107 protein-coding genes and 2 pseudogenes (2 of these 109 running past the window's edge) are annotated in these 111,877 nt (G+C 65.1%); 34 read left to right on the top strand and 75 right to left on the bottom strand.

All coding sequences use genetic code 11. The features are described 5' to 3' along the window. From paaD to paaF, 10 genes are all read right to left on the bottom strand, one after another. Positions 1-311: the 5' portion of a 1,2-phenylacetyl-CoA epoxidase subunit PaaD gene (gene paaD / locus POS17_RS15530; protein WP_060839390.1), read on the bottom strand. Its footprint begins 220 nt before the window's first position; only the first 311 of its 531 coding nucleotides appear in the window; its start codon is at positions 309-311; its stop codon lies beyond the left edge, outside the window. After that, a complete protein-coding gene (gene paaC, locus POS17_RS15525; RefSeq protein ID WP_060839389.1) occupies positions 298-1,059 on the bottom strand; it encodes a 1,2-phenylacetyl-CoA epoxidase subunit PaaC in 762 nt (253 codons plus the stop codon). The genes paaD and paaC overlap by 14 nt, the downstream gene beginning before the upstream one ends. 8 nt (positions 1,060-1,067) lie before the next feature. After that, a complete protein-coding gene (paaB, locus tag POS17_RS15520; RefSeq protein WP_060839388.1) occupies positions 1,068-1,349 on the bottom strand; it encodes a 1,2-phenylacetyl-CoA epoxidase subunit PaaB in 282 nt (93 codons plus the stop codon). A 29-nt stretch (positions 1,350-1,378) separates the two neighbouring features. Next, positions 1,379-2,368 (bottom strand): 1,2-phenylacetyl-CoA epoxidase subunit PaaA, encoded by a 990-nt coding sequence (gene paaA / locus POS17_RS15515; RefSeq protein ID WP_060839387.1) that lies wholly within the window; start codon positions 2,366-2,368, stop codon positions 1,379-1,381. 178 nt (positions 2,369-2,546) lie between these two features. Then, positions 2,547-3,866, bottom strand: a complete 1,320-nt coding sequence (paaK, locus tag POS17_RS15510) for a phenylacetate--CoA ligase PaaK (RefSeq protein WP_060839386.1) — start codon at positions 3,864-3,866, stop codon at positions 2,547-2,549. Between the two features lie 81 nt (positions 3,867-3,947). Beyond that, entirely contained in the window at positions 3,948-5,153 is a 1,206-nt protein-coding gene (gene pcaF / locus POS17_RS15505; protein WP_060839385.1) for a 3-oxoadipyl-CoA thiolase, read from the bottom strand. Then, entirely contained in the window at positions 5,146-5,595 is a 450-nt protein-coding gene (paaI, locus tag POS17_RS15500) for a hydroxyphenylacetyl-CoA thioesterase PaaI (RefSeq protein WP_060839384.1), read from the bottom strand. The genes pcaF and paaI overlap by 8 nt, the downstream gene beginning before the upstream one ends. Further along, the gene (gene paaH, locus POS17_RS15495; protein ID WP_060839383.1) at positions 5,588-7,108 is read right to left on the bottom strand and encodes a 3-hydroxyacyl-CoA dehydrogenase PaaH; all 1,521 of its coding nucleotides are present in this window, start codon (positions 7,106-7,108) and stop codon (positions 5,588-5,590) included. The genes paaI and paaH overlap by 8 nt, the downstream gene beginning before the upstream one ends. A 2-nt stretch (positions 7,109-7,110) precedes the next feature. After that, positions 7,111-7,902 (bottom strand): 2-(1,2-epoxy-1,2-dihydrophenyl)acetyl-CoA isomerase PaaG, encoded by a 792-nt coding sequence (gene paaG / locus POS17_RS15490; RefSeq protein ID WP_060839382.1) that lies wholly within the window; start codon positions 7,900-7,902, stop codon positions 7,111-7,113. A gap of 46 nt (positions 7,903-7,948) precedes the next feature. Beyond that, on the bottom strand, positions 7,949-8,722 hold the full coding sequence (gene paaF, locus POS17_RS15485) for a 2,3-dehydroadipyl-CoA hydratase PaaF (RefSeq protein WP_060839381.1): 774 nt from the start codon (positions 8,720-8,722) through the stop codon (positions 7,949-7,951). Positions 8,723-9,097: 375 nt separating this feature from the next. Here paaF and paaY point away from each other — a divergent pair, with 375 nt between their 5' ends. Beyond that, entirely contained in the window at positions 9,098-9,691 is a 594-nt protein-coding gene (paaY, locus tag POS17_RS15480) for a phenylacetic acid degradation protein PaaY (protein ID WP_060839380.1), read from the top strand. Between the two features lie 82 nt (positions 9,692-9,773). Beyond that, a complete protein-coding gene (gene paaX / locus POS17_RS15475; protein ID WP_060839379.1) occupies positions 9,774-10,697 on the top strand; it encodes a phenylacetic acid degradation operon negative regulatory protein PaaX in 924 nt (307 codons plus the stop codon). A 253-nt stretch (positions 10,698-10,950) separates the two neighbouring features. Here paaX and POS17_RS15470 read toward each other — a convergent pair whose 3' ends face one another. After that, positions 10,951-11,217, bottom strand: a complete 267-nt coding sequence (locus POS17_RS15470) for a hypothetical protein (RefSeq protein WP_042941674.1) — start codon at positions 11,215-11,217, stop codon at positions 10,951-10,953. 354 nt (positions 11,218-11,571) lie between these two features. On the opposite strand from POS17_RS15470, the gene POS17_RS15465 reads away from it, so the two are divergent. Continuing rightward, positions 11,572-12,897 carry a sigma-54 dependent transcriptional regulator gene (locus tag POS17_RS15465; RefSeq protein ID WP_060839378.1) on the top strand — a complete coding sequence of 442 codons (1,326 nt, stop codon included), beginning with the start codon at positions 11,572-11,574 and terminating at the stop codon, positions 12,895-12,897. Between the two features lie 67 nt (positions 12,898-12,964). On the opposite strand, the gene POS17_RS15460 is transcribed toward POS17_RS15465, so the two are convergent. The 9 genes from POS17_RS15460 to POS17_RS15420 form a co-directional block, all read right to left on the bottom strand. Further along, the gene (locus POS17_RS15460; protein ID WP_060839377.1) at positions 12,965-14,266 is read right to left on the bottom strand and encodes a hypothetical protein; all 1,302 of its coding nucleotides are present in this window, start codon (positions 14,264-14,266) and stop codon (positions 12,965-12,967) included. Between the two features lie 47 nt (positions 14,267-14,313). Continuing rightward, the gene (locus POS17_RS15455; protein ID WP_060839376.1) at positions 14,314-15,054 is read right to left on the bottom strand and encodes a hypothetical protein; all 741 of its coding nucleotides are present in this window, start codon (positions 15,052-15,054) and stop codon (positions 14,314-14,316) included. A gap of 51 nt (positions 15,055-15,105) precedes the next feature. Next, on the bottom strand, positions 15,106-15,786 hold the full coding sequence (locus POS17_RS15450; RefSeq protein ID WP_060839375.1) for a C39 family peptidase: 681 nt from the start codon (positions 15,784-15,786) through the stop codon (positions 15,106-15,108). Between the two features lie 63 nt (positions 15,787-15,849). Further along, on the bottom strand, positions 15,850-16,839 hold the full coding sequence (locus POS17_RS15445; RefSeq protein WP_060839374.1) for a hypothetical protein: 990 nt from the start codon (positions 16,837-16,839) through the stop codon (positions 15,850-15,852). Between the two features lie 63 nt (positions 16,840-16,902). Beyond that, positions 16,903-17,481 (bottom strand): hypothetical protein, encoded by a 579-nt coding sequence (locus POS17_RS15440; RefSeq protein ID WP_060839373.1) that lies wholly within the window; start codon positions 17,479-17,481, stop codon positions 16,903-16,905. 1 nt (position 17,482) lies between these two features. Further along, complete coding sequence (locus POS17_RS15435; protein ID WP_060839372.1) at positions 17,483-17,926, bottom strand: hypothetical protein; 444 nt, start codon at positions 17,924-17,926, stop codon at positions 17,483-17,485. Between the two features lie 328 nt (positions 17,927-18,254). Then, the gene (locus POS17_RS15430) at positions 18,255-18,779 is read right to left on the bottom strand and encodes an AAA family ATPase (protein WP_060839371.1); all 525 of its coding nucleotides are present in this window, start codon (positions 18,777-18,779) and stop codon (positions 18,255-18,257) included. Next, positions 18,776-19,339, bottom strand: a complete 564-nt coding sequence (pnuC, locus tag POS17_RS15425) for a nicotinamide riboside transporter PnuC (protein ID WP_060839370.1) — start codon at positions 19,337-19,339, stop codon at positions 18,776-18,778. The genes POS17_RS15430 and pnuC overlap by 4 nt, the downstream gene beginning before the upstream one ends. 87 nt (positions 19,340-19,426) lie before the next feature. Continuing rightward, positions 19,427-21,061, bottom strand: coding sequence for a methyl-accepting chemotaxis protein (locus POS17_RS15420; RefSeq protein WP_060841948.1), 1,635 nt, complete (start codon positions 21,059-21,061; stop codon positions 19,427-19,429). Positions 21,062-21,354: 293 nt separating this feature from the next. Here POS17_RS15420 and POS17_RS15415 point away from each other — a divergent pair, with 293 nt between their 5' ends. Both POS17_RS15415 and POS17_RS15410 read left to right on the top strand, forming a co-directional pair. After that, positions 21,355-22,185 (top strand): undecaprenyl-diphosphate phosphatase, encoded by an 831-nt coding sequence (locus tag POS17_RS15415; protein WP_060839369.1) that lies wholly within the window; start codon positions 21,355-21,357, stop codon positions 22,183-22,185. Then, a complete protein-coding gene (locus POS17_RS15410) occupies positions 22,182-22,604 on the top strand; it encodes a DUF1294 domain-containing protein (RefSeq protein WP_060839368.1) in 423 nt (140 codons plus the stop codon). Before POS17_RS15415 ends, POS17_RS15410 begins: the two co-directional genes overlap by 4 nt. Here POS17_RS15410 and POS17_RS15405 read toward each other — a convergent pair. Both POS17_RS15405 and POS17_RS15400 read right to left on the bottom strand, forming a co-directional pair. Then, on the bottom strand, positions 22,601-22,960 hold the full coding sequence (locus POS17_RS15405; protein ID WP_016968591.1) for an MmcQ/YjbR family DNA-binding protein: 360 nt from the start codon (positions 22,958-22,960) through the stop codon (positions 22,601-22,603). The two genes, POS17_RS15410 and POS17_RS15405, sit on opposite strands and share 4 nt — an antisense overlap. Next, a complete protein-coding gene (locus POS17_RS15400) occupies positions 22,957-23,865 on the bottom strand; it encodes a LysR substrate-binding domain-containing protein (protein WP_060839367.1) in 909 nt (302 codons plus the stop codon). The genes POS17_RS15405 and POS17_RS15400 overlap by 4 nt, the downstream gene beginning before the upstream one ends. A gap of 131 nt (positions 23,866-23,996) precedes the next feature. Here POS17_RS15400 and POS17_RS15395 point away from each other — a divergent pair, with 131 nt between their 5' ends. Continuing rightward, positions 23,997-24,608, top strand: coding sequence for an FMN-dependent NADH-azoreductase (locus POS17_RS15395; protein ID WP_060839366.1), 612 nt, complete (start codon positions 23,997-23,999; stop codon positions 24,606-24,608). 264 nt (positions 24,609-24,872) lie between these two features. Then, complete coding sequence (locus POS17_RS15390; protein ID WP_060839365.1) at positions 24,873-25,910, top strand: alpha/beta hydrolase family protein; 1,038 nt, start codon at positions 24,873-24,875, stop codon at positions 25,908-25,910. Position 25,911: 1 nt separating this feature from the next. Here the strand turns inward: POS17_RS15390 and POS17_RS15385 are convergent, their stop codons facing one another. The 3 genes from POS17_RS15385 to POS17_RS15375 all read right to left on the bottom strand — a co-directional run bounded on the left by POS17_RS15385 (position 25,912) and on the right by POS17_RS15375 (position 29,927). Then, on the bottom strand, positions 25,912-27,099 hold the full coding sequence (locus POS17_RS15385) for an MFS transporter (protein WP_060839364.1): 1,188 nt from the start codon (positions 27,097-27,099) through the stop codon (positions 25,912-25,914). A 257-nt stretch (positions 27,100-27,356) separates the two neighbouring features. Then, positions 27,357-28,943 (bottom strand): ABC-F family ATPase, encoded by a 1,587-nt coding sequence (locus POS17_RS15380; RefSeq protein WP_016965368.1) that lies wholly within the window; start codon positions 28,941-28,943, stop codon positions 27,357-27,359. 249 nt (positions 28,944-29,192) lie between these two features. Next, positions 29,193-29,927, bottom strand: coding sequence for an alpha/beta fold hydrolase (locus tag POS17_RS15375; RefSeq protein WP_060839363.1), 735 nt, complete (start codon positions 29,925-29,927; stop codon positions 29,193-29,195). A 360-nt stretch (positions 29,928-30,287) separates the two neighbouring features. Here POS17_RS15375 and lpxO point away from each other — a divergent pair, with 360 nt between their 5' ends. The 3 genes from lpxO to POS17_RS15360 all read left to right on the top strand — a co-directional run bounded on the left by lpxO (position 30,288) and on the right by POS17_RS15360 (position 33,025). Beyond that, positions 30,288-31,187 (top strand): lipid A hydroxylase LpxO, encoded by a 900-nt coding sequence (gene lpxO, locus POS17_RS15370; protein ID WP_060839362.1) that lies wholly within the window; start codon positions 30,288-30,290, stop codon positions 31,185-31,187. Between the two features lie 231 nt (positions 31,188-31,418). Beyond that, positions 31,419-31,799 carry a hypothetical protein gene (locus POS17_RS15365; protein ID WP_060839361.1) on the top strand — a complete coding sequence of 127 codons (381 nt, stop codon included), beginning with the start codon at positions 31,419-31,421 and terminating at the stop codon, positions 31,797-31,799. Positions 31,800-31,873: 74 nt separating this feature from the next. After that, positions 31,874-33,025: a PQQ-dependent sugar dehydrogenase gene (locus POS17_RS15360; RefSeq protein ID WP_060839360.1), complete on the top strand. Its 1,152-nt coding sequence runs from the start codon at positions 31,874-31,876 to the stop codon at positions 33,023-33,025. Between the two features lie 105 nt (positions 33,026-33,130). Here POS17_RS15360 and rimI read toward each other — a convergent pair whose 3' ends face one another. Next, positions 33,131-34,231 (bottom strand): ribosomal protein S18-alanine N-acetyltransferase, encoded by a 1,101-nt coding sequence (gene rimI, locus POS17_RS15355; RefSeq protein ID WP_060839359.1) that lies wholly within the window; start codon positions 34,229-34,231, stop codon positions 33,131-33,133. A gap of 93 nt (positions 34,232-34,324) precedes the next feature. On the opposite strand from rimI, the gene POS17_RS15350 reads away from it, so the two are divergent. Next, positions 34,325-35,911, top strand: coding sequence for a RimK family protein (locus POS17_RS15350; RefSeq protein ID WP_060839358.1), 1,587 nt, complete (start codon positions 34,325-34,327; stop codon positions 35,909-35,911). Between the two features lie 7 nt (positions 35,912-35,918). After that, positions 35,919-36,860 (top strand): magnesium transporter CorA family protein, encoded by a 942-nt coding sequence (locus POS17_RS15345; protein ID WP_060839357.1) that lies wholly within the window; start codon positions 35,919-35,921, stop codon positions 36,858-36,860. Positions 36,861-36,863: 3 nt separating this feature from the next. Here the strand turns inward: POS17_RS15345 and map are convergent, their stop codons facing one another. Both map and POS17_RS15335 read right to left on the bottom strand, forming a co-directional pair. Then, complete coding sequence (map, locus tag POS17_RS15340; RefSeq protein WP_060839356.1) at positions 36,864-37,628, bottom strand: type I methionyl aminopeptidase; 765 nt, start codon at positions 37,626-37,628, stop codon at positions 36,864-36,866. Further along, on the bottom strand, positions 37,625-37,825 hold the full coding sequence (locus POS17_RS15335) for a ParD-like family protein (protein ID WP_047304509.1): 201 nt from the start codon (positions 37,823-37,825) through the stop codon (positions 37,625-37,627). The genes map and POS17_RS15335 overlap by 4 nt, the downstream gene beginning before the upstream one ends. A gap of 399 nt (positions 37,826-38,224) precedes the next feature. Between POS17_RS15335 and ilvA the strand changes: the two are divergent. Continuing rightward, a pseudogene (ilvA, locus tag POS17_RS15330) lies at positions 38,225-39,199 on the top strand (threonine ammonia-lyase, biosynthetic); the annotation flags it as partial. A gap of 107 nt (positions 39,200-39,306) precedes the next feature. Here ilvA and POS17_RS15325 read toward each other — a convergent pair. Then, positions 39,307-39,612 (bottom strand): NIPSNAP family protein, encoded by a 306-nt coding sequence (locus tag POS17_RS15325; RefSeq protein ID WP_060839355.1) that lies wholly within the window; start codon positions 39,610-39,612, stop codon positions 39,307-39,309. A gap of 326 nt (positions 39,613-39,938) precedes the next feature. On the opposite strand from POS17_RS15325, the gene POS17_RS15320 reads away from it, so the two are divergent. Further along, a complete protein-coding gene (locus POS17_RS15320; RefSeq protein WP_060839354.1) occupies positions 39,939-40,205 on the top strand; it encodes a DUF1652 domain-containing protein in 267 nt (88 codons plus the stop codon). Positions 40,206-40,259: 54 nt separating this feature from the next. Here the strand turns inward: POS17_RS15320 and POS17_RS15315 are convergent, their stop codons facing one another. The 17 genes and pseudogenes from POS17_RS15315 to POS17_RS15235 form a co-directional block, all read right to left on the bottom strand. Continuing rightward, a complete protein-coding gene (locus POS17_RS15315) occupies positions 40,260-40,523 on the bottom strand; it encodes a DUF2790 domain-containing protein (protein WP_047304506.1) in 264 nt (87 codons plus the stop codon). 215 nt (positions 40,524-40,738) lie between these two features. Next, the gene (locus tag POS17_RS15310; protein ID WP_060839353.1) at positions 40,739-41,518 is read right to left on the bottom strand and encodes a ChbG/HpnK family deacetylase; all 780 of its coding nucleotides are present in this window, start codon (positions 41,516-41,518) and stop codon (positions 40,739-40,741) included. Beyond that, entirely contained in the window at positions 41,515-42,639 is a 1,125-nt protein-coding gene (locus tag POS17_RS15305) for a GNAT family N-acetyltransferase (protein ID WP_060839352.1), read from the bottom strand. The genes POS17_RS15310 and POS17_RS15305 overlap by 4 nt, the downstream gene beginning before the upstream one ends. Continuing rightward, on the bottom strand, positions 42,636-43,337 hold the full coding sequence (locus POS17_RS32725) for a GNAT family N-acetyltransferase (RefSeq protein ID WP_060839351.1): 702 nt from the start codon (positions 43,335-43,337) through the stop codon (positions 42,636-42,638). The genes POS17_RS15305 and POS17_RS32725 overlap by 4 nt, the downstream gene beginning before the upstream one ends. After that, positions 43,334-45,260: pseudogene (locus POS17_RS15295) on the bottom strand (hypothetical protein). Before POS17_RS15295 ends, POS17_RS32725 begins: the two are co-directional and overlap by 4 nt. Further along, positions 45,257-46,567 (bottom strand): lipopolysaccharide biosynthesis protein, encoded by a 1,311-nt coding sequence (locus POS17_RS15290; RefSeq protein ID WP_060839350.1) that lies wholly within the window; start codon positions 46,565-46,567, stop codon positions 45,257-45,259. The pseudogene POS17_RS15295 and the gene POS17_RS15290 overlap by 4 nt, the downstream one beginning before the upstream one ends. Then, complete coding sequence (locus POS17_RS15285) at positions 46,564-47,562, bottom strand: polysaccharide deacetylase family protein (RefSeq protein WP_060839349.1); 999 nt, start codon at positions 47,560-47,562, stop codon at positions 46,564-46,566. The genes POS17_RS15290 and POS17_RS15285 overlap by 4 nt, the downstream gene beginning before the upstream one ends. A gap of 1 nt (position 47,563) precedes the next feature. After that, positions 47,564-48,700, bottom strand: a complete 1,137-nt coding sequence (locus tag POS17_RS15280; RefSeq protein WP_060839348.1) for a glycosyltransferase family 2 protein — start codon at positions 48,698-48,700, stop codon at positions 47,564-47,566. Beyond that, positions 48,693-49,658, bottom strand: coding sequence for a glycosyltransferase (locus POS17_RS15275; RefSeq protein ID WP_060839347.1), 966 nt, complete (start codon positions 49,656-49,658; stop codon positions 48,693-48,695). Before POS17_RS15275 ends, POS17_RS15280 begins: the two co-directional genes overlap by 8 nt. Positions 49,659-49,716: 58 nt before the next feature. Next, a complete protein-coding gene (locus tag POS17_RS15270) occupies positions 49,717-51,075 on the bottom strand; it encodes an O-antigen ligase family protein (protein WP_060839346.1) in 1,359 nt (452 codons plus the stop codon). Continuing rightward, positions 51,072-52,187, bottom strand: a complete 1,116-nt coding sequence (locus POS17_RS15265) for a glycosyltransferase family 4 protein (protein ID WP_060839345.1) — start codon at positions 52,185-52,187, stop codon at positions 51,072-51,074. The genes POS17_RS15270 and POS17_RS15265 overlap by 4 nt, the downstream gene beginning before the upstream one ends. Beyond that, entirely contained in the window at positions 52,184-53,776 is a 1,593-nt protein-coding gene (locus tag POS17_RS15260) for a GumC family protein (RefSeq protein ID WP_060839344.1), read from the bottom strand. Before POS17_RS15260 ends, POS17_RS15265 begins: the two co-directional genes overlap by 4 nt. Before the next feature lie 11 nt (positions 53,777-53,787). Beyond that, on the bottom strand, positions 53,788-54,807 hold the full coding sequence (locus POS17_RS15255) for a polysaccharide biosynthesis/export family protein (RefSeq protein WP_060839343.1): 1,020 nt from the start codon (positions 54,805-54,807) through the stop codon (positions 53,788-53,790). Between the two features lie 22 nt (positions 54,808-54,829). Further along, positions 54,830-55,474: a CpsD/CapB family tyrosine-protein kinase gene (locus tag POS17_RS15250; protein WP_060839342.1), complete on the bottom strand. Its 645-nt coding sequence runs from the start codon at positions 55,472-55,474 to the stop codon at positions 54,830-54,832. 1 nt (position 55,475) lies between these two features. Then, positions 55,476-56,228 carry a sugar transferase gene (locus POS17_RS15245; RefSeq protein WP_060839341.1) on the bottom strand — a complete coding sequence of 251 codons (753 nt, stop codon included), beginning with the start codon at positions 56,226-56,228 and terminating at the stop codon, positions 55,476-55,478. A gap of 56 nt (positions 56,229-56,284) precedes the next feature. Beyond that, positions 56,285-57,304, bottom strand: a complete 1,020-nt coding sequence (locus POS17_RS15240; protein ID WP_060839340.1) for an NAD-dependent epimerase — start codon at positions 57,302-57,304, stop codon at positions 56,285-56,287. After that, positions 57,301-58,653 carry a UDP-glucose dehydrogenase family protein gene (locus POS17_RS15235; protein ID WP_060841947.1) on the bottom strand — a complete coding sequence of 451 codons (1,353 nt, stop codon included), beginning with the start codon at positions 58,651-58,653 and terminating at the stop codon, positions 57,301-57,303. Before POS17_RS15235 ends, POS17_RS15240 begins: the two co-directional genes overlap by 4 nt. Positions 58,654-59,300: 647 nt before the next feature. Here POS17_RS15235 and POS17_RS15230 point away from each other — a divergent pair. After that, a complete protein-coding gene (locus POS17_RS15230; RefSeq protein ID WP_060839339.1) occupies positions 59,301-60,602 on the top strand; it encodes an OprD family porin in 1,302 nt (433 codons plus the stop codon). A 117-nt stretch (positions 60,603-60,719) separates the two neighbouring features. Here POS17_RS15230 and POS17_RS15225 read toward each other — a convergent pair whose 3' ends face one another. From POS17_RS15225 to POS17_RS15195, 7 genes are all read right to left on the bottom strand, one after another. After that, the gene (locus POS17_RS15225; RefSeq protein WP_060839338.1) at positions 60,720-61,664 is read right to left on the bottom strand and encodes a carbohydrate kinase family protein; all 945 of its coding nucleotides are present in this window, start codon (positions 61,662-61,664) and stop codon (positions 60,720-60,722) included. A gap of 13 nt (positions 61,665-61,677) precedes the next feature. Continuing rightward, entirely contained in the window at positions 61,678-63,174 is a 1,497-nt protein-coding gene (gene xylB, locus POS17_RS15220; protein WP_060839337.1) for a xylulokinase, read from the bottom strand. Between the two features lie 151 nt (positions 63,175-63,325). After that, complete coding sequence (locus POS17_RS15215; RefSeq protein WP_060839336.1) at positions 63,326-64,801, bottom strand: mannitol dehydrogenase family protein; 1,476 nt, start codon at positions 64,799-64,801, stop codon at positions 63,326-63,328. A 25-nt stretch (positions 64,802-64,826) separates the two neighbouring features. Further along, complete coding sequence (locus POS17_RS15210; protein ID WP_060839335.1) at positions 64,827-65,930, bottom strand: ABC transporter ATP-binding protein; 1,104 nt, start codon at positions 65,928-65,930, stop codon at positions 64,827-64,829. A gap of 24 nt (positions 65,931-65,954) precedes the next feature. Then, positions 65,955-66,785, bottom strand: coding sequence for a carbohydrate ABC transporter permease (locus POS17_RS15205; protein ID WP_060839334.1), 831 nt, complete (start codon positions 66,783-66,785; stop codon positions 65,955-65,957). A 10-nt stretch (positions 66,786-66,795) separates the two neighbouring features. Then, on the bottom strand, positions 66,796-67,722 hold the full coding sequence (locus tag POS17_RS15200; RefSeq protein ID WP_060839333.1) for a carbohydrate ABC transporter permease: 927 nt from the start codon (positions 67,720-67,722) through the stop codon (positions 66,796-66,798). Between the two features lie 157 nt (positions 67,723-67,879). Further along, positions 67,880-69,190 (bottom strand): ABC transporter substrate-binding protein, encoded by a 1,311-nt coding sequence (locus POS17_RS15195; RefSeq protein WP_060839332.1) that lies wholly within the window; start codon positions 69,188-69,190, stop codon positions 67,880-67,882. 348 nt (positions 69,191-69,538) lie between these two features. On the opposite strand from POS17_RS15195, the gene POS17_RS15190 reads away from it, so the two are divergent. The 6 genes from POS17_RS15190 to POS17_RS15165 all read left to right on the top strand — a co-directional run bounded on the left by POS17_RS15190 (position 69,539) and on the right by POS17_RS15165 (position 76,491). Next, on the top strand, positions 69,539-70,561 hold the full coding sequence (locus POS17_RS15190; protein WP_060839331.1) for an AraC family transcriptional regulator: 1,023 nt from the start codon (positions 69,539-69,541) through the stop codon (positions 70,559-70,561). 351 nt (positions 70,562-70,912) lie between these two features. Further along, on the top strand, positions 70,913-72,577 hold the full coding sequence (locus POS17_RS15185; RefSeq protein ID WP_060839330.1) for an AMP-binding protein: 1,665 nt from the start codon (positions 70,913-70,915) through the stop codon (positions 72,575-72,577). A gap of 14 nt (positions 72,578-72,591) precedes the next feature. Next, positions 72,592-73,353, top strand: a complete 762-nt coding sequence (locus tag POS17_RS15180) for an SDR family NAD(P)-dependent oxidoreductase (protein WP_060839329.1) — start codon at positions 72,592-72,594, stop codon at positions 73,351-73,353. A gap of 12 nt (positions 73,354-73,365) precedes the next feature. Beyond that, positions 73,366-74,556 (top strand): acetyl-CoA C-acyltransferase, encoded by a 1,191-nt coding sequence (locus POS17_RS15175; RefSeq protein ID WP_060839328.1) that lies wholly within the window; start codon positions 73,366-73,368, stop codon positions 74,554-74,556. Positions 74,557-74,568: 12 nt separating this feature from the next. Continuing rightward, positions 74,569-75,696, top strand: a complete 1,128-nt coding sequence (locus tag POS17_RS15170) for an acyl-CoA dehydrogenase (protein ID WP_060839327.1) — start codon at positions 74,569-74,571, stop codon at positions 75,694-75,696. A 21-nt stretch (positions 75,697-75,717) separates the two neighbouring features. Continuing rightward, positions 75,718-76,491 carry an enoyl-CoA hydratase gene (locus POS17_RS15165; protein ID WP_060839326.1) on the top strand — a complete coding sequence of 258 codons (774 nt, stop codon included), beginning with the start codon at positions 75,718-75,720 and terminating at the stop codon, positions 76,489-76,491. A gap of 329 nt (positions 76,492-76,820) precedes the next feature. Here the strand turns inward: POS17_RS15165 and POS17_RS15160 are convergent, their stop codons facing one another. The 3 genes from POS17_RS15160 to POS17_RS15150 all read right to left on the bottom strand — a co-directional run bounded on the left by POS17_RS15160 (position 76,821) and on the right by POS17_RS15150 (position 80,095). Beyond that, on the bottom strand, positions 76,821-77,585 hold the full coding sequence (locus POS17_RS15160; RefSeq protein ID WP_060839325.1) for an SDR family oxidoreductase: 765 nt from the start codon (positions 77,583-77,585) through the stop codon (positions 76,821-76,823). A 247-nt stretch (positions 77,586-77,832) separates the two neighbouring features. Next, positions 77,833-78,984: an acyl-CoA dehydrogenase family protein gene (locus POS17_RS15155; RefSeq protein ID WP_060839324.1), complete on the bottom strand. Its 1,152-nt coding sequence runs from the start codon at positions 78,982-78,984 to the stop codon at positions 77,833-77,835. Positions 78,985-78,988: 4 nt separating this feature from the next. Beyond that, positions 78,989-80,095, bottom strand: a complete 1,107-nt coding sequence (locus POS17_RS15150) for an enoyl-CoA hydratase/isomerase family protein (protein WP_060839323.1) — start codon at positions 80,093-80,095, stop codon at positions 78,989-78,991. 457 nt (positions 80,096-80,552) lie between these two features. On the opposite strand from POS17_RS15150, the gene POS17_RS15145 reads away from it, so the two are divergent. The 8 genes from POS17_RS15145 to POS17_RS15110 all read left to right on the top strand — a co-directional run bounded on the left by POS17_RS15145 (position 80,553) and on the right by POS17_RS15110 (position 87,357). Further along, a complete protein-coding gene (locus tag POS17_RS15145) occupies positions 80,553-81,332 on the top strand; it encodes a transporter substrate-binding domain-containing protein (protein ID WP_060839322.1) in 780 nt (259 codons plus the stop codon). A 72-nt stretch (positions 81,333-81,404) separates the two neighbouring features. Then, positions 81,405-82,130, top strand: a complete 726-nt coding sequence (locus tag POS17_RS15140) for an ABC transporter permease (protein WP_060839321.1) — start codon at positions 81,405-81,407, stop codon at positions 82,128-82,130. Then, a complete protein-coding gene (locus POS17_RS15135) occupies positions 82,127-82,837 on the top strand; it encodes an ABC transporter permease (protein ID WP_060839320.1) in 711 nt (236 codons plus the stop codon). The genes POS17_RS15140 and POS17_RS15135 overlap by 4 nt, the downstream gene beginning before the upstream one ends. A 65-nt stretch (positions 82,838-82,902) precedes the next feature. Further along, positions 82,903-83,664: an ABC transporter ATP-binding protein gene (locus tag POS17_RS15130; RefSeq protein WP_060839319.1), complete on the top strand. Its 762-nt coding sequence runs from the start codon at positions 82,903-82,905 to the stop codon at positions 83,662-83,664. A gap of 12 nt (positions 83,665-83,676) precedes the next feature. Next, positions 83,677-84,156 carry an Lrp/AsnC family transcriptional regulator gene (locus POS17_RS15125; RefSeq protein WP_011061344.1) on the top strand — a complete coding sequence of 160 codons (480 nt, stop codon included), beginning with the start codon at positions 83,677-83,679 and terminating at the stop codon, positions 84,154-84,156. 308 nt (positions 84,157-84,464) lie between these two features. Next, entirely contained in the window at positions 84,465-85,403 is a 939-nt protein-coding gene (gene ctlX, locus POS17_RS15120) for a citrulline utilization hydrolase CtlX (RefSeq protein ID WP_060839318.1), read from the top strand. Next, positions 85,400-86,434 (top strand): arginine N-succinyltransferase, encoded by a 1,035-nt coding sequence (gene astA / locus POS17_RS15115; RefSeq protein ID WP_060839317.1) that lies wholly within the window; start codon positions 85,400-85,402, stop codon positions 86,432-86,434. The genes ctlX and astA overlap by 4 nt, the downstream gene beginning before the upstream one ends. A gap of 59 nt (positions 86,435-86,493) precedes the next feature. Beyond that, positions 86,494-87,357, top strand: coding sequence for a LysR family transcriptional regulator (locus POS17_RS15110; RefSeq protein WP_060839316.1), 864 nt, complete (start codon positions 86,494-86,496; stop codon positions 87,355-87,357). A gap of 41 nt (positions 87,358-87,398) precedes the next feature. Here POS17_RS15110 and POS17_RS15105 read toward each other — a convergent pair whose 3' ends face one another. From POS17_RS15105 to arnB, 11 genes are all read right to left on the bottom strand, one after another. Continuing rightward, a complete protein-coding gene (locus tag POS17_RS15105; RefSeq protein WP_060839315.1) occupies positions 87,399-88,103 on the bottom strand; it encodes an HPP family protein in 705 nt (234 codons plus the stop codon). Positions 88,104-88,334: 231 nt separating this feature from the next. Then, positions 88,335-88,850 carry a GNAT family N-acetyltransferase gene (locus POS17_RS15100; RefSeq protein ID WP_060839314.1) on the bottom strand — a complete coding sequence of 172 codons (516 nt, stop codon included), beginning with the start codon at positions 88,848-88,850 and terminating at the stop codon, positions 88,335-88,337. A 41-nt stretch (positions 88,851-88,891) separates the two neighbouring features. After that, positions 88,892-90,517, bottom strand: a complete 1,626-nt coding sequence (locus POS17_RS15095; RefSeq protein ID WP_060839313.1) for an ArnT family glycosyltransferase — start codon at positions 90,515-90,517, stop codon at positions 88,892-88,894. After that, positions 90,518-91,882: a UDP-glucose dehydrogenase family protein gene (locus tag POS17_RS15090; protein WP_060839312.1), complete on the bottom strand. Its 1,365-nt coding sequence runs from the start codon at positions 91,880-91,882 to the stop codon at positions 90,518-90,520. Then, on the bottom strand, positions 91,879-92,292 hold the full coding sequence (gene arnF, locus POS17_RS15085) for a 4-amino-4-deoxy-L-arabinose-phosphoundecaprenol flippase subunit ArnF (RefSeq protein ID WP_060839311.1): 414 nt from the start codon (positions 92,290-92,292) through the stop codon (positions 91,879-91,881). The genes POS17_RS15090 and arnF overlap by 4 nt, the downstream gene beginning before the upstream one ends. Then, on the bottom strand, positions 92,289-92,633 hold the full coding sequence (gene arnE, locus POS17_RS15080) for a 4-amino-4-deoxy-L-arabinose-phosphoundecaprenol flippase subunit ArnE (protein WP_060839310.1): 345 nt from the start codon (positions 92,631-92,633) through the stop codon (positions 92,289-92,291). Before arnE ends, arnF begins: the two co-directional genes overlap by 4 nt. Then, positions 92,630-94,279, bottom strand: coding sequence for a lipid IV(A) 4-amino-4-deoxy-L-arabinosyltransferase (gene arnT / locus POS17_RS15075; RefSeq protein WP_060839309.1), 1,650 nt, complete (start codon positions 94,277-94,279; stop codon positions 92,630-92,632). Before arnT ends, arnE begins: the two co-directional genes overlap by 4 nt. After that, on the bottom strand, positions 94,276-95,160 hold the full coding sequence (gene arnD / locus POS17_RS15070; RefSeq protein ID WP_060839308.1) for a 4-deoxy-4-formamido-L-arabinose-phosphoundecaprenol deformylase: 885 nt from the start codon (positions 95,158-95,160) through the stop codon (positions 94,276-94,278). The genes arnT and arnD overlap by 4 nt, the downstream gene beginning before the upstream one ends. Beyond that, positions 95,160-97,166, bottom strand: a complete 2,007-nt coding sequence (gene arnA, locus POS17_RS15065; RefSeq protein ID WP_060839307.1) for a bifunctional UDP-4-amino-4-deoxy-L-arabinose formyltransferase/UDP-glucuronic acid oxidase ArnA — start codon at positions 97,164-97,166, stop codon at positions 95,160-95,162. The genes arnD and arnA overlap by 1 nt, the downstream gene beginning before the upstream one ends. Then, the gene (gene arnC, locus POS17_RS15060) at positions 97,163-98,182 is read right to left on the bottom strand and encodes an undecaprenyl-phosphate 4-deoxy-4-formamido-L-arabinose transferase (protein WP_060839306.1); all 1,020 of its coding nucleotides are present in this window, start codon (positions 98,180-98,182) and stop codon (positions 97,163-97,165) included. Before arnC ends, arnA begins: the two co-directional genes overlap by 4 nt. Positions 98,183-98,187: 5 nt before the next feature. Beyond that, positions 98,188-99,327, bottom strand: a complete 1,140-nt coding sequence (gene arnB / locus POS17_RS15055) for a UDP-4-amino-4-deoxy-L-arabinose aminotransferase (RefSeq protein WP_060839305.1) — start codon at positions 99,325-99,327, stop codon at positions 98,188-98,190. 459 nt (positions 99,328-99,786) lie between these two features. Here arnB and POS17_RS15050 point away from each other — a divergent pair, with 459 nt between their 5' ends. Further along, on the top strand, positions 99,787-100,713 hold the full coding sequence (locus tag POS17_RS15050; protein WP_060839304.1) for a site-specific integrase: 927 nt from the start codon (positions 99,787-99,789) through the stop codon (positions 100,711-100,713). Between the two features lie 11 nt (positions 100,714-100,724). On the opposite strand, the gene POS17_RS15045 is transcribed toward POS17_RS15050, so the two are convergent. The 3 genes from POS17_RS15045 to POS17_RS15035 are packed head-to-tail and all read right to left on the bottom strand — an operon-like array spanning position 100,725 to position 104,440. Next, positions 100,725-101,822, bottom strand: coding sequence for an ABC transporter ATP-binding protein (locus POS17_RS15045; RefSeq protein WP_060839303.1), 1,098 nt, complete (start codon positions 101,820-101,822; stop codon positions 100,725-100,727). Beyond that, positions 101,819-103,423: an ABC transporter permease gene (locus tag POS17_RS15040; RefSeq protein WP_060839302.1), complete on the bottom strand. Its 1,605-nt coding sequence runs from the start codon at positions 103,421-103,423 to the stop codon at positions 101,819-101,821. Before POS17_RS15040 ends, POS17_RS15045 begins: the two co-directional genes overlap by 4 nt. Before the next feature lie 3 nt (positions 103,424-103,426). Further along, the gene (locus POS17_RS15035) at positions 103,427-104,440 is read right to left on the bottom strand and encodes an iron ABC transporter substrate-binding protein (RefSeq protein ID WP_060839301.1); all 1,014 of its coding nucleotides are present in this window, start codon (positions 104,438-104,440) and stop codon (positions 103,427-103,429) included. A 350-nt stretch (positions 104,441-104,790) separates the two neighbouring features. On the opposite strand from POS17_RS15035, the gene POS17_RS15030 reads away from it, so the two are divergent. Both POS17_RS15030 and POS17_RS15025 read left to right on the top strand, forming a co-directional pair. Further along, a complete protein-coding gene (locus POS17_RS15030; RefSeq protein WP_042941648.1) occupies positions 104,791-105,246 on the top strand; it encodes a glucosaminidase domain-containing protein in 456 nt (151 codons plus the stop codon). After that, entirely contained in the window at positions 105,240-105,710 is a 471-nt protein-coding gene (locus POS17_RS15025) for a hypothetical protein (RefSeq protein WP_060839299.1), read from the top strand. Before POS17_RS15030 ends, POS17_RS15025 begins: the two co-directional genes overlap by 7 nt. Before the next feature lie 53 nt (positions 105,711-105,763). Here POS17_RS15025 and POS17_RS15020 read toward each other — a convergent pair whose 3' ends face one another. From POS17_RS15020 to POS17_RS15000, 5 genes are all read right to left on the bottom strand, one after another. Further along, positions 105,764-106,075 (bottom strand): hypothetical protein, encoded by a 312-nt coding sequence (locus POS17_RS15020; protein WP_060839298.1) that lies wholly within the window; start codon positions 106,073-106,075, stop codon positions 105,764-105,766. Continuing rightward, the gene (locus POS17_RS15015) at positions 106,072-106,782 is read right to left on the bottom strand and encodes an AzlC family ABC transporter permease (RefSeq protein WP_082729871.1); all 711 of its coding nucleotides are present in this window, start codon (positions 106,780-106,782) and stop codon (positions 106,072-106,074) included. Before POS17_RS15015 ends, POS17_RS15020 begins: the two co-directional genes overlap by 4 nt. Before the next feature lie 143 nt (positions 106,783-106,925). Continuing rightward, positions 106,926-107,375, bottom strand: coding sequence for a sn-glycerol-3-phosphate transporter (locus POS17_RS15010; RefSeq protein WP_231979055.1), 450 nt, complete (start codon positions 107,373-107,375; stop codon positions 106,926-106,928). 137 nt (positions 107,376-107,512) lie between these two features. Then, positions 107,513-108,991, bottom strand: a complete 1,479-nt coding sequence (locus tag POS17_RS15005; protein ID WP_060839296.1) for an alpha/beta hydrolase — start codon at positions 108,989-108,991, stop codon at positions 107,513-107,515. Then, a complete protein-coding gene (locus POS17_RS15000; protein ID WP_060839295.1) occupies positions 108,988-109,665 on the bottom strand; it encodes a helix-turn-helix transcriptional regulator in 678 nt (225 codons plus the stop codon). Before POS17_RS15000 ends, POS17_RS15005 begins: the two co-directional genes overlap by 4 nt. 214 nt (positions 109,666-109,879) lie before the next feature. Between POS17_RS15000 and POS17_RS14995 the strand changes: the two genes are divergently transcribed. Both POS17_RS14995 and POS17_RS14990 read left to right on the top strand, forming a co-directional pair. Further along, positions 109,880-111,295: an MFS transporter gene (locus POS17_RS14995; protein ID WP_060839294.1), complete on the top strand. Its 1,416-nt coding sequence runs from the start codon at positions 109,880-109,882 to the stop codon at positions 111,293-111,295. Positions 111,296-111,331: 36 nt separating this feature from the next. Further along, a protein-coding gene (locus POS17_RS14990; protein WP_060839293.1) for a DUF6687 family protein crosses the window boundary here: on the top strand, positions 111,332-111,877 show its beginning. 795 nt of this gene lie beyond the right edge of the window; 546 of the gene's 1,341 nt are visible here — the first part of the coding sequence; the start codon lies at positions 111,332-111,334; the stop codon falls past the right edge of the window.

Genomic DNA, 111,877 nt, shown 5'->3' with positions numbered 1-111,877 from the left:
CAGTCGGTGGTCCAGGCCGGGGTCAGTTGGCGCACCAGGCGCGGAGCCTTGAAGCCGGCCTGTTCCAGGGCCTGGCGAATGTCGTTCTCGATCACCTCGGTGGCCGGGCAGCCGGAGTAGGTGGGGGTCAGCGCCACCTGCAGATGGCCGGCCTGCCAGTCCAGGTCGCGGACGATGCCCAGGTCGAGCACGCTGACCACCGGCACTTCCGGGTCCATGACCTGATCCAGGGTGCTCCAGGCCAGGTCCAGGTCGCCCCGTTGCAGGCTCCGCGCGCCCTGGTCGCTGCCGATCAGTTCACCAGACCGCATCGGGGTAGGCCCTCGGCAGGAATTGCATCTCGGCCAGCAGTGGGCCCAGGTGCTCGGTGTGCAGGCCCCGGCGTGCATCCAGGTAGAAATGGCTCGGCGCCTCGGGCACGGGCAGGGTGGCCCGGGCGAAGTGGGTTTCGACGGTGGCGCGCCAGGCCTCGGCCACCTGGACCGGATCGGCCCACAGGCCGGCCCGGTGCAGCTCGATTTCCGTGGCGTGGTGCTCGACCAGCTCACCGGTGAAGCGCCACAGCCGGGGGATCGCCTGCAGCATGAGCTGGTGGCTTACCTCGGTGCCGTCTCCCAGGCGCTCGACCCATTCGCTGGAACGCCGCAGGTGATAGGTGACTTCCTTGAGGGCCTTGGCGGCGATGCCGGCCATCCGCTCATCCGCCGACTGGCTCAGGCCCTTGAGGGTTTCCAGGTGCCAGGCGTCGTAGAAGAACTGCTTGAGCAGGGTCACCGCGAAATCGCCATTGGGCTGTTCCACCAGCAACAGGTTGCGGTAGGCCCGCTCGTCACGACGGAAGGCCAGGTGATCGGCGTCGCGGCCATCGGCCAGCCGTTCGGCGGCGTAGTCCAGCCAGTTGCGGGCCTGGCCCACCAGGTCGAGGCCGACGTTCATCAGCGCCAGTTCTTCTTCCAGGGCCGGGGCCCGGCCGCACCATTCGCACAGGCGCTGGCCCTGGATCAGGGCGCTGTCGCCCAGGCGCAGCAGGTGGTTGATCAGATCGTTTGCAGGGTTCATGGCCGGCCTCACATGTGTCCGACTTCAGGGGGCAGCTGGTAGAAGCTGGCGTGGCGGTAGACCTTGTCGTCGGCCGGATCGAACAGCGGGTCCTTGTCATCCGGGGAGGAGGCAACGATCTGCGCCGAGGGCACTACCCACAGGCTCATGCCTTCGCTGCGCCGGGTGTACAGGTCCCGGGCGTTGGTCATGGCCATGGCGGCGTCGGCGGCGTGCACGCTGCCCACATGCTTGTGATTGAGACCGTGCTTGCTGCGCACGAAGACTTCGTAAAGGGTCCATTCAGACATGGGATTGACTCCGGATCAGGCAGGCGCGCTCAGGCGGCGTTCTTGTTGGCTTGTTTCTGGGCGTGGGCCACGGCGGCGGCCCGCACCCAGGCGCCGTCGTCGATGGCCCGGCGGCGGGTTTCCAGGCGCTCCTGGTTGCATGGGCCATTGCCCTTGAGCACCTCGTAGAATTCCTGCCACTGGATCTCGCCGAAGTCGTAGTGGCCGCGTTCGGCGTTCCACTTCAGGTCCGGGTCGGGGCAGGTGCAGCCCAACAGCTCCAGCTGCGGGATGGTCTGGTCGATGAAGCGCTGACGCAGTTCGTCGTTGCTCTGGCGCTTGATTTTCCAGGCCATGGACTGGGCGCTGTTGGGGGAGTGTTCGTCGCTGGGGCCGAACATCATCAGTGCCGGCCACCACAGGCGGTTGATGGCGTCCTGGACCATGTCTCTCTGCGCCTGGTTGCCCTCGCGCATCATGGTCAGGAGGATTTCGTAGCCCTGGCGCTGGTGGAAGCTCTCTTCCTTGCAGATGCGCACCATGGCCCGGGCGTAGGGGCCGTAGGAGGTGCGCTGCAGCACCACCTGGTTGACGATGGCGGCACCGTCCACCAGCCAGCCCACCGCGCCCATGTCGGCCCAGTTCAGGGTCGGGTAGTTGAAGATGCTCGAATACTTGGCGCGGCCGCTGTGGAGCTTGGCGATTTCCTCGTCGCGGTCGGCGCCCAGGGTTTCCATGGCGCTGTACAGGTACAGGCCGTGACCGGCTTCGTCCTGGATCTTGGCCATCAGTTGCAGCTTGCGCTTGAGGGTCGGGGCGCGGGTGACCCAGTTGCCTTCCGGCAGCATGCCGACGATTTCCGAGTGGGCGTGCTGGGAGATCTGCCGGATCAGCGTCTGGCGGTAGGCATCGGGCATCCAGTTCTTGGCCTCGATCTTGATCTCGCCGTCGATTTTTTCCTGGAAGGTGCGTTCCTGCTCGGACATTTCTGCCAGCGGCGTGATGCGCTTGACCCCCGTGTCTACCAGCTGTGCGTACATGCAGTGTCTCCCGGGTTGAAGGTGTGGATGAGGCTGTGATGTTTATATGTGATACATAAATAAATATCAAACATAAAATAGCGTGTCATGTTGTGTTTCTGTATCGCTTTGTCGGCAAGCTGTTTGTCCAGGCCAAAAAAAGCCCCGTCATCGCGGGGCTGTTGGTTTTTGTTGAGGACTACTTGCGCTTGTCGAGCACTCGACAAGCCTTGCCTTCGGAGCGTTTCAGGCTGAATGGCGGCTGCAAAACGATACGTGAGCTGATGCCGATATGGTTCTTTATGTGGCGACTCAACTCGCTGCAGATGGCCCGTTGTTGCGGGTCCCCCAGGTGCTGGTGCTCGCTCTTGAGCTCGACATGGATGTCGACACTGTCGAGATTGCCGTGGCGGTACAGGTGGATCTCGTAGCAGGGCGCCAGGTGCTCGGCCTTGAGCACCAGTTCCTCGACCTGGGTGGGGAACACGTTGACCCCGCGAATGATCAGCATGTCGTCGCTGCGTCCGGTGATCTTGTCGATGCGCCGCATGGGGCGTGCCGTTCCCGGTAGCAGGCGGGTCAGGTCGCGGGTGCGGTAGCGGATCATCGGCAGCGCCTCCTTGGTCAGGGAGGTGAGCACCAGTTCGCCCATTTCCCCGTCGGGCAGGACCTGGCCGGTCTGCGGATCGATGATCTCGGGATAGAAGTGGTCTTCCCACAGGGTCGGTCCGTCGCGGGTTTCGGCGCACTCCATGGCCACCCCGGGGCCAATGATCTCCGACAGTCCGTAGATGTCCAGGGCGCTGATGCCCAGGCGCCGCTCGATGGCGCCGCGCAGTTCATCGGTCCAGGGTTCGGCGCCGAAGATGCCCAGGCGCAGTGCCAGTTGCTGCGGGTCCAGGCCCTGGCGTTCGATCTCGTCGGCGATGTTGAGCATGTAGGAGGGCGTGACCATGATGATGTCCGGCTGGAAATCCTTGATCAGTTGCACCTGCTTTTCGGTCTGGCCGCCGGACATGGGGATCACCGTGCAGCCCAGGCGCTCGGCGCCGTAGTGCGCTCCCAGGCCGCCGGTGAACAGGCCGTAGCCGTAGGAGATGTGCACCTTGTCTCCCGGTCGGCCGCCGGCGGCGCGGATCGAGCGCGCCACCACCTGGGCCCAGGTGTCGATGTCGTTGCGGGTGTAGCCGACCACCGTGGGCTTGCCGGTGGTGCCGCTGGAAGCGTGCAGGCGCGCCACCTCCTGCATCGGCACCGCGAACATGCCGTAGGGATAGTGGTCCCGCAGGTCGGACTTGGTGGTGAAGGGCAGTTGCGCCAGGTCTTCCAGGTGGCGGATGTCCTGGGGGTGCACGCCCTGGGCGTCGAAGCGCTGGCGATACAGGGGCACCCGCTCGTAGGCGTGGTTGAGGCTCCAGCGCAGGCGCTCCAGTTGATGCTGGCGCAACTGGTCGATGCTGGCGGTTTCCATCGGGTCCAGCGGGGTATCGGGCACGGTTCGGGCAATCGGCATGTTCATGGTTTCACTCGAATTGTTGTTGTCTTGTCTCTCGCCGGCAGGCGGGGTCTGAGTGCATGCAGGGATGGAATCCTGAGGTTGTTACAGCCTCTCGATGATCAGGGCAATGCCTTGGCCGACCCCGATGCACATGGTGCACAGGGCATAACGTCCCTGACGCTGCTCCAGTTCGTGCAGGGCGGTGGTCACCAGTCGCGCGCCGCTCATGCCCAGGGGATGCCCCAGGGCAATGGCGCCGCCGTTGGGGTTGACCCGCGGGTCGTCGTCCGCCAGCCCCAGTTCGCGCAGCACCGCCAGGGCCTGGGCGGCAAAGGCCTCGTTGAGCTCGATCACGTCCAGGTCCGCCAGGCTGAGCTGGGCCAGGTCCAGCACCTTGTGGCAGGCCGGCACCGGGCCGATGCCCATGATCCTGGGTTCGACCCCGGCGGTGGCCATGGCCACCACCCGGCCCCGGGGCCGCAGGTCATGACGCTGGGCCAGGGCCGGGCTGGCCAGCAGCAGGGCGCAGGCGCCGTCGTTGAGTCCCGAGGCGTTGCCAGCGGTGACGCTGCCATCAGGGCGGAAGGGCGTCGGCAGTTTCTGCAGCTGTTCCAGGGTGGTTGCGGCCCGGGGGTGTTCATCGACGCTCACCTCCAGCGGCGGGCCTTTGCGCTGGGCAATGCTTACCGGGACGATCTCCCGGGCCAGGCGGCCGCTGGCCTGGGCCGCGCTGGCGCGCAGCTGGCTGCGCAGGGCGAAGGCGTCCTGATCGGCGCGGGAGATGCTGAACTGTTCGGCGACGTTCTCCGCAGTCTCGGCCATCGAATCGATGCCGTACTGCTGCTGCATCAAGGGGTTGACGAAACGCCAGCCCAGGGTGGTGTCGTACAGCTCGGCCTGGCGCGAGAAGGCGCTTTCGGCCTTGGCCAGCACCATGGGTGCCCGGGACATGGACTCCACGCCGCCGGCCAGGACCAGTCCGGCCTCGCCACTGCGAATCGCTCGGGCGGCGCTGCCCACGGCATCCAGCCCGGAGCCGCACAGGCGGTTGAGGGTGACCGCCGATACGCGGGTCGGCAGCCCGGCCAGCAGTGCCGACATGCGGGCCACGTTGCGATTGTCCTCGCCGGCCTGGTTGGCGCAGCCGTAGATCAGGTCGTCCACCTCGCTCCAGTCGACCTGCGGATGGCGGCGCAGCAGTTCGCGCAGGGGGATCGCCCCCAGGTCGTCGGCGCGCACGCTGCTCAGCGCCCCGGCATAGCGCCCGATCGGGGTTCGGACGGCATCGATGATCAGTGCGTCATTCATGGTCTGTCTCCTGTGTCAGCACTGGGCCGCGCACTTTGTAGGATTTGCCTTGAAACAGGGCAATCAGCTGTCCCTGCTGGTTTTCGATGCGAACCGCATAGTGCCCTGTGCGCCCCCTGCGGTTCTGTTCATGGCAGTCGGCGGTCAGGGTGTCTCCCTGATGCGCCGGTGCGATGTATTCGATGCTGCAGCCCATGGCCACCGTGGCTTGGTCGTAGCTGTTGCAGGCGATGGCGAACGCCGAGTCGGCGAGGGCGAAGAGCACGCCGCCGTGGCAGGTGCCGTGGCCCTGGAGCATGTCCTGGCTGACGGTCATGCCCAGGCGCGCCGCGCCAGGAGCCACCGAGAGCAGGCGCATGCCCAGCGCCTGGCTGGCCCGGTCGCGCTGGAAAAGGCCCTGGGCGCAGCGTCGGGCCAGCTCCATGGCGGCTTGCTCAGTCATGGAAGGTCCTCCCTTCGGCCACGTGGCGCCGCAGCAGCAGGGAGGGCCGGTAGCGTTCCTCGCCATAGGCGCCCTGGAGGTGTTCCAGCACCTTGAGCAGGGGGTGCAGGCCCAGTTGGTCGGCCCAGGCCAGGGGCCCCAGGGGGTAGTTGACCCCGCTGCGCATGGCCAGATCGATATCCGCCGCCGAGGCCACGCCCTGCAGTACGGCATCGGCGGCTTCGTTGACGAGCATCGCCACGGTACGCAAGACCGCCAGCGCCGGGGTGTCGCTGAGTCGGCTGACCTGCAGCCCGGCCCGTTGCAGCAAGGCGACGGCCTGGTCCAGGGCCTGGGGCGCGATCGCCTGGGGGCAACTGATGGCCAGGCGGCTGGCTTGGCGATAGTCCAGGGCCAGGTCCAACAGCACCAGGTTGTTGCCCAGGCCTTCGTCTCGGGCCCGCTGGCCGGCCGGGCGGCCGTCGCTCGGCGCCAGGATCGCCTCGCCGACCCGCAGCAGGCCCCGACCGTCGCGGCGGATCACCTGGACGCCCCGGCTCTCCAGGCGCTGGACCAGGGGGGCGGCCCAGCCCAGGTCGCCTTCCACGACGCAGTGGTCGACGGTCGTGTCGCTGCTCAGGCCGACGGCGGGCGGGCGTGACGCGTCTGCGGCGTAGCGATAGAAGCCCTGGCCGCTCTTGCGCCCCAGGTAGCCGGCATCCACCAACTCCTTCTGGATCAGTGACGGCTGGTAGCGCGGATCACCGTAATAGGCCGCGTGCACCGAGCAGGTCACCGCGTAGTTGATGTCCTGACCGATCAGGTCGGTGAGTTCGAAGGCGCCCATGGCGAAGCCGCCGGCCTCGCGCAGCAGGGCGTCGAGGGTGGCGCAGTCGCCGGCCCCTTCCTGCAGCAGGCGCAGGCTTTCGCCGTAGAAGGGCCGGGCCACGCGATTGACGATAAAACCCGGGGTCGAGCGGCTGTGCACCGGATGCTTGCCCCAGCGGCTCATGGTTCGGTACAGGTCGTCCGCCAGCGCCGGATCGCTGGCCAGCCCGCGCACCACCTCCACCAGGGCCATCACTGGCGCGGGGTTGAAGAAGTGCAGGCCCAGCAGGCGCTGTGGGTGGCGCAGGCCGGCGGCAATGGCGGTGATCGACAGGGAAGAGGTGTTGCTGGCGAGGATGCAGTCGGCGCGACACAGGGCTTCCAGCTCGGCGAACAGTTGCTGCTTGGCCGGCAACTGTTCGGCGATGGCTTCGATGATCAGGTCGCTGTCCGCCAGTTGCTCCAGGCTCTGCGCCGCCTGCAGGCGGCAGCGGACGGCCTCCTGGGCACTCTGCGCAAGCTTGCCCTGGAGCACTCGCTGGCCGAGGCGCTGGTCGATCGCGGCAATGGCCTGGGCCGCGGCGCCCGGCCGCTTGTCCAGCAGCAGCACCGGGTGCCCGGCCTGGGCCGCGACCTGGGCGATACCGGCGCCCATGGCCCCGGCGCCGACCACGGCGATACGTGCGTTATGGCTGAGTGGGTTCATGTTCAGCACCCCTTGAAGACGGGGCTGCGCTTTTCCAGGAAGGCGCTGACGCCCTCGCGGTAGTCTGCGCTGCGGCCCGCCAGGCGCTGCAGGTCGCGCTCCAGATCCAGCTGCTGGTCGAAGCTGTTGTGCAGGCTGGCATTCAGGCTGCGCTTGATCAGGGCCAGGCCATAGGTGGGTTGGCTGGCCAGGTGGCGGGCCAGGCGCAGGGCTTCGTCCCGCAGCGCGTCGTCGTCCACGCATTGATGGATCAGCCCCCATTGTTCGGCCTGCTCGGCGCTCAGGCGGTTGCCGAGCATGGCCAGGGACTTGGCCCGGGCCATGCCCACCAGCCGGGGCAGCAGCCAGGTGCCGCCGGAATCGGGAATCAGCCCGAGCTTGCAGAACGCCTGGATAAAGCTCGCGGAGCGCGCCGCCAGCACCAGATCGCAAGCCAGGGGCAGGTTGGCTCCGGCGCCGGCGGCCACGCCGTTGACCGCGCAGATCACCGGCAACGGCAGGTCGCGCAACTCGCGCACCAGCGGGTTGTAGAAGGCTTCGATGGATTGCCCCAGATCTGGCGGCGCCTCGCCGGGGTCGACGTTACGCTCGCCCAGGTCCTGCCCGGCGCAGAAGCCGCGGCCTTCGCCGGTCAGCAGCAACACCCGCACCTCGGGGTTGTTGCGCACCTGCTTGAGGGCGCTGCGCAGCTCGCCGTGCATCTGCGGGGTGAAGCTGTTGAGCTGTTCGGGACGGTTGAGGCTGATGAGGGCGACGCCCTGGTCGATGGAGAACAGGAGGGTGGCGAAGTTCATGGTCGGGACACTCTGTGCAGGTCGAAAGGGACGGTGCGGGTTGTTCTCAGTGGCCCGAGAACTGCGCCGGGCGTTTTTCCTGGAATGCGGCGATGCCTTCCTCGCGGTCGCGGGTGCCGGCCAGCACGGTAAAGGCATGGCGCTCCAGGCGCAGGCCGCTGGCCAGGTCGGTGTCCATGGCCTTGAGCAAGGCCTCCTTGGCCAGGCGCAGCGCCAGTGGCGCCTTGCCGGCGATCAGGCGGGCCAGTTGCAGGGCGCGCTCGACCACCAGCTCCGGCTGGGTGACTTCGCTCACCAGGCCGGCGCGCAGGGCGTGCCGGGCATCTATGGCTTCGCCGGTGAGCACCATCTGCATGGCCAGGGACTTGCCGACGGTGCGCGGCAGGCGCTGGGTGCCGCCGGCGCCGGGCATGATCCCGAGGTTGATTTCCGGTTGGCCGAAGCGTGCGTCCTCGCCGGCGATGATGATGTCGGCGTGCATGGCCAGCTCGCAGCCGCCACCGAGGGCGAAGCCGTTGACCGCGGCAATCAGCGGCTTGCTGAAGCGGCGGATCTGTTCCCAGCTGGACTGGCGCGGATCGTTGAGGATGCCGGTCAGGTCGCGTTCGGCCATTTCCTTGAGGTCGGCGCCGGCGGCGAACGCCTTGCGGTTGCCGGTCAGGACCACGACTTGGGTATGCGGGTCGGCCTCGGCTGCAGCCAGGGCCTGCGCCAGCTCGGCCAACAGGGCCGTGGTCAGGGCGTTGAGGGCTTGCGGACGTTGCAGGGTGATCAGGCGAACGCCACCGCTCAGGGTGTCGACTGCAAGGTGTTGAGGCATGGTGAACCTCCTCGGGAGGTTGCGGCCGGTTGCCGGCTCGATTATTGGATCGGCTGGGGAGCCGGTTTTGGCCGAGTATATCGCCAAAGCGATACATAAAATCAATAGCGATATTGATTAATGTGTCTCATTGTTTGCCGTGCAAGAGGTCTGGCTGGAGAGCTTGATCTGGCTTGATCGTGCTGTTTAAGGGCTTTTTCAGGGCGTGCAGGAGGGGCGCTGCGCTGCTCGACCAGGGTTTCTTGTGTGTCGAGAATAATCTGATACAAAATGCCGGCTTTGTTGGTTTTGTAATAGGCTTAAGTCGCGTCGCGCTGTTGCGGTGCTGCATTCGCCGGCAACGGTGGTCTATTGGTGTTTGGACAGGGGTAGAGCATGACGTGTTACAGCCTCGATGGATTGACTCCCGTGGTCGATCCCAGTGCTTATGTACATCCTTCGGCGGTGTTGATCGGTGATGTGATCGTCGGCCCGCACTGCTACGTCGGGCCGCTGGCCAGCCTGCGAGGGGACTTCGGGCGGATCATCCTCGAAGAGGGCGCCAATCTGCAGGACACCTGCGTCATGCACGGCTTTCCCGACAGCGATACGGTGGTCGAGCGCAACGGTCATATCGGCCATGGCGCGGTGTTGCATGGCTGCCGGATCGGCGCCGATGCGCTGGTGGGCATGAACGCGGTGGTGATGGACAACGCGGTCATCGCGGCGCGCTCCTTCGTTTCGGCGGCGGCGTTCGTCAAGGCCGGCTTCGCGTGTGAGCCGCAGTCGCTGGTGATGGGCGCGCCGGCTCGGGTCACGCGTACCTTGAGTGATCAGGAAGTGGCCTGGAAACAGGCCGGCACCCGCGAATATCAGCACCTGACCCGACGCTGCCTGGAACGGATGCAGGTCTGTGAGCCACTGGTGCAAGTGGAGGCCGACCGGCCAAGGTTTGCCGGCAGCCAGGTGCGCCCCAAGCACAGTCTTTGAGGCCAAGCGCGGCAATCAACGGCTCGGGCCGCTGCTTGCCCTTGAAACCCGCTATATTTCTTCCTTTTTTTCCGGTACGTCCATGTCGTCCCTCGCGCCACTGAATCATCTGATCAAACGCTTTCAGGAACAGACCCCGATCCGCGCCAGCTCGCTGATCATCACCTTGTACGGCGATGCCATCGAGCCCCATGGCGGCACGGTTTGGCTGGGTAGCCTGATTCAATTGCTGGAACCCATGGGGATCAACGAGCGGCTGATCCGCACTTCGATCTTCCGTTTGAGCAAGGAGGGCTGGCTGAGCGCTGAAAAGGTCGGGCGTCGCAGCTACTACAGCCTGACCCTCAGTGGCCGCCGGCGTTTCGACAAGGCCTTCAAGCGGGTGTACAGCGCCGCTGTGCCGGCTTGGGACGGCTCCTGGTGCCTGGTGATGCTCTCGCAGTTGCAACCGGAGCTGCGCAAGCAGGTGCGTGAGGAGCTGGAATGGCAAGGTTTTGCCGCGATGTCGCCGCTGTTGCTGGCCTGTCCGCGCAGTGATCGCGCCGACGTCAATGCCACCTTGCAGGAACTGGGCGCCCAGGAAGACACCATTGTCTTTTGCACCACGGCCGAGGATGTCCTGGGTTCCAGGGCCCTGCGCCTGCAAGTGCGCGAGAGCTGGAACATCGATGAGCTGGCGGCGCATTACAGTGAGTTCATCCAGTTATTCCGCCCGCTGTGGCAGGCCTTGCGCGAGCAGGAGCAACTGCAGCCGGCCGACTGTTTCCTGGCCCGTCTGCTGCTGATCCATGAGTACCGCAAACTGTTGCTGCGTGATCCGCAGTTGCCGGACGAGCTGCTTCCCGGGGACTGGGAGGGCCGGGCGGCACGCCAGCTGTGCCGCAATATCTATCGCCTGATCCAGGCCAAGGCCGAGCAATGGCTGGCCAGCGCCCTGGAAAACGCCGACGGTCCGCTGCCGGATGTCGGCGAGAGTTACTACCGACGCTTTGGCGGACTGCTCTAGGCGCAAGCTTTGGTGACCGGGCCGGGCAGTTTCAGCGATCCGTTGATGGGGCTGGGGCGCGGTCACCTGGCAAAGGCCCACTAAGTGCGCTGGCTAGTTGCCAGAAACATTCTTCGTGGTGACTCGTTTATAACAACAGAAACAACCAGCGGCAGGGCGCGAAAGTTGTCGGAGGAGGGGAGATAGATAGCGTGCTTAGTTGTTTGTCTTGAATAACGGATCACCCCGTAGGGTGATCCGTTAACAGCATCCCTTACTTGGGCATGGCCCAGGACTGCAGGATATAACCTTCCTGGCTCAGTTCAGCCCGGGCCTGCTTGAGCAGGTCTTCGAGCTGGGCCGGATCGGAGTAGGCGCTGGTGGGAATACGGGTCTGGCCGATACGGGTGCTGGTACGGTCGATGACGGTCAGGCTCAGTTCGCCGTTCCCGTCCTGTGGGGCCCAGGCCACGCATTGAAAAGGCTTGAATGCGCGGTCGGCGATCAAAAGTGCTTCGTTTCTACGGAGCGGGGCGTTCATGGGGTCTTCTCTCTGTGTGCCCAATCAGATGATGTGCCGTCGGTTGGGCTTACCGTTCGGCTGGTTATGTGTACTGATGCACTGAGGTGGGGATCGGGTCACACCGAAAAACAAGTTTTTACAACTTTCGTGCTGCACGCTTGTGGGCGGGCCATTAGTTGCGGCGCTTTTTAAAAACTACTGCGACAATCAGTCGCTCGCAGAGCCCGTTCGCCGACCGCTTAGTTCTTTTGGTAATCGACGCTATAAGCAATCGATACATTCGGCCGTCAAGTTCTTGCTAATGTTACAGCCAGGTTTGCCAAACCACTGTTTCTAATAACTTTTTCGAACTTTTGGCGTCAAGGAATACTCATGCTCGAAGCTCCTGTGCAGCGGCGCCTGCTGGTGGTCGATCCCTGTGACGACTGTCACCGCCTGTTACCCGGATTGCGCACCATAGGTTGGGATGTCGACAGCTGTGACCTTGAAGCGGCCCGCGAGCGTTCCTGCGATGTCGGCCTGCTGCGCCTGCAGCCCTTTCACCTGGAGCGCCCGGAGGCGGTCAAGGAGCTGATCAGCCACAGCGGCACCGAGTGGATTGCGGTGTTGAGTCCGGAAGTGCTGCGCCTGCAGAAGGTCGGTGACTTCGTCTGCGAATGGTTTTTCGATTTCCATACGCTGCCATTCGACGTATCCCGGGTTCAGGTCACCCTGGGCCGGGCCTTTGGCATGGCTCGCCTGCGCGGCCAGGGCTCGATTCATGTGGACCAGCCCGAGCACGAGTTGCTCGGCGACAGCCGGCCGATCCGCGACTTGCGCAAGTTGCTGAGCAAACTGGCGCCCACCGAGTCGCCAGTACTGATCCGCGGTGAGAGCGGCACCGGCAAGGAACTGGTGGCGCGCACCCTGCATCGCCAGTCCCAGCGTCATGACAAGCCCTTTGTGGCGATCAACTGCGGGGCGATTCCCGAGCACCTGATCCAGTCCGAGCTCTTCGGCCATGAAAAGGGCGCCTTTACCGGGGCCCATCAGCGCAAGGTCGGGCGGATCGAGGCCGCCCATGGCGGCACCTTGTTTCTCGATGAGATCGGCGACTTGCCGTTGGAGCTGCAAGCCAATCTGTTGCGCTTTCTGCAGGAAAAACACATCGAGCGGGTTGGCGGCAGCCAGCCGATTCCAGTGGATGTGCGCGTCCTGGCGGCGACCCACGTCGATCTGGAGGCGGCGATCGCCGCTGGCCGTTTCCGTGAGGACCTGTACTACCGGCTGAATGTGTTGCAGGTGATCACCGCACCCTTGCGCGAGCGTCACGGCGACCTGGGCATGCTCGCCAGTCACTTTGCCCATTTCTACAGCCAGGAAACCGGGCGCCGGCCCCGCAGTTTCAGCGAGGATGCCCTGGTGGCCATGGGCAAGCACGATTGGCCGGGCAATGTCCGTGAACTGGCCAACCGGGTGCGCCGGGGCCTGGTACTGGCCGAGGGGCGGCAGATTCAGGCCAGCGATCTGGGGCTGCAGAGCCTCCAGGCCCAGGATCTGCCCATGGGCACCCTGGAGGACTACAAGCACCGCGCCGAGCGCGAGGCCCTGTGCGATGTGCTCAACCGGCACAGCGACAACCTCAGCGTTGCGGCGCGGGTGCTGGGGATCTCGCGCCCGACCTTCTACCGTTTGCTGCACAAGCATCAGATCCGCTAGGGCGGGGAGAAACGCCAAGGCCCGCGGCGATTGGGGAATCGTCGCGGGCCTTGTTGTTTTGGGTGGATCAGAAGTAGTACGGGAATTTCAGGCTGAAGGTGAAGTCGGGCGCATCCTGGGTCATGCCCAGGGACAGGTTGGGCACGATGGTCAGGTGTTCGGTGGCGGCAATGGTCATGCCGACGTTGAAGTAGGCGGCGTTGGCGTCGCTGGACTCCACCGTTTGCCAGTCCTGGCCGGTGTACTTGATCTTGCTCTTCTTCTGGATCTGATCCGATACCGAGAACGCCATGCTCATTTTTTCGTTGAGGGCGAAGGCTACACCGGCGCCAATCTGGAAGCTGTCGCCCAATTGCACCTTGCCGGGGATCTTCTGCCCGGCATTGGAGCTGATGTCGCCGAACGATTCTTCCAGGTTGTGGGTGTAGGACAGGCTGCCGAACAGCACCGCCGGGTCAAACGTCTTGACCAGCGAGATCCCGGGGGTCACCGACCAGACACCATTACCGGTGGGCAGGCTTTCAGGCACGACCAGGTTGTTGTTGCCAGGGTCCGGATTGATGAACTTGATACCGAAAGGGTCCTTGCCGGTGGGCGCCTTGACCCGCAGGCTGACCACGGCGTCAGGCAGGGAGTCGGACTCGTCGAGGAACTTGTAGGCCACCCCGACGTTGACGTCACCCAGAGTCGGGTCGCGAGTGACGGTACTTTCCGAGATGGATTGGCTGCTGCCGCCGTTGGCGCCACCCGACTGGTAAGTCGACTCGCGATAGATAACCGGCGCGTTTATATCGAATTGCCAGCGGTTGTCCAGGTTGTAGCGGGCGGTCAGGTCCAGGGTCCAGGTGTCGGACTTGATCCGGTCCAGGTTGACGGTGCCCAGCAGGATCGAATCCAGGGCCAGAAAGCCGTTGAGGGTCAGTTGACGGGTGTCGTAGCGGGCGTAGCTGATGCCCGTTTCAACGCTGAACTTGCCGCCGCCGAAGAAGCCGCTGGCCTCGTCGTAGAGGTTGGTCACGCTCTGCGCCGGCGTCGAGTCATCCTTGAGTGACTGGCCATAGCTCGCGCCACCCGCAGCGCCCCCTGACGCTGCTGCGGCCCCTCTGCCGGCAACCTGCTGGTTGCCCTTGAGGTCGGCGGGTGATTTTGCCAGGCGCTTGGGAGGAGGCGCCGCAGGCTGGTCTTCGACCTGGCGTACCCGTTGTTCCAGCACTGCCAGCGCCTTCTGCTGCACTTCGTAACGTTGCTTCAGCTCCAGAAGTTCTTGTTTCAGGGTCTCTACGTCCGCATCAGGCGCCGCCTGCAAGGCCGCCGCCGGAAATAGAGTGCTCAAACATACAACCGCGCGCAGTGAAACCGATCGATACATGAAATAAACCGTCCCTTGTGAACCCCAATGGTCGAAAAAAGCGTAGTTCAGAATTTCAAATTGCGTAGTCCATTGAGGGTGGTCAGGTTGCAGTCCAGTGCCCCTTTGCTGGGACCGTTGTTTTGCAGGACTACGTTGAGCTGGGTCAGGTTGCTGACCAGGTTGCTGTTGCCCAGCAGCCGGGTGTTCTGTAGGACGTTGCCCTGGCCCACCTGCTGCAAGGTGCCGCCCTGGTTGGCGCTGGCCAGAATGGCCATCTGGATCCCGCCATTGAGCGCCGACACCGAGACACTGCCGGCGGCATTGCTGCCGGTGATGGTCTGGCCACTGAGCAGGGCCTGGCCGGGGTTGCTGCTCAGGCCGGGCGCCTGATTGGCTTCGCTGACATTGATGCTGACGTTGTTGTAGGCGCTGTTGCCGTCGCCGGCGGCGCGCACCACCTGGGTCACGCCCTGGCCGGTGCCCAGGCCGGCGCCACCGATCACGTTGCCGGTGCCTTGAGAAGGCGTGCTGCCGTTGCCGGCCTGGTTGATGGTGGTGACGTAGAATTGCGGGGTGACGGTGGACTGTTGAATCTGCAGGGTGCTGGTGGCGCCGATCAGGTCGCCACTGGCGTTGCGCCAGGTACTGCTCATGACGATGCCGAAACTGATGATCCGTCCCGGCATCACGTAGCGGCCCCGCAATTGCGAGAGTTCCTGGTCCTGGACTTCGATGGGTTTGAAACCAGCATGGGCTGGAAGCGCTGCTGCCAGACAGGCCGCTGCCAGCCAGTATGTAGTCTTCATCTGCTGCTCCCGGAGCGTCCTGCCCCCCTTTTTTATCGTGGCGCGATCCCCTTAGAAGAAGTCGCTCTGGATGAAACCGAAATCCATCAGTTCCGCGTCTTTGACTGGGTAGAAGGTGTCGAGCTTGTTTTTCGCGGTCAGCGGGGCGGGCGGGTCGAGCAGGGCGTTGGCCTTGTCATAGCCCGGGCCGATGATGGCAAAGACGATGCCGTTCCAGCCCTTGACGAAGTCTTCATGGGTGTAGCGTTTGTGACCCAGCACCGGATCACCGATGTAGACCCAGTCTTTCTGGGCCCGCTGCATCACCACGAAGTGTTTGTAGCCGCGAATTTCCATCAGTACGACCACCGGGATGGTCACCGCCTCGAGCTTTTCCGGAGGAATCCGGTAACCCCTGGCGCGCATGCCGATACTTTCTGCATAGCGTTTCATGTCAAGCATCGAGAAGCCCTGAGTCTGGACCAGCTTCTGGTCCGAATTCATCAGCATGCCCTTGATCACTTGTTCCTCGTTGACGTCCAGCCAGTAGGCCTGACGCAGGATGGTTGCCAGCGCTGCGGCGCCGCAACTGAAGTCGGTCTTCTGTTCGACGATGTCGCTGAATTTGCGCTCACGCACACTTTGCACTTGCTTGAAGATCAGGCCGCCGCCCGCGAGTCCGGCCACGGCCATCTGTGCCGAGTACACGGGGCCGCATAGGCTCAACAGTAGAATGATGATCGCAGTACGCATGATCGTTACGCCTGGTGAGACTGTGGAAAAGCCCCGTTTCCGGGGCTTTCGTTACGATCGCTACTACATGCAGGCTTTGCAGCCGGCGGCGATGGACAGCGAGTTGCTTTGTTGGTTGCCCACACCGGCCGAGACGTTGGCGCCGCCGTTGCCGGAGAAGCCGTTCATCGAGTTGGTCATGCTGGCGTTGTTGACCACTGGGTTTTTCCAGCCGTCTTTGGTCAGCACTTGCTGGGTCCAGTAGCCGGCCAGTTCGATGGTGCCTTGTTCCTTGAAGGTGAGTTTCTGATCGTCGTTGCCGTGGCCTTTGTTGTCGCCATAGCCATGACCGCTGTGATCGTCGCCGCCTTCGATCTTGCCGCTGCCGGTGCCTTTGTAGCTGCCGGAGGCCACGAAGCCGCCAGTGAGGGTGTCTTTTTTGTAGGCCTGGACACCTTTGTTATCCACCACCAGATTGGTGGAGGTTTGGTTGGCCGAGGCGGCGGCGGTGGCTACGCGACCACCGGACACGGCAATGGCCAGGTTGTTTTTCTGTTGGTTGAAGTCGCCGGCGGTGACGTTGACGCCGATGTTGCCGGAGCCGTTGTTGCCGGAGTTGTTCATCGTCGCGTTGTTTTGGGTCGACGAGTTTTTCACGTAGTTGTTGTTGTTGACCTGGGTGGCGCTGGAAGCGGCCACGGCGCTGCCGAAGATGAAGCTTTCGTCAGCGGTTGCCAGGGCAGCGGCGTTGTCTTGTTGGTTGCCGTCGCCGGCGGCGACGTTGGCGCCCATGTTGCCGTTGGAGCTGTTCAGGGAATTGTCCATCTTGGCGTTGTTGTTGGTGCCCTGATTTTTCACCACGTTGGTGTTGCTGTTCTGCACGTCGATCACTGCAGCACCGGCCCCAGCGGTGATTTGCAGCAGAGTGTTGAGATCCGGACCTTGGTTGTGATCGCCATGGCCATTGCCATGACCGCCGTTGTGACCATGTTCGTTACCACCTGCCTGAGCGGCCATTGCCATGACTGCGGCCAGTGCGAAAACCAGTGGTTTGAGAGCCATTGTAGGTTTCATGGTGTTTCTCCGGTGCTTATTAGTTGGTTAAGTGTTGGTACTTTCTAATTGCACTACGACGGGTCAATCGGCGACCCGGATGCTCAGGGTGTTAGCCATGCGGTTCCCCACCCCGGCACTCTGGTTCACCTGAATCACCCCACGGCTGCCGGTGAAGGCCTGGTCGCTGGTAACGACCTGGCGGCTGCCTTGCTGAGGGTCAGATGCGCCCGAGCTTGGTAACAGCGCGACGTTCTGCTGCGAGAGCGCGCTGTCGTCGATGCTTTGCGGATTGGCGCTGATGCTGATCCGCAAGGCATTGACCATCTGGTTATTGGCCCCGGACGACTGGTTGACACCCAGTGCGCCGTTGCCGTTGCTGAAAGAGTGGCCGCCGATGGTGCTGCTGGCATTGACCGAGCGGTCGGCTGGCGTGGTGATCTTCTGGGTCACGCTGGTGCTGGCCTTGGCATTGGTGCCGATGGCGATGGCCCGCACGTTGGTCTGCTGTTGCTGGTCGCCGGCGGCCTGGTTGATGTTCAGGTTGCCGGTGTAGCCCGAGCCGGAATTGTTCAGGGTCGCGGTGTCCTGGACCTGGGTGGCGCTGTCGGCCATGGCTGAAGTACAGGCCAGCAGGGCGATAAACAGCAGTGAGCGCTTCATCTCAGCGGCCTCCGATGTTGCTCAACGGCGCCATGCCGGAGCTGATGGAGCGGTTGATCGACCCGGAGATCGACGACCCGGAGCCGCCACCGTGGCCAGCGCTCATGCCGGGCAGGCCGTTGGGATTGGTCACCACGTTGAGGCCGGCGACCCCACTGCCGTTGGGCATCACGGCGCCGCGAACCAGCGAACCGCTGTTGATGCCGGCGAACTCGCTGTCGCTCATTTCGTTGTTGAGTGTGCCGGTGACCGGCCCCGACGGATTGGCGTTGACCGTGGTCGGGTTGGGATCCAGATTCAGGGGACGACCGGCAGGGGTCGGATGCACCTGGCGTTCCAGAACGATCTGGCCATTGCCTGCTGCCAGGACCGGAAGGCTATGCACCGCGCTGACGGCACAGCCGATCAGCAGTAGGCGGGTGAAACGTTGCTTCAGAGTCCCCACGGCGGCATTCCTTCTTCTCAGTGCTGGCCCTAGTCAGCGTTGACAGGGAGAGAGCAGAAGCCGTGCCGCTTTTGATTTGTCTTGCAGATTCAAGGGTTTGCGAATGCAGTGCGGAAATGGGCCGCCTGACTGTTTCATGCTTGAGACAGTTCGCCATACCGGCCACTAGCCATGGCCTTGCAAATGCTCTGCAACAGGGGTTGCTGCAGGGGTGTATCAGTGACTTAACAGTTTCTCCCGCGCGTGACGCAGGCCCCGGAAATGGCGGCCTGATCGGCTGGGGAGTGTTTCAGAAATGGACACTCTGGTGCCGGGCCACCCGGCAGGATCAGTCCTGCAGCAGTTGCCGGACCTGGGCAAAGGCCTGTTGCCGGCGCGCCTGCCAATCCCCGCGAATGACCCGATAGGCTTGCCCATGGCGCTCCAGCCACTGCCGGGTGGCGGCAAAGAAGGCCAGGCGCTGTTCCAGTTGCGGCTGGCAGCGCTGACCGTCATCGCTCCAGTCCACATCCTCCGGCGATAGCAGCAGGTGCAGGTCGTAGTGGCGGGCCAGCAGTTGCGGCTCCAGCCAGGCCGGGCAATCGCCGAACAGGGCCTGGCTCCACAGCAGGTTGCTCAGCAGGTGGGTGTCGAGGATCAGCAGGGCCGGCTGCTGCGAGCGCGCCTGATCCTCCCAGGCCAATTGGCCACGGGCGATCGCGGGGATGTCCGCCAGGCAGGTGTCGCGGCGTTCCTGCTCGATGAAGTGGCGCACGTACTCGCCCACCTGGATGCCGCCGAAGTGCGCTTGCAGCTCGGCCGCCAGCCAGCTCTTGCCGCTGGACTCGGGGCCGGTGAGGACCAGCACCTTCACGATTGCAGGGCCGGGTCGGCGCGCCAGGTGCGCCAGCCCTGGACCGCCAGCAGGGTGAACAGGGCGTAGAGCGCGGCGGTCAGGTACAGCGCCTTGTAGACGAACAGGCCGACGAAGATCACGTCCACGGCGATCCACAATGGCCAGCATTGCACGCGTTTCTGCGCCATCCACCACTGCGCCACCAGACTGAAGGCGGTCAGGGCGGCATCGAGCCAGGGCTGGGCAGCGTCGGTCCAGTGGGCCATGGCCGCGCCCAGCAACAGGCTGCCCAGCGCCCCCAGGGCCAGGCCCTGGAGCAGGCCGACGGTCTGCAACTGGCTGACCGGGCGCCCCTGATGCTGATCGCCACCCCGGGTCCATTGCCACCAGCCATAGAGCTGCAGCACGGCGTAGACCACTTGCAGGAGCATGTCGGAATAGAGTTTGACCTCGTAGAAGATCCAGCTGTAGAGCAGCACCATGACCAGGCCGATGGGCCAGCACCAGGGGTTCTGCCTGACCGTCAGCCAGACGGCGATCACGCCTAGCGCAGCGGCAAACAGTTCAAGCCCGGACATGGCGGTTCCTTGGGGAAGTGGAGGAGGGGGCGGATTGTACCCAGAGTCGGCCCCGGACGTTAGCCCGGAGCCGCGCGCCCGTGGCGCCTAGACGCGGAACTGGCGCAGCAGGCCGTTGAGCTGTTCCGAGAGCTCCTTGAGGTGCCGGCTGGCGGCGCTGGAGTGCTGGGCGGCCAGTGCGGTGCCCTGGGACAGGCCCGCGGCCTGACCGACGTTGTGGTTGATGTCCTCCACCACGTGGGCCTGTTGCAGCGTGGCGCTGGCGATCGAGGCGTTCAGGCCGTTGAGGGTGCGCAAGGCCTGGCCGATGGCGTTGAGGCTGGTGCCGGCCAGCCCGGCCTGTTCGATGGTCGACTGCGAGGCCCGGCTGCTGTCGCCGATGACCTTGACCGCGGCTTCGGAGTGACTCTGCAGGCGTTCGATCATGCCCTGGATTTCCGCGGTGGACTGCTGGGTACGCTGAGCCAGCAGGCGCACTTCATCGGCCACCACGGCAAACCCCCGGCCCTGTTCCCCGGCCCGGGCGGCCTCGATGGCGGCGTTCAGGGCCAGCAGGTTGGTCTGCTCGGCAATGGCGCGGATCACCTCCAGCACGCTGCCGATCTGGGTGCTTTCCGTCGCCAGGGTGCGGATCACTTCCACGGCCTGGTCGATGGTCGCGGACAACTGGTCGATCTGCTGCAGACTGCCGTCGATGTTGAGCTGGCCCTGCTGGGCCTGGGCTTCGGCTTCGCGCACTTCGCTGGCCGCGTGTTCGGCATTCCTGGCCACATCCTGTACGCCGCTGGTGACCTGACTGATGGCCGCGGCCACCTGTTCCATCTGCTGGGACTGTTGCTGACTGCGTTCCTGGGCTTCGCTGGCGTTGCTGCCCAGCTCGCTGGATGACTGCTCCAGTGCGGCAGCGCTGGACTGCAACTGGGTGACCACCCCGCGCAACTTGGCGGTGAAGCCATTGAAATGCCGGGCCAGCTCGGTGACTTCGTCCTGGCCATGGGTATCCAGGCGCCGGGTCAGGTCGCTTTCACCGCTGGCGATGTTGGCCATGGCGTGCACCGTCTCGCGCAGCGGGTTGACGATGCTGCGCACGATCAGTACCACCAGCACGGTCATCAGCAGGGCGATCACCAGGCCGATGGAGGAGGCCTGCAGGACCTGGGCATAGAACTCCTGTTGCAGGTCATCGATGTAGACCCCGGAACCGATGATCCAGCCCCAGGGCTGGAACAGCTGTATATAGGAGGTCTTCTGTACCGGCTGCTCGGCCCCGGGCTTGGGCCAGCGGTAATCCACCATGCCGGCGCCCTTGGACTTGGCCAGGGCGACCATTTCATTGAACACCTCGAAGCCGTCCGGATCCTTGACCGCCGCCAGGTTCTGTCCGTCGAGCTTGGGGTTGGCCGGGTGCATGATCATCACCGGCCTCAGGTCGTTGATCCAGAAGTAGTCGTTCTGGTTGTAGCGCAACCCGCGGATGGCTTGCAGCGCCTGTTGCTGCGCCTGTTCGCGGCTCAGGCTGCCGGCGGCTTCCAGGCCCTGGTAGTAAGTGAGCACACCGGCGGCGGTCTGCACCACATGCTGGGTTTTCTGCGCCTTGGCCTGGTACAGGTCACCGTGAATCTGTCCAAGCATCATCACGCCCAGAGTCACCAGGGTCAGCACTGCCACGATCAGGATCAGCCACAAACGCTGACTGATGGACATCTTGCGCAAGCTATTCATCATCCGGTCACTCCTGGTTTTTGTACTTGTCATAAAAGGCCGTGTGCATCCAAGCACGCCTGCCTTCGAGCGCCTACCCTACGGAAGTCCAATAACATCGCGGTGTATTTTGCGCCTGTCTGTTAGGATTTCGGCGCCTTCGCGCAAAACCTGAACCTTTCTGCCCTTTTCACAGAATTTTCATGGGCTTGTGTTGAACTTACGGCCGGAAAATTTCACCTGCGCCCAGCGCAGTGACTGAGTCGACTACTTAAAAAAGAGGCATGCCACGAGCATCGCCTTATGGGGGATTAATGGATCTTTGGAGCGCCGCACAGGCATTGATACTCGGGATTGTCGAAGGCCTGACCGAGTTTTTGCCCATCAGCAGTACCGGACACCAGATTATCGTCGCTGACCTGCTCGACTTCGGTGGCGAGCGGGCGATGGCCTTCAACATCATCATTCAGCTGGGTGCGATCCTGGCCGTGGTCTGGGAGTTTCGGCGCAAGATCCTGGAGGTGGTGATCGGTCTGCCGAACCAGCCCAAGGCCCAGCGCTTCACGGTCAACCTGCTGATCGCCTTTCTACCGGCGGTGGTGCTGGGGGGGATCTTCGCCGACCTGATCCACGCCTATCTGTTCAACCCCATCACCGTGGCCACGGCCCTGGTGATCGGCGGGGTGATCATGCTCTGGGCCGAGCGGCGCCAGCACCGGGTGCACGCCGAAAGCGTGGACGAGATCACTTGGAAGGACGCACTGAAAGTCGGTTGTGCCCAGTGCCTGGCGATGATCCCCGGGACTTCGCGCTCCGGCTCGACCATCATCGGCGGGCTGCTGTTCGGCCTGTCGCGCAAGACCGCCACCGAGTTTTCGTTCTTCCTGGCCATGCCCACCATGGTCGGGGCCGCGGTGTATTCCGGCTACAAGTACCGGCACCTGTTCCAGCCTGACGATTTTCCGGTGTTCGCCATCGGCTTCGTCACGGCCTTCATCTTCGCCATGATCGCGGTCAAGGGGCTGCTGAAGTTCATTGCCAGCCACAGCTATGCGGCGTTTGCCTGGTACCGCATCGCCTTCGGCCTGCTGATCCTGGCGACCTGGCAGTTCGGCTGGGTCGACTGGACGGCGGTCAAGTCGTGAAAGGCGCCGGCCGCGCACCGCAGCCGGGCAGCGCTGCGCGAATCCGCCACCTGAGGTTCAAGCTGCTGGTGCTGGTCGTGCTGTGCGCCTTGCCGTTGTTCGGTTCGCTGTCCCTGTGGTGGCGCGGCATCTCGATCGTGCCCCTGGTGGCTTACGGCGCGGTCAGCCTGCTGACGTTCCTGTGTTACTGGCACGACAAGCGTCAGGCCCGGGCCGAGGGCCGGCGGATTCCGGAGAATGTGCTGCACGCCCTGGAACTGGCCGGCGGCTGGCCCGGGGCCCTGCTGGCCCAGCAACTGTTGCGGCACAAGACCCGCAAACTGTCCTATCAGACCTTGTTCTGGCTGATCGTGGCCTTGCATCAGGTCTACTGGATTGACCGGCTGTTCCTGGAAAACAGCCTGCTGAGCCTGTTCTAGAGCAGCAGCCCGACCTGCGCCCGCTTGGGCAACTTGCCCACCACCAGTTGATGGGAGCGTTGCAGCAGTGCCCGGAGTTCCTCGGCACCCAGCGGGTAGGGCGTTTGCATGATGATCCAGTGCGCCCGCGCCAGATAGGGCGCCGGGGCAATGCCCGGACGGTCGACATGGCCGAGAAACAGCTCCTGGTCGACCTTGAAGGCCAGGGAGCTGCCCCGCAGGTTCTGCAGGGCGAACATCTTGCTGCCGGCGATCGAGAACACGCGCACACCGCCCCATTTGTAGTCCTCGCGCGCCCCGGGCAGGTCCAGGCAGAACTGCGCCACTTGTTGTTCAGTGAGGATTGCGTCTTTCACAGCAGTCTTTCTCCACAGCCTTCGAAGGATTCGCTCAGGTGCTCGATCCAGGCCCGCACCGCCGGCAACACACCGCGGCGGTGAGGATACACCGCTTGCAGCCAGCCGCCGGGCAATGACCATTGCGGCAGCATCTGCACCAGTTGGCCGCTGGCCAGTTCAGCCTCGCAATACAGCATCGGCAGGACGGTGCAGCCCAGGCCGGCGAGGGCACAGGCGCGCCGCACGATGAAGTCGTCGATGCCCAGGCGCGCTTCCAGGGCCAGGTCGCAGGCCTGGCCTTGCTGGTCCAGCAGGCGCAGGTGCACCAGCCGATCAGCCTCCAGGGCGCCGAGGATGGGCAGCTGCCGCAGGTCTTCCGGATGCAGCACCGGGTGCTCCTTCACAAAGTCGGGACTGGCGACGATTGCGGTTTGCGCCGGGCGCAGGCGGCGGGTCACCAGCAGCGGATCTTCATCGCCGTGTTCACGCACCCGCAGGGCCACGTCGATGCCTTCGGTCACCAGGTCGACGCGGCGGTTGAGCAAGAGCATCTCCAGTTGCACCTGGGGGTATTTCTGCAGGTAGCTGCTGACCAGCGGTGTCAGCAACTCATGGGCCAACCCCACCGGGCTCGACACCCGCAGGCGTCCCCGGGGTTCGCTGGCCATGCTGGCCACGGCTTCATCGGCCATTTCCGCTTCCAGCAACATCGCCTGGCAATGGCGCAAGTAACGCTCGCCCACGGCAGTGAGCTTGAGCTGGCGGGTGGTGCGTTGCAGCAAGCGGGCCTTGAGCCGCTCTTCCAGTTCGGCGATGCGCCGCGACAGCCGCGACTTGGGAATGCCCAGCAAACGCCCGGCGGCGGCGAAGCCACCGGCTTCCACCACCTTGGCGAAGTAATACAGATCGTTGAGGTCTTGCATGAGAGGAGGGCTCGATTGTCCTGCTGATGGGACGAACTATCGCATTTATGCCGTCTAATCAGCTATTGAATTCATCTGTAGGATTGCGCACATCCGATCGCCCAGTGGCGGTCCTCACTTGGAGATCCCAGATGAAACTCTTGCATATCGATTCCAGCATCCTTGGTGACAACTCGGCCTCCCGTCAGCTGAGCCAAAGCGTGGTCCAGGCCTGGAAAACCGCCCAGCCTGAGGTAACCGTGACCTACCGCGACCTGGCCGGGGATGCCATCAGCCACTTCTCCGCAGCCACCCTGGTGGCCGCCGGCACCGCCGCTGAACTGCGGGACGCCGCACAGCAGCATGAGGCCGAGCTCAGCGCCCAGGCCCTGGCCGAATTCCAGGCCGCCGATGCGGTGGTGATTGCCGCGCCGATGTACAACTTCACCATTCCGACCCAGCTCAAGGCCTGGATCGACCGCATTGCCGTGGCCGGCCAGACTTTCCGCTACACCGAAGCCGGCCCGCAAGGCCTGTGCGCAGGCAAGAAAGTGATAGTGGTTTCCACCTCCGGCGGCTTGCATGTGGGCCAGGCCACTGGGGCTGCCCACGAGGATTACCTCAAGGTGCTGTTCGGTTTCCTCGGTATCACCGACATCGAGTTCGTTCGTGCCCACGGCCTGGCTTACGGTGAAGAAGTGCGCAGCAAAGCCCTGAGCGATGCCCAGGCGCAAATCAGCGAGCAACTCTTCGCCGCGGCGTAAGGCTTGTGTAAAGACGCTTTCCTGTACGGCAGGCAGCACTAGACTCTGTATTCTGATCACTGCTTGAAGTGATCAGGATGCGGAGTTTTTTTATTGGCGGTTTTCAGTATTTCTGGCCCAGGTTATGCACGTTTACCGATGAGCGCAGTGGTGCTTGCGCGCTGTGCATCCCAGGGGCTGGGCCGATCTCGCTACAAGGCCTTGGCGGCAAGGGATGGCAGGGGCAGGGGGCTTTCTCGATCCAGCGGCAAAGGTGGGCGTGTCATGAAACGTCTTGGTGCAGTGTTACTGATCTGCCTGCTCAGCAGCCTGATGACGGTGCAAGCCGCCCCCGGGCCACATCCACACTGGAGCGTGGGTTTCCATGAGATGAGCTTTCTCGATCCCCTGGACCTGCAGCCGATGCGCGCCATCGCCTTTTATCCGTCCACCGGCATCGAGCACGCCAGTGTGCTCGAGGGCTACAAAATCGACGCCTCGCGGGATGCCAAGATCGCCATTGGCCGCTTTCCGATGCTGATGCTGTCCCACGGCAATACCGGTACGCCCCTGGCCCTGCACGACCTGGCCACCTCCCTGGCGCGCAAGGGGTTCGTGGTGGTGGCGGTGATTCATCCCGGTGACAACTCCAAGGACCACAGCCGCCTGGGCACCTTGAGCAATCTCTATGGACGGCCGATCCAGATTTCCGAAGCCATTACCGCGACCCTGGGCGATCCGATGCTGTCGCCCTTCGTCAATGCCGACCAGGTCGGGGTGATTGGCTATTCCGCCGGCGGTGAGACGGCCCTGATTCTCTCCGGTGCCACGCCCGACCTGGATCGCCTGCGGCGCTATTGCCAGGAGCGCCCCGATGACCGGGATGCCTGCAACACCCGGGGCGAGCTGATCGTCGACCGTGACGACCTGCAGCCCGTGGCCGATCCGCGGGTGCATGCGCTGATGCTGATGGCGCCCCTGAGCCTGAAGTTCGGCCGCCATACCCTGGCCGGGGTGCACGTGCCCGTGCTGCTCTACAGCGGCGATGGCGACCAGCTGGTGGCCCTGGACAAGAACGCCGCGGCCCTGGCACGCAAGCTGCCGGTGGCTCCGGACTTCAAGCTGCTGGCCGGCGCCGGGCACTTCGTGTTCATGGCGCCGTGCACCGCCGAGCAGTTGGCGGCCATGCCGGCCCTGTGCACCGACGCCGACGGTGTTGATCGCGAAGACATTCACCGCAACCTGATTGCCGAAGCCGGTCGCTTTTTCGCCCATACCCTGGGTCGCCCAAGCCGGGCCGGGATGCAGACCGCCGACCAGTAACTCAGGCGCCGGCCCGGCGCTTGAGCAGCAGCGTCAGTCCCAGGCCGGTGATCGAGAGCAGGGCGGCGCAGAAGAAAATCCACGAATACCCCAGGTTCAGGGCCACCGCGCCCATCAAGGGGCCGGCGATGGCCAGGGCCAGATCGAAAAACACCGCATAGGCACTCAAACCGGCGCCACGGCTGCTGTTGGGCACCTGCTTGATGGCTTCCACCCCCAGCGCCGGGTACACCAGCGACAAGCCGAAGCCGGTGAGCCCGGCGCCGATCAGCGCCCAGGCCGTGGACGGCGCCAGCCAGAGCAGGGTCAGCCCCAGGGTCTCGACGCACATGCAGGCAATGGCCGAGCGAAAGCCGCCAAAGCGGCTGATGCTGGAGATGAACAGCAACCGCGAGCAGATGAAGCACACCCCGAACACCGTCAGGCAATAGGCGGCGCCGGTCCAGCCGCGGCTCAGGTAGAACAAGGTAATGAAGGTGGTCAGGGTGCCATAGCCGATGGAGGCCAGGCTGAGGCTGGCGCCGAAGGGGGCAATGCGCCCGAAGACCGCCCAGAACGGCAGGCGCTCGCCGCGAATCACCGGCACCGAGGGTTTGTTGCGAATCAGCAGCAGGGCCAGCACTGCCAGAACCGACAGGGCGATGCCCAGGCTGGTGAAACCGTATTGCTCAACCATCACCACCCCCAGCGGCGCGCCGATGGCAATGGCGCCGTAGGAGGCAATGCCGTTCCAGGAAATCGAGCGTGCCGTGTGTTCCGCGCCCACCTGGCCCATGCACCAGCTGATGGTGCCGACCCCGATCAAGCCCTGGGCCACGCCCAGCAGCAGGCGTGCGCCCAACAGCACGGCAAGGCTCAGCAGTGGCCAGTGTTCCAGCCACACTGAAATCAGGGTCAAAAGCCCGCTGAGGAGAATCCCCAGCAAGCCGTAGATGATCGAGCGCTTGGTGCCCACGGTGTCCGACATGCGCCCGGCCATGGGCCGGCTGAGCAGGGTGGCCAGGTATTGCGCGCCGATGGTCAGCCCGGCAATCACCGCGCTGAAGCCCAGCTGTTCGTGGACGTAGCCCGGCAGCACGGCGATTGGCAGGCCGATGCAGAGGAAGGCAATAAAGGTATAGAAGACGATGGAGACGATCTGCAGGGTGATCGCCATGGAGCTTTGAGCGGAGGTCTGTGGCTCGGGCATGAAGGCTCGTTCGCGGGCGGCGGTTAGAGAGCCGCATCATCGCGTGCCGCGATGATAAAAGGAAGCAGGCTAACTATCTTGCCCCTCCGCCCCGTAGGAGCTGGCTTGCCAGCGAAGGTATTCTCAGGGGCAATGCCGACTCAAGGGCCTTTTCGCCGGCAAGCCGGCTCCTACGAGAGGGGGGGCGCATACGAAAAAGCCCCGTCACAACGGACGGGGCTTTTCTCGACGCTTGTGGCTTGAAACTGGCTGCTGCTTTAGAACATCACGCCCTGGCTGCGCAGGTAGTCGTCGTAGGTGCCGCTGAAGTCGGTCACGCCGCTTGGGCTCAGCTCGATGATGCGAGTGGCCAGGGACGAGACGAACTCACGGTCGTGGCTGACGAAGATCAGGGTGCCCGGGTAGTTTTCCAGGGCCAGGTTCAAGGCCTCGATGGATTCCATGTCCAGGTGGTTGGTCGGTTCGTCCATCACCAGCACGTTGGGCTTTTGCAGGATCAGCTTGCCGAACAGCATGCGACCTTGCTCACCACCGGAAATCACCTTCACCGACTTGAGGATCTCGTCGTTGGAGAACAGCATCCGGCCGAGGGTGCCGCGGATCATCTGCTCGCCCTGGGTCCATTGGCCCATCCAGTCGAACAGGCTGACGTCGTCTTCGAAGTCATGGGCGTGGTCCTGGGCGTAGTAGCCGATTTCCGCACTTTCGGTCCATTTCACCGAACCGGCGTCCGGGGTCAGCTCGCCCACCAGGGTGCGCAGCAGGGTGGTCTTGCCGATACCGTTGGGGCCGATGATCGCCACGCGCTCGCCGGCTTCGACGGTGAAGCTGAAGTTCTGGAACAGGGTCTTGCCATCGAAGCCCTTGGACATGCGCTCCAGGGTCACCGCCTGGCGGTGCAGCTTCTTGGTCTGTTCGAAGCGGATGAACGGGCTGACCCGGCTCGACGGCTTGACTTCGGCCAGCTGGATCTTGTCGATCTGCTTGGCCCGGGAAGTGGCCTGCTTGGCTTTCGAGGCGTTGGCCGAGAAGCGGCTGACGAAGGTCTGCAGTTCGGCGATCTGGGCTTTCTTCTTGGCGTTGTCCGACAGCAACTGCTCGCGGGACTGGGTCGCGGCGATCATGTACTCGTCGTAGTTGCCCGGGAACAGGCGCAGCTCGCCGTAGTCCAGGTCGGCCATGTGGGTGCAGACACTGTTAAGGAAGTGCCGGTCGTGGGAAATGATGATCATGGTGCTGTTACGCGCCGTGAGAATGTTTTCCAGCCAGCGGATGGTGTTGATGTCCAGGTGGTTGGTCGGTTCGTCCAGCAGCAGCACTTCCGGATCGGAGAACAGCGCCTGGGCCAGCAGCACCCGCAGTTTCCAGCCTGGAGCGACTTCGGTCATCGGGCCGAAATGCTGTTCCAGGGGAATGCCCAGGCCCAGCAGCAGTTCACCGGCGCGGGACTCAGCGGTGTAGCCGTCCATCTCGGCGAATTCGGTTTCCAGCTCGGCCACGGCCATGCCGTCTTCTTCGGTCATTTCCGGCAGCGAGTAGATGCGATCGCGCTCGGCCTTGACCTTCCACAGCTCTTCGTGACCCATGATCACGGTGTCGATCACGGTGAATTCTTCGTAGGCGAACTGGTCCTGGCGCAGTTTACCCAGGCGCACGTTGGGCTCCAGCATGACCTGGCCGCCGGACGGCTCGAGGTCGCCACCGAGGATTTTCATGAAGGTCGACTTGCCGCAACCGTTGGCGCCGATCAGACCGTAACGGTTGCCACCGTTGAACTTGACCGAAACGTTCTCGAACAGTGGCTTGGCGCCGAACTGCATGGTGATGTTAGCTGTGGAGATCAATTACTTACCTACCAATGATTTAGCGCCGACCTTGAATCCACAAAGCGCGATCTGGAGCCTTCCAGGTCGGGCCGGTCTGAGTGTGGAGCTGAGCCAGCGGGCGTACGTCGAGCGCAACATTCCGGCGCCAGGGCCGGGTTGCTGAGCAAAAAGTGCGGGGTGCGTGTTGGAATTTGTGCGCATTGTCGCATATGTAAACGAGCAGTTGTATGACGCTCGGGTAGGGAATTTAGCCAGGTGGTGCGATGTTCAGTGGTCACCGGCTCCGGTGCGGGCAGGAATCAGCGCTTGGATAAAGGCTTGCAACTGCGCGGCGGCCTCTCGCGGCGAGGCCTGGAGCAGGCAGTGTGGGCCGTCGATCTCCACCAGGCGCGCATCCGGGCGCAACTGCCTGACCAGGGCCGCCGCCGAGGCGGGCACCAGCCGATCGCGGGAGGCCCGCAGGTACAACACAGGCACCGAGGTTTCGCTCAGGGCCCGGCTCGCGTCCACCGCGATCACCTCTTGCAGCCGGGCCTGCAATACGGGTGGCGCCACCTGGGCAATGGCGGCCCCCAGCGCCTGGCGCAGCGATGGCGTGGAAAAACCGCCGAGCAGCAGGGCGTCCATCGGCCAGAAGGGCAAGCGCCCCATGGGCAACAGCCCGAACAGCGGCGCCAGGGGCGCCAGTGCCGGCCGTGGGTTGCGCACAAAACTGCAGCACAGCACCAGCCCCTGCAATCGCGCCGGACGCCGGGCGGCAATGCTCACCGCCACCGGGCCGGAAAACGACTCGCCCAGCAATACGAACGGGCGGTCCGTCGGCAGTTGTTGCCATACCCGTTGCACCAGGGCGGCGTAGTCCAGCACCTGATCGGCGGGGTAATCCAGCACCTGCACGGGCAGGCTCGGGTCCAGGGCCAGGCGCAGCGGTTCGAACAGGGTGCCGGTGCCATCCATCCCCGGCAGCAGGACCAGGGTTGGCAAAACAGTGGGGGCGATCAATGGCGCTGTCCTTGCGGGGCGGAAGGGAAGTGGGCGGCGCGCAGCATAGCGCAGCCACCTGTTCGACACAGCCCTCAGGGGCAGGCCAGAGGGCTGCAGAGGGTTTTGTTGCGCTGCATCAAAACCTCACCCGATACCGGCAATTTTCTACAGAAGTAGCGCAGCTTTTCACAAATTTGAGTTAACCCTTGGTTACAAACTGTGGCTAAAATGCCAGCCGACGGCCAGATGCCGAGGGTCGGATCGGCGATGGAAACCTTCGCCGATCACGCTTTTTTCAACTCAGACGCTGCCATTTGCCTTTGGCCCTCCGGGCTTTCAGGGGCGCAGCATGTTCTCTTCTGACGTGTGACGATTTCCGTGAAACTCATCATTGCCGCTGTATACGTTTTATCCATTGCGTACGTACACCTGCGGGGGCGCGTGCGCCATAAACTGGGACGCCAACTCAGCGATCACTCGACCTTCCTGGCCCCCATCAACTGCTTCCTTTATCTGTTCTCCAAGTTTCCCAACCGGCCCTACCTGGACCCGGCCGACTTCCCCGAGATGAACAAGTTGCAGGAACACTGGGAAGAGATCCGCGCCGAAGGTCAGCAACTGTTGCAGGCCGGGGAGATCAAGCGCTCGGACCAGTACAACGACGTGGGTTTCAATTCGTTCTTCAAGACCGGCTGGAAGCGCTTCTACCTGAAGTGGTACGGCGACAGCCACCCTTCGGCGATGAAACTGTGCCCGCGCACCACTGAACTGGTGCAGAGCATCGGTTCGATCAAGGCGGCCATGTTCGCCGAGTTGCCTCCGGGTTCGCGCCTGGTGCGCCACCGCGACCCCTACGCCGGGTCCTACCGCTATCACCTGGGGCTGTCCACGCCGAACAACGAGGGCTGCTTCATCGAAGTCGACGGCGAGCGCTATCACTGGCGCGACGGCGAAGCGGTGATGTTCGACGAGACTTACATCCACTACGCGGAAAACACCACCGAGCAGAACCGCATCATTCTGTTCTGCGACGTCGAGCGGCCGATGAAGTATCGCTGGGCCGCGGCGTTCAACCGCTGGTTCAGCCGCACCGTGATGTCCGCCGCCGGCTCGCCCAACGACGCCGGGGACAAGACCGGTGGCCTCAACCGCGCCTTCAACAAGCTGTACAAGATCCGCCTGCGGGGCAAGGAGTTGAAGAAGCGCAACCGCACCCGCTACTACCTGGAAAAGTGGGCGATCTTCGCTGCATTGCTGCTGCTGTTCATCTACATCTGATCGACCCGGCCGGCACTCGGCCGGCAGCGGTTTCCGGTCGCAGGCCGGTGCGGGAGCTGGCTTGCCAGCCAACGCCCCCTCAAGCCTGCGGCCGGGCTCGGCGGCCTCTTCGCCGGCAAGCCCGCGGACATCGGGTGTTACGTTCTGCAGGATTATTTAATTAACAAAGCCGAACCCTGGGCGTAGCGTGGAATCGTATTCGATACCTTGTCGCTCCTCAGGAGGCTTGTCATGAACAGTCTGGCTCGCGGCTTTGCCGCATTGATCACGCTGGCTTGGGCCAGCGGCACTGCCTGGGCCGCCAGCCCTGAAACGCCTCCTTTCAACGCCCTGCCAGGTTCCGTGCAGCTGGCGCAAAACCTGCCCAACAGCGGCAACAACGACCCCTACAGCAACCCCATTCGCCGGGCCAATCCCAACAGCATGCAGGGCACCCGCAGTGCCACTCCGCCGGTACGCGGCCCCGGCACCGCGCCCATTGGCCGGCCGCCGACCCTGGAGAACGGCGGTATCGGCAACGGCTATCCACGTGGCGGGGTGCAGCGGCCAAACCCCGACCCGCGGGTGCAAAGTCCTCGAAACATCGATAACGACAACAGCAACCGGCGCTGAGCTGTCTTGCTGGATGGGCGGCCGCTGCGGTGCGGCTCGCCAGGGATTCTCTTGAGCCATAGAAGGAAGCGAGCATGTTGCGTAAAACCCTATTCGCCACCTTGTGCGCCAGCGTTCTGCTGGGCGGTGCCTTGCCCGCTGCGGCGGCCAGTGCCCAGTCCTTTGCCAGTGAGCAGGGCCGTCTCAGCCTGACCCCGGTGGTGCAAGGTCTGCAGCATCCCTGGGCCCTGGCATTCCTGCCGGATCGCCAGGGCCTGCTGGTCACCGAACGTCCCGGCAACCTGCGGGTGGTGAGCCCGGACGGCAAGCTGTCGGCGCCGTTGAGCGGGGTGCCCAAGGTCTGGGCCAATGGCCAGGGCGGCTTGCTCGACGTGGCACTGTCGCCGGACTTCAAGCAGGACCGCCTGGTGTACCTGTCCTACGCCGAGGGCGGTGGCGAGGGCGGGACTGCCGGCACCGCCGTGGGGCGCGGACGCTTGAGCGACGACCTGAGCGGGCTCAAGGATTTCCAGGTGATCTTCCGCCAGGAGCCCAAGCTGTCCACCGGCAATCACTTCGGTTCACGGCTGGTGTTCGACCGTGACGGCTACCTGTTCATCACCCTGGGGGAGAACAACAACCGGGCCACCGCGCAGGACCTGGACAAGCTTCAGGGCAAGATCGTGCGTCTGTATGCCGATGGCCGGGTGCCGGACGACAACCCCTTTGTCGGCCAGGCCGGGGTGCGGCCGGAGATCTGGAGTTTCGGCCACCGCAACCCCCAGGGCGCGGTGCTCAATCCCTGGAGCGGCACCCTGTGGGAGAACGAGCACGGGCCCAAGGGCGGCGACGAGATCAACCTGATCGAGCGCGGCAAGAATTACGGCTGGCCCCTGGCGACCCACGGGGTCAACTATTCCGGCCAGCCGATCCCAGAGGCCTCGGGCCAGACGGTCCCGGGCACCGTGGCCCCGCATCATGTCTGGGAAAAGTCTCCCGGCATCAGCGGCATGGCCTTCTACGACGCCGATCGCTTCAAGCCCTGGCAGCACAACCTGTTCATCGGCGCCCTGGCCAGCCGCGAACTGATCCGCCTGCAATTCGATGGCGACCGAGTCGTCCATGAAGAGCGTCTGCTGGGGGACCTCAAGGCGCGCATTCGCGACGTGCGCCAGGGGCCGGACGGTTATCTGTACATCCTCACCGACGAGGATCAGGGCGGCCTGTACAAGGTTGGCCTGGAATAATCCGCCCCAACACCTCCAAGCGCAGGAGCTGGCTGGCCAGCGAAAGCGTCGGCGAGCACAGCACCAGGCTCAAGGACCGCTTCGCCGGCCAGCCGGCTCCTGCGCCTAGGGGCGCGAGGAGGAGAGGATCACCGCGGCCCGCAGCTTGCTGCTGCCAAAACTGCACATCTTGTCGAACTTGCCATGGCTCACCGGCAGGTGCTGGCAGTCCATGGGCTGGCGGTGCTGACTGTGGTCCACATCCGGATCGTGCAGGTAGACGAAGTCGTCGTCGCAGTCGGTGACTATCACCCAGTGGGGGGCCTTGGAACGGGTCAGGCGGTAGCTGCTGATCAGCACCAGGGGCTGGCCGCCTTCACTGAGGCGCTTGGGCAGGTCCAGCGGTCCTCCCAGTACCTGCTGCACCTCGCTGGCGTCCAGTTCCCTGCAGAACTCGTCGTGGACCAGGCGCATGACGTCCTTTTTATGCTCGTCACGCACGCCATTGAGAAACAACGGCCCGGCGCTGTTGACCTGCAGGCGCACCGCAAAGCCCCGGCGCCAGGCAGCCAGCGCCAGGCCCTGGGGGCTGCAGCCGCCGTGGCCCGAGGTCATGAACACTGTGGTGGCTTCACGCCAGATCTGCAGTTCCTCGCGCCGCTCCAGCGGGCGCGAGGGTTGCAGCGCGGCCATGGCCATCAACAGGCAGGCCGGGCCGCAGGTGAAGTCGGTGGTCTGCTGGTAGTAAGGCACGCGGATGCTGCGGGTTTCGCGGTGCTGGAGGATGCGCTTTTCCAGGCGCAGGGCATCGGCGTGGTCTTCGTAGTAGTCGTGGATCCGGGCAAAGCGCCGGTAGCCATGGCGTTCGTACAAGGCCAGCGCCGCCGGATTGTCGGTGCGGACCTCCAGGCGCAGATAGGCGCAGTCATGGGCCAGGGCGCAGGCCTCGATCCGTTGCAGCAGGCGTTTGCCCAGGCCCAGCCCCCGGGCGTCCTCGGCAATGGCGATGGAGTACAGGCGCGCCAGGGAGGTGCCGCGATGAAACAGCACCAGGGCATAGCCCAGCACGCGCCCCTGATGTTCGGCCACCAGCAGTTGCCCGTGGGCGCGGTTGATCATCCACTGGAAGCTGCGCGGGGTCAGCCGGTCGCTGGTGAAACATTGCTGTTCCAGGGCCACCAGCGCCGGCAGATCGTCGGGGGTTGCAGTGCGAAAGACAAGATCCATATAACCGCCGTAAAAGTTGCGTAACGAAACGAGACTTCAAAAAAAGTTCGTGCTTAATAGAAAGGGTCAGGTTCTAAAGCGAGAGCGAACTTTATGTCAGCGGTACAAGGTCATTGGCGAGAAGTATCCGAGCAAAGTTTGCCGGCGACAATCACTTCGACAAGTTATTTTTCCCCACTGGGCAGAACTTCAAGTCAAGTCATCATCATTGTCGAACGCAAGGAAGATTGGGCCTCTTACTTTCCCAGCGAAGACATTCTCACGGCCCATGAATACCTCGAACAAAGCCGCGAAAGTGTGCCGGGAAAACGGGTCCAGGTGATCAACCTGTGCCGCAGCTACAAGTACCTGGGGCACGGCTACTACTGCTCGTTGCTGGCCGAAGCCCGCGGCCACCGGGTCATTCCCTCGGTGCGCACGATCAGCGAACTGACCCGCAAGGCCCTTTACGGACTGGCTCTGGACGACCTGGACAAGACCCTGGAAAAGGCCCTGAGCAATCACCTTTACAGTGATACCGAAGGCTTCACCTTGACCCTTTACTTCGGCAGGACACATATCGAGCCATTGCAGGAGTTGGCCCGCCAGTTGTTTGAACTGTTTCCCTGTCCGATCCTGTTAGTTGATTTCAAGAGAACTGACAGTTGGCATATCGAAGGCGTGAAGTCCGGTGCCTTGCACAAGTTGCGCGACGATCAGGAAGACCAGTTTGCCAACTCGCTGGACAGTTTCAGCCGCAAAGTCTGGCGGGTGCCGCGATCCCGGCAACTGGCCCGTTATGACCTGGCGATACTCCACGATCCCCATGAAGCGCTGCCGCCTTCCAATGCCCGGGCGCTGGAGAGTTTTATCCGGGTTGGCAAGGGCCTGGGTATCGACGTGGAGCTGATCGAGAAGAAGGACTACTCGCGGCTGGCCGAATACGACGCGTTGCTGATCCGCGAAACCACCAGCGTCGACAACCACACCTACCGCTTTGCCAAGAAGGCCGAGAGCGAAGGGCTGGTGGTGATGGACGATCCGACCTCGATCCTGCGCTGCACCAACAAGGTCTATCTCACCGACCTGCTCAAGGGCCATCAACTGGGCATGCCCGCCACCGAGATTCTCTACAAGGAGCGACCGGAGGATTTCGAGCGAGTGGGCGAACGCCTGGGCTTTCCCCTGGTGCTGAAGATTCCCGACGGCTGCTTCTCCCGGGGGGTGATCAAGGTCGAGAGCCAGCAGGCGCTGCTGGCGGCCACCGCCGAACTGTTCGAGCACTCGGTGCTGCTGCTGGCCCAGGAGTTCTTCTACACCGAGTACGACTGGCGCATCGGCGTGCTCAACCGCAAGCCGATCTTTGCCTGCCAGTACTTCATGTCCAAGGGCCACTGGCAGATCTACAACCACAAGGCCAAGGGCCAGGACATCAACGGCGAGTGCCGCACCCTGGCGGTCCACGAAGCACCGCGGGCGGTGGTGGAGCTGGCAGTGAAGACTGCCAACCTGATCGGCGACGGGCTGTACGGGGTCGACCTCAAGCAGTCCGGGGACAAGGTGGTGGTGATCGAGGTCAACGACAACCCCAACCTCGATGCCGGCATCGAGGACGCCTACCTGCAGGACGACCTGTACTCCCTGGTGCTGGAGGAATTCGTCCGCCGCCTGGAACTCAAGCGTCGCGGCCAGGCCTGGTGAGGCGGCGATGCTCCACAGCTATCGGCTGGACCTGGGCAGATTGCAGGCGGCACCGGCAGGGGAGGCCCAGGTCATGCTGTTCAGCAACCCGGACCTGGCGGAGCGCGAGCTGTTGCACAGCGCCTTCAAGCTCGACGAGCACGCCCTGGCCTCGGCGCTGGACCCGGACGAAGTGTCGCGCATCGAATTCCATCCCGATTACCTGTTCCTGATCTGGAAGCGGCCGGAAAACTATTCCGGTGGCGGCAGCCTGTCCTTCGAAGTGTCGTCCTGCGGCCTGCTGTTCTGCCCCGACCGGCTGCTGGTGATCGCCCCCGACGACACGCCACTGCTGGGCCTGGGGGCGCGGCATCATCTGCACAGCCCGCTGGACGTGCTGCTGGACCTGTTGCTCAACAACATCCATCACTACCTGGGGCACCTCAAGGTGATCAAGCTGGTGGCCCGGGAGCTGCAGCACAAGTTCAACAGCTCGATGGAAAACCGCCACCTGATGCAGATGTTCAACCTGAGCGAGAGCCTGATCTATTACCTCAATGCCCTGCACAGCAACGGCGCGCTGCTGACCCGCCTGCGCAACCATGCCGAAAAGGAGCGTTTCGGCCCGCAGGCGGTTGGCCTGATCGACGACCTGATCATCGAGAACAACCAGTGTTACAAGCAGGCGGAAATCTACTCCACGGTGTTTGCCGGGTTGATGGACGCCCGGGGCAACCTGATGAACAACAGCACCAACAAGCTGCTGCGCAAGCTGACGCTGATCAATGTGGTGTTCCTGCCGCTGAACCTGATTGCCAGCATTGGCGGCATGTCCGAGTTCAGCATGATGACCGCCGGCACGCCGTGGTGGATCGCCTATTCGCTGTTGCTGCTGGCCATGCTGCTGGCGGCGGCCGGCATGTCCCTGGGGCTGCGTCGGCTCACCGGCCACAGTGACCGGGCCGGATGAGGCTTACTGCGGCTGCAGGGTCAGCACCTCAAAGCCGTCGCGGGTCACCGCCACCGTGTGCTCCCACTGGGCCGAGAGGCCGTTGTCGCGGGTCACCACGGTCCAGCCGTCCTTGAGCCCGCGGACCCGGGCGCTGCCCTGGTTGAGCATGGGTTCGATGGTGAAGACCATGCCTTCACGCAGTTCCAGACCGGTGCCGGGACGACCGAAGTGCAGGATCTGCGGCTCCTCGTGCATCTGCCGACCGATGCCGTGGCCGCAGTATTCGCGCACCACGCTGTAGCCCTTGGCCTCGGCGTGGGCCTGGATGGCATGGCCGATATCGCCGAGGCGAGCGCCGGGGCGCACCACCTTGATCGCCGCCCACATGGCCTCGAAGGTGGTGTCCACCAGGCGCCTGGCCTTGGGGCCGACCTCGCCGATCAGGTACATCTTGCTGGAGTCGGCGATGTAGCCGTTCTTTTCCAGGGTGATGTCGATGTTGACGATGTCGCCGTCCTTGAGCACGGCCCTGGCGTCGGGCATGCCGTGGCACACCACCTCGTTGATCGAGGTGTTGATGCAATAGGGGTAGTTGTACTGGCCCTTGCTGGCCGGGCGCGCCTTGAGCTGGTGGCGGATGAAGTGCTCCACCGCGCTGTCCAGCTCCAGGGTGGACAGGCCAGCGCCGACAAAGCCGTCGAGGAAACTGAACACCTCGGCCAGCAGCCGCCCGGATTCGCGCATCAGCGCCAGTTGTTCCGGAGTCTTGATCAATGCCGGGGTCATGCCTGCCCCCTGAGCAGATCGGTCTTGTTGAGCAGCAACTTGTTGATCAGGTCGTTGTAGGCCAGGTGCGGGTTGAGCTCGGCCAGCAGGCCGATCTTGATCCAGAACTCGGCCTGGGCGTTGATCGAGCGATCCATGGCGGCGCTGGCCACGCGGATCTGCTGGTGCAGTTCATCGGAGATCTTGACGATGCCCATGTTTGGGGGCTCCCTTGAGCAAATATATGAATCGTATATGTTTCGTATAATCAGCTGCAAGCTGCAAGCTGCAAGCTGCAAGCTGCAAGCGGTAAGCGGTAAGCGGTAAGCGGTGAGCAGGAGGGAGCAGGAGCTGTGGTGTTGGGTGTCAGTCTCGGAGAAAAGCATTGACCGCCAGGGGCCGGCGCGGTTAGTTTCCGGTCCATGACTTTTTCTGCCTATCGTTCCCAGCCAAGCATTATTACCGCCATTCCTGATTGGCGGGCTTGCTGACGACTGCACCCAACCCGCCCTGGAGGCGGGTTTTTTCTCTCTGTCTCCCGGGCTCCGAACACAGCCAGGAGCACCCTCGTGAATCACCCCAGCCGTCTTGCCAGTACCCCTTTGCCCAGCGCCGACATGGCCTTGCTGGAGCGCTACGTGAAGATGATCCTCGCCGCACCGGTGTACGACCTGGCGATCTGCACGCCGCTGCAGGCCGCCCCCGCGCTGTCGCAGCGGCTGGGCAATCAGATCCTGCTCAAGCGCGAGGACCTGCAGCCGACCTTTTCCTTCAAGATCCGTGGTGCCTACAACCGCCTGGCGCAACTCACCCCGGAGCAGAAGCGGCGGGGGGTGATCACCGCGTCCGCCGGCAATCATGCCCAGGGCGTGGCCCTGGCCGCTCGGGAGCTGGGGATCAAGGCGACCATCGTGATGCCCGCCAGCACCCCGGAACTCAAGGTGCTGGGAGTGCGCAGCCGCGACGCCGAGGCGATTCTGCATGGCGAGAGTTTTCCCTTTGCCCTGGCCCACGCCCTGAGCCTGGCCCAGCACACCGGGAGCACCTTCGTCTCGCCCTTTGACGACCCCCATGTGATTGCCGGGCAGGGCACCGTGGCCATGGAGATCCTGCGCCAGCACCCGGGGCCGCTGGATGCGATCTTCGTCCCGGTGGGCGGAGGCGGGTTGATCGCCGGGATCGCCGCCTACGTCAAGTACCTGCAGCCACAGATCCGCATCGTGGGCGTTGAGTCAGAACATTCCAACTGCCTGCAGCAGGCATTGGCGGCGGGGGAGCGGGTGGTCTTGCCCACGGTGGGCACCTTTGCCGACGGCGTCGCGGTTGCGCAGATCGGCGAGCACGGTTTTCAGATCTGCCGGCATCACGTGGACCAGGTGATCAGCGTCAGCAACGACCAGCTGTGCGCCGCCATCAAGGACATCTACGACGACACCCGCTCGATCACCGAGCCGTCCGGCGCGCTGGCGGTGGCCGGGATCAAGCAGTACGTGGCCCAGGGCGGCATCAGCGGCCAGACCCTGGTGGCCATCGACTCCGGCGCCAACATCAATTTCGACAGCCTGCGCCACGTCGCCGAACGCGCCGCCTTGAGCAGCATTCCGGCCTAGCCGCTGGCTTGCCAGCGCAGACGCCCGTCTGAGCGGCCCCCGTCGTTGCGGCCTGTGCGCCGGCAAGCGGAAGGCCGCCCGGCCGTTTCCTATGAGAGCAGTGGACGCAGGAAGCTGCGCTCGTAACTGAGGATGAATTTCTTCTCCATCACCGACGCCACCAGGGCCACGCTGTCCGGATCGCTAAGGGCGTTCTGGCGATAGGCTTCGTAATCGGCCAGGGACGGGAAGCTGAACAGGCAATAGGCAATGTTGCTGGCCCCTTCCGAGGGCAGGAAATAGCCATGGTGGGTGCCGCCCAAACGCCTGACCACGGCGATCCAGGCTTTGGAATAGGCTTCGAACTCGGCCAGTTGGTAGGGATCGATCACGTATTTGACATGGCAGGTAATCAAGGCGGGAACTCCGGGCGAGGGCAAGGATCAGCGTTGTATCAGGTGTGACTCTTGGAGCGGGCGACGCTGTTGAGCAAGACCGGGGCATTCTGCGGGGCGGCAAACCCGCCGCGCAACCGCCTGCCATGGCCGGCTTAAAGTCGAAACCCCCGGTACTGAGAGCAAAATCGAATTTAGCAAGGTCGCCAAAGCGGCCTACTCTGTAACCTGGCTTCGTCTGTTAGGACAAAACGGACCTGAGCCAGGATCGCTAACGAACACGGATGTCGCGACCAGCAGGGACTCGCCCATTGACTGGTCGTGTTGAATAGATGGAGAGCGTCAGCATGTTTTTATCTGCCCTGGAACTGCGCAACATCATTGAGAGCAGCTTTCTGCCCAAACGCTGCCAATGCACCCTGAGCCCGGACCTGTCGATGACGGTCAAGGTCTATGGCGACCATGAAACCGACCGGGTCGAGCTGGTGGTCAGCGGCATCGACGCTGCGCAGCTCAATGGCTGCCGGGAAATCAACGAACTGATCGCCGAATTGCGCTACGACCTGGCCAATGCCCCGGGCGGGCTGCCTGGTCTCAAGCGCAGGGCCCATTGAGCGCGGTCCCCTGACAACGCTCACCTTGGCGGGTCCCTTGGGCGGCACGCCGCATCAGTTTTCGTACATGCAGGCGTGGGCGTGCTTCTGGTAGGAGATTTCCGCCAGTTCTCCCGCCTTGTTGATGTAGCGCATATTGGCGGTCACCACCTCGCAGCGACTGGTCGGCGGCTCGGTCATTGAGATGACCTTGGCGACGTCCAGGCGCATGCCGTACTGATAGGGCACGACTTCAACGTTGACATCCGAGGCCTGGGCCAGGCCGGTGAATCCGCACAGGGCCAAGGCGGCCAGGGCAAAGCGCTTGCGTGTGTTCATAGTGGTTCTCCATTACAGACAGTGACGGTTCAGCCCGAGGGCTGAACCCGCTGCACGAAGCCCTAAAAGCGTTCCGGGCCAGTGTGCTCCGAAATAGAGTGCTTATTTAGGATTAATCTATCATTAAGATCCTATTGATAGATTTTGAAATATTTCGTTCCCGTCCTATATAACGCCCGGCGATCGACGGCTTTCACGCCACGCCCGATCCGGCTTCACAGTTCGCTGTAGGCGATCCGTTGATGCCGGGGCAGGGCGCGGTTCAGCAACTGCTCCAGGGATTGCCCGGCTGGCAGGTAGTCGTCGCCGAAATCACCGTCGGCCAAGCGGGTCGGGTGAGCCACCACCTCCACCACGCCGGCCGGGCAAAAGCCCTCCAGCAAGTCCCTGGGCGTGCACACCCAACGCACCGTGCCTCCCGCCAGCCAGGCGATGCGCCGGTTCAAGGCGCTTTTGAACATCCGCTTGAGCGGACCGATATTGCCACCGACATTGCGCGCCAGGCGCACAGGCACCCCCTGCCGGGCGGCGAAGCGGGCGACGATCGGCGCCACTGGCCACAGGTTGTGCACATGCTGGTGCGAGTCGATATGGCTGGGCCGCAGGCCCTGGTCGAGGCAGCGTTGCCACTGTGCCTGCAGTTCCTGCCATACCGCGTCGGCCGCGGCCTTCGACAGGCGCAGGGCCGAGCGTGGCAGGCTCAGCTCGAATTGCCCCCGTGCATTGCACAACAGCGGCTGGCGGGCAATGTCCTGGCTCAGGGGCGCGCCGTAGGTCAGGTTGAAGTGCAGGCCGATGCGTCCCAGCAACCCGTGTTCATGGCTCAGGCGACAGGCGTCCTCGAAGGCCGGCATGTTGGCCATCAGGGTCGCCGAGCTGATCACCCCGCGCTTGAAGGCTTCCAGGGTCAGTTGGTTGTAGTCCGGATCGAGGCCGAAATCGTCGGCGTTGACGATGACCCGGTTTGCCCGGGTCGCATTGAGGGTCTGTTTCATCGACGGGTTCCTTGTGCGGTATCGGCCTGGCGGCGTTCGCGCCAGGCCTTGAGGCGCGGTTTGAGCAGCAGCCAGAGGCGTTCGGCGAGCCCCAGCAACAAGCCCCGGGGGCGCCAGGAATAGAAGCTCCAGCGTTGCTGCAACACCAGGCCGCTCATGCGTTCGTGCAGTTGATGGCTGGAGCGACTGAGGCTGACCCGGGAGGCGTCCACCCACTGCCAGCCGGCATCCAGCCCCCAGCGAATCCACTCGTCCAGCAGCAGCCGGCCACTGCCCAGATTGGCGTACTCGGCGAGGAAGGCGATGTTGTAGTCATACAGGCGCCCGCGCTCCAGCAGGCCCAGGCGATAGCTGATGCAGCGCCCCTGGTGCTCCAGCATCACCACCCGCACGCAGCCTTCGGCGGCCAGTCCGCGCAACGCGGTGCCCATCCATTGCTGGCGCTCAGGCCCGGAGAAGATCCCCAGGCCGTCGGCACCTTTCCAGCTGGCTTGCTCCACTTCGCGCAGGCGCTCCAGCAGTGGATCGATGTCGTCGGCCCCGGGGTCCAGGCGAACCACCCGGGCGTCGATTTCCGCGCAGCGCTTGCGGCCCCGGCGCAGTTCGTAGCGCAGGGTGCCGCTGGGTTCTTCGCCGTCGGCGGCAACGATCAGGTGCTCCGGCACGCGACAGCTCAGTGACGACTGGCTGTAGCCGCTAGCCCGGCACCAGGGCGCCAGCAGGCGGTCGGCGTCCACCAGCTCATGCAGTTGCAGCAGGTCGTGGGGCAGTTGCCGGCGGATCTGCCTGAGTGCCTCGGCCATGGCCGGACGGCCGGCCTCGGCCACCAGCAGTGCCAGGCGGTCGCTCAGGGGATGACCCAGGTGGCGCACCACCTGCAGCCTCAGCCCGGCCCGGGATTCGCGGCCACGGATCAGCGGCAGGCACAGCAGCAACTGCTCGCCCTGCCAGCCCAGGAGAATCTGCAACTGCTGCTGTCGCAGGGCCTGTTCCGCGCCCCGCAGCCAGCTCAGGCGATTGAACGGCGTAGCGTCCTCGACCTGCTGGCGCAGTTGTTCATAGGCCCCGGCGGGGAAGTCTTGCGCGCCGAGGCTGGCGCACCATTGCCAACGCAGATTCACGAACGCTCCTTCTCATGGTCAGTGATGGCCGGGGCCTGGGCCAGGCGACCGCGGCGCAAGTGCTGCAGGCGGGGCTGGTGATAGGGCCGGCGGCGATGCCAGTGCAGGCAGCGCAACAGGCAATGCACATGCAGGGATTCCCCGACTTCCTGGAAGCCCAGGCGCATGTGCATCTTCAGCGCCGGCTCGTTGCGCACGTTGACCAGGGCCCGGGTGGCCTTGAAGCCCCGTTCGCGGTACTCGTCCCAGAGCATCTTCTGCGCCAGGATCACCACCCCGGAGCCGCGAAAGGGCGGCGCGCACTCACCGGCGAACTGGTACAGGCAGCCGGGGGGCATGCGCATCCAGCAGCGGTACAGCTGGTCGTCGTAGTAATCGCGCTCGCTGACCCAGACCATCATCATCACGTTGCCGTCTTCATCCAGGTGCGCGCTGCCGCGACTGCCCTTGTCCAGCAGGCCGCGAATCGCCGGCAACTGGGCCTTGAAGTACTTGTCGAAGGCCGGCAGCAGCTCCCGGGTGATGGGCACCTGGGGCCAGCGCTGGGGGCTGATGGGGCAGGGCACCGGCAGGGCCAGGGTCCGTTCCAGGGTCAACAGCTCCCAGTGGTAATAGAAGAAGCGTTCACGCAATACCCGCAGGCTGCCCCGCAGGCCCTTGCGGCGGATTTTGGCCAGCAGGCCGGTCAAGCGACTCATAGGGTGTTCCAGGTCAAGGCACACAGGGGTTTCACCGGGCAGCTGGAAGCTGGCCCGGCCATCGCTGCAGTGCAGCTCGGTGTGACGGCTGCGGCCATCGGCGCCCAGCAGTTCGAGGGTGGGGCTCGCTTGGCAGATGGTGGCGTCGCCCAGTTCGACGTTTTGCGTGCGCGGCGTCTTGGCCACCCCCAGCAGGCTGTGGCGCTGACCTTCGCGCAGGGCCAGGGCATCCACCTCAAAGGACGGGTTGTCCAGGGCCTGGACCTGGCCCAGCCAATGCTGCCGGATGAACTGCTGGGCCACGGCCACCGGCTTGAGGCTGAAGCGCTGGGCATCCTGCTGGGCCAGCATGCCCTTGGGGTAGTCGGGTTCGTCGGCGGCCTGGAACCAGTTGAGCATGTCCAGCAGGCCGTCCTGGGAGGCGTTGATCACCACCGAGGTCCACCACAGGGCGGCGTAGTGGGTGTCCTGCTGATAGGGGCTCAGGTCCGGGCCGCTGGAGATATTGGTCTGGCTCAGCAGCAGCGCCTTGCGTGGCCGGCCCTGCTCATCGAGCCCCACCAGATCGGCGGCGGCGCGCACGCTGGTGCGATAGCGACGGGTGGCCAGCAGGTCGCGGACCATCCATTCGTGCCAGGCCAGGGCATCGATGTCAGCACCGTGTTCGGCCAGCAATTGCCGGGCCCAGTCGATGCCCCGGCGTTGCCCGGCGCCAATGCGAAAGGGACCGTCCAGCAGTCGTGAACTCACCGGCATGGCAATGCGCACTCCGGCGGCGCGGGCGTCGGAGTTGGCCTTGGTGTGTTCCAGCATCTGCGCAAAATAGGCGGCAAACGCTGCGTAGCTGGGGAAGTTGAGGTTGGGTTCGTCGGCAAAGGCCAGGTAATGCAGGCCCTGGTTGCCCAGGCGCACGCTGTCCGCCAGCCAGGCGTCGAGCCCGGCCAGGGTGGCGCTGTCGGCGTCCAGCACGGCCCGGCGGCCGGTGCCGGCCAGCAAGGTGATGTCGCGCTCGATCTTGAAGTCTTCGCGGTACAGCCGGCGAAAGGTGATTTCCCGCTGGGGTTCTTGCTGGATCACATCGACGAAACTGTAGAAGTTGGCAGCCTGCGGGCCCAGGGCGCGCAGCAGCTCGAAGGTCGACGATGGCGGTTCGGCATAGGGCAGGGCGATCCCCAGGTGCGGGCTGGGACCACGCATCTGCGGCTTGAGGTCCAGTTCGACCCGCCCCGGGGTCCATTGCAGTGGGTGCAACTGACGCAGGTCCTGGGCGAACAGGTTGGCCGTGCCGTCGAGCCAGAAAGCGGCCTTGCCGGAACCGCCCAGGGACAGGCGCCAGACCTCATCCTGCTGGGCCGATGGCAGGGCGATCTGGTCGAATTGGCCGTACTGCGAGTGTTCCTCCAGCTTCAGGTGCAGCACCTGGTTGTCACTCAGGCGCGTGGCCTGCAGCACGCTGACGCCGCCGTAATACTTGCCGGCCAGCACCGCCTGTGCCCCGGCGGGCACGCGAAAGTAAAGTTCCACGCCGCTTGGCACGTCGGCGCTGAAGTGCACCTTGGCCGGTTCGAACTGCGCCAGGGTTGCACTGTCGTGGCTGACCTTGAAGTTGCGAAAACTGTAGCCCGGTACTTGCAGGCGATAGTCGCCCGGCGCCGCCGGCAGCTGGATTTCCCGTTGGCCGTAGGGCTGGTCGGCGCGGATGTCCAGTTGTTGCAGCAGTTGGCCATCCGGGCGCAACAGGTACAGCTGCTCCTGGTTGGCGTCGCTTTGCCAGGCCGGGCTCCAGCGCAGGTTCAGGGTGTCGTCGGCGTTGGCTTGCAGGTAGAGGCTGCCATCGCGGATATCGCCCCATTGCAGGGGGGCCGCGTGCAGCGAGCCGGCCGCCGAGATCAGCAGCACGGCGAGCAGGGAGCAGGGTTTCATTGGGCCTTTTCCTTAGGGCGCAGTAACTGGCGCACGTAAACGATGTCTCCAGGTAACAGGATCAGGGTGCGGTACCAGGCCACACCACTGAGGCGGCAATACAGGCCGAGCATGGCCAGGCTGACCGCGAGATAGGCGATGGACGAGGCCAGCCCGGCGCCGACGATGCCCAATGGCGGGATCAGCAGCGCGTTGAGGGCCAGGTTCAGCAGGGCCCCACCGGCCAGCAGCAGCGACAGCGTGCCGGGGCGCTGTTTGCCCAACAGGTCCAGGCGCAGGATGCTCGCGTAGCACAGGCCGAACAGCCCCGGCAGCAGCGCCAGCAGGGCGTCATAGGCCGGGGCATAGGCGGCGCCGAACAGGGTGACGATCAGCCACTGGCCGATCAGCGCCATGCCCAGGCAGGCGCCGAGCATCACCGTGGCGGTCAGGCGCAAGGCCAGGGCCGTCAGTTCTTCGATGCCCGCACCTTGCTGCAGCAGGCGTTTCATCAGCGGCGTGGTCACCGCCTCGGGAATGATCAGCAGCAGCTCGGCAGCCGCGCTGGCCATGGCGTACCAGCCCAGCGCGGCGGGGTCCAGCAGGGCGCCGATGAACAGGTAGTCCGAGCGCAGCATCAACTGTTGCGACAACACCCCCGGGTGACTCTGGGCGCTGTAGCGCAGCAGCTTGCCTTGCTCACCGGCCTGCCAGCGCAGGCGCAGGTCATGCCAGCGGCGCAGCCAGCACCAGCCGACCACCACCACCAGCAGGGTGCCGCCCAGCCAGCTGACCAGGGCCGCCGACAGGGGCTGGTCGCGCCAGATCCACCACAGGCCGACAAACAACAGCAACGGCACCAGGGATTCCAGCAGGCGCAGGGCATTGAAGGCCTCGACCCGACCGTCGGCGTTGTGCAGGGTCAAGAGGCCGCTCTTGAGCACGGTGATCGGCACCGCCAGCAACAACAGCCACGCCAGGTCGCCCAGTTGCAGGCTCAGTTCCCAGCTGCTGCCCCAGGTGTTCAGCAGGGCCAGCCCGGCCAGGGTCAGCAGGCTGGCCAGCAGGCAGCCGTAGACCAGCACTTGGGTCAGCAGCAGGCCCATGGGGCGCTGGCGCGCCGCTTCATAGCCGACGGCGGTGTTCAGGCCGCCGCTGGTCAGGGCCGCGATCAGGTCCGGCAGGGTGCTGAGCAGGGCGAACAGGCCACGATCGGCGGGGCCCAGCAAGCGCGCCAGCAACACGTTGCGCAGCAGGCGCAGGCCGATCATCGCCAGCCGCGTGCCCATGCTCAGGGCCAGGTGCCAGAGGTAGCCGCCGCGCTTCATGCCCGGGCCCCCTGCAGCAGGCGCCAGGCCAGCAACCCCGGGCGCGCGGCGCTGGCCTGGCTGACGTCGATGCGCGGCAGGGCCAGCCACGGATTGCCCTCGGCCTCGATCAGCCCCGGGCGGGTGCCCAGGGCGTAGCGGTAGCCCAGCTCGGCCACCGCGGCGCGCACCTCGGGGTTGTGATCGCCGTTGGGGTAGCAGTACACCCCCAGCGGTGCCCGGCAATGTTCCTGCAGGGCGGCGTGGGAGCGTTGCAGGTCGGCGCGCAGTGCCGGGCCGTCAAGCCGGGTGAGAATCCCGTGGCTGGCGCCGTGGGGACCGAAGCGCACCAGCGCCGAACGTTCCAGGTGCTTGACCTGGGCCCAGTCCAGGCTGTGGGGCGCATGGTCGTCCGGGCAGCTGTCGGCCAGGGCCTGCAGACTGTGCGGGGCCAGCCCCTTGAGGCGTTGCAGGTATTCGCCCAGGAGCCGGCTGCGGGCGTGGCCGGTGCCCGGTTGCAACAGTTCGGCGGGCGGCGTCAGGGCCAGCGCCCGCAACTGGGCCAGCAGCGGCCGGGCCGCGGCCCTGTCGGCCTGCTGCCACAGGGTTTCGCCGATGGACTCCCACCAGAAGCCCTGGCGGCTGCCGATGAAATCGGTGGACAGGAAGATGCTCGCCGGCATCTCGTAGCGCTCCAGCAGCGGGTAGGCGACCTCGGCGTTGTCGCGCCAGCCGTCGTCGAAGGTCAGGGCCAGCCGGGGCCGCGCGCCCCCGGGAAACTCCAGCAGGTGCTCCAGGGGCACGCAGTCGAAGTGCCGCCGCAGCCAGCGCAGCAACTGCTCGAAGTGCTGCTGGCCAACGCACAGCGGGGCGCGATGGGGCAGGCTGGCGGCGCTGTCGTCGGCCAGCACCCTGTGCAGCATCAGCACCACCCCGGCGTCGCTCAGGCGCACCCGGGCCAGGCTGTGCAGGTAGGCGCTGCCGAGCAGGCGCTTGAGGGATTGTTTGAGGTTCATGTCAGCGATTCTGTTGTGGGTTCCACAGGGCATAGCGCCGCCCGCGGAGAAACTGCCAGAGGCCCACGCTCATGCCGGCCAGGGTCACCAGCACGAAGCCGGCGAGACGAAACACCTTGGGCAAGCGCCCGCGACGGTCCAGCAGCCCCAGCAGCCCGGCGCCGTAGCCGAGCAACTGGGCCAGCAGGCACAGGCTGTAGAAGGGGCCGGCGTTCCACAGCCACAGGTTGCTCAGCAGCAAGGGCAGCAACAGCACCGGGGCCAGGCGGCGGGTCAGCTTGTGGCTGATCAGGGCGATGGCGTAGGCGCCGTGGCGCAGCGGGTTCATCAGCTCACGGCGCTGGGCCAGGCTCTGCAGGCCGCCGACCGTGACCCGCAGGCGCCGCCGATACTGCTTGCCGGCGTCGTCCACGCCCTGGTCCAGGACCTGGGCCTGCTCCACATAGACGATGCGTTTGCCCGCCACCGGGGCGCAGGTGCTGATGAAGAAGTCATCGTTGACCTCGGCGGGAATGCGCTGGAACAGCTCGCGGCGCAGGGCCAGCAGCGCGCCGTCGGCGGAAACCATGCAGCCGGTGCGGTTCTCGGCCTGGCGCAACCAGGCTTCGTAGTGCCGATAAAGGCTGTCGCCCAGGCTCAGGTTGTGCCCCGGGTTGGGGATGATCATGTGCCCGCCGCAGGCGCCGACCTGGGGATCGGCCAGGGGCGCCAGGAGCTTGCCCAGGGTGTCGTCGGACCATTGGTTGTCGGCGTCGGTGAACACCAGGATGTCGTTGCGTGCCAGTTCCACCGCGGTGTTCAGGGCCCCGGCCTTGCCCACCCGCGGCAGGTCCAGGACCACGATCCGCGAATCGCGCACGCTCAACGCGGTGGCCACGGTGTCGTCGCTGGAGCCGTCGCTGGCGAGGATGATCTGCAGGTCCGTGGCCGGGTAATCCTGTTGCAGCAGGGTGCGCAGCTTGTGTTCGATGTGCGGGCCTTCGTTGTGGGCGGCGATGATCACGCTGACCGACAGCGGCAGCGCCTCCTGCTGCGGCCGCGGTCGCACGAACAGGCTGAGCAGGCCCAGCAGCATCGGGTAACCGATCCAGGCATAGAAGGGCAGGAGCAGGCACAGCCAGAAAAGAGTCTTAGCCACGGTCAGGTCTCACGGCAGCACGGTTGAAAAGACCCTGCACCAGGGCCACGGCACCCAGGTGCAGGCGCACCCCGTGCAGCAGCCAGAGTTGCAGGACGAACAGCGGATCGCGGTGGCGCCAGCCCTGGCGCAAGGCCAGCAGCAACGGCGCCAGGGCGCCCAGCAGCAGGCACAGGGCGGCCGCAACCGGCCGACCTGCGACCAGGGCCAGCAGCGCCGCCCCGCTCAGCAGGGCGCAGGCCAGGCACAGCAAGGGAAAGCGCAGCAGGCGCGGATTGAACCCGGCGGCCTTGAGCAATTGCCCGTGACTGCCCTGGCGCCAGCGTTCCTTGCCGGCCCATTCGCCCCAGCTGCCTTCAAAGCCCCAGTGCAGTACCTGGGGCTCGGGCAGGCTGATCTGCCGGGCACCGGCGGCGTGCAGGCGCAGGCCGAGGTCCTTGTCTTCGCCGGTGCGCAGGCGCTCGTCGAAACCGCCGACCCGTTCGAACCAGACCCGCCGCAGGCACAGGTTGGCGCTGGGCAACCATTGCCGTTGCCGGGCCTGGCGGCCGGCGGTCAGGCTGCGCCGTTGCCAGGCCCGGGCGAACCAGGGCGCGCAGCGCGGCGCGGCGCAATCCAGGGCCAGGACTTCGGCGCGGTTATCGGCCAGGACCTGGCGCCAGAGCTGCAGCCAGTTGGCGGGCACTTCGATATCGGCGTCGATGAACGCCAGGCAATCGCCGGTGGCCATGGCGGCGCCGCGATTGCGCAAGGCACCGATACCGATGCCCGGGCACAACAGCACCCGCGCGCCCAGTTCCCGGGCCCGTTGCGGCCCCTGATCGGTGGAACCGTTGTCCACCACGATCAGTTCGTAATCGACGGCAGCGACCCTGGCCGCCAGGATCACGCTGTCCAGGGTCCGGGTGATGTGACGCGCCTCGTTGTACATGGGCACGATCACGCTGATCCTTTGCATCTTTGCCTCCCTTGGCCAGATGGTGTTGTTGGGGCCCGGCCGGGCGCGTGCAGCGCTCTCAGGCCGGGTCGTGGGCCTCTTCGGCCTGCAGCCGCAGCACGCTGGACAGGGCCAGGAAGATCCACAGGTACTTGTGGTTGGGGGCGCTGAGAAACAGCAGGAACACCGCCATGGCCAACAGGCTCAGGCCCAGGTGGGTGGCAATGTCGGCCTGCTCGCGTCGACCCCGGGCGAGAAAGCCCTGGCGCGCCCGCTCGAAGTTGCGCAGGCCCATGAGCATCAGCGCCACGAAGCTCAGGCCGCCGGGAATCCCCAGTTCGCTGAACAGCTCCAGGTAGGTGTTGTGGGCGCGGCGGAACAGGTCCGGCTCGTTCATGTTTTCCGAGAAGCTGCTGGCGAAGCCGGTCTGCGCGTAATGTATCGGGAAGGTGCCCAGGCCCGAGCCCAGCAACGGGTTCTCGCGGATCATCTGGCCGCCCACCACCAGGTAGGAGGTGCGTCGGCCCAGGGAGGTGTCCGCCGAGTGCGAACCGGACTTGAGCATGCTCAGGGACTGGATCCGCTCCACGTACTGCGCCGGCAGCACGGCGATCCCCAGGGGCACCAGGATCGCCACGGCGAACATGGCAAACCCCAGGTGCTTGGGCCGCAGGCCCTTGAGCCGGTCGCGGTAGTGCCAGACGCCGATGGCAATGGTGAACAGCACCACCAACAGCCCCGAGCGCGAGTCGGTCTTGGTCATCCCGGCCATCAGGGTCAGGCTGATGCCGACCCAGAACAGCCGCACCGGCCAGTAGGGCGAACGCAGCGCCAGGAGGATCGCCGGCGGCACCGCCATGGCAATCAGCAGGGCGAAGTAGTTGGCGTCCTGCAGCAGGCCGATGGCGCGGCCGCCGACCTGGTACTTGGCCGACACCAGGGCGATCACGCAGGTGGTCGCCACGCTCAGCGCCAGCAGGCGGCAGAGCATCAGCAGGTGGGTTTCCCGGGCGATCAGCAGGGTGACGAAGAACAGCACCAGGCCCACCGCCAGCTCCCGCAGGCTGTCCAGGGACACCAGCAGGTTTTCGCTGTACATCAGGCTCAGCAGCAGGCACAGCAGGAAGGGGCCCAGGGCCCGCCACAGGTTGCTGCGCAGGCGGGTATCGGGAATCTGCCGCAGCAACAGCTTGCACAGCATGATCAGGATCAGCGAGGCCCCCAGCAGCTTGGCCGCGGAGAACGGGCTGTCCTTGAACAAACCTTCGAACGGCACCAGGGCACAGATCCCCAGCAGGCCCCAGCCCGGACGGCGATAGAGCACGGCCACGCCCACCAGCCCGAGTACTGTCAGCGGTGCCAGAAACGGCCAGGGACTGGCCAGCAGCAACAGGCTGGCCAGGCCCAGCACAATGCCCAGAACAGGAGCGGCGATCATACCGTGGCGCTCTCCCTGGCCAGGCGGTACAGCTCATCCCAGCGGTGCGCCAGGGTCGGCAGGTGGTAGTGCTTGCGCTGGGTGACGCGAGCGGCCTCGGCCAGTTCTCCGGCCAGGGCCGGGTCATCCAGCAGGCGGCCGATGCAGCGGGCCAGATCGGCGCTGTCCAGGGGCTTGGCCAGCAGGCCGTTCTGCCGGTGCTGCAGCACATCGGGAATCCCGCCCACGGCGAAGGCCACCACCGGGGTGCCGGCCTGCATGGCTTCGAGCAGGATCATCGGCGTGCCTTCGGTGCGCGAGCTGAGCACCAGCACGTTGAGGCGCTTGAGCCAGGGCTGCATGTCGTTCTGGTAGCCCGGCAGCAGGATGCGCAGGGTCAGCCCGGCCTCGTCGATACGCTGGCGCAGCGCCTGGTTCTGTTCACCGTCGCCCAGCAGCACGGCCCTGAGCGCAGGGCGCTGCCGGCACAGGCCGATCAGCGCGTCGAGAAACAGGTCCGGGCCTTTTTCCGCACTCAGGCGACCGACGAACCCCACCAGCGGCGCCGCCTCGTCGCGGCGGATCAGGGCTTCCTGCAACGGCGGACCTTCCTTGCTCGCCGGCGCCGGACGCTGCGGCTCCGGCAGGCCGTTGGCGATCACCTGCAGTTTGCTCGCGGGTACCCCGGCCTGCAGGTGCAACTGGGCAATGCTCTGGGCCACGCACGCCACCCGGCGCACCCGTGGGCTGCGGCACAGGCGCAGGCTGATCCAGGTGTAGAGCTTCTGTTTCAGGCTGCGCGGGGTGAAGCCGTGCTGGGTCAGCACCAGGGGCAGGCCCAGGCGCCGGGCGCAGATCCAGGCGAACACCTGGGCCTTGAAGTTGTGGGCGTTGAGCAGCCCCGGCTGCTGGCGCAGATGGCTCAGCAGTTGCTTGAGGCAGCGGCAGTTGTGGCAGGTCACCCCGTCCTGGGCAAAACGCTGCAGCAGCGCCTCGGGAGCGTTGATGAACACCACCCGATGCCGTCCCGGGGTGACCCGGCAATGATCCAGCAGCATGCGTTCGGCGCCGTAGAAGCCGCCGCTGTGGATCAGGTGCACAACCGGTTGCGCCGCCATGCTCAGGTCGCTCATTGCTTGGCCCAATGCCAGGCCCAGCGCCAGGTCCAGCGCGGGAAGGGGTTGACCGGCTGTTCCTGGGGCGCGTTGAGCACCATCAGCACCGGCAGGCCGAGGTGGTCGCTGACCTGGGCCGGGTGCTTGAAGCGGTGATCGAAGAACTCGTAGACATACCCCAGGGCAATCGCCAGCAGCAGGCCGGTGAGCAGGCCCAGGGGAATGATCAGCATCGGCTTGGGAAACGCCGCTTCGCTGGGTTCGTAAGGCTGGCTGAGCACCCGGGCGTTGGACAGTTCGCCGCTGATCAGGCGTTCGCCACGGCTTTCTTCATAGCGCTGGGTGTAGGTGAAGAAGGCCTTGTGCAAGGCATCGATTTCGGTGTCCAGCTGGCGCAGCTTGCTCAGCACCTCTTGCAGGTCGCGGACCCGCGCCTTGTAGTCGTTGATCCGCGCGGTTTTCTGCGCGATCACCGACTGGGTGATCTGCAGGTCGCTGCTGCGCTCGCGCACCCGGTTTTCCACCACTTTGAGGAACTGCGCCCGGGCCCGCACGATCTGCTCGCGCTGCTGCTGCATCGGTACGCTGTCGGCGCGGTAGGTGTCGGCGGTGGTGCCGTACTGGCTCACCAGATTGGTCAGTTGCTCGCCCAGTTGCTTGATCTCGCGGTCTTCGTAGGCCACGTTGTCCACGGTGTTGGCGAAGGCGAAGGGGAAGGTGTAGTCGGTGAGGCCGGCCTTGCGTGCCGCCGCCAGGTTCTTCTGCAGGTAGTCCAGGCGGCGCTGGTTCTCCAGGGCCTGGTCGCGGTAGCCGTTGAGCGATTGCTCCTCGGTGTTGATGGCGTTCAGGCGGAAGGTGATCTCCTCCTTGGGATCGGAGGCGTGCGCGGCTTCCAGCAGCGCCTGGCGCTTGCCTTCCAGGTCATCCAGGCGCGACTGGTACTGGGCCTTCTTCTGTTCATAGAAGGCTTCGGGCAGTTCGTTGGATTGCAGGTCCTGGCGGTTTTTCAGGTAGTTGGCCAGCAGGCGCTCGACAAAGCGCGTGCCTTCGGCGGCATTGGGGCTGGCATAGACGATGGAGATCACGTTGGAGCCGGGCAGGGTGCCGATCTTCAGGTCCTTGACCGCCTGATCGGTGAAGGCATCCAGGCTGGTGTCGCGCACCGGGTCCACGGCCAGGCCGAAGAAGCCGCGCAGCGGGTTGATCACATGGTTGCGCAGCGGGTCGATCAGGCCATTGCGGATCGGCTTGACGATCAGCCGGGTCAACAGGCCCTCATTGCCGCCGAACTGACCTTCGCCGCGCAGCTGCTCGATGGTGGTGCGGATCAGGGTCGGCGAACGCAGGATATTGCTCTCGGTCTCCATGTCCGCCAGGGACGGCGGGATGAACTTGTCGCTGTCCGGGGTGAGCACGGTGTTGGCGTCGGTCTGCGACAGTTTCTTGGACTGCACTATGACCTCGGCGGTGATCTCGAAGCTCTGCTTGAGCACCAGCGGCAGCAACAGCGCAATCACCGCGAAACCCAGGAACACCCGCTTGATCAGGCGTCGATTGACAAAGAACACGAGGAGGAACTCGTGCAGGTAGTTTTCGATCTTGGTCATCAAGAGGGAACTCAGTTGTTGTTCGTTTCTTTGTTGTCGACGCGGTAGCCGAAGCTGAACCCGACACCCTGGAACATGATCACGTCCGCCAGCTGCTTGCTCAGGGCCCCGGCCTTGGCCAGGCGGGTCTTGGGCACGTAGAGCATGTCGTCCGGCTGCAGGTAGGCGAACTGCAGGGCCTTGCCGTCCAGCGCCGCATCGGCGTCATACACCCGGGCTTCGACCTGATTGCCCTTGCGCCGCATGATCACCACCGAATCCAGGCGCGCGGTGGGACCGGCGCCCTTGGCCAGGGTCAGGGCTTCGAGCACCGAGATCGGCCGGCGCACCGGATAGGCCCCGGGCTGGCCGACTTCGCCCATGACGAACACTTCGTTGGCCGCGGTGGTCTTGAGCAGCACGTCGACGCTGACCTGGCCCACTTCCTTGGCGTAGCGCTGGTTGATCAGGGTCTGCAGCTCGCTGAGGCTCTTGCCCTGCAACGACAGGCTGCCCAGCAGCGGGAAGCTGGCGCGGCCGTCGGAGCCGACCACGATCTCCCGGCTCAGGCCGGTGGCCGGGTTGGTCAGGCTGGTGCGCAGGTTGTCCAGCTGGGCCATGGCGTGGGAGATCGAGAAGGTGATCTGCGGCTTCTTCAGCACCTTGGCGTACTGCGTTTCCAGGGCCTGGCGCGCCTGTTCGGCGGACAGCCCGGCGACCTGGATATTGCCCACGTAGGGCATGTCGATGCTGCCGTCGGGCAGTACCAGCTTGCTGCCGCCCAGCTCCGGCGCGGTGAGGAAGCTCACGTCCACCTGGTCGCCGGGCTGCACGAGGTAGCGCTGCTGGCTGGTGGTGCCGATGTGGAAGATCACGTCCAGCACGTCCTGCGGGCGCAGCACCTGTTCGATGGGCATGACCTCGGTGAGCTGGGCCTGGTCGGCCGGGGCGCTGAGGATCTGCACCGGCATCTGCTGCGGCTCGCGGTTGACGCAGCCGCCCAGGGCCGCCAGCAGCGACAGGCCCAGCAGGGAGAGTCTTGGCTTGTTCATGGTTACACGGTCCTTGTGCCGGTCAGAGACGGTCATAAACCCACTTGGGCATGTAGTACTTGCGAGCGTTGAACACGCTGCCGATCAGCTTCGCCTCGGCCTGGATCAGGCGCTGCGCCGCGGCCTGGGCCACTTCCCAGCGGGTTTCCTCGCTGCGCACCACCAGCACCACGCCGTCCACCTGGGTGCTCAGGGTGAGGATGTCGCCGCTGCTGTACACCGGGTCGCCGTCGATGATCACGAAGCGATAGTCCGCGGCCAGGGCCTGCAACAGTTCCTGCAGCAGTTCCGGGGTCAGGCGCTCGGCGTATTGCTGGCGGCGGCCCAGGGGCAGGAAATCGAAGCCCAGTTCATCGCTGCTTTCGATGCACTGCGCCAGGAGCGGCGGGGTTTCGGCCAGGGCCAGGTCGAGAAAGCCGGGGCGTTCGCCCAGGTCCAGGCGCCGGGTCAGGCTGTTGTCCGAAAGGCTGGTGTCCACCAGCAGGACCCGGCCGCGGCTGGTGCGCGCCAGTTCGCTGGCCATGCTCAGGCTGCTGCTGGTGATGCCGCTGTTGCGGTTGGCCGCCGTCAGCAGGATCACCCGCAGCTCCTGGTCGAGCACGGTGACCGCCAGGTTGCTTTCGCTGGGACGCTGGATCTTCAGACTGGCTAGAGTTGCTGCCGCCATTTCAACTTGCTCCATGGCCATTGAGGACCTTGAAAGGGGTTTTGATCAGGATCTTCAGGTCGAGCCAGGGGCTCTGCTGGAAGATGTACGTCATGTCCAGGGTGACCCGGCCGTCGAAGTCCACATCGCTGCGGCCCGAGACTTGCCACAGGCCGGTGATCCCGGGGTAGATGCTCAGGCGCCCGAGGTGGTGTTCCTTGTAGGTCTGGGCGTGGAACGAGGTGGGGCGCGGGCCGACGATGCGCATCTGGCCCAGTACCACGTTGATCAGGTTCGGCAACTCGTCGAGGCTGGTGCGCCGCAGGAAGCCGCCGATCCCGGTGATCCGCGGGTCGCGGTCGATCTTGAAGTCCACCGAGTCCGGGCCGTGCTTGTTCAGGTGGCGCACCGAGTCCTTCAGGGCTTCGGCGTTGACCACCATGGTGCGGAACTTGTACATGCCGAAGCGCCGGCCGCGAAAACCGGTACGCAGTTGCACGAAGAACACCGGTCCCGGGCTGGTGAGCTTGATCGCCAGCGCCACCACCAGCAGCAGCGGCGACAGCAGCACCAGCAGCAGGGCGGCCAGCAGTGCCGAGGTCAGGCGCTTGCTGCGCGACAGGGTCCAGGGCCGGCCACCTTCGCGGCCACTGATCCAGCCGTGATGCTGCAGATCGATGGCGGCCTGGACCTTGCGCCGAAACGGGTCGTTGCGCCGGTCGATGCGCGCCGGTGCCGGCACCTCGGTTGCGGGCGATGAGAAGGGTCTTTCCATATCCACCGGGAGTACTTCCATTGCAAGGGGTTGGTAAAGGGCGCCGCGGCACCGGCTCAGGACCGGGTGCCGGTGTAGTAGCTGCGGTACCACTGGACGAAATGGCCCAGGCCTTCATCCAGGGGCACCTGGGGTCCGAAACCGGTGAGGTTTTCCAGGGCGCTGACATCGGCACAGGTGTTGAGCACGTCACCGGGCTGCAGGGGCAGGTACTCCACCTGGGCCTGGCGGCCGAGGAGCCGCTCCAGGGTGCTGACGTAGTCCTTGAGCTCCACCGGGCGCTGGCCACCGATGTTGAACAGGCGCCACGGCGCCATGCTGGTGGAGGGGTCCGGCTGCTCGCGATCCCACAGCGGGTCCCGCGCCGGTGGCTTGTCCAGCAGGCGCACCAGGGATTCGACGATGTCGTCGATGTAGGTGAAGTCGCGCTGGTGCATGCCGTAGTTGAACAGCTTCAGCGGACGCCCCTGGCTGATGGCGTCGGCAAACAGGATCGGCGACATGTCCGGCCGGCCCCAGGGCCCGTACACGGTAAAGAAGCGCAGGCCGGTGGCCGGCACGCCGAACAGGTGGCTGTAGCTGTGGGCCATCAGCTCGTTGGCTTTCTTGCTCGCCGCATACAGCGACAGCGGATGGTCGACGTTGTCGCTGACCTTGTACGGGGTCTGCTGGTTGGCCCCGTACACCGAACTGGAAGAGGCATAGATCAGGTGCTGCACCGGGAAGCGCCGGCACATTTCCAGCAGGTTGAGAAAACCGCTGAGGTTGCTGTCCAGGTAGGCCTTGGGGTTTTCCAGGGAGTAGCGCACCCCGGCCTGGGCGGCGAGGTTGATCACCACCTGGGGCCGGATCTCGGCAAACAGCCGCTCCAGCCCGGCGCTGTCCGCCAGGTCCAGGCGTTGCAGCGGGAAGTGCCCCACTTGCCGTTCCACCCAGCGCACCCGGTCGCGCTTGAGCTGGGGGTCGTAGTAGTCGTTGAAATTATCCAGCCCGGTGACCTGGTGCCCATCCTTGAGCAGACGCAGTGCGGTATGGGCGCCGATAAAACCGGCGGCTCCGGTGATCAGGATATTCATGCGCCAAGGGCCTCCGGGATGCGGTAGGGCAGGCCAATGCTCAGATAGTGCAGACCGGCGTCCGCTGCCTGTTGCGGGTTGTAGAGATTGCGCCCGTCGACGATCAGGCGGTCCTTGAGGGTGTCGCGCAGCAATTTGAAGTCCACCACGCGAAAGGCTTTCCATTCGGTGCAGATCACCAGCGCATCGGCGCCTTGCAGGGCGTCATCGCGGGTGGCGCACAGCTGCAGGTCATCGCGGTAGCCGTACAGGCGCCGGCATTCGGTCATGGCTTCCGGGTCGTAGGCCTGGACCCTGGCCCCGGCATCCCACAGCGCCTGCATCAGGTAGCGGCTGGTGGCTTCGCGCATGTCGTCGGTGTTGGGCTTGAAGGCCAGGCCCCAGAGAGCGATGACCTTGCCCTGCAGGTCGTCGCCCAGGTGCGCCTTGAGCTTGCGAAACAGCACATGGCGCTGCTGCTCGTTGACGTCGCGCACGGTCTTGAGCATGTGCGGTTCCAGCCCGTGGCTTTCGGCGGTGTGGATCAGCGCCCGCAGGTCCTTGGGGAAGCACGAACCGCCGAAGCCGGCGCCCGGGTAGATGAAGTGGTAGCCGATGCGCGGATCGGCGCCGATGCCCTTGCGCACCGCGTTGATGTCCACACCCAGGCGTTCCGCCAGGTTGGCCATCTCGTTCATGAAGCTGATGCGGGTGGCGAGCATCGCGTTGGCCGCGTACTTGACCAGCTCGGCGCTGCGGTTGTCCATGAACATCAGGCGGTCATGGTTGTGGTTGAACGGCGCGTACAGTTCGCTCAACTGTTGGCGGGGCAGGTCATGGGCACAGCCGACGATGATCCGGTCCGGGCGCATGCAGTCGGCCACGGCGGAGCCTTCCTTGAGGAACTCCGGATTGGAGACCACGTGCACCCGCAGCTGGGATTGGCCCAGGTCCGCCAGTTGCTCGGCGACGGTTTCAACCACCAGATCGGCAGTGCCCACCGGCACCGTGGATTTGATCACCAGGGTCTTGTCGCTGAGCATCAGGCTGGCAATCTTGCGGGCCACCGCCAGGACATGGTCGAGGTCCGCCGAGCCGTCTTCGTTGGAGGGCGTGCCGACCGCGATGAAGATCACCTGGGCATGGCCCACGGCGTCGCTGGCCTGGGTGGTGAAGTGCAGTCGGCCGGCCTTTTGATTCTCTTCGATCAGGGTCGCCAGACCCGGCTCGTGAATCGGCGGAATAGAACGTTGCAGCTGGGCGATTTTCTGGCTGTCGATATCGACACACACCACGTTATGCCCGACATCGGCGAGGGCAACTGCTTGCACCAGGCCGACATAACCAGTACCGAAAACGCTGACTTCCAAGGGAACGACCTCGTCCATGATGAGTGTTGGGTGAGGCTGTGGCTCACCTTCCGCAAAGGGCGTATGGCACATTGCCGCCATCGCGCTCTTTTTTTGACACTATCACAGTGGTAAGACGTTTAATTGACGTTTTGCGGTGATGCATAAATGACACTGCCGTTTTTCATATTCTCCGTGATTGATAAAAAAACATATAAAACAAAGAGTTAAACGGTCTTATGAGGGTTGTAAGGTAAAGCGTCAAATAGTTGTTTCGGTATTTTCAAAAGACAAAAAATCCGACAGACGGTATGTCTAAGCGATAAAAAAATGATGCTTTTTTGCCAGCATTGACTACTGGCTATTCAGGCCGAGGGCATTTCTGATCGTTCGGACAGTTTTTACCCGGCTGCCGGCCCGATGAAAAATTGAAAAAAATGACAGGTTTATTCCTGTTTTTGTCGGTATTGGGTCGCTCGCCGCCACGCGCTGTTTTTCGACCAGGGAGTCAGACTAAAGTCGGGTTGGGGCGGTTTTGGCCATCTGCCATCATGTGCGCCCCTCATTGATTCAATCAATTCAACCTGTAGTCTTTGATTTGCAGGATGAATGAGTCCTGGGTCTCTCCCTACCGACCTCGCGTCACTGATTTGTGCTGGAGCCTGTTCATGCGTCCCCCTTTTTCCCTGATCCATCCGTGCCCGCTGCTGGGCCTCGGAGCCGCCGTCCTGTGGGCTGGATTTGCCCCGTCGGTTCACGCCGACGGCTTTCTTGAGGACAGCAGCGCCAAGCTGGAATCACGCACGATCTACTTCAACCGGGATTTTCGTGACGGCCATACCAGCACCGAGCAGGGGGCTTCCAAGCGTGAGGAGTCGGCCCAGGGCTTCATCCTCAACCTGCAGTCGGGCTACACCGAAGGCACCGTGGGGTTCGGCCTGGATGCCCTGGGCATGCTGGGGATCAAGCTCGACTCCAGCCCCGACCGCAGCAACAGCGGCCTGCTGCCTTCCAGCGGGCACGACCCGCGGGGCTCGGCGGACCAGTACGCCAAACTGGGCCTGACCGCCAAGGTCCGGGTCTCGCAGACCGTGTTCAAGTACGGCGCGCAACTGCCGGACCTGCCGCTGCTCAAGTACAACGACGGGCGCCTGCTGCCGACGATGTTCAATGGCGCGGTGCTGACCTCCAGGGAGGTCAAGGACCTGACCCTGACCGCCGCACGGCTCAACCGTTACACCGCCCGGGATTCCACCGACGCCCAGGACATCCGCGTGCACTGCAAGAACAAGCGCTATGCCTGCAACACCACGGCGGATCACTTCGACACCTACGGCCTGGACTACAAGTTCAACGAGCGGCTGACCGGCCACTACCACTACGCCGAGCTGGAAGACATCTACCGCCAGCATTTTGTCGGCCTGCTGGCCAACCAGCCCTTGGGCCCTGGCGTGCTCAAAGGCGACCTGCGCCTGCTCAAGAGTGCCGACACCGGCGCCGAGCGCGCCGGTGGCATCGACAACCGCGCCCTGAGCACCTTGCTCGGCTACAGCCTCAGCGGTCACACCCTGAGCGCCGGCTGGCAGCGCATGTACGGCGACAATTCGATGCCCTACCTGGATGGCAGCAACCCGTACCTGGTGAACTACGTGCAGGTCAACGACTTCGCGGCGATCCAGGAGCGTTCCTGGCAGCTGCGCTACGACTACGACTTCAAGGCCGTTGGCCTCAATGGCCTGAGTTTCCTGACCCGCTACGTCAGCGGTGACCACATCAAGGTTCCGGGCAGCCTGCGCGAAGGCCGCGAGTGGGAGCGCGACAGCGAACTCAAGTACGTGGTGCAGAGCGGCACCTTCAAGGACGTCAGCCTGCGCCTGCGCAACGCCACCTACCGCAGCAACTACCAGAAGATCGCCCGCGACATGGACGAAACCCGGCTGATCGTCAGCTACAACTTCTCCCTGCTCTGACCAGGGCCGAGGAAAAGCACCACGGCGGCACTGAATGTTGCAGGAGCTGGCTTGCCAGCGAAGGTGTCGCCCGAATCGGCGCAAGGCTGACGGGCCCCTTCGCCGGCAAGCCGGCGCCTACAGCGGTTGCAGTTGATGGCGGTAGGGCAGGTCCGGGCCGGTGCGGGTGCAGGTCAGGGCGGCGGCGTTGACGGCAAAGCGCAGCAGGGCGTCGGTCTGTTCGCGGGTCAGTTGCTCAAGGCCCTGGGGCGAGTCCAGCCCCTGCTCGGTCAGCCAGGCAATCAGCGCCGCCTGGAAGGTGTCGCCGGCGCCCACGGTGTCGGCCACTTGAACCTTGGGCGTCGCCACCGACCAGCTGCCATGCCGGGCGCTGAACACCGTCGCGCCCTGGCTGCCGCGGGTCAGGAACACCAGTCGGGCATTGCCCTGCAGCCATCCCTGGATCAGCGTCTGCGGCGCTTGCCCGGGGTAGAGCAGGGTCAGGTCTTCGTCACTGACCTTGATCAGGTCGGCGTACCCGGCCAGTTCGGCGATGCGCTGGCGCCACAGTTGGATATCCGGCTGCGGGTTGAGCCGCACATTGGGGTCGAGGCTGATCAGGCGCCGCCCGCGCTCGCGGCGCACCAGGGCCAGCAGGGTGTCGGCAATCGGCTGCACCACCAGGGCAAACGAGCCGACATGCAGCCCGCGCACCCCGGCGTCCAGCTCCGGCAGGTGTTCTTCGAGCAATTGGCGATCGGCGCAGCCTTCGCCCCGGAAGCTGTAGTGCGGCGAGCCATCGGCGCCCACGGCGACCATGGCCAGGGTGGTCGGGGCGGCGAATTCCCGCAGGTAGTCGGTGTTCACGCCTTCCTCTTGCAGCACCCGCCGCAGGCGCTGGCCCAGGTAGTCCCGGGACAGTCCGGCCAGCAGCGCGGCGTCGATGCCCAGGCGACGCAGGCCCACCGCCACGTTGAACGGCGAACCACCGGCAATCGCCTGGAACGCCACTTTATTGGCCGGAGCACCGGCCTCATCCGCGCTGAAAAAGTCGAACAGCGCCTCGCCACACACCAGATACATAGTCATTCGCTCTTCAAAGGGTTGTCAGTCGTTGTCGGTAACCTTGGTACAACGGTTCGTAGGCCGCTACGTGTTCGGCCCGAGGCTGGGTGGCGCTGCCCGGGTCCAGGTGCACGCAGCGCTCACAGAGTGCTTGCAGATCCAGTGTCGGCTGCTGCTCCCGGCCGTGACACCAGGCGGCCTGGATCGCCGCGCCCAGGGCCGCGGCTTCGTGCTCCAGGGGGCAGATCACCGGGGTGTGCATGATATCGGCGACCATCTGCCGCCACAGCGGACTTTTTGCCCCGCCACCGATCAGGCGGATGCTCTGGCTGTGCAAGCCCGCCGCGCGCAACAGATCCAGGCCGTAGCGCAAGCCGAAGGTGGTGCCTTCGACCACGGCGCGGCACAGGTTGGCCTGGGTCAGGTTGTCCAGGGTCATGCCATGCAGGCTGCCTTGGGCATGGGGCAGGGCGGGCACCCGTTCACCGTTGAAAAACGGCAACAGGCACAAGCCACCGGCGCCGATCGGCGCTTGCGCCAGGCGCTGGTTGAAGCCGGCCAGATCCAGGCCCAGCAGCTCGCGCACCAGGGTGGTGGCGTTGGTCAGGTTCATGGTGCAGATCAGCGGCAGCCAGCCACCGCTGGAGGAGCAAAAGGTGGCCACCGCCGGCTCGGGGCTGACCCATGGCTGTTCGGCAAAGGCATACACGGTGCCGGAGGACCCCAGGCTCATGGTGATGATGCCGGGCTGGATGTTGCCGGTGCCGATCGCCCCGAGCATGTTGTCGCCACCGCCGCTGGCCACCAATGCCTCCGCGCTGATGCCCAGTTGCCGGGCGATCGCGGGCTGGATGCGGCCCACCGCCTGATGCGCTTCGAGCAGGTGCGGCAAGGCCCGCTCCAGGCGCCCGCTGGGGTCGATATGGGCCAGCAGGGCGCGGTCCCAATCACGTTTGCGCACATCGAAGTAGCCGCTGCCCGAGGCGTCGCCGTACTCGCTGCAACAGCGTCCGGTCAGGCAGAAATTCAGGTAGTCGTGGGGCAGCAGGATATGCGCGATACGCTGGAACACCTGAGGCTGCTGCTCCCGGGTCCAGAGCAGTTTTGACACCGTATAGCCCGGCGCGATGGCCAGCCCCAGGCGGTCCAGGGAACCCTGGGTGCCCCCCAGCCAGTCCAGCAGGCGCTGGTTCTCGGCGCTGCTTTCGGTGTCGCACCAGAGCTTGGCCGGGCGCAGCACCTGGCCCTGGTCATCGAGCAGCACCAGCCCGTGCTGCTGGCCGGAAATCCCGACGCCGAGCACCTGCCCGCCATCCACCCCGGTTGCCTGCAATGCCTGCCGGGTTGCGCCGATGCAGGCCTGCAGCCACTGCGCCGGGTCCTGCTCGCGGCGGCCATTGGCGCCGCTGATCAGGCGGTGGGGCGCGGCGCCGTGGCCCAGGACGGTGCCGCTGCGGCTGTCGAGAATCAGCGCCCTGGTGCCCTGGGTGCCGCAGTCGATGCCAAGAAAAAGCCTGGATTGAGTCATGAGGGTTCCCGGTTCCGGTGGTTGTTGGCGCTCTGGAGACTCTCCGCCTGGCCGCCCCGGCCGCTTATGGCCGGTGGCCGCTGCCGGGCCTTGGGCGAGGCGGCGAAAAGGCACGCAGGCCCTTGCCTGGCAAGCTGCCGCCCAGGGCACTTCATCGCGCCAGCAAGCGTTCCAGGGTCTGGCTTACGCCGTGTTCGCGCAAGCTGTTGAAGCAGCGTTCGAAGGCGGCGATGAACTCGGCGGAGCGCGCAATCGCCACACCGAAGATCTCTTCCACCCCCAGCAGGCGCTGGGTCAACAGGCTGTCGTCGGCCACCAGGGCCTGACAGAACTCGGCCCTGGGGTCGGGGATCGAGTAGTGCCTGCCGTTTTCGTCCACCCCCCGCAGGTACAGGGCCCAGGCCGCCACTACCAGGGCCGCGCGTTCGGTGTCGCGGCCATCGGCGATCAGGCGGTTGACCGTGGGCACGGTGAACTTGGGCAGCTTTGATGAACCGTCGCTGCACACCCGCTCCAGCTGGTCGGCAATCGCCCGATTGGAGAAGCGCTGGATCAGGGTGTCCTTGTACGCCGCCAGGTCGATGCCCGGCACCGGCGCCAGTTGCGGGGTCACGTCCAGGTCCATGTAGTCCCGCAGGTAGGCGACGAACAACGGGTCGTCCAGGGTTTCGTGGACGAAGCGGTAGCCCTTGAGAAAACCCAGGTAGGTCAGGGCCAGGTGGCTGCCATTGAGCAGCTTGATCTTCATCTCTTCATAGGGCGTGACGTCGTCGGTGAACTGCACGCCGACCTGCTCCCAGGCCGGGCGGCCGTTGCAGAAGCGGTCTTCCAGCACCCACTGGACAAAGGGTTCGCAGACCACCGGCCAGGCGTCGTCGATGCCGTGTTCATCGTGCAGTTGCAGGCGGTGAGCGTTGCTGGTCATGGGGGTGATGCGGTCGACCATGGCGTTGGGGAAGCTGACGTGACGGGCGATCCAGTCGTGCAGGTCGGCGTCGTGGCGGGCGGCGAAGGCCAGCAGCGCCTTGCGGGTCACCGCGCCGTTGTGCGGCAGGTTATCGCAGGACATCAGGGTGAAGGCCGGGATGCCCGCGGCCCGGCGTCGAGCCAGGGCGGCGCAGAGAAAACCGAACACCGTGCGCGGCTGCCGCGGGTGTGCCAGATCGTGCTGGATCTGCGGCAGATGGAGCATGAACTCGCCAGTGCTGTCGTCGATGCAGTAGCCGCCCTCGGTGATGGTCAGGGAGACGATGCGGATCTCCGGGCTGGCCAGCTTGTCGATCAGCGCCTGGGCGCCGTCCTCGGCCAGCAGCATCTGGCTGATGGCGCCGATTACCCGCACTTCGTGGCCGTCGCCGTCACCCAGTTCAAAGAGGCTGTAGAGGTAGTCCTGGCCGGCCAGATCGTCCCGGGCGCGGCGATCCTCGGGGCGCAGGCCGATGCCACAGATGCTCCAGTCCAGGCCCAGGCCCCGGTTCATCAGGGCGTCGGTGTAATAGGCCTGGTGGGCCCGGTGAAAGCCGCCGACGCCGATGTGGGCAATGCCCTGGCGGGTGTCGGCGGGCCCGTAGGCGGGCAGCCGCACCTGGGGCGGCAGTTGGCTGAGGTTCAAGCGATTGAGTTTCATGCGGGGGCTCTCGGTCATCAGGGGATCAGGCGGCGGCGCGCAGCAAGCGGGGAACGGCCTGGCCTTGGTCATCGAACAGATGGCAGTGCTCGGGGTCCAGTTGCAGGTGCAGTTGCTCGCCGTAACGGCTGGCCAGGTCACCGCGGATGCGCAGGGTCAGGGCTTCGCCGCCGCTGCTGCGGACATGGCAGAAGGTGTCGCTGCCCAGGCGCTCGGCAACGTCGGCGGTCACCGGCAGGCTGGCGCGGCCGGGCTCGCCCAGTTCCAGGTGTTCGGGGCGGATGCCCAGGGTCACCGCGCTGCCGACCTTGAGTTGCGCGCTGTGGCGACCCAGGTGCAGGCGCGCCCCGGCCTGCAGGTGCACCTCGCACCCCTGGCTGTCGACCTGGCTGACGTGGCCCTTGAGAAAACCCATTTTCGGCGTGCCGAGAAAGCCGGCGACAAACAGGTTGGCCGGGTTGTGATACAGCTCCAGGGGCGCGCCCACCTGTTCCACCCGGCCGCCGTTGAGCACCACCACCTTGTCCGCCAGGGTCATGGCTTCGACCTGATCGTGGGTGACGTAGATCATGGTGGCCTGCAGCTCCTGGTGCAGGCGCGCCAGCTCCAGGCGCATCTGCACCCGCAGCGCGGCATCCAGGTTGGACAGCGGTTCGTCGAACAGGAAGATCTTCGGGTTGCGCACAATCGCCCGGCCGATGGCCACGCGCTGGCGCTGGCCGCCGGACAGTTGCTTGGGCTTGCGTTCGAGCATCGGCCCCAGTTCGAGGATGCGCGCCGCCTCATCGACCTTCTTCTGCACCAGGGCCTTGTCGACCCCGGCCAGGTCCAGGGCGAAGGACATGTTCTTGCGCACGCTCATGTGCGGGTACAGGGCGTAGGTCTGGAACACCATGGCCAGGTCGCGCCTGGCCGGGCTGACTTCGGTGATGTCGCGGCCGTCCAGCTCGATGCGACCGCCGCTGACTTCCTCCAGCCCGGCGATCAGCCGCAGCAGGGTGGATTTGCCGCAGCCCGAGGGGCCGACGAAGACCACGAATTCCTTGTCGTTCACCTCAAGGTCGATGCCCTTGATGATCTCGAAGCCTTCGAAGCCTTTTTGCAGGTTGCTGATTTTCAGGTGAGCCATGGGGTGTCTCCAACAATTCGAGGGTTACTTCACTGCGCCAAAGGACAGGCCGCGCACCAGCTGTTTCTGGCTGATCCAGCCGAAGATCAGGATCGGCGCGCAGGCCAGGGTCGAAACCGCCGAGAGCTTGGCCCAGAACAACCCTTCGGGACTGGAGTAGGAGGCGATCAGCGCGGTCAGCGGGGCGGCATTGGCAGAGGTCAGGTTCAGCGACCAGAAGGCTTCGTTCCAGCACAGGATCAGCGACAGCAGCACGGTGGAAGCCAGCCCGCCCTTGGCGATCGGCAGCAGCACCCGGAGCATCTCCTGGGCCAGTGTGGCGCCGTCCAGGCGGGCGGCTTCAAGGATGTCCCGGGGGATGTCCTTGAAGTAGGTGTAAACCATCCACACCACGATCGGCAGGTTGATCAGGGTGTAGATGACGATCAGCGCAATGCGCGTGTCCAGCAGGCCGAAACTCTTGGCCAGCAGGTAGATCGGCATCAGCACGCCCACCGGCGGCAGCATCTTGGTCGAGAGCATCCATAGCAGGGTGCGCTTGGTGTGGCGAGTCTCGTAGAAGGCCATGGAGTAGGCCGCCGGCACCGCGATCAGCAGGCACAGGGCGGTGGCGCTGAAGGAAATCACCACCGAGTTCCAGGCGAAGGCCAGGTAGTTGCTGCGCTCGTTGATGTGCAGGTAGTTCTCAAGCGTCGGCGTGAAGATGAACTGCGGCGGCGTGGCGAAGGCGTCGATTTCGCTCTTGAAGCTGGTCAGCACCATCCAGAAGATCGGGAAGAAGATCAGGATCGCGATGGCCCAGGCCAGGGTGCCCAGTAGCAGGCTTTGCAGGCGTCGGGATTGTTGCAGGGTCATGGCGGGCACCTCAGCTCTGGTCAGTCAGGTTCTTGCCGATCATCCGTACCAGGATGATCGCGGCGATGTTGGCGATGACCACGGCGATCAGGCCGCCGGCGGAAGCCATGCCCACGTCGAACTGCACCAGCGCCTGGTTGTAGATCAGGTAGGCCAGGTTGGTCGAGGCGTAGCCCGGGCCGCCGTTGGTAGTGGTGAAAATTTCGGCGAACACCGAGAGCAGGAAGATGGTTTCGATCATCACCACAACGGCGATGGGGCGCGCCAGGTGGGGCAGGGTCAGGTGCCAGAAGATCGCGATGGGGCCGGCGCCATCCAGGCGTGCGGCTTCTTTCTGTTCCTGGTCCAGGGACTGCATGGCGGTCATCAGGATCAGGATGGCGAACGGCAGCCACTGCCAGGAGACGATGAGGATGATCGACAGCAGCGGGTAATGGGCCAGCCAGTCCACCGGCTGGGCGCCGAACAGCTTCCACACGGCGGCGAGGATGCCCGATACCGGGTGAAAGATCAGGTTCTTCCAGATCAGTGCGCCCACCGTGGGCATGATGAAGAACGGCGAGATCAGCAGCACCCGGACCAGGCCGCGGCCGAAGAACTCGCTGGCTTCCAGCAGGGCACTGATCAACACGCCGAACACCACGCTGATCAGCAGCACGCTGCCCACCAGCAACAGGGTGTTGGTGGCCCCGGGCACAAAGCCCGAGTCACTGAGGAAGTAGCTGAAGTTCTCCAGGCCCACGAACGGGTTTTCACCGGGGTACAGCAGGTTGTAGCGGATCAGCGAGAAGTACAGGGTCATGCCCAGGGGCACGATCATCCACAGCAGCAACAACGCCACTGAGGGGCTGACCAGAAACCAGCCGGGGCTGGCCAGGCGACGCTTGCGGCGAGCCGCCTGCGCTGGCAGATGGAGCTTGGCAGTCGAGGTATTCATGAGGATCACAACCAGTTGGGTATGAGGGGGCGCGACACTGCGCTGGCATGGCCGGGTTGCGCGTAGGAGCTGGCTTGCCAGCGAAGGCGTCCTTGAACACTGCGCAAGACTCAAGGGCCTCTTCGCCGGCCAGCCGGCTCCTACCAGGCGTGCCGGGTTATTTCGGGTAGCCGGCGCGCTTCATTTCCCGCTCGGTGCTCTGCTGCGCGGCGGCCAGGGCCTGGTCCACCGTGCTCTGGCCGATCAGCGCCGCGGAGAACAGCTTGCCGACCTGGGTGCCGATGGCCTGGAACTCGGGAATGGTCACCAGCTGGATGCCGATGTAAGGCACCGGCTTGAGGGTCGGTTTGCTGGGGTCCACCGCCTTCAGCGATTCCAGGGTGATCCGGGCGAACGGCGCGGCGTTCATGTAGGCCGCGCTGTAGGTCGAAGCCCGGGTCCCCGGCGGCACGTTGGCGATGCCGTCCTTCTCCGCCACCAGGGCTGCATATTCCTTGGAGGTGGCCCAGGTGGTGAAGGTCCTGGCGGCGTCCTTGGCCTTGGAACTGGCGGGGATCGCCAGGGACCAGGAATACAGCCAGGCGCTGCCCTTGTCGGTGACCTGATGCGGGGCAAAGGTGAAGCCCACCTGCTGGGCGACCTTGCTCTGGCTCTGGTCGGTGACAAAGGAGCCGGCGACGCTGGCGTCGACCCAGATCGCGCACTTGCCGCTGTTGAACAGCGCCAGGTTTTCATTGAAACCGTTGCTCGAGGCCCCCGGCGGGCCGGATTTCTTCATGTTGTCGACGTAGAAGGTCAGGGCGTTCTTCCACTCCGGCCCGGTGAATTCGGGCTGCCATTGCTCATTGAACCAGCGCGCGCCGTAGCTGTTGGCCAGGGTGGTGATCAGGGCCATGTTCTCGCCCCAGCCGGCCTTGCCCCGCAGGCACAGGCCGTATTGCTCCTGGCCGGGTTTGTTGAGCCTGGCGGCGAACTCGCCGATCTGCTCCCAGGTCGGCCGCTCCGGCATGCTCAGGCCGGCCTGCTGGAACAGGTCGGTGCGGTAGTAGGTCATGGAGCTTTCGGCGTAGAACGGCAGGGCATAGAGCGTGCCCTTGACCGACAGCCCCTCGCGCACCGAGGGGAAGACGTCATCCAGGTCATAGCTGGCGGGCAGGTCCTGCATCGGTTGCAGCCAGCCCTTGGCGCCCCAGAGCGCGGCCTCGTACATGCCGATGGTGAGTACGTCGAACTGCCCGCCCTGGGTGGCGATATCGGTGGTCAGGCGCTGGCGCAGGACGTTTTCTTCCAGCACCACCCAGTTCAGCTGGATGTCCGGGTGCTCGGCCTCGAAGGTTTTCGACAGCCGTTGCATGCGGATCATGTCGCTGTTGTTGACGGTGGCGATGGTCAGGGTCTGGGCGCCGAGGGTGACGCTGCTGAGGGTCATGCAGGTGGTGACGAGCAGGGCTTTGGTGCAAGGGTTCATCGGTCACTCCTGTTCTGCGCCGGTGCGGGCTGCAGAAGGACGGTTATTGTTGTTATGTCTTCTGCCGGACGAGGCAGAATGTGGGCTGATTACAGCCCGCCAACGCGGTGCTGACAAATCATCCCTGACACTTGAATCGATACTTTTTTGCACTGCCGGGATAGCGGTTCGTTGACCGTGCTAGCGGTTTGCACGGCTTGCCCGGGTGGCGGGGCGATGCAGGGGCGGACGAATCCGTATCGGTTTTCGCTGGTGCGAGGCTGTCAACTACGGCCAAAGCCCACTGGCTTTTTCCCGGTCACTGCCTAAGATGGCGATCCCGAGATCCTTAGGAAAACGTTGGTCACGATGGCGGAAAAAGACACCATCTCCATGCAACTGGTGCGCGAGGCGCTGCTGCAAAGCTGTGCGCCGGGGGCGGCCACCGCGGAAGTGCTGAACAAGGTCGGGATTGATCCGGCGCTCCTGCAGCAGGGCTGCGCGCGCGTCCCGGCCAGCGCCTATGCCCGGCTCTGGCGGCTGTTGGCCCGGCGTCTGGATGACGAGTTTTTCGGCATGGATCCGCGCCGGCTGAAGTCCGGCAGCCTGGCCTTTCTCTGCCGCTCGGCCATGGCCCAGCCGACCCTGGCGGCGGGGCTGGATTCGGTGCTGGGCTTTCTGTCGCTGATGTTCGAACGCCTGCCGGCGCAACTGGTGCGCCAGCAGAGCCTGGCAGAAATCGTCCTGCAGGACGACGAGCATGCGCCGGGCCGGGCCTTCACCTATTTCACCTACTGGATGATCGTCCATGGCGTGGCCTGCTGGCTGGCAGGGCGGCGGATTCCGATCCTGGCGATCGAGCTGCGCTGCCCGCAGCCGGACTTCTGCGACGACTACCGGGTGATGTTCTCCGACAACCTGCGCTTTGCCCGGTCGCGCACGCGGATGATCATCGCCGCCGATTGCCTGGACCTGCCGATCAAGCGCAGCGAGGAAGAGCTCAAGCGCTTTCTGGCCCAGGCCCCGGCCAACATCCTGGTGAAGTACCGCGACCCCGAGAGCCTGGCCAGCCGCATCAAGCAGCAGTTGCGGCAATTGCCCGGCGAGCAGTGGCCGGAAAGCGAAAGCCTGGCCCAGAGCCTGTGCATGTCTGCCTCGACCCTGCGCCGCCGCCTGGCCGAGGAGGGCCAGAGCTACCAGGCGCTCAAGGACAGCGTGCGCAAGGAGCTGGCGATTGTCTGGCTGGCGGAGCCGCAACTGAGTTTCGCCGAGATAGCCGGGCGCCTGGGGTTTGCCGACACCAGCTCGTTCTACAAGGCGTTTCGCAAATGGTCCGGGTCCAACCCCGGGCATTACCGCAGCCTGATCCTCAACGACCCGGACCTCTCGTAGGAAGCGGCTTGCCGACAACGGGGCCGCAAGCCCTGCGCCGCCCCGGCCGACGCCTTCGCTGGCAAGCCAGCTCCTAAAGCAGTCAGATACACCGTGCAGTTCCCTGTAGGAGCCGGCTTGCCGGCGAAGAGGCCCGCAAGCCGTGCACCACTGCGGTTGCGCCTGCGCCGGCAAGCCGGTTCCTGCAACGAGCGCGGGGCCTGCCGGTCGCCACGGCCGGGGTGGGTTCTTGGCCAAACCGGTCACGCAACTTGATAGCTTTGACCATTGTCGCGCGAGGGCTCTGGCGCCAGTATTTCCCTGCTTTTCATGAGGTTCCCATCCTAATAAGAACAGTGAGGGATTCAGGCAATGCGCAACTACCAGTCCGCCATCAAGGATTTCAATTATCAGCACTGTGTCGACGCCGCCCTGGCGGGTTCGCTGTCGGCGCTCAATGCCTGCGTCGAATGTTGTGACCGGCATGCGTTGCCCGGGCGCATCGCGCTGTTCTGGGAGGGCCGCGACGGTAGCAGCGCCACCTATACCTTCACTGAACTGCAGGACAAGGCCGCACGCCTGGCCAATTTCTTCCTGGTCCAGGGGGTCGGCAAGGGCGACAAGGTCGCCGGGCTGCTGCCGCGCAATGTCGAGTTGCTGATCACGGTGCTGGCCACCTGGCGCATCGGCGCGGTGTACCAGCCGCTGTTCACCGCCTTTGGTCCCAAGGCCATCGAGCACCGCCTCAACAGTTCAAAGGCCAAGCTGGTGATCTGCGACGCGGTGAACCGGCCGAAGCTGGCGGAAGTCGCCGAGTGCCCGACCGTCGTCACGGTCGCGGCGGCCAAAGGGCAGGGCATCGTGCGCGGCGATTTCAGTTTCTGGGCCGAGCTGGAACAGTACCCGGCCCAGTGCGAGCCGGTGCTGCTGACCGGCGAAGACCCGTTCCTGCTGATGTTCACCTCGGGCACCACCGGCCCGTCGAAAGCCCTGGAAGTGCCGCTCAAGGCCATTGTCGCGTTCCAGAACTACACCCGCGACGCGGTGGACCTGCGCCCCGAGGATGCGTTCTGGAACGTCGCCGACCCGGGCTGGGCCTACGGCATCTATTTCGGCGTTACCGGGCCGCTGGGCCTGGGTCACCCGATCACCTTCTACGATGGCCCCTTCACCCTGGAAAGCACCTGCCGGGTGATCAACAAGTACGGCATCACCAACCTCACCGGCTCGCCTACGGCCTACCGCCTGCTGATCGCCGGCGGCGACCAGTTCGCCCGTTCGATCAAGGGGCGCCTGCGCATCGTCAGCAGCGCCGGTGAGCCGCTGAACCCGGAAGTCATCCGCTGGTTCGCCGAACAGCTGGACGTGGTGATCCACGACCATTACGGCCAGACCGAGCTGGGCATGGTGCTGTGCAACCACCACGGCCTGGACCACCCGGTGCATGTCGGCGCCGCCGGTTTCGCCTCGCCCGGCCACCGCATCGTGGTGCTGGACGAAGAGTACCGCGAGCTGGGTGTCGGCCAGCCGGGCATCCTGGCCATCGACCGCAGCCAGTCGCCAATGTGCTGGTTCGCCGGTTACGCCGGGGTGCCGACCAAGGCGTTCGTCGGTGACTACTACCTCAGCGGCGACACCGTCGAGCTGAACCAGGACGGCAGCATCAGCTTCGTCGGCCGCAGCGACGATGTAATCACCACGTCCGGCTACCGGGTCGGTCCCTTCGACGTGGAAAGTGCCCTGATCGAACACCCGGCGGTGGTGGAGGCGGCGGTGGTGGGCAAGCCCGATCCGGAGCGCACCGAGCTGGTCAAGGCCTTCGTGGTGCTCAGCGAGCAGTACCGCGCCACGCCGGAGTTGGCCGAGGAATTGCGCCAGCATGTGCGCAAGCGCCTGGCGGCCCATTCCTACCCCCGTGAAATCGAATTTGTCAGTGATTTGCCCAAGACCCCCAGCGGCAAATTGCAGCGCTTTATCTTGCGCAACCAGGAAATCGCCAAGGCTCAAGAGGCCGCGGCGTCAACAGCTACCGCGTAAACAGGATTGAAACGATGCAGATCACAAACAAGGTTTTTCTCGTCAGTGGTGGTGCTTCCGGCCTCGGTGCGGCCAGCGCTGAAATGCTGGTGGCCGCCGGCGCCAAGGTGATGCTGGTGGACCTCAATGCCGAGGCCGTGGCGGCCCGGGCCCAGCAATTGGGCTGCCACAGCGTGGTGGCGGACATCAGCCAGGAGGCCGCGGCCGAAGCGGCGGTGCAGGCCACGGTCAAGGCCTTTGGCGGGCTCAACGGCCTGGTCAACTGCGCCGGCATCGTGCGCGGCGAGAAGGTCCTGGGCAAGAACGGCCCCCATGCCCTGGCCAGCTTCAGCCAGGTTATCAACGTCAACCTGATCGGCAGCTTCAACCTGCTGCGCCTGGCCGCGGCGGCCATTGCCGAAAGCGCGGCCGATGCCGATGGCGAGCGCGGGGTGATCATCAACACCGCCTCCATCGCCGCCTTCGACGGGCAGATCGGCCAGGCCGCCTATGCGGCGTCCAAGGGCGCCATCGCCAGCCTGACCCTGCCGGTGGCCCGCGAGCTGGCGCGTTTCGGCATTCGGGTGATGACCATCGCCCCGGGGATTTTCGAAACCCCGATGATGGCCGGCATGAGCGACGAAGTGCGCGCCGGTCTGGCCGCCGGGGTGCCGTTCCCACCGCGCCTGGGCAAGCCCGCCGAGTACGCCGCGCTGGTGCGGCATATCATTGAAAACAGCATGCTCAACGGCGAGGTGATCCGTCTCGACGGCGCCTTGCGCATGGCCGCCAAGTAAGGAGGAATTTTCATGTCCATTGCCCACGATCCAATCGTCATTGTCAGCGCCGTCCGCACCCCGATGGGCGGTTTCCAGGGTGAACTCAAGGGCCTCAGCGCCCCGCAACTGGGGGCCGAGGCCATCCGCGCCGCGGTAGAGCGCGCAGGAATCGCCCCGCAAGCGGTGGAGGAAGTGCTGTTCGGTTGCGTGCTGTCCGCCGGCCTTGGCCAGGCCCCGGCGCGCCAGGCGGCCCTGGGCGCCGGCCTGGACAAGGGCACCCGCTGCACCACCCTGAACAAGATGTGCGGCTCCGGCATGGAGGCCACCATCCTGGCCCACGACATGCTGCTGGCCGGCAGCGCCGAGGTGGTGGTCGCCGGCGGCATGGAAAGCATGTCCAACGCCCCGTACCTGCTGGACCGCGCCCGCAGCGGTTACCGCATGGGCCATGGCAAGGTGCTCGATCACATGTTCCTCGACGGCCTGGAAGATGCCTACGACAAGGGCCGCCTGATGGGCACCTTTGCCGAGGACTGCGCCGAGGCCAACGGCTTCACCCGCCAGGCCCAGGACGACTTCGCTGTGGCTTCCCTGACCCGCGCCCAGCAGGCGATCAAGGACGGCCTGTTCAAGGACGAGATCGTTCCGCTGCAGGTGATGATCGGCAAGGAGTCGAAGCTGATCAGCGATGACGAACAGCCGCCCAAGGCCAAGCTGGACAAGATCGCCACCTTGAAGCCGGCGTTCCGCGACGGTGGTACCGTGACCGCCGCCAACGCCAGCTCGATCTCCGACGGCGCCGCGGCCCTGGTGCTGATGCGCCGTTCCGAAGCCGACAAGCGCGGCCTCAAGCCGCTGGCGGTGATCCACGGGCACGCGGCCTTCGCCGACACCCCGAGCCTGTTCCCGGTGGCCCCGGTGGGCGCCATCGAGCGGCTGCTGAAAAAGACCGGCTGGGCCCTGGGCGATGTCGATCTGTTCGAAATCAACGAAGCCTTCGCCGTGGTCAGCCTGGTGACCATGAACAAGCTGGACATTCCCCACGCCAAGGTCAACGTGCACGGTGGCGCCTGCGCCCTGGGCCATCCGATCGGTGCCTCCGGCGCGCGGATCCTGGTGACCCTGCTCTCGGCCCTGCGCCAGAAGGGCCTCAAGCGTGGCGTGGCCGCGATCTGTATCGGCGGTGGCGAAGCCACGGCCATGGCCGTTGAATGCCTGTAACGAGGAATCCCGATGTTGCCCAATGACGAACAACTGCAGATCAGCGACGCCGCCCGGCAATTTGCCCAGGAGCGTCTGAAGCCCTTTGCCGCCGACTGGGACCGCGAGCACCGCTTTCCCAGGGAGGCCATCGCCGAGATGGCCGAGCTGGGCTTCTTCGGCATGCTGGTGCCCGAGCAGTGGGGCGGCTGCGACACCGGCTACCTGGCCTATGCCATGGCCCTGGAGGAGATCGCCGCCGGTGATGGCGCCTGTTCCACCATCATGAGCGTGCACAACTCGGTGGGCTGCGTGCCGATCCTCAAGTTCGGCAACGACGAGCAGAAAGAGCGTTTCCTCAAGCCCCTGGCCAGCGGCGCCATGCTTGGCGCCTTCGCCCTCACCGAGCCCCAGGCCGGCTCCGACGCCAGCAGCCTGAAAACCCGGGCCCGCCGCGACGGCGACCACTATGTGCTCAACGGCTGCAAGCAGTTCATCACCTCGGGGCAGAACGCCGGGGTGGTGATCGTGTTCGCGGTCACCGACCCGGCGGCCGGCAAGCGCGGCATCAGCGCCTTTATCGTGCCCACCGATGCGCCGGGCTATAAGGTCGCGCGCATCGAGGACAAGCTCGGCCAGCACGCCAGCGACACCTGCCAGATCCTTTTCGAGGATGTGAAGGTGCCGCTGGCCAACCGCCTGGGGGAGGAGGGCGAGGGCTACAAGATCGCCCTGGCCAACCTTGAAGGCGGGCGCGTGGGCATTGCCGCACAATCGGTGGGCATGGCCCGGGCCGCGTTCGAAGCGGCGCGAGACTACGCCCGCGAGCGCGAAACCTTCGGCAAGCCGATCATCGAGCACCAGGCCGTAGCGTTTCGCCTGGCGGACATGGCCACCCAGATCGCCGTGGCGCGGCAAATGGTGCATTACGCCGCGGCCCTGCGCGACAGCGGCAAGCCGGCCCTGGTGGAAGCCTCGATGGCCAAGCTGTTTGCCTCGGAAATGGCCGAGAAGGTCTGCTCGGCGGCATTGCAAACCCTGGGCGGCTATGGCTATTTGAGCGACTTCCCGCTGGAGCGTATCTACCGCGACGTGCGCATCTGCCAGATCTACGAAGGCACCAGCGACATCCAGCGCATGGTCATTTCGCGCAATCTCTGACTTTTTAGCAGGAGCTGATACATGAGCTACGAAACCATCTTGTTGGACATCAAGGACCGGGTCGGTCTGATCACCCTCAACCGTCCCCAGGCGCTGAACGCCCTCAACGCGCAGATCGTCGGCGAGGTGAACCAGGCCCTGGACCGCCTGGAAGCCGACCCGCAGATCGGCTGCATCGTCATCACCGGCTCGAAGAAAGCCTTCGCCGCCGGTGCCGACATCAAGGAAATGGCCGAGCTGACCTACCCACAGATCTACCTCGACGACCTGTTCAGCGACAGCGACCGCGTGGCCAACCGGCGCAAGCCGATCATCGCCGCGGTCAACGGCTTCGCCCTGGGTGGCGGCTGCGAACTGGCCTTGATGTGCGACTTCATCCTGGCCGGTGACAACGCCAAGTTCGGCCAGCCGGAAATCAACCTCGGCGTGCTGCCGGGCATGGGCGGCACCCAGCGCCTGACCCGCGCCGTGGGCAAGGCCAAGGCCATGGAAATGTGCCTGAGCGGACGCTTTATCGACGCCGTGGAGGCCGAACGCTGCGGCTTGGTCGCGCGCATCGTGCCGGCGGACGAGCTGGTGGAAGAAGCCCTGAGGGTCGCCGCCGTGATCGCCGCAAAATCGATCCCGGTGAGCATGATGATCAAGGAAAGCGTGAACCGCGCCTTCGAAGTCAGCCTGTCCGAAGGCGTGCGCTTCGAACGCCGGGTGTTCCACGCCGCCTTCGCCACCCAGGACCAGAAAGAGGGCATGGCCGCCTTCATCGCCAAGCGTGATCCGCAGTTCAAGGATCAGTAACCGCACCGCCCCTGGCAGGACGCGGCGTTCATCCGGCGTCCCTGCCCCCTCAACCGCAGCGCCTAGGGTCTGTTCCCGTTTGGTGACAGGCCGCGACGGTGGCCCACTGGGCACAGGGCAAGGCGCGAGGAGCGCAGTTTGGTTGTTCCCAATAAGCTCCGAGCAACGCCGCCCTGTGCCCAGTGAGCCCCGTCCCTTCGGGTTGCGTGCCAAACGTCGCGAGGCTGCGTTGCGGGATTTGCCAAGGGAACAACCATTGGCGGCATCCCGCGCCTTGCCTCGCACCGTTTGGCCCAGCAACGCGGCTCGTCACCAAACGGGAACAGACCCTAGCTGCGGTTGATGGAAACTCCCCCCTCAACCAGCATCGCCGTCCCGCTGACGAAACTGGCGGCGTCCGACGCGAGAAACAGCGCCGCGCGGGCAATTTCCTCGGGACGGGCGAGGCGCTTGAGGGCATGCAGGTTTTCGACAAAGGCGCGTTTCTCAGGGGTGTCGGTGGCTGCACGGCCCATGGGCGTGTCGGTGCCTCCGGGCAGTAGCGCGTTGGCACGAATGCCGTGGGGGCCTTCTTCAGCGGCGATGACCTGGGTCAACCCGATCAGCGCGGCCTTGCTCGCGGCATACGCCGCCATACCGGGAAAACCGACGCGGTGCCCGACAAAGCTGGACGTGAAAATAATGGACCCTGCGCCCCGGCTGCGCAGAGCCGGCAGCTGGTACTTGGCCCCGAGAAAGGCACTGGTCAAGTTGCAGTCGAGCACGGCCTGCCACTGGCCAAGGGTCAACTCGGAGACGGACTGGGCTTCACCTGTCATTCCGGCGTTATTGAAGGCGATATCCAACCCACCGAAATGCTCCAGCGCCAGCGCCACAAGGCGCTCGGCCAGTGCCTCGCTGCGAATGTCACCGGCAACCCCAAGTGCCTCACCACCGGTTTGCTGGATCTGGGCGACCAACGCATCCAGTGCGTCGCCCCGACGGCCAGTCACTATCAGGCGCGCCCCTTCCTGGGCGAACAGCCGGGCGGCGGCCTGACCGATTCCCGACGTGGCCCCCGTGACAATCGCGACTTTGTCGTGCAGTTGTTTCATGATCGACCTCCTTTGCCTGAGCGTTGAGCCAACCTTAGGCCGCTGCGAACGGCGCGGAACTCCGGATCTTGCGTTGAATATCTTTTTGAACGCACTGCGGCCAACTACCGCCAGCCCACCTGCTCGACAGCACCCAACAGGGCTTATGGGGCTCTTGCACTGCAGATCGCGCGTGGCGAGGAGGGCGGCCATGGGAGCAAAAAAAATCGCAGCCGGGGCTGCGATTTTTTGTTTTCGGCGTCAATGCCTACAGCTGGTAATGCTTCAGCTCGCGGGCAATCAGCAGGCGCTGGATCTCGCTGGAGCCTTCGTAGATCTGGGTGATCCGCGCATCGCGGTAGTAGCGCTCCACCGGGTAGTCCTCCAGGTAGCCGTAGCCGCCATGGATCTGCATGGCCGAGGAGCAGACCTTCTCGGCCATCTCCGAAGCGAACAGCTTGGCCTGGGAGGCCTCCGACAGGCAGGGTTGGCCGGCGCTGCGCAGGCGCGCGGCGTGCAGGATCAGCAGGCGCGCGGCATTGAGCCGGGTGTGCATGTCGGCCAGCAGGTTGGCGATGCTCTGGTGTTCGATGATCGGCTTGTCGAACTGCACCCGTTCCCGGGCGTAGGCCAGGGCCGCTTCAAACGCGGCGCGGGCGATGCCCAGGGCCTGGGCGGCGATGCCGATGCGGCCGCCCTCGAGGTTGGACAGGGCAATGGCCAGGCCCTTGCCCCGTTCGCCCAGCAGGTTGGCTTCGGGGATGGTGCACTGGTTGAGGGTGACCGCGCAGGTGTCGGAAGCGCGAATGCCCATCTTGTGCTCGGTGCGGTCGACGATGAACCCCGGGGTGTCGGTGGGCACCAGGAACGCCGACAGGCCTTTCTTGCCCAGTTCCGGGTCGGTCACCGCAAAGACGATGGCCAGTTGGGCCCGCTTGCCGTTGCTGACGAACTGCTTGGCGCCGTTGATCACCCACTGGCCGTCGCGCAGCTCGGCGCGGGTGCGCAGGTTGTGGGCTTCGGAACCGGCCTGGGGTTCGGTCAGGCAGAAGCAGCCGATGGCTTCGCCGGCGGCCAGGCGCGGTAGCCATTGCTGTTTCTGCTCCTGGCTGCCGTAGTTGAGGATCGGCCCGCAGCCCACCGAGTTGTGGATGCTCATCAAGGCGCCGGTGGCGCCGTCGCCGGCGGAGATTTCCTCCACCGCCAGGGCGTAGGCCACGTAGTCCAGGTAGCTGCCGCCCCATTCCTCGGGTACCACCATGCCCAACAGGCCCAGCTCGCCCATCTTGCGCACCAGGGCGTCGTCGATCCAGCCGGCCTTTTCCCAGGCCTGGGCATGGGGCGCGATCTCGCCACGGGCAAAGTCCCGGGCCATGTCGCGGATCATCACTTGTTCTTCGCTCAGTTCAATGTCGTGCATGGGCTCAGCTCCCGCTGTCGTCGAAACCGCTGAAGAAGCTCGCCACCCGCTGCGCCTCGAGGGCGGCCAGGGTCGGTGGATTCCAGCGGGGGGTCTTGTCTTTGTCGATGATCAGGGCGCGCACGCCCTCCATCAGGTCGCCGTGCTCGAACCACTGGCGATCCAGGTGCAGCTCCAGGGCGAAGCATTGCTCCAGGCTCAGGTGCCGGCCGCGGCGCAGCATCTCCAGGGTCACGGCCATGGCCAGGGGCGAGCGGCTGTCCAGCAGGTCGGCGGTGGTCGTGGCCCACTCGTGGCTGTCGGCAACCGTGACGCTGCGCAGTTGCTCGACGATGCTCGCCACGTCCGGCAGGGCGAAGAAGTGATCGATGGCCGGGCGCAGGGCTTGCAGCGGCGCGTCGGGCAGGCTCTGCACCGCCAGCTTGGCCAGCAGGCCCTGCAGGTCCTTGAGCGGCGAGTCGCTCCAGTGCAGGCGATCCAGGCGCTGGTGCAGCAGGTCCAGCTTGCCGCTGTCCAGGTGCCAGTCGGCCAGGCCGCAGTACAGGGCATCGGCGGCGCGGATCTGCACGCCGCTGACGCCCAGGTAGATGCCCAGCTCACCGGGTATCCGCGAGAGGAAGTAACTGCCGCCGACATCCGGGAAGTAACCGATGGCCACTTCCGGCATCGCCAGGCGACTGCGCTCGGTGACCACCCGCAGGTCGGCGCCTTGCACCAGGCCCATGCCGCCACCGAGAACGAAGCCGTCCATCAGGGCCAGCACCGGCTTGCGGTAATGGTGGATGGTCAGGTCCAGGGCGTATTCCTCGACGAAGAAATCCTCGTGCAGGGTATCGCCGCCCTGATAGCTGTCGTACAGCGAACGGATGTCGCCGCCGGCGCAGAAGGCCTTTTCCCCGGCGCCGCGCAGGACCACCGCGTGGATCAGCGGATCCTGGGCCCAGGCGTTGAGCTGGCGTTGCAAGGTGCGCACCATCGACAGGGTGATGGCGTTGAGTCCGGCGGGGCGGTTGAGGGTCAGGTGACCGATGTGGTTGCGCACCTCCACCAGCACCTCGTCCGAGGTGGCGTCGAGGTCCCGTGTCGTCTGGGATGAAACCTGAGCAGTCATCACTAACTCCCTGCTTTTATTGTTTTTTGTATGAGGCTCGCGCGCGAGCATCGGCGGATCGTAACAGTGCAAATTTGCCGATTACAACCCCGAAAGCTGCAGGTCGACTGTGCATTTTTGCATGACGATAAATACCTGCCGGGCCTTGCAAGACAGCTCTGGGTCAAGGTCTAGAGCCTTGGCGACAGAATCGGCTGTGAAATAGCCGTTATCAGCCGATCCAGGCTGTTTCAGGCGCCCCTTACGACACCAGGGAGGCTTTGGCTGTTGGCATTCTGGCGCTCCGTTGCAGCGTAGACCGCGGCAACCGGAGGTAGCTCGGGCATTGACCGCCGGGCCTGCCCCACAACAAGAACTCGACTGCGCTAACCCCGCACCCACTCTCTGCCCCTGTCACAAGTGGGGTCCGACGCCAGCGCCGGACCGCTATAAATCCAAATAATCCGGGACTCTGAAGATGACTAAAAAATGGCTGGCCGTGCCGCTTCTGGCAATCGCGTGCGTTTCCATGGGCACCAGCGCCAAGGAATGGAAGGAACTGCGCTTTGGTGTCAATCCAAGCTATCCGCCCTTTGAATCCAGCACCGCCGACGGCGGCGTACAAGGCTTCGGCGTCGACCTGGGCAACGCCATCTGCGCCGAACTCAAGCTCAAGTGCGTGTGGATCAGCAACGACTTCGACGGCCTGATCCCGGCACTCAAGGCCGGCAAGTTCGACGCCATCGAATCGTCGATGACCGTCACCGATGCGCGGCGCAAGCAGATCGACTTCAGCGACCGGCTGTATGCCGGGCCTACCGCCATCGTCACCCGCAAGGGCTCGGGTCTTGAGCCCACTGGCGAATCCCTCAAGGGCAAGACCCTGGGCTACATGCAGGGCACCATCCAGGAAACCTACGCCAAGGCCAAGCTGGGCCCGGCGGGGGTCAAGCTGCGGGCCTACCAGAACCAGGACCAGGTCTACGCCGACCTGGTCTACGGCCGCCTGGATGCCTCGATCCAGGACAAGCTGCAGGCGCAGATGAGCTTCCTGGCCTCGCCCCAGGGCGCCGATTTCGAGAACAGCGCCGGGATCAGCGACCCGCTGGTACCGGCGGAGATCGCCATCGGCCTGCGCAAGGACCAGGACGAACTCAAGGCCATGCTCAATGGCGCCATCAAGGCCCTGCATGAGAAGGGCATCTACGCCCAGATCCAGCGCAAGTACTTCGGCGACCTCGACCTCTACAACAACTGATCGCCCCTGGCCGGCCCCGGGACAGACGCGATCCGTCCCGGGGCCGGCCGCGGCGTCTGCAAGGTGATTGGCGTGAATACCTCGACGACTCTCTTCGGCCTCGACCTGACGGTCCTGCAAGGCTATGGCCCGCTGTTGCTGCACGGCACCTGGGTGACCCTGAAACTCTCGGCCCTGGCGCTGCTGGTGAGCATGGCCCTGGGCCTTTTGGGCGCGGCTGCCAAGCTCTCGCCCCTGCGCCTGCTGAACCTGCCGGCGACCTGCTACACCACCCTGATTCGCGGGGTGCCGGACCTGGTGCTGATGCTGTTGATCTTCTACAGCCTGCAAGGCTGGCTCACGGCCCTGACCGAGCTGCTGGACTGGCCCTACATGGAAATCGACCCCTTCGTGGCCGGGATCATCACCCTGGGCTTTATCTATGGTGCCTATTTCACCGAAACCTTTCGCGGGGCGATGCTCAGCGTGCCCCGGGGCCAGCAGGAGGCGGCGGCGGCCTTCGGCCTCGGTCGCTGGCAGCGCTTTCGTTTCGTGGTGTTCCCGCAAATGATGCGCTACGCCTTGCCCAGCCTGGGCAACAACTGGCTGGTGCTGCTCAAGGCCACGGCCCTGGTGTCGATCATCGGTCTTTCGGATCTGGTCAAGGTGGCCCAGGAGGCCGGCAAGAGCACCTTCAACATGCTGGACTTCCTGCTCCTGGCGGCGGCCCTGTACCTGCTGATCACCAGCGCCTCGAACCAGCTGCTGCGCCTGCTGGAACGGCGCTACAACCAAGGCGTGCGAGGGCTGTCGCGATGATCGAGCTGATCCAGGAATACTGGCGTCCCTTTCTGTTCAGTGACGGCGAGAGCCTGACCGGCCTGGCCATGACCCTGTGGCTGCTGGTGGCCAGCCTGGCCATGGGTTTTGTCCTGTCGCTGCCCCTGGCGATCATGCGCGCCTCCCACTGGGCCCTGTTGCGCTGGCCGGTGCAGCTGTTCACCTACGTGTTTCGCGGCACGCCTTTGTATATCCAGCTGCTGATCTGCTACAGCGGGCTGTACGGGATCGCCGCGATTCGCCAGCAACCATTGCTGGAAGCCTTCTTCCGCGATGCCATGAACTGCACCTTGCTGGCCTTCACCCTCAACACCTGCGCCTACACCGTGGAGATCTTCGCCGGCGCCATCCGCAGCATTCCCTACGGCGAGATCGAGGCGGCCCACGCCTATGGCCTCAGTGGCTGGCGCCTGTACCGGCGGCTGATCCTGCCCTCGGCGCTGCGTCGGGCACTGCCGTACTACAGCAACGAAGTGATCCTGATGCTGCACGCGACCTCGGTGGCCTTCACCGCCACCATCCCGGACATCCTCAAGGTGGCCCGGGACGCCAATGCGGCGACCTTCCTGACCTTCCAGGCGTTCGGCCTCGCCGGTCTTCTGTACCTGGGGCTGTCCTTCGGCCTGGTGGCGGCCTTCCGCCTGGCGGAGCGGCGCTGGCTGAGCTTTCTCGGCCCGGCCCATTGAGTGCCTGCCTTCCCATTTATCTGTCCAGAGCGTCGTTGTCCGCCACGGCGCTCCAGGAGTGTTTGATGTACAAGTTGAGCGTTGAAAATCTCTACAAGCGTTTTGGTGACAACGAAGTGCTCAAGGGCGTCTCGTTGAATGCCCGGGCCGGTGACGTGGTGAGCATGATCGGTGCCAGCGGCTCGGGTAAGAGCACCTTGCTGCGCTGCATCAATTTCCTCGAACGGGCCGACGCTGGAACCTTCGTCCTGGATGGCGAGGCCATCCTCACCCGGGATGCCCCCGGCGGCATGCAGGTGGCCAGCCCGGCCCAGTTGCAGCGCCTGCGCACGCGCCTGGCCATGGTGTTCCAGCACTTCAACCTGTGGAGCCACCTGAGCGTGCTGGACAACATCATGCTCGCGCCCTGTCAGGTGCTGGGCAGCAGCCGCAAGGCGGCCGAGGCCAGTGCCCGGGCCTACCTGGACAAGGTCGGCCTGCCACAACGCGTGGCCGAGCAGTACCCGGCGTTTCTTTCCGGTGGCCAGCAGCAGCGGGTGGCGATTGCCCGGGCCCTGGCGGTGGAACCGCAGATCCTGCTGTTCGACGAACCGACCTCGGCCCTGGATCCGGAGCTGGTGGGGGAGGTGCTCAAGGTGATCCAGGCGCTGGCGGAAGAGGGGCGGACCATGCTCATGGTCACCCACGAAATGGGCTTTGCCCGGCAAGTGTCGAGTCAGGTGATGTTCTTGCATCAAGGGCGGGTCGAGGAGCAGGGTGGCGCGAGCATCCTCGACCAGCCGCAAAGTGAACGTTTGCAGCAGTTTCTATCCGGCCGTTTGAAGTGAGGGAAGGCATCCATGGCGGACATCCGCGACTTGTCGATCGTGCTTGATCGAATCGACCAGGCGATCATCGAGGTTTTGCGCCACGAAGGGCGCATCACCTACCAGAAACTCTCCGAGCGCGTGCACCTGACCCCCAGGCCGTGCCTGGAGCGGGTACGCAAGCTGGAGCAGCTCGGGGTCATCCGTGGCTACGGGGCGATCCTCGATGAAAAGAAACTCACCCCGGGCCTGTCGCTGCTGGTGCTGGTGGCGCTGTCCAACCAGAGCGGGCGCGCGGCGCAGAAAGCCTTCGAAGCCAAGGTCCGTGCCTGTCCCCAGGTCCTGGAGTGCCGCCTGATCAGCGGCGCCTTCGACTACAGCTTGCGCATGCGCTGCCGCGACATGGAGCACTACCGGGTGCTGACCGAAGTCTGGTTCGACGACCCGGACCTGCACATCGACAAACTGGTCAGCCACCCCGAGCTGGCCATGGTCAAGACCGGCATGGAATAACCCCGCCAGCGCCCTGCGTAGGAGCCGGCTTGCCGGCGAATAGGCCTGCAAGCCTGGCCGCGCCGACAAGATCGCCTTCGTTGGCGAGCCAGCTCCTACGCGTCTGTCGCGACATCCACGAACCTTGTCGGCGAACAGGTCCGCAAGACGGTGCGGGCAGCAGGTCGATGTGTTCCGGGGCGCGAAATCGGCTGGAGCCGCCCGTGCTTTCAGCCATTTCCTGCTGTGCAGACCCGCCGATCAGCCGGGTTTTGTCCCTGCAAAAAATCACAATGAGGCCCTCTGAAAACTCATTGATTGCGTGCCCCATGCAGACCACTCACAGCGTTTTGATGATTCGCCCGACGCGCTTCTCCTTCAATCAGGACACCGCCGGCAACAACCGTTTTCAACGTCCGGCCGGGGTCGCCGAGGACGTCCAGGCCAAGGCCCTGGAGGAATTCGACGGCTATGTCGCGGCCTTGCGCGAGCAGGGGGTCAGGGTACTGGTGCATGAGGACGGCGCCGCGCCTCACACCCCGGATTCGATCTTTCCCAACAACTGCTGGAGCAGCCACCCCGACGGCACGCTGGTGCTGTACCCGATGCAGGGCCGCAACCGCCGCCTGGAACGCTTCAAGGGCGTGCTGGCCCACCTGCACGAGCAGTATGAGGTGGCCCGCACCCTCGACCTGACGCCTCTGGAGCGGCAGGAGCTGTTCCTCGAAGGCACCGGCAGCATGGTCCTGGATCGCCAGCAGCGGATCTGCTACGCCGGCTATTCGAGCCGTACCCATCACCAGGCCCTGGTGCAATGGGGGGAACAGCTGGGCTACGAACTCTGTGCCTTCCACGCCCGGGACCGCCACGGCGTGCCGATCTACCACACCAACGTGATGATGAGCGTCGGCAGCCGACTGGCGCTGGCCTGCCTGCTGGCCCTGGACGACGGCGGCGAGCGCGCCGCCTTGCGCCAGCGCCTGGAAGGCAGCGGCAAGCAGCTGCTGCCCTTGACCTGGGCCCAGCTGGAGTCCTTCGCCGGCAATATGCTCGAAGTGCACAACAGTGCCGGCGAGCCGCTGCTGGTGATGTCCCGCAGTGCCTGGCGCTCCCTGGACGCCGAGCAACGCCGGTTGATCGAGCGCCATGTGCAGCCCCTGCCGGTGAACATCGACACCATCGAACGCATCGGCGGCGGCAGCGCCCGCTGCATGCTGGCGGAAATCTACCTGCCTGAACGTCAACCTCAACTGGAGCACTCGCGATGATCGTCCGTCCCGCCACCCCAGCAGACCTGCCGGCCCTGCTGGCCCTGGCCCACAGCGCCGGTGCCGGCCTGACCACCTTGCCGGCCGACGCCGGGCGCTTGCGCTCGCGCCTGCAATGGGCCGAACGGACCTTCGCCGGGCAGGCCTCCCGGGCCGACGCCGACTACCTGTTCGTGCTGCAGAGCGGGCAGGGCGAAGTGGTCGGCATCTGCGCCCTGGCCGGGGCCGTGGGCCTGCGCGAGCCCTGGTACAACTATCGCCTGGGGCTGTTGGTCGCCGCCTCGAAGAACCTCGGCATCAACCAGCAGTTGCCGACCCTGTTCCTGGGCAACGACATGACCGGCCAGTCGGAGCTGTGCTCGCTGTTCCTGCATGCCGATCATCGCCAGGGCCTCAACGGCCGCCTGCTGTCCAAGGCGCGCTTGTTGTTCCTGGCCGAGTTTCGCCAGCACTTTGGCGACAAGGTGATCGCCGAGATGCGCGGCTATTCCGACGAGCAGGGCGTGTCGCCGTTCTGGGAGGGGCTGGGCCGGCACTTCTTCAAGATGAATTTCGCCGAAGCCGACCACCTCACCGGCCTGGGCAACAAGACCTTCATCGCCGAGTTGATGCCCAAGTTCCCGCTGCCCACCTGCCTGTTGCCGGAAGCGGCGCGGGCGGCGATCGGCCGCGTGCACCCCAATACCGAGCCGGCCCTGGGCATGCTCAAGGCCGAAGGCTTTGCCTTCAAGGACTACATCGACATCTTCGATGGCGGGCCCTTGATCGAATGCGCCACCGAAGAGATCCGCGCGGTACGCGACAGCCAGGTGCTGCAGCTGTGCATCGGCACGCCGGGGGAACAGGCCGAGCCCTACCTGATTCACAACCGCCAGTTCGCCGACTGCCGGATCAGCGCCGCGCCGGCGCGGGTGGCGGCCGGCGCCCTGATGGTCAGCGCCGAGAGCGCCAAGGCCCTGGGGCTGAGTGCCGGGGCTTCGGTGCGGGCGGTGAGCCTGGCGGTGCCGGCTCGGCAAATGTCCGCGGCCTAGCAGCGCGGTATGGCGAGCGCCGCTACAATGGCGCTCGAATTTTTTGCCGGCGAGGCACCATGGACATCGATCTGGCGCGCACCTTCCTGGAAATCGTCCGCAGCGGCAGCCTGATCGCCGCTGCCGAGCGCCTGCACCTGACCCAGACCGCCATCAGCGCCCGGGTGCAGAACCTGGAAGGCCAGCTCAACTGCAAACTGCTGGTGCGCAACCGCGCCGGGGCCCGGCCCACCGCCGACGGCGAGGCCTTCATCGCCTACGCCAACCAGTTGGTGCAGACCTGGGAGGCGGCCCAGCGCGACCTGCCGCTGCTCGACGGTTACCACAACGTGTTGCACATCGGCGGTGAGCCGAGCCTGTGCAACCCGCTGATGCTCAGCTGGGTGCGGCGCCTGCGCCAGGCGCTGCCCAACCACGCAGTGCGCACCCAGATCGCCGAAGGCGCCAGCCTGCAGAGACAACTGGAGCTGGGGGTGCTGGATGCGGCGCTGGTGTTCCAGCCGCTGTACTCGCCGGGCTTGCAGGTGGAGCAATTGCTCGAGGAAAAGCTGATCCAGGTGCGCCTGGCGGGGCGGCCGGAGCCCTATGTCTACATCGATTGGGGCGAGGACTTCCGTCGCCAGCATGACGCCGCCTTGCCGGAGCAGGCCAGGGCTGCGGTGGGCTTCAACCTGGGGCCACTGGCCCTGCAGTTCATCCTCGACGCTGGCGGCAGCGGATATTTTCGTACCCGGGTGGTGCAGAGCTACCTGGACAGCGGCGTGCTGGAACGGGTGGAAAAGGCCCCGGAATTCAACTTTCCCACTTACCTGCTGTATGCCCGGGAGCGTGACTCGGCGCAGCTGCAGCAGGCTTTTGCGGTGTTGCGCGAGGTGATCGAACAAGACCACGACTGGTCCCAGCGCTGGTCGCCGATGATCTGAGCCCCCCAACTGGCAGGCCCCTGCGCACAGGAGTCGGGGGCTTAGCGGCGCGCTGAAAGGACTTGGCCGATGCTGCGGCGGCGGGCGTGGACTTGGCTGGCATGGATCAGCTGTTCGAGGTCTTCGGGGGTGACATCGAAAAACTCCTCCATCTCGGCCAGGGCCTGCTTCAGGTCTTCGGCGGTGATCGCCAGGCTGTCGCTCGGGGTCGCCGACGGCAGGATGGCCGGGGCATCGCTCGGGCCCTTGGGGTAGCGAATCCGCGTCAGGTTGTTGTAGACCAGGGCACTGGCCAGGAGACTGGCCGCCGCCAGCATCACCGGGCCCAGCTCGCGCCAGTCCAGCGCCACGCTGGCCGGATCGGCCAGGACCAGGGTCAGGGCCAGGGCGCCGGCCGGCGGATGCAGGCAACGCAACCAGCACATCAGCACCAGGGCCATGCCCGCTGCCAGGCAGGCGCTGCCCAGGCTGCGCCCCAACACATGGGCCACCAGCAAGGCCACGACCCCGGCGCACAGGTAACCGCCCAGGATCGACCAGGGCTGGGCCAGGGCTCCGGACGACACGGCAAACAGCAGCACCGCCGAGGCTCCCAGCGGACCGATCAGGTGCAGCGCCACCGGCATGCCGAACACCTGGGCGCAGAGCCAGACACTGAACAGGGTGCCCAGGGCCATGCCGATGGCGGCGCGGCTCCATTCCAGGGGGCGGGTATTGATGGCGGCGGGTTTCCAGCGGGCAAGCATCGGCAATGGGGTCCATGACTAAACGGCGGGCAAAAAGAAGGGCTTGTCTGGATCACCAGAAAGCCCTTGAACGTTCCAACATTTGGGGGAGGAACGGGCACAGTGTGCCGAGCCTTCATGCAACTGACAAATTCATAATAATGCTGGTTTAGTGCATTTATTTTGCTGCTTGACGCCGATAAGCGCCGGCTGCCACGAGCGGCTTTTGCGGCCGGATAGGCCGCCAGGCTTCTACAGGGTCAGGCGCATGGCGCAGCGGCGTTCCGCAGGCAGGCCGTGCTGCGCTTCATCGGCCAGGACCTGACGCAGGCGCGGACTCAGTTGGGCCGGCTGCAGGGTGACAAAGCCCTGGCGCTGATAGAAAGGCTCGTTCCAGGCCAGTTCGCGGAAGGTGCTCAGGGTCAGGGCCGTGAGCTGCCGTTCCAGGGCGAACTCCCGGGCCGCCTGCAACAGGCGCTTGCCAATGCCCTGGCCCTGGTGGCCAGTGGCAACGGAGATTTCCCACACATGCAGCTCGTGGTCGCAGATCTGGGCGTTGAGAAAGGCGCAGCGGGTGCTGTCGGCGGTCACCGCGACCCATACCGGGTGCTGGCGGATGTTGTCTCGCTGGCTCTGGGCATCGGCGACCTCGGCGTCGGCCAGCCAGGCCAGTTGCGGATCACGGCGAAAGAGTTCGGCAGCCGAGGTTTCAATGGCGGGCAGGAAGGCGGCGTCGGCCACCCGCGCCCGGCGGATCTGAATGGTCATGGGCGCGAGTGTAAGGAGCCGCTGGGGGCCGCGCAACGCTTTCAGGGTTGCGTGGCGCCGCGCTTGGGCAGGTGCAGCAGGACGAAGTCGTTCTTGTCGAAACGCCCGCTCAGGGCCGGCGTCAGTCCGGCCAGGGGCGTGCCCTGCAGGCTGACCAGGTCGCTCTGGTCAAGGATCACCCAGGCCGGGCCGGGGACCTGGGCCAGGGCGTCGAGGGTCTCGGTGAACTGCGGCTGCAGGTCCCGGTCCAGGTTGACCATGAACTTGATCGCCTTGGCGTCCTTGCCCATGCGGTGCAGGACCACCGGTGCCGGGTCGGCCTCGATCAGTTGCATGGCGCCGTGGCTGAAGGCGCGAGTGTCATAGAGACGGTGCTCCACCGGCTCGAAGACCCCGATGTAGCAGGCCCAGACCGCCAGCACCGCGCTGTAGGCCAGGCCCACGGCGCGCCACTGGCGCCGGCACAGCAGCCCCAGGGACAGCGCCTGCAACAGGCCGAGGATCAGCAGTATCGGCGTCAGCGAGTCGAGCTGCCCGGGGAACTTGCGCCGCAGCACCAGCAGGCCGACGATCAGCAGCCCGGGCAGCAGCAGCCAGATGCCCTGGATCGCTGCGCGCAGCCAGGCCATCAGTCGGCCGTGGCTGGCCTGGAACGGATAAGCCGCAATAATCGCCGCCATGGGCAGCATCGGCAGCAGGTAGCGGGCCTTTTTCGCCTGGGGAATCGACAGGCCGATCATCACGATCAGTCCGGCAGCGGTGCACAGGCGCAGCAGTTTCAGGGCCGGTCCCTGCTCCGCGGGGCGACTGAACAGCACCGCGATCCACGCCAGGATCGCCAGGGGGTAGGCCAGGGCGTAGTTGCCCAGGGAGCTGGTGAAGTAATAGAAAACGTCGCTGGAGCCTTCGCTGCCGTCCATGCGTCCCATGAATTGCATGCGGATCACATCGTCGACAAAGGCCTGGCCACCGCTGAGCTTGGCCAGCCACAGCAGCAGGCCGACGCAGGCCACCAGCAGCAACAGCGCGCTGAAACCGACGCCGAACAGCCGCCGCCACTGGCCATTGAGCAGGTAGTAGCTGCACAGCATGCCGGTGGGGATCACCAGGCCGATGGGCCCGCGAATGGCAAAGCCCAGCACCAGCAGCAGGAAGATCCAGCCCAGGTGCCGGCGGGCGCCGAAGTGGTCATGGGCATAACCCAGGTAGAACACCGCCAGGGACACCGCGGCGAGCATCTGGTCCAGGGACACGGCGCGGGTTTCGCTGATAAAGGTGTTGCTGAGCAACAGCAGGGCGACGCTGAGCAGGGCCCAGGTCTGGGAATAGGGCGCCAACAGGCGATAGATCAGACTGACGATCACGGCCGAGGCGATGGCCGTCGGCAGCCAGGCACTCAGGCTGCTGACCTGCCCCGCAGGCAGCGAGAACAGCCAGACCAGCAGGGTCGAGGCACTGGAGTAGTCGGCATAGGGCTGGCCATAGGTGGTGGGGAAGAACCCCGGCCCATGGCGCAGCATTTCCTTGGCGAACAGCACGAAGCGCGAATCGAAGCCGATGGCCGAATCATGACCGGCGCCGGCGCAGAACAGCAGCAAGGCCAGCAGCCCCAGCCCCAACGATTGCCAGAGAAGTGTGTTCGAAGGGGAGCTGGAGTGCGGGTTCATTCAAGCCTCGGTGGACCACTGCTGATGAGGAATCGGCAGGTTGCGCGATTCACCGCGGCCGATCGGGAAGTAGGTGAAGCCATTGCGCGCCAGGCGTTCGGCGTCGTACAGGTTGCGGCCGTCGAAGATCACCGGCGCCTTGAGGCGCTGTTGGATCAGGTCGAAATCCGGAGCCTTGAACTGCTGCCACTCGGTGCAGATGATCAGGGCGTCGGCACCGGTGAGTACCGATTCCGGCGTGCCCATGAGCATCAGGCGCGATTCGTCCGGGTACAGACGCTGGGTTTCCTGCATCGCTTCCGGGTCGTAGGCGCGCACTTGCGCGCCGGCGGCGAACAGCGCGTCCAGCAGCACCCGGCTCGGGGCGTCGCGCATGTCGTCGGTGTTGGGTTTGAACGCCAGGCCCCAGAGGGCGAAGGTCTTGCCTTTCAGGTCGCCCTTGTAGAACGCCTTGATGCGCTCGAACAGCTTGTGCTTCTGGCGTTCGTTGATGGCTTCCACCGCTTGCAGCAGGTCGCTGGAGCAATGGGCTTCCTGGGCGCTGTGGATCAGGGCGCGCATGTCCTTGGGGAAGCACGAGCCGCCGTAGCCGCAGCCGGGGTAGATGAAGTGGTAGCCGATGCGGGTATCGGCACCGATCCCCAGGCGGACCGATTCGATGTCGGCGCCCAGGTGCTCGGCCAGCTCGGCGATCTGGTTGATGAAGCTGATCTTGGTCGCCAGCATGCAGTTGGCGGCGTACTTGGTCAGCTCGGCGCTGCGCAGGTCCATGAACATGATGCGGTCATGGTTGCGGTTGAACGGCGCGTACAGGTCGCGCATCACGTCGCGCACTTCCTCGCGCTCGCAGCCGATGATGATCCGGTCTGGACGGCGGCAGTCGGTCACCGCCGAGCCTTCCTTGAGGAATTCCGGGTTGGAGACGATATCGAACTGCAGCGGGCGGCCATTGAGGACCTTTTCGATGTGCGCTTTCAAGGTGTCGCCCGTGCCCACCGGTACGGTGGATTTTTCCACCAGGATCACCGGTTGCTCACGGTGGCGTGCTACCGCATCGCCCACCGACAGCACATAGCGCAGGTCCGCCGAGCCGTCTTCGCTGGACGGCGTGCCCACGGCGATGAACAGCACCTGGCCGTGTTGCACCGCGAGTTTCTCGTCGCTGGTGAAGTGCAGGCGCTTGGCTTCGAGGTTTTCCTTGACCAGGCTGGCCAGCCCGGGCTCGAAGATGCTCACGTGTCCCTGTTGCAGCTGCTTGACCTTTTGCTCGTCGATGTCCATGCAGATGACATCGTGGCCGACTTCAGCCAACACGGCGGCTTGTACAAGACCGACGTAACCACTTCCAAATACACTGATTTTCATGGGGTATTCCTGGGACTTGTCGCGGGTGCAGATCGAGAGTTGATGGTGATGACCCCGAGGATGACCAAGGCCACCCCGAGGCTTTTGGATAGCGTGAACGGTTCGTTGAACAGCGGCAGGCTGGCGGCCAGCAGGTAGACCAGCGCGTAGCTGATGCTGAGCAGCGAGTAGGCCCGGCCCAGCGGCAGGTCGCGCAGCGCCAAAAGCCAGCAGAGCATCGACAGCGCGTAGGCACCGATGGCCGCGATCACGACTGCCAGGGCGGCCAGATCGACGTTGCCGGCGCTCAAAGCCGACAGCCACTGATCCGGGGCGGGCAGGCGGGTCATGCTCCAGCGCATGCCCAGCTGGGCGCCGCTGACCAGGGCCACGCTGCCCAGGGCGAAGGCAAATCCCTTGGCGCGGCTCATGCGTGGCGACTCAACAGCAGCACGCCGCCAATCACCAGGGCCACGCCGAGCCAGTGGCGACGGTCGATGGGCTCATGAAAGACGAAACGGGCGATCAGGGTAATGAACACGAAATTCAGGCTGAGCATCGGGTAGGCCACGCCGACTTCCATGCGCTGCAGCACCAGCAGCCACACCAGCAGGCCCAGGCCGAGGCTGAACAGGGCCAGCCACAGCCAGCCCGAGCGCAGTTTGTGCAGGGCGCCGGAGGGCTGGTCGCGCCAGCTTTCCACGGCGAACTTCTGTGCCACCTGGCCCAGGCAGGTCAGCCCGCAGGCCAGGAGTAGCAGCAACAGGCTCATGGCTGGCTCTGGGGAATGATGAAGATCACGATATTGCCTTGCTCGTAGCGCTTGGCGTCCTTGGGCAGCAGTTCGACTTCATGCGCCTCGTCGCTGCTCTTGACCCGCATCACCACGCCGATCGAGCCCTGCTTGCGGGCTTGCTCGATCCACGGCTGGACCTGGTTCAGGTCGACCTTGCGCGCGGCGCTGTCTTCGTAGCCCAGGCCGTACTTCACTTCGCCTTCGGTGTTGTACAGGGTCACGTCGGGGCGACCCAGGCGCCAGGCCAGCGCCGAGGCCGCGCCCAGGTCGTTGCTCAGCAGGGCCTTGGCCTGACCCAGTTCGGCCACGTGATCGATGATGAACTGGTCGGGAATCTTGTTGTAGACCACCGAATTGGGCAGCGCCGCCGGGGCCAGCGCCACCAGCAGGAAGCTGCCCAGGGCCGGTGCGGCCCACAGGCTCAGTGGGCGCATGGCTTGCAGCAGGTTGCTGAGGATCCAGCCCAGCAGCAGGACATAGACCAGCACCAGGTGTTGCGGCTCGTCCACATACACCGGTTTCTTCATCTGGAAATACACCAGGGCCAGCAGCCCCAGCAGACCAGCCACCAGGTTGAGCACGCCGTTGAATGCGAGCAGCCGGGTCTTGCCGGCGGCCAGGCGGTCCACCAGGGTGTGGCCCATCAGCAAGGCCAGGGGCAGCAGGCACGGCAGGATGTAGGCCGGCAGCTTGCCCTTGCTCAGGCTGAAGAACGCCAGGGGCAGCACCAGCCACAGCAGCAGGAAGCCGCTGCTGTTCAGGCGCCGTTGTTCCCAGGCCTGCTTCAGGCTGGCCGGCAGCAGCAACACCCACGGCACGCTGAAGCCCACCAGCAACGGCAGGTAATACCACCAGGGCGAGGCGTGCTGGGCGTCTTCGCCGGCAAAGCGCCGGATGTGCTCGTGCCAGAAGAAGAAGCGCCAGTAGTCCGGCTCCTGGGCATGCACCCTCAGGGCCCAGGGCAGGCTGATGAGAATCGCCACCAGCACGCCGAGGCCGCCATAGATCAGCAGCGCGCGCAGGCGCTTCTGCCACAGCGCATAGGGCAGCGCCACCAGCACCGGCAGCAGCCAGGCGAGAAAGCCCTTGGTCATGAAGCCCATGCCGCAGGCCAGGCCCAGTACCACCCAGGCGCTGATCTGGCCGCGCACGCTGCGGCAGTCGAAGGTGAACCACAGCGCCACCAGGCTCAGGTTGACCCAGAAGGTGAACTGCGGATCGAGGTTGGCGTAGCCGGCCTGCAGCGCGACCACGGTAAAGCTCATGTAGAGCAGGGCGCTGGCCAGGCTCTTGCGCGGATCGTTCCACAGGCGCCGGGCCAGCAGATAGGCCAGGACCACGCTGAGGCCGGTGCTCAGGGCCGAGGCCACGCGCACGCCGAACAGGTTGTCGCCAAACAGCGCCTGGCCGATGGCGATCATCCAGTAGCCGGCCACCGGTTTTTCGAAATAGCGAATGCCCATGAAATGCGGCGACGCCCATTTGCCGGTCAGGAGCATTTCCTGGCTGATCTGCGCGTAGCGGGTTTCATCGGGAATCCACAGGCCGTGGGTGGCCATGGGCAACAGGTAGAACAGACCGAAAGCGATCAACAGCAGCGGCAGGGCCCAACGTCTGATCATGCGCTTTGGACTCCCAGCCAGCCTTCGCGGCCTTCCAGCGTGCCGCGCACGACCTTGCCCGCGGGCAGGCTGGAAAGGTCCGCCGGGAGCATGTCGCCCAAGGGCTGGAAGTGGATGTCGCGCTGCTTGGCACTGGCCAGCAGCTGGCGGAAATCGTTGGCCATGAGAATCCCTTCTACTTCGGCATGCACGGTGTAGACGTTGAGCTTGTCCGGGCTGAACCGGTCGAGGATGTAGCGGTTGAAATCCTTGGCGGCCACCACCGGCCCGACCACTTCGTCGAAGGTCGGCAGGTCCACCGGAATCTGTGGGGCGCCCAGGCTGCCGTCCGCCAGGCGTGGCTGGAACAGGCTCTGGCCGCGGCAATCGCTGTTGTAGCGAAAGCCGAATTGTTGCTTGGCTTCGATGACGCGTTCATCGGCGCGCCAACCGGCGGACGCCGAGCAGCTCACCGCTTGCCCGAGAATATCGTTGAGGCTGTCGACGCCACGGCGGATCTGTTCGATCAGCTGCGCGTCGCTCCAGCGCCCGGTGTTGGCCTGCCAGCCGTGGTGATCCCAGGCGTGCAGGCCGACTTCGTGGCCGGCGGCCAGGGTCTGGCGCATCAAGTGCCCCAGGTCCCGGCCAATGGGTTTACCCGGCCAGGCAGTGCCGGCCAGGAGAATGTCCCAGCCGTACAGGCCCGCGGCATTGGACCGCAGCATTTTCCAGAGGAACTGCGGACGGATCAGGCGCCACAGGTGGCGCCCCATGTTGTCCGGCCCGACGCTGAAGAAGAAGGTGGCCTTGACCCCGGCTTCGTCCAGCGATTCGAGCAGCCGTGGCACCCCCTCCCGGGTGCCGCGGTAGGTATCGACATCAATGCGCAGACCTGCCTGCATCAGCGAGCTTCTTCTTTCGAACGGTCGGCGATTTCCAGCATGGCTTCACGCAGGAAGAAGTCCAGGGTGTTGCCGATGGTTTCGCTCATCTCCACGGTCGGCTCCCAGTTCAGCAGGCGCTTGGCGTTTTCGATGCTGGGCTTGCGGTGCTCCACGTCCTGGTAGCCAGCGCCGTAGAAGGCCTTGCTTTCGACGTCGCGGAAACCGGCGAACGGCGGGAAGTTGCCACGCAGCGGGTGGGCTTCGAACTGACGCAGCAGTTCTTCGCCCAGCTGGCGGATGCTGGCTTCGTTGTCCGGGTTGCCGATGTTGATGATCTGGCCGTTGCAGCAGTCGTTTTCGTTGTCGACGATGCGTGCCAGGGCTTCGATGCCGTCGGCGATGTCAGTGAAGCAGCGCTTCTGCTCGCCACCGTCGAACAGACGGATCGGCGTGCCTTCCACCAGGTTGAGGATCAGCTGGGTGATGGCGCGGGAGCTGCCGATACGGGCCGAGTCCAGGCGGTCCAGGCGCGGGCCCATCCAGTTGAACGGACGGAACAGGGTGAAGTTCAGGCCCTTGGCGCCGTAGGCCCAGATCACCCGGTCCAGCAGCTGCTTGGACACCGAGTAGATCCAGCGTTGCTTGTTGATCGGGCCGACGATCAGGTTGGAGCTGTCTTCGTCGAAGTTCTTGTCCTGGCACATGCCATAGACTTCCGAGGTCGACGGGAAGATCACGCGCTTGTTGTACTTGACGCAGTAGCGAACCAGTTTCAGGTTCTCTTCGAAGTCCAGTTCGAACACGCGCAGCGGGTTGCGGGTGTATTCGATCGGCGTGGCGATGGCCACCAGCGGCAGGACCACGTCGCACTTCTTGATGTGATATTCGATCCACTCGGAGTGGATGCTGATATCGCCTTCGACGAAGTGGAAGTTCGGATGGCTGCGCAGGCGCTCGATGGCGTCGGAGCCGATGTCCAGGCCGTAGACGTCGTACTTGTCGTCACGCAGCAGGCGCTCGGACAGGTGGTTGCCGATAAAGCCGTTGACGCCCAGGATCAGCACGCGGGTGCGGCGTGGCTTGCGGCCGGATTCGGCACCGCGCAGCAGGGAACCGTCCACCAGGCCCAGCTCATTGGCCAGTTGCGGGCCACCCAGGTACAGGCCGTTGGCGTTGCGCTGGCCTGAGGTGATCACCAGCGAGTCTTCGCCACAGGCGATGCGCAGCGGGTCGACGCTGATGACCCGGCCCGGGGCCTGGCCTTCATTGCCCTTGACCACTTCGGCGCTCCAGACGATCAGCTTGTGCTCGCCCACGGCGCAGAAGGCGCCCGGGTACGGTTGGGTCACCGCGCGTACCAGGTTGAACAGCTCTTCGGCAGGGCGCTTCCACTCGATCTTGCCGTCTGCGGCCGTGCGACGACCGTAGTAGCTGGCCTTGGACTCGTCCTGGGCGGTCTCGGTGATCTTGCCCTGGGCCAGTGCCGGCAGGGTGTCGCGCAGCAGGCTGGCGGCGGCGTCACGCAGTTTGTGGTGCAGGGTCAGGGCGGTGTCGCTGCGCTCGATGGCCACGCGTTCCTGGGCAATGATGGCGCCGGCGTCGGCGCGCTTGACCATGCGGTGCAGGGTCACGCCGGTTTCGGTTTCGCCCTTGACCAGCACCCAGTTGGCCGGTGCGCGGCCCCGGTAGCGCGGCAGCAGGGAACCGTGCAGGTTGAACGCGCCCTTGCTGGCGGTGGCCAAAAGCGGCTCGCTCAGCAGGTTGCGGTAATAGAAGGAGAACAGGTAGTCGGGGTTGAGCTTGGCGATGCGCTCGATCCACAGCGGGTGGTTGGCATCTTCCGGGGCGTGCACGGCAATGCCTTTGCGGGCGCAGAGCTGGGCCACCGAGCCGTAGAAGGTGTTTTCCTTGGGATCGTCGGCGTGGGTGAACACGGCGGCGATCTCGTAACCTGCGTTGAGCAGGGCTTCGATGCCAGCACAGCCAATATCGTGGTAGGCGAAGACAACAGCTTTATTGCTCATGGCGAAACCTGATCTGTATGAGTGGAAGTTAAACCGTCGACAGTCACAGCGGGGGCCGGGGCCGCGGGCTGGCTGCGCAAGACTTTTTCGATGAAGAAGCGCGGGCGGGCCCGCACGTCGCTGTACATGCGTCCCAGGTATTCACCCAGAAGACCCATGCCGATGAACTGGCCACCGGTGAACACGAACAGCACCGCGAACAGCACGAAGGTGCCGTCGCCGGCCCAGGTGGCGCCGAAGATCAGGCGCAAGACAATCAGCATCAGGGCGAACAGGGCGCCGACCCCGGCCATGCCGAAGCCGATGATGCTCAGCAGCCGCAGCGGCGTGGTGGTCATGCAGGTGATCAAGTCGAACATCAGGTTGATCAGGCGCATCGGGCTGTACTTGGAGTCGCCGTGCTCGCGCTCGGCGTGCTCCACCAGCACCTCGGTGGTGTGCCGGGCAAAGCTGTTGGCCAGGATCGGGATGAAGGTGCTGCGCTCGGTGCAGGCCAGCATCGCGTCGATGATGGTCCGGCGATAGGCCCGCAGCATGCAGCCGTAGTCGCTCATGGCCACGCCGGTGGAGCGTTGCACGGCGAGGTTGATCAGTTTCGACGGCCAGCGGCGGAACGCCGAATCCTGGCGGTTGTTGCGCACGGTGCCGACCACGTCGTAGCCGAGCTCGGCCTGGGCCACCAGGCGCGGAATCTCTTCCGGCGGGTTCTGCAGGTCGGCGTCGAGGGTGATCACCACGTCGCCGCGGCATTGCTCGAAACCGGCCATGATCGCCGCGTGCTGGCCGTAGTTGCGGTTGAGAATCACCGCCACCACCGGGCTGCCTTCGCGTTCGGCGGCCTCTTGCAGGATATTCGCCGACTGGTCGCGACTGCCGTCGTCTACCAGGACGATTTCAAACTCGTGCTTGAGTTGGCGGCAGGCCGCTTCGGTGCGGCGCAGCAGCTCGGGCAGGCTCTGTTCTTCGTTGTAGACCGGAATCACGATCGACACGAACTGGATTGGGTAAGGTTTCAAAGGCTTCAGTCCAGGAGGTTTTCAATGGCACCGGCAACCCGTTCGACATCGTCGAGGGTCATGTCCGGAAACAGTGGAATCGAGCATAGCCGCGCCGAATTCCATTCGGTATGGGGCAGGTGCACTTCAGGGAAGCGCTGTCGGTAATAGGTATGCAGGTGCGTCGCGATGAAGTGGATGCCGGTGCCGATGTTCTGCTCCTGCAGGCCCTTCATGAAGGCGTCGCGGTCCAGGCCGCAGCGCTCGGCGTCGATGCGCAGGATGAACAGGTGCCAGGCATGCTGTTGCGGGTACTGGGGCAGGTGCAGAGGTTGCACCGGCAGGCCTGCGAGGCGCTCCAGGTAAGCCTTGGCCAGCACTTCGCGCTTGGCGTTGATCTCGTCCAGGCGCTGCAGCTGCACCAGGGCAATGGCGGCGTTCATGTCCGCCAGGTTGTACTTGAAGCCGGGTTCGATCACCTGGGCCTGGGGCTTGCGCCCGTGGGTCAGGCGGTCGTAGGCGTCCACCCCCAGGCCGTGGAACTTGAGCATGCGCACCCGGTTGGCCAGGGCTTCGTCATCGCTGACGAACATCGCGCCCTCGGCGCAGGTCATGTTCTTGATCGCGTGGAAGGAGAAGATCGCCGTGCCCCGCGCGCCGATGGCGCGTCCGCGGTAGGTGGTGCCGGCGGCGTGGGCGGCGTCTTCGATCACCGGGATGCCGTGCCTGTCCGCCAGGGCATACAGCGGATCCAGGTCGAAGGCGGCGCCGGCGTAATGCACCGGAATGATCGCCTTGGTCCGTGGGGTGATGGCCGCTTCAATGCGGGCCGCATCACTCATCAGGGTGTCGGGATCGACATCGACGAACACCGGGGTCGCCCCCAGCAGGCAGATCATGTTGGCGGTGGAAACCCAGGTCTGGGACGGGGTGATCACTTCGTCGCCAGGACCGATGCCCAGGGCCAGCAGGGTGATGTGCATGGCGCCGGTGGCCGAGGACAGGGCCACGGCATGTCGGGCGCCGACGCGTTCGGCGAAGTGTTGTTCCAGTTCCTGGTTTTTCGGGCCGGTGGTGATCCAGCCGGAGCGCAGAACCTGCTCCACTGCAGCTATCTCTTCGTCGCCAATACTCGGACGCGAGAAGGGAAGGAAAGCCTGGTTCATGGTTACCTCGGGTTTAGCTGATGCCGGAAATACGGGGTCTTGCGAGTGAACGGACGGTTCATGGAAAGCGGGGAGGTCATGCAGTCATTGAGGCACATCCAGTCATTGAGCCAGCGGGGCATTCCATGCAGCACATGAGTAAAGACTATGTTTGTGAAAAGTAAATGTGGATCAAGGTGTTATCTTTGCAACCTGAGAAAAAGCTGCACTCGGAGGGCGAGCCGTCGGGGGCTGAGATTAAGCGGAAAAATGTGAAACGAATATGAAAAATAAGGTAAAAGTCCGTTTTTCTGCGAGCCAGACAGCCAGCGTTCAGTTTATGTGCAAGGGCGGCAATCAACTGAGTGCGGGCCATTGTTTTAGCCGGTTTTCGGCGGCTGTTGAAGAGGGTAGCCGCAGACTTTTTTCTCCTGGTTCAGGGTGCTACCCGGTGCAACCCGCTCCCTGGGGACGACCCTGATGTCGTCCGTACCTGGCGCTTGCAGCGCCAACCCCCTCAGCCTGTACCTGACCCGCCTGGCCCCCTCCAGCCAGGCCACCCTGCGCTACGTGCTGCAGGACGCCGCCGACCGCCTGGGCTATGAAGACCTCAACCTGGAGGACATCCCCTGGCACCAGCTGCAGCCCGAGCAGGTCACGGCCCTGGTGGCGACCTTGCGCCGCGACGGTTACGCCCCCAGCACGTCCTCGCTCTACGTCAACGCCCTGCGCGGGGTGTTGAACGAAGCCTGGCGCGCCAGCCTGATCAGCCACGACCACCTGCTCAAGATGCGCTCGGTGAAGGCCATGGGCGGTACGCGCCTGTCCCGGGGGCGCAACCTCAGGCGCGGGCTGATCCAGGAACTGATGGCCGTCTGTGCCGCCGACCCGCGCCCCCAGGGCGTGCGCGACGCGGCGATCATCGCCGTGCTCTACGGCTCGGGCATGCGCAAGTCGGAGTCGGTGAACCTGGATCTGGCCCAGGTCGACTTCGCCCAGCGCAGCCTGCAGGTGCTGGCCAAGGGCAACAAGCAACTGATCAAGTACGCGCCGACCTGGGCCTTCGACAAGCTCCAGGCCTGGCTGGACCTGCGTCGCGCAGACTTGCCGGCGGGCCTTGAGGACGACGGCTTTCTGTTCAACCGGATCCGCCGCGGCGGTCATATCACCCGCGAGCGCATCACCAAGCACGCCATCTACTACATCGCCCGGCAGCGCGGCGCCCAGGTCGGCGTGCAGATCATGCCCCACGATTTCCGCCGCTCATTCATCACCCGAGTGATCGAGGAACACGACCTGTCGATTGCCCAGAAGCTGGCTCACCACACCAACATCCAGACCACCGCCAGCTATGACATGCGCGACGACAATGAGCGGCGCCGGGCCATCGATCGCTTCGACCTGTGAGCCACATCCGGTCATGGCCCCGCCGGCGCCGGTCGCCGCCCGCAGAGGTCCCGGGAGTCCAGCACGTGGGCCTGGCCCTGGGTGGTGATCCAGACCCGGCTGCCGGGGGCCGGGGCCTGTAGACCGCCAGCCGGCACCGGCAGCAGCTGCTGGCTGCCGTCGGCGGTGGTGATGGCGACGCTCAAGGTGCAGTGGTTGCCGGCAAAATCCCAGTCCCTGACCACCCCGGCGCAGCCCGGTGTCGCACCGCTGTGCGCGCCGCCGGCGGTCCATTGCAGTTGCTCGGGGCGCAGGATGATCTGCGCCGGGCCCTGGCGCGCCGGATCGGCAATCGGCACCAGCCCCAGGTCGCAGTGGGCCAGACCCTGCTCCAGGCGGGCCGGCAGCACCACCGCGTCGCCGAGGAACAGCGCGGTCTGGGCATCCCTGGGATGCCGGTACAGTTCCAGCGGCGGCCCGCTCTGCACCAGATGCCCCTGGCGCATCACCGCCAACTGGTCGGCAAAGGACAGGGCTTCGGCCTGGTCATGGGTCACCAGGATGGTGGTGATGCCGGCATCCGCCAGCAGGCGGGCCACGGTCTTGCGCATCGAGGCCCGCAGGCCGGTGTCCAGGGCCGAGAAAGGCTCGTCCAGCAGCATCAGCCGCGGGCGCTGGGCCAGGGCGCGGGCCAGGGCGACCCGTTGCTGCTGGCCGCCGGACAGTTCATGGGGCCAGCGCGTGCCCATGGCCGGATCCAGGGCCACCATGTCGAGCAATTCGTCGATGCGCGTCTGTTTGGCCGCCATCTTGCCCGGCAGGCCGAAACCGATATTGGCCGCCACGTTCATGTGCGGGAACAAGGCGCCGTCCTGGGGCACGTAACCGATCAGGCGCTGATGGGCCGGCAGGGCGCCCTCGTCATCCACCAGGACCTGGCCATTGAGGCTGATGCGGCCGCGGTCGGGAAATTCGAAACCGGCGATCATCCGCAGCAGGGTGGTCTTGCCCGAGCCGGAAGGCCCGACAATCGCCGTGCGACTGCCGGCGGGCAGGTTCAGGCTGACGTCGTGCACCGCCGTCACAGTGCCGTAGGACTTGTGCAGTTGCTGGAGTTCAAGGCTGTTCATCGGCCCGCCGTGCGTCTGGATTGATGGTAGAGAAGGCCGGTCAACGGCAGTGAGATCAGGATCATGAGCAAGGCATAGGGCGCGGCAGCGGCGTAGTCGATTTCGCTGGTCCGGGCCCAGAACGCGCTGGCCAGGGTCCGGGTGCCATTGGGGGCCAGCAACAGGGTGGCGGTCAGCTCATTGCTGATGGCCAGAAACACCAGGGCCGCACCGGCCGCAGCCCCGGGGGCCACCAGGCGCAGGGTGACCCGCCACAGGGCCTGCAATGGCGTGCGCCCCAGGCTGCGAGCGATATGCTCCAGCTCCACCGGTGCCTGGGCGATACCGGCCCGCAAGCTGACCAGGGCCCGGGGCAGGAACATCAACCCATAGGCCAGGAGCACCGTGAGGCTGGTCTGGTAGATCGGCCGGGCGTACCTCACCGTGACGGTCACCAGGGCCAGGGCGACGACGATTCCCGGCAGCGAACTGGCAATGTAGTTGGCGCTTTCCAGCAGCCGCAGCAGGCGCCCCGGCGCCCGGATCGACAACCAGGCCAGGGGAAACGCCGCACAGGTGGTGAGCAGGGCGCCGAGACTGGCCAGAGCCAGGGTCTGCCCCAGGCTGGGCAGCAGTTCCGGAACTTGCCAGGCTTCGCTGCCGCCGGCCAGCAACCAGTTGCCCAGGGTCAGCAGCGGCACGCCCAGGGCCAGTGCGCTGCTCAAGCCCACCAGCAACAGACCGGCGCAGCGGCCGAGGCCGGACAGGCTCTGCAGCGGCTGGGTCCGCGGGCTGCCCGAGCCGACCCGGGCGTAGCGTGCCTGCCCCCGACAGGCGGACTCGGCACTGAGCAACACCAGGCAGCACACCACCAGGACCCCCGCCAGCATGTTCGCCGCCGGCCCGTTGTAGGTGGACTGGAACTGGTCGTAGATGGCCGTGGTGAAGGTGTCGAAGCGGATCATCGCGTACAGGCCGTACTCCGCCAGCAGGTGCAGGCCCACCAGCAGCGCGCCACCGGCGATGGCCAGGCGCAATTGCGGCAGCACCACCCGCAAGAACTGCGCCCGAGGCCTGAGCCCAAGGGATTGGGCGACGTCTTCGAGGGCCGGATCGAGGCGGCGCAGGGTGGCGGCTACCGGCAGATAGACGAAGGGGCAATAGGCGATCACCGACACCAGCACCGCCGCGGGCAACCCGTGCAAGGCCGGCAGCAGGCTGACCCAGGCGTAGCTGTGGACGAACGCCGGCACCGCCATGGGCGCCACCGCCAGCGCCGCCCAGGCCCGCCTTCCGGGCAGATCGCTGCGCTCGGTGAGCCAGGCCAGGGCCACCCCCAGCAGCACGCACAGCGGCAGGGTCAGGAGCAGCAACAGCAGGGTGTTGAACAACAGCTCCGCGACCCGGGGCCGCAGCACCAGCTCGGCGATGCCGGCCCAACCGGTCTGGATCGACACCGCGACGACGAACCCCAGGGGCACCAGGGCCAGCAACGACACCAGCAGCGCAGCCCCCAGCAGCCAGGGCGCGCTGGCGCGGTCGCGGCGACGCTGGCGCAGTCGCACCGCGGGCAGGCGGGCGGCGCCGTCGATGCCCTCGACCTGTGACAGATGGTCAGCCATGGATTACAGCAGACCGGCCTGGGTCATCAGGTCCACCGCCTTTTTGCTGTTGAGCCTGGCGGCATCCACCTGGGGCGCCTCCAGTTCGGCCAGCGGCACCAGGGCCGGGTTGGAGGCCGCGCCCTTGCCCACGGCGTACTCGTATGAGTGACCGGTCCGGAGCACCGCCTGGCCGTGTTCGCCGGTGATCCACTTGAGGAACGCCTGGGCCTGTTGCGGGTGCTTGCTGCTGGCCAGCACGGCGCCGCCGGAAAGGCTGACGAAGGCCCCCGGATCCTGATGCTTGAAGTAGTGCAGGGCGGTGTTCTTGCTGTTCTCGCCGGTCTTGGACTGGTCGACGAAGCTGTAGTAGTGATAGATCACGCCGCTGTCCACCTGACCGGCATTGACCGCCTTGAGCACCGCGCTGTTGCCGCGATAGACGCTGGCATTGGCCTTGATGCCCTTGAGCCATTCCAGGGTCGCGGCTTCGCCCTTGAGTTCCAGTACCGCGCTGACAATGGCCTGGAAGTCGGCCCCGGCAGGAGATGCGGCCCAGCGGCCTTTCCAGGCGGGCGCCGCCAGATCCAGCAGGGATTTGGGCAGGTCGCCCGGGCCGAGCTTGGCCGGGTTGTAGACGAACACCGTGGAGCGCGCCGCAATTCCCACCCAGTTGCCATGGACCGGCTGATAGGCAGCGGCCACCTGTTCCAGGGTGCCTGGGGCCACTTTGGCGAGCAGCCCGGCGTTGTCCACCAAGGCCATGGCCGGGGAGTTCTCGGTGAGGAACACATCCGCCGCCGACGCGTTGCCTTCCTGCACCAGCTGGTTGCCCATCTCGCTGTCATCGCCGTTGCGCAGGGTGACCTTGATCCCGGTTTCCCGGGTGAAGCCTTCCACCCAGGCCTTGGTCAGCCCCTCGTGCTGGGCGTTGTAGACCAGGATGCCGTCGGCGTCGGCGGCGCGGGCCTGCCCGATGGCCAGCAAGGCGGCGCTGAGCAGGGCGGTGTTGAACAGCGAAGAGGGCGTGAGGGTCATGCTGGGGGCAGCTCCTGGGGTGTTGTTTTTGTCAGGCGTCGAACCGGGCGGTTCGAGGCGCCAGAGAAGGCATCGCGAATCGGCTGAACAATAGGAATCATTTGCATATGAAGTCGCCGGCAATGTAGAGCGGCAAATCAGAAAAAAACGTCAAATTTATGGTGAATTCCCGTGATGACGGCATTTGCCCGCGGTCCGCGGTCGGCTGCCGCCGCCCAGTGTGTGATGACGCCCACAGACCTGGGCCAGGCGCTGCAAGAAGTCCCGGGCAAGTGCCCGGGATTGATTTACAATCGGCGCCGCAGCACCTGCTGGAAATGGAATTGACCGGTCAACCGAGGGAAGCAATCTTGAGCGCCAAACTGTGCAACAACATCAATGCCGTCACCTTTGTCAGTAAATACAAGGCGGCCTGCCAGCCGATCGCCGACCAACTGGACCTGCCGGTGGAAAACATCCTCGGCCTGGCGGCTCAGGAGAGCCAGTACGGGGCGGGGCGGATCGCGCGGGAACTGAACAACTACTTCTCCATGCACGCACCGGCGCCCTTGCAGATCAGCGCCGAATCGGCCCAGGGCAGCGCCAGCGTCAAGGTGGCGAAGTTCGACTCCTTCCAGAAATCCGCCCAGTCCTTCGCCTTGCGCTATGGCGCCTCGGTGCGCGGCAAGCGCGAGCCCATGGAGTTCGCCCAGGCCCTGGTGCGCAGCGGCTACAACAGTGGCGATGCGGCCACCGGCGGGCGCAATGGTTTTGCCGACTACCTGGCAAAGATCATCCTCTCGGTCAGGGGGCGTCTGGCGTGCTGAACAACGATCGCCGTTCCTGGCTGCTGGGCCTGACCCTGGCGTGCACCACCCTGGTCGCCTGCGCCGGCGGCGCCCTGTCGCCGGCTCAGGTCAAGGCCACGGGCCTGACCCGCGAACAGGCTCAGGCAGTGCTGCTGGTGGCCCTCAGGCATCAGGACTATCAACTGGACAAACCCGGGGTGTTCGTCGACGGCGATCTGCAGGATGAGCACGGCCAGCCGCCCCATCCGGGGTACTTCGACTTCAGCCTCGGCTACAACGACCCCAAGGCCGGCGCCACCGAGTACTGGGGGCTGTTCTCGGTGAGCATCGCCACCGGCGATGTCTGGGAGACCAACCTGTGCAAGCGCCTGGACGGTACTGAACTGCAAACCCTGCAAGGGCAGATCATGGCCCGCACCAGCAAGTCCCTGAAGGACGAGCAGGCGCAGCGTCAGGGGCTGGGCTGCGACGAAGGGCAATAGAACGACAGCGGCCGCCCCGGGGCTGGGCCAGGAGCCCCGGGGCGCGGCATGCGCTATCCGGGCAGTTGCAGCAGGGCCGCATACGCCGCGGTGCCGATGGCCGCGGTGGCGATCAGGCCCAGGCTGCCACCCAGGGCGATGGCCCCGACGATCAGCAGAGAGCCGGCCGCGGCCCAAGGCTCGCGGCCGATTTCGCCGTAGGCGATGTACACCGCGAAATTGATGAAAACCGCCACGGGCAGCTCCTCTTGCAGGCAGCGTTGCAGGCCCGGTCGCAGGCGAAGGGTGACGAAGGCCGGAATGATGCGCACCAGGCAACTGGTGGCGAACAGCGCGGCAATGGTGACCCAGCTCCCATGACTCATGATCGGGCCCAGACCAGGAGCACGCTGGTGGCCAGTACGCTGGGGATCCAGAAGTACAGGGTACCCAGCAGGCGGATCAGCGCCAGGCTCAGGGCCACACACAGCGCCAGGCGCACCAGGATTGCCAGACGCCGCCCGGGGAGCCCCGCCAGGCGCCGGCGCAGTTGGCTCAGCGCCAGGTACATCAACACCACACTGGCGGGGTAGCCGAGATTGAGCTCGGCGCCGACCCAATGCGCGGGCAGCGCGCGCCCCAAACAGGCCCCGAGTACCCCGGACAGGACCCAGGTGAGGAAAATCGTTGCCCGGATCATCAGCACCGCGGCCGGGCTGTCTCCCGGGGTCTCGGTGGCGTAGGCCTCGTCCCCCAGCAGATGGGCCGCCGCGGCCTTGGGCAGCCACCGGCGCGGCAGCCGCGCCGACGAGGCGAAGGCCATCGGCAGGTAGCGGCTGTTGAGCGAGGCGGTCAGCAGCAACAGGGTGAAGAACCCGGCGCCGGATTGGGCCAGGGGCAGGGCGGCAAACTGGCCGCTGCCGGTGAACCCCAGCAGGCCCACCAGGGCCACCTCCAGCAACGACCAGTCGGCGCGGGCCGCCAGTACGCCAAACAGCATGCTGACCGGAACAATGGCCAGGGCCGTCGGCGCGACCCGGCGCCAGAGCTCGAGCCGGCCGGTCAATAACTCTGGCTGTGATTGCTGCTGCATGAATACCTTGCCCTCTCGGATTGACGCCATGCCGGGCGCGTCAAGGCGCCGGCCATCAGGCTTCGAGATTCTGGGCAAGGGCTGGAGGAACGTCTTGAACGATTGTGCGACTTTGCCGGGCCAATCCCTGGGCCCGGCGGGTGTCAGTAGCGGTAGCCGACGTTGACCATCACCGCTGCGGCTCCCAGTATCACCAGCTCGGTGCCTACCGGGCCGTAATGCATGCCGACTGCCGGAATCAGCACCGGCGCCACGCCGAAGTGGTTCAGCGGAATCTTGTCCTTGTAGTCGCCCTTGTAGCCCTGGATCAGGCCGCCGCTGAGCTTGGCGTAGACCGGCCAGTCGGCGCTCTCCCAGGCCTTGCCGACGTAGGCGTAGTAGGAGCGCTGGGAGAAGGAGTTGCGAAAGGTGCTCAGGCCCCAGAGTTTTCCGCTGGCGTAGTTGCGCTCCAGGCCGATCAGGTCCTGATGGTTGTTGTGGTCCGGATCGTTGCTCCAGTGGTTGGTGTAGACGCTGGTCTGCAAGTACCAGAAGTCCCCTTGCTGATCGGCCTGCGCGCTCTGGGCGGCGACCAGCAGCGCCGCGCTGGCCATGGCCCGACGCAGCGCAAGGGAGAGGCCGGTCGCCCGGCTTTGAAACAGTGTCTTCATTGCGATTCCCTGCCATCGCGGCAGTTGTGCCCCCTCGGAAATCAAGGGGGCAGAGGACGGTGACGCTAACACCCGCCCATTCAGGGGATCAATGACGGAACTGTTGCTTGATCTATATCCGACTCGATGCGCCGGATCAGATAGGGGTAGAACGGGTTGGACGTCAGACGCATCAGCTCGTCCATGGGCACCACCAGCACGGCGCGTTCGCCCCGGGCCGCGAGGCTGCCCAGGTGCAGGCCGAAGTCTTCGCCGGGATCGGGTTGGCTGCCGTACAGGCTGTCGCTGACGGGGAATGGCAGGGCCACGTGGGACAGGGAAAACACCCCCGCCGGGAAGGCCAGGTCCAGGGGCCGGCGCTGGCTGTCCAGGCTCAGGGCCGCGGTGCCCAGTTCTTCCAGGTGGTGCGACGGGCTCTCGGCGTTGCTCAGGATCCGCGTGCTGTAGTTGCGCGGCGGCGCCGGCAGCAGGCTGGCCAGGGAGGTGAGGCTGGACGGGTCCAGCAGGCCGTCGAAGTCGCTGGTGCGGTTCAGATCGAAGATCACCAGTTCGCTGCCGTTGGCCGGGAGCCGGCGGAACAGGCCGTTCACCACCGCCGGCGTGCTGACCGTGGCGTCGGTCAGGGACTGGAAGGCGAGGATCGGCGGCAGTTGCTGGAACCGCGGATCGCCCGCCAGGGCTTGCAGCTGGCCTTGCAGGGCGTCGGTCAGCAGCCATGACTGACGCGCGCCATTGACCGGAAACGAGTTGTACTTGAACGGGTTGTATTCCGGGCGCAGGTTCAGCCAGGCGGCCTTGCTGAAGGCTGGAAACACCGCGGGCCAGGCGGCCAGCCCGGCAAAGCGCGCCGACGACGCCACGCCGATCATCGGTGAAATCAGCACCAGGCGCTGGGCCTGTGGCAGTTGCGGATCGCCGAGGGCGTCCAGGGCGTACTTGACCGCCAGGGCGCCACCGTTGGAGTAGCCGACGATGTGCAGGGGCGCAGGTGCCGGCACTTCGGCCCGCGCCGTGCGCAGGGCCAGGCGGGTCGCCGCCAGCCAGTCCTGCCACTGCACCTCGGTCAGGCCGGCGGGCACCGTGCCGTGACCGGGCAGGCGCAGGCCGATGGCCAGGTAGCCGTGGGCAACGTAGCGCCGGGCAATGTGCCGCAGGCTGTAGGGCGAGTCGGTCAGCCCGTGCAGCAGCACCACCACGCCCCGGGGCGGACCCTGGGGGCGCAGCAGGTAGGAGCGGTTCCAGTCGGTGGCGAAGTGCGGCGGGTAGACCCGGCTGTCCTTGCGGTAACGGTTGAAGGGCGGCACCTGGGATGGATCGAGGGTGTCGCTGACCTCGCGCTCGACTTCGGCGAACACCCGCCCCTCGGCCTGCAGCCAGGTTGCCCAGTCGGCCCGATCGATCTGCTCGACGCTCAATTCGTGGGGCACCCGCAGGTGCCAGGGTTGCAGCGCCGGACCCCGCTCGCTGTCGTAGGCGCGCCAGGCCAGCAGGGTGAATGCGGCAACGCCGAAGATCAGCGCGCCACGCTTGAGCAGGCGCGACAGGGTCGGGGCGATCACGGGCGGGGACTCGGTTGGAGGGCGCTGATGCGATAAACGCAGCGTCGACCGCCAGTGATCAGGTGCTCCACGCGCTGCACCTGGCCAAGGTCGCCAATGGCGGCCTGGAACACTTGCAGTTCGGAGCGGCAGAAGCCCTGGCACTGCTGGGCCGCGACACAGATCGGACAGTGACTCTCGATCAACAGCCAGCTCTCGCCGTCGGCCTCGACACTGGCCATGTAGCCGGCGACTTCACGGATTTGCGCCAGGGCCCGGACCCGTTCTTCCAGGGTCGGTAGCGGGGCGCAGACGTCGAGGTACTGCGCGGTGTTGACCCGCTCCATATCAGTGACGATGCGTTCCACACCGTCGGCCCCATAGACCGCGCGAATCGAATCGATCAGTTGCAGGGTCAGGTGGGCATGGGTGTCGGGAAAACGGGCCTGGGCCTGCTCGGTCAACACCCATTTCTGTGACGGACGCCCGGCGCCCTGGGCCGGCATCATCTGCCCGGCGATCAGTTCAGCGTCCAGCAGCTTCTGTAGCTGCTGGCGGGTGGCTTCCAGGGACACCTTGAGCAGCGGGGCCAGGTCGGCGGTTTTCAAGGGGCCGCGGGTTTTCAGCAGAAACAGAATTCGCTCGGCGGTGGCTCCGGGGTTCTTCTTCTCGGCAGGGGAGGATATCGAGGACATGCTGGGCCATTAACCAATGCGCAAGTGGGGTATCAAGGGTGTGCAGGACGCTGCCAACCGCGCAAGCATAACAGGCTCCGGTCAAGGAGCCCGGCGATTGTCGCGCTTTGAGCGGCGGATTGGGCAAGAAAGCGAGGCAATGAAAAATTAATTATCAAAGTAAAAGCTTGTGTAATACAGTGCGACCTTATCGAACACCCTAAGGGAGCAAGGCATGGCTTCGACAAGCGGATGGTCAGCACTGTTACTGGGCAAGAACGGACTGCGCTCGGCAGCCCTGGCCGGTGGCGTGGCGCTGCATGCAATCAATGTGTACCTGGTCACCACGCTGTTGCCTTCGGTGGTCAAGGATATCGGCGGCCTGGACTACTACGCCTGGAATACCACCTTGTTCGTGGTGGCCTCGATCATAGGTTCGGTGTTGTCCACCCGGGCCCTGGGGATACTGGGGCCGAAGCTCGCCTATGCCCTGGCCGGCCTGGTGTTCATGCTCGGTTGCGGCCTGTGTGCCCTGGCCCCGGACATGGGCTGGCTGATCTTCGGCCGCAGTGTCCAGGGCCTGGGCGGAGGGCTGCTGTTCGCCTTGCCCTACGCGATGATCCGCCTGGTGTTCGACGAGCCGCTATGGCCCCGGGCGATGGCGCTGATTTCCGCCATGTGGGGCGCGGCCACCCTGATCGGACCAGCCGTGGGCGGGGTCTTCGCCGAACACGGAGCCTGGCGTGCGGCGTTCTGGGTGCTTGTGCCCTGCACCTTGCTGTTCATGCTGCTGGCGATTGTCCTGTTACCGGGTAAAAGCCGCGAAACGGCGCCTCGCAGTCCCATTCCCGGCCTGCAGTTGGTGTTGCTGACCGCGGTGGTGCTGGCGATCTCCATTGGCAGCATCACACCTTCACCCGGGTACAACGCTCTGGGCCTGGGCGTCGGTCTGGGCCTGTTGCTGCTGGTGGTGGTGCTGGAGAACCGCTCCGGCAAACGTCTCTTGCCCCGCGACAGCCTGAAATCCGGCAGCCCCTTGCTGGCGCTGTACCTCTCCATGGCGCTGCTGGTGGTGGGCATGACCAGCGAGGTCTTTGTGCCACTGTTCCTGCAAGAGCTGCATCAGCAGACGCCCTTGCTGGCGGGTTACATCGCCGCGCTGATGGCGGCCGGCTGGACCCTGGGGGCGATCTTCAGCTCTGGCCTGAGCCCCCAGGGTGCGGCCCGGGCCATTGCCAGCGGGCCGTTTCTGGTGGTGGCCGGCCTGCTCCTGGCTTGCCTGTTCATGCCTGCCACAGCCACGCCGTTCCTGAGCCTGGGCGCGGTGTGCCTGGCCATGTTGCTGGTGGGCACAGGGATCGGCCTGGCGTGGCCCCATCTGTTGTCCCGAGTCCTGGAAAACGCGGCCGATGACCAAAAGGAGCTGGCGGGCGCTTCGATCACCACGGTGCAACTGGTGGCCACGGCCCTGGGCGCGGCGCTGGCGGGGATGATTGTCAATCTGGCCGGACTCAGCTCCACCGCCGGTGTTGCCGGTACGGCCCAGGCCGCAGCCTGGCTGTTCGGAATCTACGCCGGGGTATCGGCCCTGTTGTTTATCTGCATGCGTCAGGTCCGGCGCCACCATACCCGGGCGCTGGCCGAGGCCTGAGGCCCGCCTGACTCGTCACACTTCAAGGACATACAGATGAACAGCCTCAATACCGCTTGCCAGGAACAGGGCTTCCTTTTCGATCCGGGAGTCGCCCCATTGTTCGCGCACCTGGACCTTCGTCTGCTGGGGGGACGCGCCATCGGCATTGCCGACAATCAGTTCACCGATCTGCTCAGCGTCCTCGGCGGCCCCGGCTGCGGGGTGTGCAATGGCAACCCCCGGGACCTGCGCCGGGAGAACCTGCGCCAGTTCAGTTATCGCCTGGACGGTTCGGGCGAACTCGGGAGCGCAACGCCGGCGCCGCGGGAACTGCCCCGGCAGTTGCATCAGCGACTGGCGCCCGGAGGCGGCGAAGCGCCGCTGGAGCCTGGCTTGCAACCCTGGCGCCTGGGGCCCCACAGCCCCTATGGATTCCTGCCCCTGGGCCAGACCCACAGACGGACCAATATCTCCCTGGATTCCATCGACAATCCGGCCACCGTGCTGACCCTGTCCCATTGGCCGGCCAACAAGACCCCCAGCGCCTACAAGGCCAACCTGTCCACCACCAGCGCCCTGATCTTTCTCCAACAAGGGCTG

The sequence above is a fragment of the Pseudomonas sp. Os17 genome, assembly GCF_001547895.1.
GTDB lineage: Bacteria > Pseudomonadota > Gammaproteobacteria > Pseudomonadales > Pseudomonadaceae > Aquipseudomonas.
The sequence above is the reverse complement of the archived record's forward strand: the minus strand, read 5'-3'. Positions and strand labels throughout refer to the sequence as shown.

Coding starts and splice junctions, on each gene's coding strand:
- arnB (WP_060839305.1), bottom strand. CDS start 99,327: ATGAACCAGGCTTTCCTTCCCTTCTCGCGTCCGAGTATTGGCGACGAA.
- POS17_RS15265 (WP_060839345.1), bottom strand. CDS start 52,187: ATGAGCGACCTGAGCATGGCGGCGCAACCGGTTGTGCACCTGATCCAC.
- POS17_RS15100 (WP_060839314.1), bottom strand. CDS start 88,850: ATGACCATTCAGATCCGCCGGGCGCGGGTGGCCGACGCCGCCTTCCTG.
- POS17_RS15035 (WP_060839301.1), bottom strand. CDS start 104,440: ATGACCCTCACGCCCTCTTCGCTGTTCAACACCGCCCTGCTCAGCGCC.
- POS17_RS15310 (WP_060839353.1), bottom strand. CDS start 41,518: ATGAAACAGACCCTCAATGCGACCCGGGCAAACCGGGTCATCGTCAAC.
- POS17_RS15045 (WP_060839303.1), bottom strand. CDS start 101,822: ATGAACAGCCTTGAACTCCAGCAACTGCACAAGTCCTACGGCACTGTG.
- POS17_RS15165 (WP_060839326.1), top strand. CDS start 75,718: ATGAGCTACGAAACCATCTTGTTGGACATCAAGGACCGGGTCGGTCTG.
- POS17_RS15095 (WP_060839313.1), bottom strand. CDS start 90,517: ATGAACCCGCACTCCAGCTCCCCTTCGAACACACTTCTCTGGCAATCG.
- POS17_RS15215 (WP_060839336.1), bottom strand. CDS start 64,801: ATGAAACTCAATCGCTTGAACCTCAGCCAACTGCCGCCCCAGGTGCGG.
- arnA (WP_060839307.1), bottom strand. CDS start 97,166: ATGAGCAATAAAGCTGTTGTCTTCGCCTACCACGATATTGGCTGTGCT.
- POS17_RS15260 (WP_060839344.1), bottom strand. CDS start 53,776: ATGACCAAGATCGAAAACTACCTGCACGAGTTCCTCCTCGTGTTCTTT.
- paaC (WP_060839389.1), bottom strand. CDS start 1,059: ATGAACCCTGCAAACGATCTGATCAACCACCTGCTGCGCCTGGGCGAC.
- POS17_RS15190 (WP_060839331.1), top strand. CDS start 69,539: ATGGCGGAAAAAGACACCATCTCCATGCAACTGGTGCGCGAGGCGCTG.
- POS17_RS15400 (WP_060839367.1), bottom strand. CDS start 23,865: ATGCAAGACCTCAACGATCTGTATTACTTCGCCAAGGTGGTGGAAGCC.
- ctlX (WP_060839318.1), top strand. CDS start 84,465: ATGCAGACCACTCACAGCGTTTTGATGATTCGCCCGACGCGCTTCTCC.
- paaG (WP_060839382.1), bottom strand. CDS start 7,902: ATGAACTTCGCCACCCTCCTGTTCTCCATCGACCAGGGCGTCGCCCTC.
- POS17_RS15395 (WP_060839366.1), top strand. CDS start 23,997: ATGAAACTCTTGCATATCGATTCCAGCATCCTTGGTGACAACTCGGCC.
- POS17_RS15385 (WP_060839364.1), bottom strand. CDS start 27,099: ATGCCCGAGCCACAGACCTCCGCTCAAAGCTCCATGGCGATCACCCTG.
- arnD (WP_060839308.1), bottom strand. CDS start 95,160: ATGCAGGCAGGTCTGCGCATTGATGTCGATACCTACCGCGGCACCCGG.
- pnuC (WP_060839370.1), bottom strand. CDS start 19,339: ATGTCCGGGCTTGAACTGTTTGCCGCTGCGCTAGGCGTGATCGCCGTC.
- rimI (WP_060839359.1), bottom strand. CDS start 34,231: ATGGATCTTGTCTTTCGCACTGCAACCCCCGACGATCTGCCGGCGCTG.
- POS17_RS15105 (WP_060839315.1), bottom strand. CDS start 88,103: ATGCTTGCCCGCTGGAAACCCGCCGCCATCAATACCCGCCCCCTGGAA.
- POS17_RS15420 (WP_060841948.1), bottom strand. CDS start 21,061: ATGAATAGCTTGCGCAAGATGTCCATCAGTCAGCGTTTGTGGCTGATC.
- POS17_RS15170 (WP_060839327.1), top strand. CDS start 74,569: ATGTTGCCCAATGACGAACAACTGCAGATCAGCGACGCCGCCCGGCAA.
- POS17_RS15015 (WP_082729871.1), bottom strand. CDS start 106,782: ATGCAGCAGCAATCACAGCCAGAGTTATTGACCGGCCGGCTCGAGCTC.
- POS17_RS15160 (WP_060839325.1), bottom strand. CDS start 77,585: ATGAAACAACTGCACGACAAAGTCGCGATTGTCACGGGGGCCACGTCG.
- paaH (WP_060839383.1), bottom strand. CDS start 7,108: ATGAACCCACTCAGCCATAACGCACGTATCGCCGTGGTCGGCGCCGGG.
- POS17_RS15175 (WP_060839328.1), top strand. CDS start 73,366: ATGTCCATTGCCCACGATCCAATCGTCATTGTCAGCGCCGTCCGCACC.
- POS17_RS15155 (WP_060839324.1), bottom strand. CDS start 78,984: ATGCACGACATTGAACTGAGCGAAGAACAAGTGATGATCCGCGACATG.
- POS17_RS15270 (WP_060839346.1), bottom strand. CDS start 51,075: ATGATCGCCGCTCCTGTTCTGGGCATTGTGCTGGGCCTGGCCAGCCTG.
- POS17_RS15225 (WP_060839338.1), bottom strand. CDS start 61,664: ATGTATCTGGTGTGTGGCGAGGCGCTGTTCGACTTTTTCAGCGCGGAT.
- POS17_RS15255 (WP_060839343.1), bottom strand. CDS start 54,807: ATGAACAAGCCAAGACTCTCCCTGCTGGGCCTGTCGCTGCTGGCGGCC.
- POS17_RS15130 (WP_060839319.1), top strand. CDS start 82,903: ATGTACAAGTTGAGCGTTGAAAATCTCTACAAGCGTTTTGGTGACAAC.
- paaF (WP_060839381.1), bottom strand. CDS start 8,722: ATGCCTCAACACCTTGCAGTCGACACCCTGAGCGGTGGCGTTCGCCTG.
- POS17_RS15345 (WP_060839357.1), top strand. CDS start 35,919: ATGCTCCACAGCTATCGGCTGGACCTGGGCAGATTGCAGGCGGCACCG.
- paaA (WP_060839387.1), bottom strand. CDS start 2,368: ATGTACGCACAGCTGGTAGACACGGGGGTCAAGCGCATCACGCCGCTG.
- POS17_RS15390 (WP_060839365.1), top strand. CDS start 24,873: ATGAAACGTCTTGGTGCAGTGTTACTGATCTGCCTGCTCAGCAGCCTG.
- POS17_RS15455 (WP_060839376.1), bottom strand. CDS start 15,054: ATGAAGACTACATACTGGCTGGCAGCGGCCTGTCTGGCAGCAGCGCTT.
- paaY (WP_060839380.1), top strand. CDS start 9,098: ATGACGTGTTACAGCCTCGATGGATTGACTCCCGTGGTCGATCCCAGT.
- POS17_RS15135 (WP_060839320.1), top strand. CDS start 82,127: ATGATCGAGCTGATCCAGGAATACTGGCGTCCCTTTCTGTTCAGTGAC.
- arnT (WP_060839309.1), bottom strand. CDS start 94,279: ATGATCAGACGTTGGGCCCTGCCGCTGCTGTTGATCGCTTTCGGTCTG.
- POS17_RS15285 (WP_060839349.1), bottom strand. CDS start 47,562: ATGAACCTCAAACAATCCCTCAAGCGCCTGCTCGGCAGCGCCTACCTG.
- astA (WP_060839317.1), top strand. CDS start 85,400: ATGATCGTCCGTCCCGCCACCCCAGCAGACCTGCCGGCCCTGCTGGCC.
- POS17_RS15210 (WP_060839335.1), bottom strand. CDS start 65,930: ATGGCTCACCTGAAAATCAGCAACCTGCAAAAAGGCTTCGAAGGCTTC.
- POS17_RS15145 (WP_060839322.1), top strand. CDS start 80,553: ATGACTAAAAAATGGCTGGCCGTGCCGCTTCTGGCAATCGCGTGCGTT.
- POS17_RS15020 (WP_060839298.1), bottom strand. CDS start 106,075: ATGAGTCATGGGAGCTGGGTCACCATTGCCGCGCTGTTCGCCACCAGT.
- POS17_RS15365 (WP_060839361.1), top strand. CDS start 31,419: ATGAACAGTCTGGCTCGCGGCTTTGCCGCATTGATCACGCTGGCTTGG.
- POS17_RS15125 (WP_011061344.1), top strand. CDS start 83,677: ATGGCGGACATCCGCGACTTGTCGATCGTGCTTGATCGAATCGACCAG.
- paaB (WP_060839388.1), bottom strand. CDS start 1,349: ATGTCTGAATGGACCCTTTACGAAGTCTTCGTGCGCAGCAAGCACGGT.
- POS17_RS15050 (WP_060839304.1), top strand. CDS start 99,787: ATGTCGTCCGTACCTGGCGCTTGCAGCGCCAACCCCCTCAGCCTGTAC.
- arnF (WP_060839311.1), bottom strand. CDS start 92,292: ATGAGCCGCGCCAAGGGATTTGCCTTCGCCCTGGGCAGCGTGGCCCTG.
- POS17_RS15000 (WP_060839295.1), bottom strand. CDS start 109,665: ATGTCCTCGATATCCTCCCCTGCCGAGAAGAAGAACCCCGGAGCCACC.
- POS17_RS15180 (WP_060839329.1), top strand. CDS start 72,592: ATGCAGATCACAAACAAGGTTTTTCTCGTCAGTGGTGGTGCTTCCGGC.
- POS17_RS15450 (WP_060839375.1), bottom strand. CDS start 15,786: ATGCGTACTGCGATCATCATTCTACTGTTGAGCCTATGCGGCCCCGTG.
- POS17_RS15250 (WP_060839342.1), bottom strand. CDS start 55,474: ATGGCGGCAGCAACTCTAGCCAGTCTGAAGATCCAGCGTCCCAGCGAA.
- POS17_RS15320 (WP_060839354.1), top strand. CDS start 39,939: ATGTTTTTATCTGCCCTGGAACTGCGCAACATCATTGAGAGCAGCTTT.
- POS17_RS15465 (WP_060839378.1), top strand. CDS start 11,572: ATGCTCGAAGCTCCTGTGCAGCGGCGCCTGCTGGTGGTCGATCCCTGT.
- POS17_RS15360 (WP_060839360.1), top strand. CDS start 31,874: ATGTTGCGTAAAACCCTATTCGCCACCTTGTGCGCCAGCGTTCTGCTG.
- POS17_RS14995 (WP_060839294.1), top strand. CDS start 109,880: ATGGCTTCGACAAGCGGATGGTCAGCACTGTTACTGGGCAAGAACGGA.
- POS17_RS15445 (WP_060839374.1), bottom strand. CDS start 16,839: ATGAAACCTACAATGGCTCTCAAACCACTGGTTTTCGCACTGGCCGCA.
- paaX (WP_060839379.1), top strand. CDS start 9,774: ATGTCGTCCCTCGCGCCACTGAATCATCTGATCAAACGCTTTCAGGAA.
- pcaF (WP_060839385.1), bottom strand. CDS start 5,153: ATGAATGACGCACTGATCATCGATGCCGTCCGAACCCCGATCGGGCGC.
- POS17_RS15110 (WP_060839316.1), top strand. CDS start 86,494: ATGGACATCGATCTGGCGCGCACCTTCCTGGAAATCGTCCGCAGCGGC.
- POS17_RS15460 (WP_060839377.1), bottom strand. CDS start 14,266: ATGTATCGATCGGTTTCACTGCGCGCGGTTGTATGTTTGAGCACTCTA.
- arnE (WP_060839310.1), bottom strand. CDS start 92,633: ATGAGCCTGTTGCTGCTACTCCTGGCCTGCGGGCTGACCTGCCTGGGC.
- POS17_RS32725 (WP_060839351.1), bottom strand. CDS start 43,337: ATGAGTCGCTTGACCGGCCTGCTGGCCAAAATCCGCCGCAAGGGCCTG.
- POS17_RS15010 (WP_231979055.1), bottom strand. CDS start 107,375: ATGGCCAGCGCGGCGCTGCTGGTCGCCGCCCAGAGCGCGCAGGCCGAT.
- POS17_RS15090 (WP_060839312.1), bottom strand. CDS start 91,882: ATGAAAATCAGTGTATTTGGAAGTGGTTACGTCGGTCTTGTACAAGCC.
- POS17_RS15200 (WP_060839333.1), bottom strand. CDS start 67,722: ATGAATACCTCGACTGCCAAGCTCCATCTGCCAGCGCAGGCGGCTCGC.
- paaK (WP_060839386.1), bottom strand. CDS start 3,866: ATGAACATGCCGATTGCCCGAACCGTGCCCGATACCCCGCTGGACCCG.
- xylB (WP_060839337.1), bottom strand. CDS start 63,174: ATGACTCAATCCAGGCTTTTTCTTGGCATCGACTGCGGCACCCAGGGC.
- map (WP_060839356.1), bottom strand. CDS start 37,628: ATGACCCCGGCATTGATCAAGACTCCGGAACAACTGGCGCTGATGCGC.
- paaI (WP_060839384.1), bottom strand. CDS start 5,595: ATGACTGAGCAAGCCGCCATGGAGCTGGCCCGACGCTGCGCCCAGGGC.
- POS17_RS15415 (WP_060839369.1), top strand. CDS start 21,355: ATGGATCTTTGGAGCGCCGCACAGGCATTGATACTCGGGATTGTCGAA.
- POS17_RS15440 (WP_060839373.1), bottom strand. CDS start 17,481: ATGAAGCGCTCACTGCTGTTTATCGCCCTGCTGGCCTGTACTTCAGCC.
- POS17_RS15335 (WP_047304509.1), bottom strand. CDS start 37,825: ATGGGCATCGTCAAGATCTCCGATGAACTGCACCAGCAGATCCGCGTG.
- POS17_RS15240 (WP_060839340.1), bottom strand. CDS start 57,304: ATGAATATCCTGATCACCGGAGCCGCCGGTTTTATCGGCGCCCATACC.
- POS17_RS15185 (WP_060839330.1), top strand. CDS start 70,913: ATGCGCAACTACCAGTCCGCCATCAAGGATTTCAATTATCAGCACTGT.
- POS17_RS15150 (WP_060839323.1), bottom strand. CDS start 80,095: ATGACTGCTCAGGTTTCATCCCAGACGACACGGGACCTCGACGCCACC.
- POS17_RS15040 (WP_060839302.1), bottom strand. CDS start 103,423: ATGGCTGACCATCTGTCACAGGTCGAGGGCATCGACGGCGCCGCCCGC.
- POS17_RS15350 (WP_060839358.1), top strand. CDS start 34,325: ATGTCAGCGGTACAAGGTCATTGGCGAGAAGTATCCGAGCAAAGTTTG.
- POS17_RS15315 (WP_047304506.1), bottom strand. CDS start 40,523: ATGAACACACGCAAGCGCTTTGCCCTGGCCGCCTTGGCCCTGTGCGGA.
- POS17_RS15275 (WP_060839347.1), bottom strand. CDS start 49,658: ATGCAAAGGATCAGCGTGATCGTGCCCATGTACAACGAGGCGCGTCAC.
- POS17_RS15205 (WP_060839334.1), bottom strand. CDS start 66,785: ATGACCCTGCAACAATCCCGACGCCTGCAAAGCCTGCTACTGGGCACC.
- POS17_RS15245 (WP_060839341.1), bottom strand. CDS start 56,228: ATGGAAAGACCCTTCTCATCGCCCGCAACCGAGGTGCCGGCACCGGCG.
- POS17_RS15195 (WP_060839332.1), bottom strand. CDS start 69,190: ATGAACCCTTGCACCAAAGCCCTGCTCGTCACCACCTGCATGACCCTC.
- POS17_RS15470 (WP_042941674.1), bottom strand. CDS start 11,217: ATGAACGCCCCGCTCCGTAGAAACGAAGCACTTTTGATCGCCGACCGC.
- POS17_RS15230 (WP_060839339.1), top strand. CDS start 59,301: ATGCGTCCCCCTTTTTCCCTGATCCATCCGTGCCCGCTGCTGGGCCTC.
- POS17_RS15290 (WP_060839350.1), bottom strand. CDS start 46,567: ATGAAGCGCGGCGGCTACCTCTGGCACCTGGCCCTGAGCATGGGCACG.